Here is an 82,357-nt window from a genome sequence, read left to right on the forward strand (position 1 = left end):
CGTTGGGATGCACCATGCCCGGGCCCAGGATCTCGAGCCACCCGTCCTGCTTGCAGACGCGGCAGCCCTCGCCCCCGCAGAGGAAACAGAGCACGTCCACCTCGGCGGAGGGCTCCGTGAACGGGAAGAACGAGGGACGGAAACGGATGCGCGAGCGGCTGCCGAACATCTCCCGCGCGAACAGCTCCAGCGTCCCCTTGAGGTCGCCCATGGTGATGTGGGCGTCCACCGCCAGCCCCTCGACCTGGTGGAACATGGGCGAATGGGTGATGTCGGCGTCCCGGCGGTAGACCTTGCCCGGGCAGATGATCCGCACCGGCGGGCGCTGGGCCTTCATGGCCCTGATCTGCACCGGCGAGGTGTGGGTCCGCAGCAGCGTGTCCGGCGAGAGGTGGAAGGTGTCCTGCATGTCCCGGGCCGGGTGGTCGTCGGGGAAGTTGAGCGCGGCGAAGTTGTAGTAGTCAGACTCCACCTCGGGGCCCTCGGCGACCGAGAAGCCGAGCCCCTCGAAGATGGCGATGATCTCGTCCTGGACGCGGGTGATGGGGTGGACGGCGCCCGGAGGCGTGAAGCGTCCGGGGAGGGTGAGATCCACCCGCTCAGCCTCCCGGGCCCGGCTCCGCTCGTGGGCCTGGAGCGCCTCGAGGCGCGCAGCGACGCGCTCCTCGATCTCGGCCTTGGCGCGGTTCGCCGCCTGTCCGACCCGCGGGCGGTCGGCCGCCGGGACGGCGCCCAGCGAGCGCAGCAGCGAGGTCAGCTCACCGGAGCGCCCGAGGATCCTGATGCGGATCTGCTCGAGGTCGGCGGTGGACAGGGCGGCGGCGATCTCGGCCAGCGCCCGGTCGCGGATCTGCTGGACCCGCGGGTCCGGCGCCACGCTCAGGCGCGGCTCGCCGTTCGCGCCGTCTCCGCCAGCTTGGCGAAGGCGGTCGGGTCCTGGACGGCCAGCTCCGCGAGGATCTTCCGGTCGAGGCCGATGCCGGCTTTCCTGAGCCCCGACATGAAGGCGGAGTAGGAAAGGCCCAGCTGCCGGCACGCCGCGTTGACGCGGATGATCCAGAGCGAGCGCGCCCGCCGCTTCTTCTGCTTGCGCCCCCGGTAGGCGAAGGCGCCCGCGCGGAGCACGGTCTCGGCCGCCGTGCGGTGGAGCTTTCGCCGGCCGCCGAAGTAGCCCTTCGCCCTCTTCAGCACCTTCTTCCTGCGCTGGCGGGTCTTGGCCCCGCCCTTGGCCCGTGGCATGGTTCCCCTCTCCTCTTCCTTACAGGTATGGGACGAGCTTCTTGAGCCGCGGCTGGTCGGCCGGGCTGATGAGCGAGGCTTTGCGGAGCCGCCGCCGACGCTTGGGGGGCTTCGCCTCCAGGAGGTGACCCTTCCACCCGCTGCGCCGCTTGAGCTTCCCGGACCCGGTGGCCTTGAGGCGCTTGGCCGCGGCCCGCTTGGTCTTCATCTTCGGCATGAGGATCTCCTAGTGGGCCTTCGGGGACAGGATCATGCTCAGCATGCGCCCCTCCATGCGGGGGTGGCTCTCCACCACCGCCATGTCGCTCATGATCTCGGACATCCGGCTCAGCATCTTCCAGCCCAGCTCGGTGTGCGCCATCTCGCGTCCCTTGAACCGCACCGTCACCTTCGCCTTGTTGCCCTCCTCGAGGAAGCGCCGCACGTGCTTGGCCTTGAAGTCGAAGTCGTGCGTGTCCGTCTTGGGCCCGAGCTTGACTTCCTTGACGACGATCGTGGTCTGCTTCTTCCGCGCTTCCTTCTGCCGACGGGCCTGCGTGTACTTGTACTTCCCGAAGTCCATGATCCGGCACACCGGCGGCGCCGCCTCGGCCGCCACCTCCACCAGATCCATGTCGCGCTGCCTGGCCAGCTCGAGCGCCTGGGTGATGGGGAGAATCCCCAGCTGCTCGCCGTCGGCGCTCACCACCCGCACCTCCCGCACGCGAATCCCTTCGTTGATCCGGATCTCCTTGGGCTGTATCGCTCTGGCTCCTTGGTGTGCGGGGCTCAGGCCGGTCGCCCCACGGTGAGGGTGGCGGCACGACTGCCGATCTCGGTGGCGAGTTCCGACACGATGCGCTCCACGGGCAGGGCCCCGGCGTCCTCGCCGCTGCGCCGGCGCAGGCTCGCCGTCCCGTGCTGCGCCTCGCGCTCACCCACGACCAGCATGTAGGGAACCTTCCGCAGCTGGGCCTCGCGGATCCGGTACCCGAGCTTCTCGTTGCGGTCGTCCAGCTCGGCCCGGATGCGCGCCGTGCGGAGCCGGGCGAAGACGGTCCGCGCGTACTCCCCGTGCTTCTCGCTGATGGGCAGGACGCGGGCCTGCACGGGCGCCAGCCACGTGGGGAAGGCCCCCGCGAAGTGCTCGGTCAGGAGGCCGATGAACCGTTCGTAGGAGCCGAAGATGGCCCGGTGGATGGCCACCGGCCGTTTGGGCTGCCCGTCGGAGTCGATGTACGTCAGCTCGAACCGCTCCGGCAGCATCGCCAGGTCCACCTGCACCGTCGCGATCTGCCACTGTCGGCCCAGCACGTCCCCCACGTAGATGTCGATCTTGGGCCCGTAGAAGGCGCCGTCGCCGGGGTTCAGCTCGTGGGCGAGCCCGTTGGCCTTGAGCGCCTCCGCGAGCGCGCCCTCGGCCGCGTCCCACTGCGCCTCGGACCCGAGCTTCTTCTCCGGCCGGGTCGACAGCGTGAAGGTCGGCTGGAGCTCGAAGGTCTTGTACCACTCCCGGACCAGGTCGAGGATGCCGACGATCTCGTCCTGGAGCTGGTCCGGCCGGCAGTAGATGTGGGCGTCGTCCTGGGTGAACTGACGGACGCGGACGAGGCCGGTGAGCGTGCCCGACCGCTCGTTGCGGTGACAGCGCCCCATCTCGGAGTGGCGCAGCGGCAGATCCCGGTAGGAGCGCAGCGCCCGCCGGTAGACGAAGGTCGATGGCGGGCAGTTCATGGGCTTGAGCGTGAAGAGCTCCTCCTCCACCTCCACCTTCAACATGTTGTCGCTGTAGTGCTCCCAGTGCCCCGACTCCTCCCACAGCCGCTTGTGGATCAGCATCGGGGTGGAGATCTCCTGGTAGCCGCGGTCGTCGAGATGCTCGCGGGCGAACTTCTCCAGCTCGCGCACCAGGATCATCCCGTTGGGCAGCCAGAAGGGCGCCCCGGGGGCCACGTCGTGGAAGTCGAAGAGGTCCAGCTCCCGGCCCAGCTTGCGGTGGTCGCGCTTCTTGGCCTCCTCCAGGCGCCAGAGGTGCTTGTTCAGATCCTCCTGGGTGAGCCAGGCCGTCCCGTAGATGCGCTGGAGCATCGGCTTCCGCTCGTCCCCGCGCCAGTAGGCTCCGGAGGAGGTGAGGAGCTTGAAGGCCTTGAGAGCGCCGGTGGAGCGGACGTGGGGGCCACGGCAGAGATCGAGGAAGTCACCCTGGCGGTACACCGAGACCGTGGGCACGTCGAGCCCATCGAGGATCTCGACCTTGAAGGGCTCGTCGCGCTCCTTGAAGTAGGCGATGGCATCGGCGCGCGCCCACTCCTCCCGGACGAAGGGCAGGTCCGCCTTGACCAGCTCCCGCATCTTCGCCTCGATGCGCTGGAGATCCTCGGGCGTGAAGGGCGTGGCCTTGAGGAAGTCGTAGTAGAAGCCGTCCTCGATGGCCGGGCCGATGGCGACGCGCACGTCGGGGAAGAGCTGCTTCACCGCCTGGGCCAGGACATGCGAGGTCGAGTGCCGGAGCGTCGGCAGGGGTTCCGGGAGACAGTCGTGCTCCCCGGCGAATTTCAGGTGTCGGTCTTCTTCCGACTCAGCCATCAGATCCTTTCGTGATCCGGAGACAAAAAAGCACCACACGGACGGCGCCCGGTGATGCTCTCGACTGCTCTAGTCGCGCACCCGCTGTCGCCTCGCGATGGGCACCCCTCGATCAACGGGATCGGATGGTAGGCTCGGGCGGTTTCGAACCGCCGACCTCTTGCGTGTCAAGCAAGCGCTCTCCCACTGAGCTACGAGCCTGCCTCCCCGGAAAAAACAGTGAACATGCTACAGGATACGCGACAGGCCTGTCAAGGGAGGCGCCCCCGGCCGAGGGCGTTCCTAGCGCAGGAACTGGTTCACGAAGCTGTTGCCGACGATCTGGTAGCTGAACAGGCCGCTGACGGGGAGCCCCTTCTGGCCGAGGATGTCCGGCACGGGCGGGAAGGGCTGGGCCAGGCGCACCGCGTTCATCGCGTACTCGTCGAGGATCTCGACGCCCGAGGAGCGCCTGAGCTCCAGGAGCTGCAGGTGCCCGTCCTTGGCGATGTGGAACTCGATGAGGAGCTGACCGCCGATGCCGCGCTCCCCCGCCTCGCGCGGGTAGATCCACTTCGACTTGATGCGCTCGCGGAGCTTGCCGAAGTAGTCGACGTACTTCGGATCCTGGGTGTCGAGCGGGACGGGCTCGCCCTCGACGCCGCCGTGCCCGTCCCTGAGCCCCCCGCCGCCCCCGGGCCGCCTCAGCATGGCGGCCGGAAGGTCGAGCCCTGCCCTGGTCTTCGCCAGCATCTGCCCTCCCGGCTCGGATGCCGGAGCCGGACGCGCGGCGCCGGGCCTGCCTTCCGAGGGGGTGGACTCCGTGGGCTGAGTCGGGGGGGCGGGGCTCTCGCGCTCGGGGGCGCGGGCCTGAGGCCCGGGGACGGGCGCCGGCTCGGGGGCGCGCGGCGCCGGGGTCTCCGGTGGGGGTGCGGGCGACGCCTTGGCGACCTGCTGCTGGGGGGAGGCCGGCACGGGCGCCGGCTTCGGTGCCTCGGCGACCCTGGGCCGCGCCTCCCGGGCCTTGGGCACTGGCGGCTCCTGGGCGCGGCGCGCGGGCGGCGCCTGCTCCGGCCCCACGGGACGCGCCGGATTGCCGCGCGGGGCCGGCTCCTCGGGCCGGTCGGGGGCGATATCGACGAAGAGCGGCTCCCCGCGCTTGACGATGATCGTCGGTCCGAGGGCGCCCGCCAGGTACACGGAGGCGGCAAGCAGCGCGTGGAGCGCGACCGAGCAGACGAGGGCAACCAGCAAGACCCGCCGCGAACGGTCTGTCGGCAGCCAGATCTTCATACCCCGCGATTATGCCACGGCCCACTCCCGGGGCCCGGCTCCCTGACCACGGCCTGCCAGGCCGCTGGAACCCCCGCATCCTACAGGGTGCGGCCGACGGCCTCCGCCACCGGGCGCAGCTCCCGCATGAGCTGGGCGAACCTGGACGGCTTGAGGGACTGCGGCCCGTCCGACAGGGCCTCCTCCGGCCGCGGGTGCACCTCGACGATGAGCCCGTCGGCCCCGCAGGCCACCGCCCCCTTGGCCATGGCAGGCACGAGGTCCCAGTGGCCCGTCCCGTGGGAGGGGTCCACCACCACCGGCAGGTGCGACAGCTTCTTGATGACCGGAACGGCGTTGAGGTCGAGGGTGAAGCGCGTCGCCGTCTCGAAGGTGCGGATACCCCGCTCGCAGAGGATCACGTTGGGGTTGCCGGCGGACAGGATGTACTCGGCCGAGAGCAGGAACTCCTGGATGCTCGTGGCCATGCCGCGCTTGAGGAGCACGGGCTTGCCCATCTCCCCCACGCGGCGGAGGAGCGTGAAGTTCTGGATGTTGCGCGCGCCGATCTGCAGGACGTCGGCGTACTCCGCCACGAGCTCCACGCTCTCCGTCTCCAGCACCTCGGTGACCACGGGCAGCCCCGTCCGCTTCTTGGCCTCCTTGAGGTACTTGAGCCCCTGCTCCTTGAGCCCCTGGAAGGCGTAGGGCGAGGTGCGAGGCTTGTAGGCCCCGCCTCTGAGGATGCTGGCACCGGCCTGCTTGACGGCCTCGGCCACCTCGAAGACCTGCCCCTCCGACTCCACCGAGCAGGGCCCCGCCATCACGATCACGCGCTGGCCGCCCACGGTCACGCCGTTGACCCGCACCTCGCTCGGCTCCGGCCGGATCTCGCGGCTCGCGAGCTTGAACGGCTGCTGCACGGGCATGACGGCTTCCACCGTCTCCAGCGCCTCCAGCAGCCGCAAGTCGGCCTTGCCGCGCTCCTCACCGACGGCGGCGACGATGGTCTTGAACTCGCCGCGGATGGTGTGGGGCTGGTACCCCAGCTCGAGGACACGCCCGCACACGTGATCGACTTCCGCGTCCGTCACTCCCGACCTGAGCACGATGATCATCTTGTTCTCCTTCGCCTGGGGCGGGCACCGGGCTGTCGCCCGCCCGCCCCCGCCGCAACGTCGCGCCCCGCTGATTCCCGCGCGGGGCGTCAGCCGCCGTCACCCGCGCCGGGTCTCAGTCGCCCTCATCCCGGGCGGGTACCCGGGCTGTCGCCCGCCCGCCCCCGACGGAACCTCACGCCGCGCTCTTTCTCCCGCGGGGCGTCAGCCGCCGTCTCTGTCGCCCGATCTCAGCCGCCGCCCTCACAGGGTGCGCCCGAGGACTTCGGCGAGGGGGCGAAGCTCCCTCATGAGCGCGGCGAAGCGGTCCGGCTTGAGGGACTGCGGCCCATCCGACAGCGCCTCCTCCGGCTTGTTGTGGACCTCGATGATGAGCCCGTCGGCCCCGGCGGCGAGCCCCGCCCGCGCCATCGCGGCCACGTACTCCCAGTGCCCCGTTCCGTGGCTCGGGTCCACCACGACAGGCAGGTGCGAGAGCTTCTTCACGACGGGGACGGCGCTGAGGTCGAGGGTGAAGCGCGTCGCCGTCTCGAAGGTGCGGATGCCCCGCTCGCAGAGGATCACGTTGGGGTTGCCGCCCGCCAGCACGTACTCGGCGGACAGCAGCCACTCCTGGATCGAGGTGGACATGCCGCGCTTGAGGAGCACGGGCTTGCCGCACTCGGCGACCCGCTTGAGCAGGGAGAAGTTCTGGACGTTGCGCGCGCCGATCTGCAGCACGTCGGCGTGCTCCGCGACCACCTCCACCTTGTCGGGCTCCATCACCTCCGTCACCACCGGCAGCCCCGTCTTGCGACTCGCCTCCGCCAGGAGCGCGAGCCCCTCCTCCTCCAGCCCCTGGAAGGCGTAGGGCGAGGTGCGCGGCTTGAACGCCCCGCCCCGGAGCATGTGGGCGCCGCCGTCCCTGACCCCCTCGGCCACGGCCATGAGCTGAGCGCGCGACTCCACCGAGCACGGTCCCGCCATGACGACCACCGGCCGGCCGCCCACCGGCACTTCCCCCACCTTGAACTGGGTGCTCCCGGGGTGGGCTTCGCGGCTCGCGAGCTTGAAGGGCTGGAGGATCCGGACGACCCCCTCCACGGCATCCAGCGACTGGAGCGCCAGGAGCTGTTCCTTCGCGCGATCGTCCCCGACCACGCCAATGATGGTCCGTACCTCCCCCCGGGAGAGGTGGGTCCTGAATCCGAAGTCCACCACCCGCCGGCAGACGTCCTCGATGTCCGCCTCGGTCGATCCCGGCTTCATGATGATGATCATGCCGTGCCTTTCCCGGGCTCCCCTCGCCCGCCGGACGCTCGCGCTCCGCGACTTCCCTCGCCCGATCTCAGCAGCCGTCAACACAAAGAAAAACGCCGCGGGCCTGTTGCCCGCGGCGTTGGGCTCGATCTCGATCGCCACGGGCTGGCGGTTCGTCCGCCCGTGGCTCCCGGAGGCTAGCTCAGGAAAGCCAGTAGGCGGACGGGGGGAAAGTAAAAGTAGAACCGCCAGCCCTGCGCGACCCCGTTCCCCGTCCGTGCCACCGTCTTGCCTCCTGTGCGAAACGTGGGTGCCAGTCTACGAAGCCGCCGGGGGCCTGTCAAGCCCCCCCTTCCCCGGACCCCTGCCCGTTGCGCGCCTGGAGCCACCCGACGATACGGTGGCGATAGTAGTAGAGGGGCAGAGCCACGGCCACGGCGAGGGTGGTAAGGAGCACCACCTGGATGTAGTGGCCGGCCGCGGTCTGGGAGCCCTGGGCTGACAGGATCCAGGTACCCGGCATCCGGCCGAGCCCGGAGACCAGCGCGAACACCCACACCGGCATGGGGCTGATCCCGAAGAGGTAGCAGACCATGTCCTTGGGCAGACCGGGGATGAGATAGATGATGAAGCAGAGGATGGCGCCTTCGGCCTCGACGATGAACCCGAGCCGGGCCCACGTCTCATTGCTCACGAGCTTGCGGACGAAGTGCGCGCCGAGCCAGCGTCCGGCCCCGAAGGCGGCCACGGAGCCCAGGGTGAGTCCGATCGTCGAGTAGACGAAGCCCAGCGACACCCCGAAGAGGTAGCCCCCGAGGAAGCCCGTGGCCTCGCCGGGGACGGGGGAGATGACGACCTGAAGCGCCTGGATGACGATGAAGATCACCGGGGCCAGGATCCCCCATTCCCGCAGGGTCAGCTTCAGGAACTCCTTGTCCTGGTACAGGCGGCGCACGAATCGGTAGCCCGCGAAATCGTCGGCGAGGAGCAGCCAGAGACAGGCCGCGGTGAAGAGGACCGAGCCGCCGGCGAGGACCGTCCAGCGGTAGCGCGAGATCAGATCCCGCATCGCCCCATGGCCGGCGCGTGGCCCGGCGGGTGGGGGCTCATGTCGCGGCAGCCACGGACGTCGGCTCCATGCGGCCGAACCACCCGTACCGGGGCCACCACCGCGGGAGCACCGGATGCCGCGCGGCGAGGCTCGTGAAGGCGGCGAGCCAGCGCGTCGGGGCGTGCATCGCGAAGAGCTGTGCGCACCAGAGGATCCGGTAGGCGCACCGGTAGCGCCCTACCAGCCGGCGGTAGTGCTCGAGCCCTTCGGCGAGACTCGTCCGACCCTCGATGACTGCCTGCACGATCTTGCCGCACTCACCCCCGAAGTAGAGCGCCGGGCGAATGCCCTCGGCGGTGAGCGGCATGCACTGCCCGGCGGCGTCGCCCACCGCGAACAGGTGCCCCACGGTCGGCCGGAGGAGCCGGTTTGGAAAGTAGGTGCCGTGGAAGCTGGTGGCGGCGATGCCGCGGTCGGAGAGGAAGCGATCGAGGGCGGGCTTGAGCTTGGAGGCGCCCACGTAGGAGCCCAGGCCGACGAGGCTCTGCGCGCCCGCCGGGAAGATCCAGCCCAGGCCGCGGCGGATCAGTCCCTTGTCGAGCCAGAAGGAGAGCCCCTCGCCCGTGAGATCTGCGCGCGCCTCCAGGCCGAACGAGTAGATGCCGCCCCGCGGGCGTTCGGGCTGGCCGCCGTTGACCACGGCGCGCCGCCACCCCGAGCAGTCCACCACGACCGGTGCGCTGAAGCGTCCCTCGGTGGTGAGCACGGCCCCCTCCTCGACGCCGGTCACCCGCGTGCGGAGGAAGCGCGCCCGGCACTGAGCGAGCAGGCCCAGGCAGAAGGCCTTGTAGTCGAAGGTGCAGAAGGGCACGGCCGACAGGTCGTACGTCACGCTGCGCCCGGGCGTGCGCACCGTGAGCCGCTCGTGCACCTGGAGCACGCTGCCGGCCACCCCGAGGGTCTGGGGCACCCAGAGCGGGGTGCCGCACGCCGAGGTCTGGACCGCGCCCACCTCGTTGCCGTCGAGGAGAAGGACGTCCCCGCGAAGCTGGCGGGCCACACCGAGCCCCGCGAAGCTCGCTCCGACCACGATCGCATCGTACTCGCGTGCCGACATCTCGCGTCCGCGACCTCCCAGCTTCGCCCGCCTTGCGCGGAGCGCCAGAGGGATACTCCGCCAAGCGCCCGACGATGTCAATTCCGCCCCTTGGCGTCCTCGTACTTGAGCACGCGCACCTTCTCCATGGTGATGAGCCCGCCCGGCATCATGCGGTCCACCAGGGGCAGAACCCGGTCCAGGTGCTCCTGGGAGTCCACCACCTCGATGACGAGCGGCAGGTCGGTGGACAGGCGGAGGATGTTGGCCGTGTGCACGACCGAGGCGGCGCCGAAGCCGGAGACGGCGCGCAGCACGGTGGCCCCGGCGAGCCCCTCGCGCCGGAACAGCTCCAGCAGCGCCACGTGCAGGGGCCGGTGCTCCCACCGGTCGCTCTCGCCGATGAACACGCGCATGAGGACCTGCTCGCCGTCGAGCTTCCGCATCGCTAGGCTCCTCCCCTCGCGGCGGTGAGGACCCGGCCCAGCTCGAGGCCGAGGCCGCACACGAGTAGACAGAGGGTGGTCGTGACCAAGACGTTGAGCGCGGCGTAGAGCCAGTCGCCGCTCTCGAGGAGCTTGAGCGTCTCGTAGGAGAACGACGAGTAGGTGGTGAACCCGCCCAGGACGCCGATCGTGAGGACCAGCCGGACGGCATCGGGGATCACCAGCGTGCTCAGGCCGACCTGCTGGAGCAGGCCGATCAGGAAGGAGCCGAGGACGTTCACCAGGAGCGTGCCGTACGGGAAGTCGGACCCGAGCCAGCGCGCCGCGACGCCACCCGCCCAGTAGCGGGCCCCGGTGCCGAGCGCCCCGCCCAGACAGATGAGGATCAGCCGCACGCGCCAGGCGGGCGAGGCACGACCGCCGGCCGGCTCCCGCTCCACGGCGCTGCGGCCTCGAAGGCCGCAGAGGCGGCGAGCACGGTCCGGTCGGCGTGACGTCGGCCCACGATCTGCAGTCCCACCGGAAGTCCCGAAGCGGTGAAGCCCGCGGGGACGGTGGCGGCAGGTTGGCCCGTGAGATTGAAGGGGAACGTGAAGGGCACCCAGCCGAGCGGCGAGATCGCCCGACCGTTGATCGCGGCCGGCGGGGGACCGGCCGCCGGGAAGGCCGGAACCGGCATCGTCGGGGTGATGAGCAGATCGAAGCGGGCCAGGAAGCGCTGCACCTCACCCCAGAGCTCGCGCCGGCGGCGCGCGGCCTCGAGGTACTGCGCGGCCGTGACTGTCTGGCCGAAGCGCAGGAAGGCGACGAGCGTCCGGTCGAGCTCGCGCTCGGCGTCCGCCAGCCGGCCGCCCCAGGCCGCGAAGGTCTCGGCCGCCGCCATGACGCGGAAGATCTCCTCCGGGTCCTCCCACGTGGGCACCACGGCCTCCACGTGGCAGCCCAGGGACTCGAACTCCACCGCCGCCCGTTCGCACAGCGCGGCCACCTCAGGATCCACGAGGGCCCGGCCCAGGTCCGGCGCCCAGGCGACACTGAGGCCGGCGATGCCCGCGTCGCACGCCGCGAGGAAGAGGCCGCCCGCGTCGGCCGGCAGCGAGTGGCGGTCGCGATCGTCGGGCCCGGCGAGGGCGTCCAGCATGAGGGCCGCATCCCGCACGGTCCGCGCCATGGGGCCCGTGTGTGAGAAGGTCTCCCAGCCGGGAAAGCCGGGCCCGGACGGAACCCGCCCGAACGAGGGCTTGAGCCCGTAGATCCCGCAGAACGAGGCGGGGATGCGGATGGAGCCGCCGCCATCCGTCCCGAGGGCAAAGGGGCCCAGGCCGGCGGCGACGGCTGCGGCTGCGCCGCCGCTGGACCCGCCCGGCGTCATCTCGAGGTTCCAGGGGTTGCGCGTGATCCCGAAGAGCGGGCTGTCGGTCATGCCCTTGTGGCCGAACTCCGGCGTCGCGGTCTTGCCGATGATCACGGCGCCGGCCGCCCTGAGGCGCTCGACGCTGACCGCGTCCTCCTCGGGATAGTGCTCGACGAAGAGCCGCGACCCACCCGTGGTCCGTATGCGGCGGGTGAAGATGAGGTCCTTCACCGAGACAGGCACACCGTGAAGAGGCGGGAGCGGCTCTCCCGAAAGCACGGCCACCTCCGCCGCCAGGGCGGCATCACGCGCTTCCTCCTCGGCGACCGTGCAGAAGGCGTTGAGGAGCGGACCGAGCTCGGCGATGCGCGCCAGGATCGCGTCCGTCACCTCGACCGGGGAGACCTCCCTGTCGCGGATGAGCCCCGCCAGCTCGACGGCCGAGCGCCAGGCGAGGTCGGCGCCGGCCATCAATGCCGGGCCGGGCGCCGCGCGAGAGTCAGGTCCACGTGGGTGGCGCTGGCCCCCTCGATGACCGTCACGCGGCACAGATCCTCGCCCTTCGCGTACTCCGCCCACTGGCCCTTGAAGCCCTCGGGGTTCACGAAGCGCTCGGTGGCCCTCTCCCGCCAGCCGCTCCGGGGCATGAGGCGGCGCACCTCGGCGAGGGTGGCCTCCACGTCGGTCTTGGCGAAGTAAACCAGCTTGGCGGCCGTGACGCCGGCGGTCTCGATGACCACCCAGTCGCGCGAGTAGGGCTGCCACGCTTCGGAGACGGGGACATCGGTGAAGGGCTGGGCCGGCAGGCCCCCCGTGGACGCGCAGGCACCAAGCAGAAGGGCGCAGCCAGCGACGAAGGCTCGCACGGCCCGCATTGTAGCATCAGCGCCCGGAGGGACCGGAGGCTCGCCCGAAGATCGCCTCGAGACAGCGCCGGGTGCGCCGGGGCCCATCACCCGCGGCCAGCGCGGCGTGGAGCCGCCTGAGGTCCGCCTCGGTATCCACGTCGAACCACCGGGGCAGCAGATGTGTCCGGAGTCCGAGCCGCGCGGCCTTCTCCACGGTCAGGGCCAGGACCCGCTCCGTGCTCCACGGGATACCCTCGAAGAGGTCCGGCCGGGGCTGGCGGAGCCCGATGAGGTAGTACCCGCCGTCGTCGCAAGGGCCCAGCACCAGGTCCGCGGCATCCCGCCCGAGGACGTCGGCGGCTTCCAGCACATGCGCCATGGGCAAGGTCGGGCTGTCGCTGTCCAGGGCCATGGCGCCCGGGTGCCCCTGGGCGATCAGGGTCGTCAGGAGCCGCGAGAGCCGCTGCCCCAGGTCCCCCCCCTGCTGAGCGACGAGCCGGAATCCCTCCGGGGCGAGCGCGGCCATGCGCGCGGTCCCGGCCGGCGGCGTGAAGGCCGCCAGCGGCGCGATCCCGGGCAGGGCAGCCAGCGCCTCGAGCCTGTCGAGCAAGAAGCAGCGATAGAGGAGCGTCGCCATCTCGGGGGCCAGCGGCGGGGAGAGCCTCGACTTCACCGGCCCGAGCCCCGGCACCTTCGCCATCACCGCCACGGCCGGCGGGACGACCGATGGGCTGGGGCCTCTCAGGAGGTGCCCGCCCGGAGCAGCACCCACACGTTGAGCCCGACGAAGGCCACGATCGAGGCGGTGGACAGGAAGACGTAGGAGACGTAGACGGCCTCCTGGCGGTTGAGGCCGATCCCCCGCGCGACCCGCCCCCAGAGCGAGTTGCGCACGAAGCTCACGGACTCGTGGTTGAGCGTGGGCATGCCCAGGAGATCCACGAGGACGTGGTAGCCGTCCATCTCGAGGAAGCAGAAGGGGTAGAGGCTCACGAACAGCGACTGCAGCTGAAGGACGGCCGAGGCCGCGAGGAACCCCTTGAGGAGGCCGGGGCCCAGCAGGCTCGCGACCCAGAGGTAAAACGCGCCGAGGAACAGATGCACCAGCGGCCCCACCAGCGCGGCGACGAGGCGGGCCCGCCGCGAGCCCATGAAGATGTCGGTCACGTCGGCATAGAAGGTCGGGATGAAGCCGTGGAGCATCGTGAAGCCGAACTCCCGGACGTGCCGCCCGTAGTGGACGAGGGCCAGCGCGTGGACGACCTGGTGGCTGATCACCGTGAGCCAGAAGAAGAGCTTCACGAGCAGGATGGCCACGATCGGGTGCGCGGCCAGCGCGCTGGAGACCTCGGCCCGGTCGGCCCAGAGCAGCACGGCACCGCGGGCGCCGAGCACCGTGATGAGGCCGAGCCCCACGGCCGCGAACGGGGTGAAGATCACGAAGGCCCCGTAGCGGTAGACGCGCTCGAAGAGGTTGTGAGCCCGACGGCTCGTCACGGTGAGCTTCTCGAGCACCCTGAACGCCGCCTCGGCCGCGCGCACCGCGGGGTTGCGCCGGTGCCGGGCCAGCACCTCCCGCAGGCGGGAGACAGGGCGCATCGTCAGGAGCTCGGCGCGGCGGAGCTTGGAGATGAGGGTCGGGATGATGTCGAAGTCGAAGGCGCCGTAGCGCAGCACGTACGCGGTGGCCATCTCCTGGAGCGACGTGCGCCCGTCCATCTGGTCCCAGAGGAAGCGCTCCGGCTCCGTGAGCTGGATGTAGCGCTCGGTCTGCCGGTTCTTCAGGACATAGGAGGTCGTCCTGCGCACGCCGGAGCGAAGCTCGGCGATCTCGCATTGCTCGAGGGGAATCCGCTGCGGGCGGTGCTGGAGATAGGCGAGCCCGCTCTCGACCTTCTCGATCCGGAAGCTCTCGCCCGCCTCATCGCGGACCAGGAGCTGCATCCGGGCCTTGGGCCTGGGCGTCCCCGTCCCGTCCGGCGTAGCCACGCCCCTATCCCGGTGAGGTGTGCTCGACGTCGAGGCCCGTGGCCTCGAGACCCCAGCGCGTGACCTCCGCCACCAGCTCACCGGAGTCGCGCAGGCGCTTGATGAACACCTGCACGAGCTGGTAGAAGAACGCGGTCGCCGCTCTCGGGCTCGTCTCGATCAGGCGGTCGAGGTTGGCGCGGTCGAGCCCGTAGAGGACGACATCGGTGTCCGCCTGGACAGAAGCCGACCGGGGCTGCCCGTCGAAGAGGCTCATTTCCCCGAAGAAGTCGCCCGGCTCCAGTCGGGCCAGCACCTGGTCCACGCGGCCCGTGACGTGCTTCGAGATGACGACGGTGCCGGAGCGGATCAGGAACATCTCGCTCCCGCGATCGTGCTCGCGGAAGAGGACCTCTCCCGCCCGCAGCCGACGCTCCCTGAGCCAGGGCCACGTGGCCTGGAGCTCACGCTCGGCGATGTTCCTGAACAGGAGCACCTGCCGAAGGAAGGCGAGGTCCGGCGGCGAGGCCACTCAGCGAGATCCGGCGCGGGAGGGGAGGGGGCGCAGCGCGGTCACGTCGCCCAGCGCTTCATCATGACGGTCCGGAGCGCGCGCACCCGCTCGGCGTCGGACGTCTGCCCCGTGCGGGCCACCGCCCGCATCACCGCTGCACGCTCCTCGGCTTCGAGCTCGTAGGCGGCGAGCACCGCGGCGGGATCGCGGACAAGATCGGCGAAGAAGTCCTTGTCGATCATGGCCCGCCCGACGAGCTCCCGGATTCCCAGCCTTCCCATTCATGCCCCCTGCGGAGAGGAGTGTGGCTCCCCGGGGAGATCCGGCCTACGGTGGACCGTGGACATCCGCGGGGGTCGCCCGTGTCGCTCGGACGCGACCGCGAACGGCGCCTCATAGTAGCATGTATTCCCGCCGTGGACGCGCGCGGACGTCGGACAGGGGGACGGCCGACCTCGGGCCTCGTCCCTCGGGAAGGCGTCGACACGACCGTCGAGAGCTCCGTGCGGTCCCGGCCCTGCCGCCCCGGCCGCACGAACGCGCGTCCCGCGGCGATCAGCGCTGTCTGGTGGATTTGGCCCATCACCGGATGGTGCCCTAAACTCCGCTCACATCGACGACGCTTCCAGAGATCACCGAGCCATGAGGAGGACACGCATGCCGCTCTATCTCGACGTGCACCACAAGATCGATGGGCTGACCGGCGCAGCGGTGAGCGACGCCCACCAGAAGGACCTCGAGGTCCAGCACAGGCACGGGGTCAACTACCTCCGCTACTGGTACGACGAGGGCACCGGCAAGGTGTTCTGCCTCGTCCAGGCGCCCAGCAAGGAGGCGGCGGAGGCCGTCCACCGCGAGGCCCACGGGCTCCTCGCCGACGAGATCCACGAGGTGAAGGAAGGGGCGTAGCGGCGCGCGCGACGCCGGTCGCCATGTCCTGCTCGCAGTGCGGCCACGGCAATCCGGCCACGGCCAGGTTCTGCAACAACTGAGGAGCCCAGATCGAGACGGCCTGCCCAGCCTGCGGCCGGGCCAACCCGCCGGGCAGCCGCTTCTGCAACGCGTGTGGCGAGGCCCTCGGCCCGCGGCCGTCCCCGGCCCCGGCTGCCTCGCCCCGGACGGGTCCGGCGGCCTACACGCCCAAGCACCTGGCCGCGCGCATCCTCGCCTCCCGCGAGACGCTCGCCGGCGAGCGCAAGCAGGTCACCGTTCTCTTCGCCGACCTCAAGGGCTCCATGGAGCTGCTCGCCGACCGCGATCCCGAGGAGGCGCGCCGGCTCCTCGACCCGGTCCTCGAGCACATGATGGAGGCCGTGCACCACTACGAGGGCACGGTCAACCAGGTCATGGGCGACGGGATCATGGCGCTGTTCGGCGCGCCCCTCGCCCATGAGGACCACGCCCGCCGCGCCTGCTACGCAGCCCTCCGCATGCTGGCGAGCGTGGAGCGCTACGGTGACGCGGCGCGGCGCAGCCACGGCGTGCCCATCCAGATCCGCGTCGGCCTCAACTCCGGCGAGGTGGGTCCGCGCCATCGGCGGCGACCTGCACATGGACTACACCGCGGTGGGGCAGACGACCCACCTGGCGGCCCGCATGGAGCAGATGGCCAAGCCGGGCTCCATCCTCCTGGCGCCGGCAACCCTGGGTCTCGTCGAGGGATACGTGCAGGTCCGATCCCTGGGGGCGGCGTCCGTCAAGGGGCTCGGCGACCCCGTGGAGGTCTTCGAGCTGGTGGCCGCCACAGCGACCCGGACGCGCCTGCAGGTCGCCGCCGCGCGGGGCCTCACCCGCCTCGTCGGACGCGACGCCGAGCTCGAGCACATGCGCCAAGCCCTCGAGCGGGCGCGGGCCGGGCACGGACAGGTCGTCGCCCTCGTGGGCGAGCCGGGTGTGGGCAAATCCCGGCTGGCATGGGAGCTCGCTCCTAGCGAGAACCCCGGGACTTCACGCCGATTCTTTGGTGGTGACCCCGGCGGGATTCGAACCCGCGATCTCGACCTTGAAAGGGTCGCGTCCTTGGCCAGGCTAGACGACGGGGTCTAAACGCTCATCACTGCGGCGAAAGCACGCGCATCATAGCAGACGGCGGCGGCCGCGACAACCGCGCCCACGGGCGCGGGCTCTCTGCTCCTACAGGCAAGCTTCGAAGAGGCCCGCGGCGCCCTGGCCACCACCGATGCACATCGTCACCACGCCGTAGCGCGCCCGCCGCCTGAGCATCTCGTTGGCGAGCGTGCCGACCAGCCGCGAGCCCGTCATCCCGAAGGGATGGCCGATGGAGACCGACCCGCCGTTGACGTTGAGCTTGTCGGGATCGAGGCCGAGCCGGTCGCGGCAGTAGACCACCTGCACGGCGAACGCCTCGTTCAGCTCCCACACGTCGATGTCGTCCACCCTGAGGCCGTGGCGCTTGAGGAGCTTCGGCACGGCAAAGACCGGGCCGATCCCCATCTCGTCCGGCTCGCACCCCGCCACGGCGAAGCCGCGGAAGACGAGCTTCGGCCGGACACCGAGCGTCTCGGCCCGCTCCCGCGACATGAGGAGCGTCGCCGAGGCGCCGTCGGAGAGCTGGGAGGAGTTGCCCGCGGTCACCGTGCCCTGTCCGCTCTGCTTGTCGAAGTGGGGCGGCAGTCCCAGCAGCCCCTCGAGCGTCGTGTCCGGCCGGTTGCACTCGTCCTTCTCGACGTAGTACTCCTCCTTGCCGACCACCTCGCCCGTCTTCTTGTCCAGGAGGCCGCGCGTCACGTGCATGGGCGCCAGCTCCTCCTTGAAGAAGCCCTCCTGCTGGGCCCGCGCGGTGCGCTGCTGGCTCCTGAGCGCGTACTCGTCCTGCGCCTGACGGCTGATCTTGTAGCGCTTGGCCACGACCTCCGCCGTCTCGCCCATGACCATGTAGAGGCCGGGATGGCGCTCCTTCACCCAGGGGTTCGGGTTGTTGTCACGCTGGAGCATCGTGATGCTCTCCACCCCGCCTCCGATGGCGGCCTCCGCCCCATCGTTCATGATGTGGTGCGCCGCCATCGCGATGGCCTGGAGCCCCGAGGAGCAGAAGCGGTTGACGGTGGTGCCGGGGATGGAGGCCGGCAGCCCGGCGCGCAGCGCCGCCACGCGGGCGATGTTGTGCCCCTGGGGGCCGTGCGGCTGGCCGCAGCCGAGGACCACGTCCTCGATCTCGGCCGGGTCGAGCTGCGGCACCTTGCCCAGCACATCCCTGACGCAGTGGGCGGCGAGATCGTCCGGCCGCGTGAGATTGAAGGACCCGCGGAACGACTTGGCCAGCGGGGTCCGGGAACTGGCCACCACCACGGCTTCTCTCATCGGCCTGCCTCCCTCATCGATTATGATCGGGTCCGTAGCCGGCGTGCGCGAGCGAACAGAGCCGGGGGCGAGTATACGCGACTCCGGGACCGCCGCGGAGACCTGGTTGCCGGCCCCGAGGAGGGGACGCGCATCCGGGCGTCGCCACAGCAGGACACCGGCTCGGGCGGGCCGAGCTCGTTGGGGCCACCCGCGGAGTCGACCGACGCAGCCCCTGAGTCAACGAGGAGGAGCCCTGATGGCACAGAAGTCTGTCGTCCTCACCGACCGCGCGCCAGGCCCGTTCCGCGGCGCGCCCTACTCCCAGGCCATCCGCGTCGGCGATCTGGTCTTCGTCTCGGGCCAGCTCCCGGTGAAGGCGGGGACCTCGGCGATCGCCGGCGCCACCATCCAGGAGCAGACCGAGCAGGTGATGGCCAACCTGAAAGCCATCCTCGAGGCTGCCGGCAGCGGGCTCGACCGCCTGGTCAAGACCACGGTGTTTCTCGCGCACCTCGAGGACTTCCCGGGGATGAACGAGGTCTATCGCCGCCACGCCGGCGAGGCCCCACCCGCCCGTTCCACCGTCGGCGGCGCTACGCTGCCGCAGGACGCGCTGGTCGAGATCGAGGCCATCGGGCATGTGTGAGCCCGTGCGGAGAGATGGTAAGCCGTCCGGGGATCGAACCCGGGACCCCCTGCTTGAAAGTGGGCCAGCAGAACTTCTGGAGCTACCCCGGTCTTGTGGCGGGCGCAGGGCTTGGGGGGCCATGCCACCGCCCCCTGCCGTCTTTGGTAGTTGATCGGGGACTCGTCGCCGAGGTGGAGTGGTGCCGGCGTTTGCGGATCGTCACGGTGTGAGAGCGAACCATCCTTGGTCTCTCTTTCATGGGCGGGTCGTCAGCACGAGCCGGGCATCGACGACGCTGAGCCCGTCCGGGTAGGCCAGGACGGGGTTCAGGTCAAGTTCCCCAACGTGGGGACAGGTCGCGACGAGGTCGGAGACCCGGAGCAGGAGCTGGACGAGGCTGCTCCGGTCCACCGGAGGGCCCCCCCGGAAGCCCCCCAGCACCGCGGAGCCCCGGACCTCGTCGAGCATGTCCCGGGCATCCTGCTCGGCAAGCGGCGCCACCCGGAAGGCCACGTCCCTCAGCGCCTCCACCATGACACCGCCCAGCCCGAACATGACCACAGGCCCGAACTGGCGGTCGCGGACCGCGCCGACGATGACCTCTTGCCCGGCGGGCATCATCGGCGAGACGAGGACACCCCGGATCTCAGCGTCAGGCCGCCAGCGGCGGGCGCCGGCGAGGATCCCGGCGAAGGCCGCGCGGATGGCGTCCTCGCCGGAGACGTTGAGCCTGACCCCGCCCGCTTCCGACTTGTGCAGGATGTCGGGCGAGACGATCTTCATGGCCACGGGGGTACCAAACGCAGCCGCTGCCGCGACGGCGACGTCGGCACTGGGTGCCAGGACGAAGTCGGCCACCGCCACGCCGTGGCGGCGCAACAGCAGCCGGACCTCGTGCTCGAGGAGGCGGTCCCGACCGAGGCGGAGGGCCTCGGCGACCTCGGCGGGCGTCTCCGGCGGCGTCTCCGGCAGCGCGAAATCACCCCGTGCCTCCACCCGCTCCAGGTCGGCCCCGCGGCGGGCGAGCACGGAGATCGAGGCCGCGGCGATCTCGAGGGACTCGTGGACCGGCACGCCGTGCTGCCGCAGGATCTCATGGGCCTCGGGCTTGAGCCCCGCATAGCAGCTCTGAACGACGAGCGGGAGACCGGTCTCCTTGACGAGCGCGCCGAGACGGAGCGCGGTGGCATCCTCGATCGGGCCGAGCGCTTCGGCGAAGCGGATCCTGTAGCCGCCGAACAGCCCCACGATCAGCAGCGCGTCCACGCCGGGGTCGGCCAGGCAGTGCGCGGCGCACGCGGCGAAGAGCCCGGGGTCGGCATCGGTGGCGCCGGCCACGTCCACAGGGTTGTTCACGGTGGCCGCCGCGTGCAGGATCGAGCGGAGCTTCTGCTGCGTCTCCGCCGACAGCTCGGGGACTTCGAGGCCGTCGGCGCTGAGCGCGTCGGCCGCCAGCGTGGCGTGGCCGCCGCCGTCGGCCAGGACGGCGACGCGATTGCCGCGCATCGGCGGCAGCGTGGTGAGCGCCTCGGCGGCCGGCAGCAGCTCGTCGGAGCGGCGCACGCTGATGACCCCCGCCTGCCTCAGCGCGGCCTGGGCCACCACCGCACTGCCGGCGAGCGCGCCGGTGTGGGAGCTGGCCGACCGCTGGCCCACCTCCGAGCGGCCGCCCTTGAGGAGGAGCACGGGCTTCCGGCGGACCGTCTCGCGCGCGGCGCGCAGGAAGGCTCGGCCGTCCTTGAATCCCTCGACGTACATCAGAACCAGGTCCGTGTCGGCGTCCTCCCGAAAGTAGCGGAGGTACTCGTCCCAGCGGATGTCCGCCTCGTTGCCCACGCCGACGTAGGCGCTGAAGCCGAGGCGGCTTGTCGCCGAGGCCTCCACCATCACGGCCAGGGCCATGTTCCCGCTCTGGCAGAGCAGCGCCAGCCGGCCGGGCCGGACGTTGCGGACGCCGACCAGGTTCAGCCGATGGGGCAGGTTGAACAGGCCCGACGTGTTGGGGCCCACGAGCCGGATCCCGTGGCGATGCGCGCGTTCGACGATCTCGGCCTCGAGCGCGCGGCCCTCGCGGCCCGTCTCCGCGAAGCCGACCGCGATCACGACCGCGCCCCGGACGCCCTTCCGCCCGCAGTCCTCCAGAACCTCGGGCACAGTGAGCGCCGGCGTGACGATCAGGGCGAGGTCCACGGGACCCGGGATCGCCGAGACGCGCGGGTAGACCTGGAGCCCCAGGATTTCCGCCCCGCGGGGGTTGACGGGATAGATGGCACCCGGGAAGCGGTCCTCCTGGAGGGTGCGGATCGCCTGGAACCCCCTCTTGGTCTCGTCGTTCGAGGCCCCGACGATCGCGACCGACCGCGGGCGCAGGATCGCCTCGAGGTCGCTCTTCATGGCTCAGATCCCCCTGAAGGCGGGCGGGCGCTTCTCGGTGAAGGCCCGGACGCCCTCCTTCCAGTCCTCGGTGCTCATGCAGGCCACCAAGGCGCCCACCTCGGCGCTCATGGCCGTCTTGGGATCGAGCCGGGAGTGGCGGTTCAGGTGCGCCTTGGCGAATCGCAGCGAAAGAGGGGCTTGGCCGGCAAGGGCAGTCGCCAGCGCCTCGGCCTCCACGTGGAGCTGTGCGAGCGGGACCGCCTTCGTGGCCAGGCCGAGGGTCACCGCCTGCCGGCCGGTGAAGCGGCCGCCGAGCATGATCAGCTCCCGGGCCTTGCCGAGCCCCACCAGCTCCGGCAGGAGGTAGGTGAGCCCCCCGCCGAGATAGGTGCCGAGCCCGACCTCCGGGAACCCCATCTCTGCCTCCTCGGCCATGACGACGAAGTCGCAGCTCAACGCCATCTCGGCGCCGGCGCCGAGCGCGTAACCGTTGACGGCCGCGACGACCGGCTTGGGGCAATCCTGGAGGCGCGCGCACGCGCGCTGGCCGGCCCACGCGTAGGCGCCCTTCTCCGCCGCCGTCCGCTCCCGCTCGCGATGGGCTTTGAGATCCGCGCCGACGCAGAAGGCCCGGCCCTCGCCGCCCACGACGATCGCTCGGACGCCGCCGTCCTGCTCCGCATCCGTCACAGCCGCCTCGAGGGCTTCGTAGAGCGGCTCGGAGACCGCGTTGAGCCGGTGCGGACGGTTCAGGCGGATCCAGGCAATCCGCTCCCGCCTGTCGTAGAGAATAGGGCGCTCAGATTCGGGCAAGTCGTGTCCTCCTGTCCGCTGCGCGTTGTCGTTCCAGCACGCCGGCCATTCAGAGGTACAGGCGCGCGTCCTTCCAGCGCTCCTCGAACTCGGCCAGCCGTCGCGTCGCGCGGCGGGGATTTCGGGAGGCGATCAACGTGACCAGGGCGTTCACGAGGCTGAGCGGCGCGACGTAGGACTCGATGATGGACTTCAGATCCGTGCGGGCCACGAGCGCGACGTCCCCCTGCTGGGCCAGCGGCGAGGTGGCCTTGTCGGTGATGACGACGGTCCGGGCTCCGCGGCCCTTGGCCTGCATCAGGACCTCGTAGGTCTGACGGGTGTAGCGCGCGAAGCTGATGGCGACGAGGACGTCGCGCGTGCCCAGCCCCGCCGTCTGCTCCGGCAGATCGCCGATCCCGGGGACGACGAGCCGAGACGTTCCCAACGTCAACTGCAGCCCGAAGTGGAGGAACACCGCCACTGCATGGGCGCTGCGCAGGCCCAGGACGTAGACGTGCCGGGCGCCTATGATGGCGTCCGCTGCCCGCGCCAGCGAAGCCCGATCGACATCCCCATGGGTGCGGCGCAGGTTCTCCAGGTCGCTCGCGAAGACCTGCGCGACGACGTCCCGCCCGCCCCGCCGGCCACCGGCCGCCTCTTCCAGGCGGCTCACCGTCGAGCGTTCGGCCCGGACCAGGTTCCGGAAGGCCTCCTGGAGCTCCGGGAAGCCCTCGTAGCCGAGGGCCCCGGCGAGCCGGGTGACCGTCGAGGTGCTGAGACCGATCCGCTCGGCGATCTGTCCGGCGGTGAGAAAGACTGCCTCGTCGTAGTTCTGGTAGAGATAGTCGGCCGCGCGGCGCTGCCCCTTCGAGAGCCTGGGGTGCGCCGCCAGGATGTGCTGCAGGAGTCGCGGCCGCACTGATCGGACCTCCCCGTCGGGCGAGCCCATCGCTGGTGCGCTCACGCGCGCGCGGGTCTCCCGAGCCGCGCCCGCTGGGTGAAGAACACGAGCGCGACGATGCCCACGGCGGGCACGAAGACCCAGTGCGCCGATGGCCGACCCGTCGGCACCTTCACCGCCCCGATGCTCCAGCCCGGCTCGAATCCGCTCTTCTTGGCCTGGCTGCCGAACTTCACGCCGGCGACCTGGGCCTGACCTCCCAGCACGGTCACCGTGAGGCCCGCGTCGGCGAGGCGCCTTCGCCCGTCACTGGGCGGGCCCACCTGCACCGCCACCGTCTTCCTGACACGTTCGCCCTCGACGTTCAACCCCTCGATCACCAGCACGAGACTGTCCTTGTCGGGCAGACGCTTCGCCACCTCGAAGATCTGGCTGGCCGGCACTTCACGGTAGGGCTCGTACAGGCGGTCCACGAACCAGTCGGGACGGAACAGCATGAAGCAGGCCAGCAGCAGCGCCGCCGTCTCCCACCAGCGACTGCGGGTCTGGAAGTAGTTGAACGTGGCCGCGGTGAACAGCAGCGACGCGGCCGTGCCGGCGAGCGCTACCAGGAGCATCTCGGTCCAGCTACGAACGCCGATGAACAGGAGTGCGGGGTTGAAGACGAAGACGAAGGGCAGGATCACGGTGCGCAGCGCGTAGACCGAGCCCTGGATCCCGGTCTTGATCGGGTCCTCGCCGGAGATCGCCGCGGCGGCGAAGGTCGCCAGCCCGACGGGCGGCGTGATGTCGCCCATGATGCCGTAATAGAAGACGAACAGGTGCACCGCGATCAGCGGAATAACGAGGCCCGCCTCGGCGCCCAGCTCCACGACCACCGGCGCCATCAAGGTCGCCACCAGGATGTAGTTGGCCGTGGTGGGCACCCCCATGCCCAGCACGAGGCACACGACCGCCGTGAAGAGCAGCATCAGGACCACGTTCCCCTGGGAGACCACCTCCACGAAGTCGGTCATCCTCAGGCCGAGGCCGGTCAGGGTGATGGCCCCGACGATGATGCCCGCGCACGCCGTCGCGACCGCGATGCCCACCATGCTGCGCGCCCCGTCGTCGAGGCCCCTCACGACCTCCTCCACGCCCTGGCGGAGGCCCGCGGCGATTCCCCCCTGGCCGCGGAACACGGCCAGGAGCGGCCGCTGCGTGATCATCAGGGCCAGCAGCGTCGCCGTGGCCCAGAACGCCGAGAGCCCGGGGGACAATTCCTCGATCATGAGGGACCAGATCAGCACGCCGATCGGGATGAGGAAATGCAGCCCCGCCTGCACAGTCGGCCAGGTCTCGGGCAGGATGGGACGATTGACGTCGATGGCCGTCGGCAGGTCCGGGCACCGGCTCGACGTGTAGAGCAGCGCGACGTACAGGGCGGCAAGCAGCGGGCCCAGCGCCCAGGGCGCGGCCGGCCCCAGCAGCGCCCGCACCCCGATCGTGACGAAATAAACCAGGCCCAGCACCGCGATCGTGCCCGACAGCCCCAGTCCCCACGCGAGCAGTCTCTTCCTGACCGTCCGCTCACGTGCGTGCGCCATGGGCTGCATGCCGAGCTTGAGCGCCTCGAGGTGCACGATGTAGAAGAGCGAGATGTAGGAGAGCGTCGCCGGCAGGAAGGCGTGCTTGATGATGTCGGTGTAGGGGATGCCGACGTACTCCACCATCAGGAACGCCGCCGCCCCCATCACAGGCGGCATGATCTGGCCATCGACGGAGGACGCGGTCTCGATGGCGCCCGCCTTGACTCCACCGTAGCCGGCCTTCTTCATGAGCGGGATCGTGAAGATGCCGCCCGAGACCACGTTCGACACGGAGGAGCCGGAGATCAGGCCGTTCAGGGCCGAAGAGACCACGGCGACCTTCGCCGGCCCGCCCCGGAGGTGCCCCAGCATCGCGAAGGACACCTGCATCATGTAGTTGCCGGCGCCGGCGCGATCGAGGAGGGCGCCGAAGAGCACGTAGATGAAGATGTAGCCCACCGACACGCCGAGGGCGATTCCGTACACGCCCTCGGTGGTCAGCCACATGTGCGACAGGAGCCGGGTGACGGAGGCCCCCTTGTGGGCGATGACATCCGGCAGACGGGGACCGAGGAGAATGTAGGCGAGGAACATCATGGCGAGCGTCGCCATGGGGAGCCCGACGCTGCGCCGCGTGGCCTCCAGGAGGATCAGCATCCCGGCCGTGGCCGTCAGCACGTCCATCGTGCTCGGCTGGCCGGGGCGCTGGGCCACGCTGCTGTAGAACAGGAACAAGTAGCCGCCGCAGAAGGCGCCGGCCGCCGCGAGGAGCCAGTCCTGGGTCGGAATCCGGTCCCGCGGCGAGGACTTGAGGGCCGGGCAGGCGAGGAACGCAAGAAAGAGGCCCGTGGCCAGATGAATGGCACGGGCCTCGGTATCGTTGAGCACGCCGAAGCCGAGCGCGAACGGCAGCGGCGAGGCGTACCAGAGCTGGAACAGCGACCACAGGACGGCCATGCCGAACAGAATCCTGCCGGCAGAGCCGACCGCCTGGCGGCCGCCCGTATCGACGTCGGCGACGAGCTGCTGGAGGTTTGCAGCCCGCGTCAGCTCCATCGAGGCCACGGCTCCCGGCGAGCCGCGCAGGCCGCTACTTGACCCAGCCCTTCTCGCGGTAATACCGCAGCGCGCCCTCGTGCAGCGGTGCCGCCAGGCCATCCTTGATCATCTTCTCCGGCCTGAGCACGGCGAACGCCGGATGCAGCTTCTTGAAGTCGTCGAAGTTGTCGAAGACGGCCTTGACGACGTGGTAGATCACGTCGGCGGGGACGCTGGCCGAGCTGACGAAGGTCGCCAGCACGCCGAACGTCCGCGTCTCCTGGGGGTTGTTCGGGTACATCCCGCCGGGGATGACGGCATAGGCGTAATACGGCCGTGACTTCACCAGCGTGTCCACGGCCGGGCCGGTCAGCGACACGAGCTTCGCCCCGCACGTGGTTGTCGGATCCTGGATGTTCGCCGACGGGTGGCCGACGCCGTAGAAGAAGCCGTCGATCTTGCCATCGCAGAGCGCGGCCCCGTGCTCATCGGCCTTCAGCTCGGACGGCAGAGAGAAGTCGGACAACTTCCACCCCATGGCGGAGAGCAGCTCCTCCATGGATGCCCGCGTACCGGAGCCCGGGTTGCCCACGTTGAAGCGCTTCCCCTTGAAGTCCTCGAACCGCCGGACGCTCGCCTCCTTGCGCGCTGCGACGGTGAACGGCTCGGGGTGAAGCGAGAACACCGAGCGCAGGTCGCCGTACGCGCCCGCGTCCTTGAACTGGGCGAGGCCCTTCGCCGCGTTGTAGTGCACGTCGGACTGGGCCACGCCCATGTCCAGCTCGCCGGCGCGGATCGTGTTGATGTTGAACACGGAGCCACCCGTGGATTCGACCGAGCAGCGGATGCCGCGCTTGGCGCGGTCCTTGTTGACCAGCCGGCAGATGGCGCCGCCGGAGGCGTAGTAGACGCCGGTGACCCCGCCGGTGCCGATGGTGACGAACCGCTGCTGGGCCTGCACCGGAGCGGGGGCGCCGGCGATGGCGAGTGTCAGGCCCGCAGCCAGGAGAGCGAATCCAGCGATGCCGCGCTTGCCGAGACCGGGCTTGTCCATGGTCCCCTCCGTCACTGTGATCTCATCCGGCCGGGATGGTGCGGGCGTCCACGCCAGCGGCGCCGCCGAGCCCGAGCAGCCGGATCATGCCGGCCGCGTGCGGGGCCAGGGCTGCGCTGTCGGGCTCGAGCGTTGGGTCGAGCCGCGACGCATTGGTCGCGAAAGGAACCTCTCGCGCCAAGGAGCGCGGACGCACCGAGCGGGCCTCCAGATCTTCCGAAGCCATACGACGGGTTGAGCCTAATCCAGCTGCAAATCTCTTGTCAATACAAGAAATAGTGCAAAATACGTTGCGCAAGAATGGCAGGCGCTTCGAATCCGAACCGTCGCATGCGATCGTCCCGATCCTCACGTCCACCGAGGCGAGTCGCGACGTCATGCTGGTGAGGGTGGTGGACGACGACGTCGATCAGCGCGATCCTGCCCTGGGCGGCGCCAGGGCAATGGCGTGACCACCACAGGCCCGGCAGCTATGTCCAGTCGAGAATCACTTTGCCTGTCTGACCCGAGAGCATCACTTCAAACGCCTCCTGAAACTTCGTGAAGTGGAAGCGGTGGGTGATCACGGGGCGGATGTCGAGGCCCGACTGCAGCATCACCGTCATCTTGTACCAGGTCTCGTACATCTCCCGCCCGTAGATGCCCTTGATGGTGAGCATGTTGAAGATCACCGTGTTCCAGTCGATCGCCATGTCTTCCGAGGGGATGCCCAGCAGGGCGATCTTGGCGCCGTGGCACATGTTGGCGAGCATGTCGCGGAACGCCGCAGGGTTCCCCGACATCTCCAGCCCGACATCGAATCCCTCTCGCATGCCGATCTCCGTCTGCACGTCGGCGAGCCCGGTCGAGCGGGCGTCCACGGCGAGCGTGACGCCGACCTTGCGGGCCAGCTCCAGGCGGTAGGAATTCACGTCCGTGATCACGACGTACCTGGCTCCGGCGTGGCGCACGACGGCGGCTGCCATGATGCCGATCGGGCCCGCGCCGGTGATGAGCACATCCTCTCCCAGCACGGGGAAGGACAGCGCTGTGTGCACCGCGTTTCCGAAGGGATCGAAGATGCAGGCGATGTCCCTGTCGATCGAGGCGTCGTGGGGCCAGATGTTGCTCATCGGCAGCGCGATGTACTCGGCGAAAGCGCCGGGCCGGTTGACGCCGACGGCTGAGGTGCGCGCGCACAGATGCCGGCGCCCGGCCAGGCAATTCCGGCAGCGTCCGCACACGACATGGCCTTCCCCGCTGACGAGGTCGCCGGGCCGGAAGCCGGCGACGTTGGTCCCGACCGTCACGATCTCCCCCACGAACTCATGGCCGATCGCCATGGGAACGGGGATCGTGCTCTGCGCCCACGCGTCCCATCTGAAAATGTGCAGATCGGTTCCGCAGACCGCCGTGCGATCGACCTTGATCAGCACGTCGTTGATGCCGATGTCGGGCATCGGCACCTCTTCGAGCCACAGGCCGGGCTCGCTCCGGCTCTTCACGAGCGCTTTCATGTCAGGTGCCCGTGTGAATGTGCGTCCTCGGACATGTGAGTGAACTCACGCGTGGACCGCTCGCGCGCGCCCGCGGCTCCGAGTCCTGACGGATCGGAATTGGCCTGATCGACTTCTTCCTTTCCTTCCGCATGCCCGTGCCCTTGGCCACGCGCTCACCCCCCTCTTGTCGCGATGGGGACGATTCGCGCTCCGCTGATTATACGCCGCCGGAGTCCCATGGCCGGGAGGACCGGCGCACCAGACGGGATCCTCTACCATTCGCGCCGGGATCCCGACGACACGGCACTCGCGATCCTTGACCGGGCGGGCGAGAAGGTTCGAGTGGAACCACTTGACGGACTGAAGGAACCTAAGCATAGGGAGTTACTGGCGCAGATCTACGAGCGATACGGAGTCGCCGAACTCCCATAGATGGCCCCTGGATGCGAGGGGCCAGGATCGAGGAAGATCGGTCAGCGGGCGGTTGCCGCTCACCCGATCCAGACTGGCCTCCGGCGGGACCGCTCAGGCTTCCCGGTACCAGTGGGCCAGCCGCCAGAAGGCGGAGTCCCAGCCCGTGAGGTCCATGCCCTTGAGCCGCGTCGCGGAGGCCGAGACCCCGTTCCGCCACAGGATCGGGATGACCGCGGCCTGCTGGATCACGATGTCGTTCATGCGGACGAACAGCGCCGCCCGCTTGACGGGGTCAAGCTCGGACTCGGCCGCCCGGTAGGCTCGGTCGTACTCCTCGCTCCGGAAGCGGGTGACATTCCGGCCCTGCCACTTGTTCGTCTTCGAGGCGATCTCCCAGGAGCAGAACTGGTTCATGAAGTACCGCGGGTCCGGCGCGGTGTGGGCGGTGGTGTACATCTGGAGATCGGCATAGAAGTGCGGGAAGGTGTCGGGGTTGGCCGGGTCCGAGGAGAAGAACACCGAGGCCACGACCGACTTGAGCTCGAGATCGATCCCCGCCTTGGCTGCTGCTTGCTTGACGATCTGCTGCGTCTTCTGCCGAGCGGCGTTGATGGACGTCTGGTAGACCATCCGGAGCTTCTTGCCGTCCTTGGCCCGGATGCCGTCGGGGCCGCGCTTCCACCCGGCCGCGTCCAGGAGCTGGTTGGCCCTGTCGATGTTGAACTCCCACTTCAAGTTCGGGGAGCGGAAGCGGGACGGGGCGTTGAGGAAGTTGGCGCTGGTCTGACCCAGGCGGCCGTAGATCTGCTCCTGGACCGAGGCGCGGTCCACGAGGAGACCGAGGGCCTGGCGCACGGCGAGGTCCGAGAGCAGCGGATGGGTGGTCCTGGCGCTCGCCCGCTCGCCGTCCACCTCGGTCCGCGGGTCGGAGAAGTTGCACTGGATGTGCTCGGGGTCCCCCGTGGGCCAGATGTTCACGCGGCCCTTGCCGCCCTGCTCCAGCCGAGCCAGGATCTCGTCCTCGACCTGCATGTTCCAGGCGTAGTCGAACTCCCCCGTCTGGAGCACCGCCCGGGCGGCGGAGACCGCATCGCCCCCGCCCTTCATCTCGATGGTGTCGAAGAAGGGCAGGTTCGGCAGGTGATAGGCGGGGTTCAGCTGGCCCTTGACGACGTCCCCGGGCTTGAAGTCCACGAAGCGGTACGGCCCGGTCCCCATGGCCTTGAGATTCCCGGGCGCCTCGCGGGACTTGGCGCCCTTGTACGGCGCGAAGACGTGCTTCGGGATGAGCATGCCGCGGCTGCCGCAGAAGGCGTCCGACCAGAACGGCTGGGGCGTCTTGAAGACGACCTTCACCGTGTGGCTGTCGAGGGTGTCGATCCGGGCGATCTCGCGATAGGAGCCGCTGGTCACGGCGGCCGTCGCGGGGTCGGCCACGTACTCCCAGTTGAAGACCACGTCCTCCGCCGTGAAGGGCTTGCCATCGTGCCAGCTGACGCCGCGCTTGAGCCGCCAGGTCACCCAGGTCAAGTCCTTCGCCAGCGTTCCGGCGGCCACGCTCGGCACCTCGGCAGCGAGGATGGCCACCACGTTGCCGTCGGGGTCGAAGCCGGCCAGGGGCTCGTAGAAGATGCGGGCCGCATCCTGGTCCTTGATGCCGTTGGCGAAGTGCGGGTTGAGGAGCGTGGGGGCCTGCCACCACAGCGTCCGGAGCTGTCCGCCACCGCCGCGTCGCGTCGGCGTGACGGTTGCCGCGGGGGCCTGGGCCTGGGCCATGCCGGCCGGGCCGAGCATCTGGGTGGCCAGGGGCGCGGTGAGCCCGAGCCCCAGCATGGTGTGCATGAAGCGGCGGCGGCTCAGCCGGCCCGCCTTGACTTCCTGGATCAGCTCACGCAGCGCGTGCTCGTCCATGGCGATCCTCCTTTGAGTCCCCGGTCGGGCGGGCAGGGTACATCGCCCCTCCCCTTCATCTACCGCGTTCTGTCGTGGCTCGGTGCACCACTGTCCCGTGCTGCAGCACGCACCACACCCGGCTCACTGCCGTGAGGTCGACGAGGGGGTCGCCGTCGAGCACAACCAGGTCGGCCCACTTGCCGCATTCAATCGTGCCCAGCTCGTCCTCCAGCCCCAGCGCGCGCGCTGACCCCCATGTTCCTGCCCGGATGGCGTCCAAGGGAGGTACCCCTGCTTCAGCCATCAGGCGCAGCTCGGTCATCAAGTCCTCGTGTGGGTTGAACGGCGTGCCCCCATCGTTGCCCGCCGCGATGATGACGCCGGCCCGCCACGCCAGCTGGAAGGTGTGCGTGTTCGCCGCGTTGATCCTCCCCATCTTGTCCATCGCGTACTGGGGGATGCCACGGGCCCGTCCCGCCTGCGTGATCCGGTACGCGGCGGCCAGTGTCGGGACGAACACGAGATCGCGTTCCTTCATCATGGCAGCGGCTTCGTCGTCGAGGAACACGCCGTGCTCGATCGTATCGATCCCGGCGCGGATGGCGGCTTTCATGCCCTCGATGCCTTGCGCGTGCACGGCGGTGCGGCGGCCAGCCCTGCGCGCCTCGCTGGCGCCCGCCCGCAGCTCGTCTTCTGTCAGCTGCGCGGTACCCGGCTCAACGCCAGGGGTCAACACGCCCCCGGTGGCCATGAGCTTGATCAGGTCGGCCCCCGCCTTGAGCTGCTCGCGCACCGCCTTGCGCACCTCGTCGGGGCCGTCGCTCTCGCGGCCCATGGGCCACCCCTGGCCCCCGGTCATGGTGATCTGCTTCCCGGCGCACAACAGGCGCGGTCCGGGAATCTCCCCCCTCTTGATCAAGTCGCGCACCGCCAGCTCGATGAAATCGACGCCGCCGACGTCCCGTGCCGTCGTGATGCCGGCTTCAAGCATGCGTCGAGCGCGGCTGGCCGCGCGAATGGCCGTGACCGCCGGGGGCTCGTCGCGCAGCGCCTTGAGGGGATCAGGCGCGCCCGCGTCGTGGGTCAGGTGGACATGAGCGTTGATCAGGCCGGGCATCACCGTGCGCCCACCGATGTCGAGCGTGTCGGGATCGGGGTAGTCGGCCAACCGATTGTCCGAGGCGATATCCCGCACGCGCTCGTCCAGAATCAACGTCGCGTTCTCGATCGGGGCGGCTCCCGTGCCATCAATCAAGCGCGCGCCAATCAGTTTCATCCGACCCCTCCTCCTCCCTCCGTCCTGCCGCCGGACGGGCCTCGACCTGCCCAATCTCCGCCTGGCGTCACGTCGAGAGCTCGCCTTGCGGTTCCGGCCCGTCGTGCCCACGGGGTGCGGGGCGGGCTGATGGCCTGGCACCAGGCCTCAGTCTCGCGACAACCTCAGCCAGCCTGCCCAGATCGGACGGCTTCGCGAGACAGGCGTCGTATCCGGAGGCAAGGATCAGATCACGGCCCGCAGCGTCCGCGCCGCCGGTGAAGGCGATGGCCGGGATGGCCGCTCCCCGTGTGCTCGGCATCGCGCGGATCATCCGTATGAGCCAGAACCCGTTGTTCCCGGCCATGTAGATGCCGCTGACGAGAACATCCGGGCGCTCGCGCTGCACGAGTTCGAGCGCCTGGACAGCGGTGCCCGTCGAGATGACCGTGGCCCCGCGGCCCACGAGCATCTCGACCACGAGGTCGCGAACGTCGGCGTCGGCATCGACGACCAGCACCCGCACCCCGACCAGGCAAGCGGCTGCCCCGCCGGGATCACTTTCGCCTCCCGTCAACTGCCCTCCCCCGCGCCGCCGCCGAGCCATGCCGGAAGGGCCACTCGCCGGACACCCACGTCCTGCTACCCATTCGGCACCTCGGCCCGGTGATAGCTGTCGATGCGGTCTGGAAACTCCAGCGGGATGGTGGCGTCGATACCCGCCTTGGTGCTGAGCACATCCCCCAGCTTGCGGAGCGACGGGGGTGTCCGCGCGAGCGCCGAGGGGTCCAGGGCCATGGCCATCCTCGGGAGGATGATGAGGTCCCGATCCCACTGAGACCGGGTGACGGTCGCCCACTCGACCTGCTCGGGATCGAACGGATCGATGTCCTTGTCCACGACGGTCACCCACTTGACGTCACGGCTGGCCTCGGTCGGGGTCAACGTGGCCACGATCACATGGGAGGGATCGTACTCGTGTCGCTTGTCGATCTGGACGACCGCGTGAAATCGGCAGCAGCTCCCGACGGTCAAATGGACCGCCCGGACATTCGGCACGAGCTGGCGCAAGTGGTCGAGCAGGTCCGCTTCGCGGCAGACCCCGCCGATCAGCCAGTTGTCTCGCGATCCGGGGAGCACGTCGAGATAGATGGGCTTCGCCCGGCGCGTGATCGCCTTGACGCGAATGACCGGGTTCTGCCGCGGCGGGGCATCGTAGACGAGCGAGTAATCCGCGTAGGGCCCCTCCGAAGCGCGGACCCCGGGAAGCATCTCCCCTTCGATCACGATCTCGGCGTGAGCCGGAACCTCGAGATCGACGGTCTCGCACTTCACCACCTCGAGGGGCTCCCCTCTGAGGGCGCCCGCGACCTCCAGCTCATCCACCTCCAGCGGCACCAGCCGGGCGGGCATCCCGCCCTCGAGCCAGGTCGCAGGATCGGGCCCGATGACGATCGCGACCTCGAGCGGGCGGCCGTGCTGCTCGGCGCGAAGGTAGAGCTCGAACAGATGACGATAGAAGTTGATCATGACATGCAGCGTCGCGCGGTCATGGACCAGCATTCGCGCGAAGGACAGGTTTCGCTTCCCCGTCTGCAGATCCTTCGCCACGATGACGCCGCTGCTGATGTAGTGGCCGGCGTCCTTCTCGAAGTGCCAGGGATTCGGAAGCTGCGAGAGCAGGTCCACGTCGTCCCCGCTGACCCGCACCTCTCGCACCGGCCCGTCGGCAACCAGGCGGGTCGGGATCGGACGTCGGGCGGCTGCGATCAGCCGATCGGTCAGCGCCACCGTCGGTTCGACCCCCAGGATGTGGGCGACGTTCTCCCGCCGGTTGAAGATGTTGGCGACGATCGGCATCGCCGACCCCTTCACCGTGTCGAAGAACACCGTGTGCTTGCCGTCGTGCTGCTGCTCCCACCGCGCCACGTCGAACTTGGGCGAGACCGGTTCCGTCACGTGGACGACCTGCCCGCGAGATTCGAGGTACGCGAGATAGGAACGGAGATCGTCGTACCCGGCCATGGACGAGTGTCCTTTCAGGGGCGGCGGCTAGGCCACCGGCGGAGCGCTCCGGGCTGCGTCCTGAGCGTGACGGATCGCCTCCCAGATCCGCGCAGGGGTGAGGGGGAGGCGGGTGATCTTGATCCCCAAGGGGGCGAGGGCGTCCTCCACTGCGTTGGCGATGGCGGCGAGCGACGGGATCGCGCCCCCTTCGCCCACCCCCTTCGTGCCCAGGACGGTGAACGGGGAGGGGGACTCGAGCGTCTCCACCGTGAACGAGGGGACGTCCATCGCCGTCGGCTTCGGATAGTCCGTGAAGGTGCCGGTCAGCAGTTGCCCGTGGTCATCGTAGACGAACTCCTCGAGCAGCGTCGCGCCGACGCCGTGGGCCGTCGCGCCGTGGACCATCCCCTCCACGAGCCGCGGATTGATCTCCCTGCCGCAGTCGTGAACGATGACATACCGCAGAAAGCGGACGGCCCCCGTCCTGGGATCCACCTCGACGGCTGTGACATGCACCGAGTTGCTGAAGGTGAGCTGCACGCGGACCCGTCTGGAGCCATCCGGCCGGTTCGCCGTGGGGTTGACGTAGTAGTAGCGGGCCTCCAGTCCGCCCTGCACCCCCGGGGGGAGCGCGAGGAGGTCGCGGTAGGCGGCCGCCGCGACCTCCGCCAGCGTGACCCGGCGTCCCGGGAGGCCACTGACGGTGATGACCCCGTCGTGGAGGTCGAGGTCCTCGGGCGCTACCTCCAGGAGGTGGCCGGCGATCCCGGCGATCTTCGCGCGCACCGCCCGGGCGGCGCCAACGATGGCTCCCGTGTCGGTCCCCGCGAACTTGTTGGAGAAGCTCCCCGACGAGAACATCCAGGGGTTCTCGTGTGAATCGAACCAGGGGCTCACGCTCACCTGCTCCGGCGTGACCCCCAGCTCGTCCGCGACGATCTGGCCGATCACGGTGGGGTAGCCCTGGCCGCTCGCCACGTTGCCCGTGGCGACCCGCACGCTGCCGTCCAGCTCCACCCGGACCAGCGCGGCTTCCCCGACCCCCGAGGTCCCCGGCTTGCCGGTGGCGAGAATGTAGGCGGAGAGGTTGGAGGTGCTGGGCTCGACCGCGGCCGCGATCCCGATTCCCACGAAGCGATTGGCCTGCCGAGCCTCGGCCTGGGCCGCCCGGAGGCCGGCATAATCGGCGACGGCCAGGGCTCGGCGGAGCGTCTCGGGGTAGTCCCCGCTGTCGTAGACGGCGCCCACCGGCGTCTCGTACGGGAACTCCTCGGGCTGGATGAAGTTCGCGAAGCGGATCTGGGCCGGGTCTTGGCCGAGACCCCGGGCGGCCAGATCCATCATGCGCTCGATGGCGAAGCACATCGCGGGCTTGCCGATTCCCCGGTTCGCGCCGGAGGGGCACTTGTTCGTGAGCACGGCATAGCCCTCGAAGCGCACGGCCTTGATCTGGTAGCAATTGACGATGTTGCTGAGCTTGAGGAGGCTGTACAGGGTCGGGTTCTGCAGATTGCACCCCTCGTCCACGAGGTCCCGCACCGAGAGCGCCAGGACGCGGCCGCCAGGCCCCAGCGCCACCTTCACGTCCATCACGCCGTTGGCGGCGTGCATGAGGGCGGTCAGGTTCTCCTGCCGGTCCTCGACGTACTTCACCGGTCGCCTGGTCTGCCGGGCCAGCATCGCCGCCAGGACCAGGTAGGGGGCTTTCCGCTTGTTCCCGAAGCCCCCGCCGATTTCCGGCCCGACCAGCCGCAACCGGTTCTGAGGGATCCGGAGCGCATCCGTCACCACGCCGCTCGTGAGACCGGGCCGCTGGTCATTGCTCCAGATCGTCACCAGACCGGTCCCGGGATCCACCTGGGCGATCACGCCAAATGTCTCGAGCGGTGTCGAGGCATACCGGTGCATGGTGAATCGCTCGGCGAGGATCTCCCTGGCAGCCGCGAAGGCCCCATCCACGTCACCGTAGGTGAACGTGTCATGCCACAGCACGTTGCTTCCCAGCTCCCCGAACAGGACCGGCGAGCCGTGCTCGATCGCCCTCTCGGGATCCACGACGACGGGCAGCGGCTCGTACTCGACGCGGATCGCGTCGAGCGCATCCTCGGCCGAGGCCCGGTCCCCCGCTGCCACCGCCGCGACCGGCTCCCCCACGTATCGAACTCGCTCGACTGCCAGGGGATAGGTGCTCGGGGGATGCGGGATAGGGATGAGCGGACGGAGCGGGGCCATGGCCCGGACGAGATCGTCCCCGACGAGAACAGCGGCGACGCCCGGGACGGTCGAGGCTCCTCGCGTGTCGACGCGCAAGATGCGGGCATGGGCATGGGGGCTCCGGAGGATGGCCAGGTGAAGCATGCCCGGCATCCTGAGGTCGTCGACGTAGGTGGCTCGCCCCGTCAGAAAGCGCGGGTCTTCGACTCGCTTGAGCGCCCGACCGATCCATCTCGTGGGGCCATTCTCGGCGCTCACGAGCGTCCCCGTCACTCGGCCGCCCGCGCCGCCGCCCAGCCCACCGCCCGGACGATATTCTGATACCCCGTGCACATGCACAGGTTCCCCGAGAGCGCCCGGCGGATCTGGGTCTCGGTCGGAGCGGGAACCTGTTCAAGGAGGTGGACCACCGTCAGGACCATCCCCGGCGTGCAGAAGCCGCACTGCAGCCCGTGGCACTCCCAGAACGCTTCCTGGACCGGATGGAGGCGCTCCCCGTCAGCCAGTCCCTCGATCGTCGTGACCTGGGCGCCGGAAGCCTGCACAGCGAGCATGAGGCAGCTCCGGACCGGGCGCCCGTCGAGGAGGACGGTGCAGGCGCCGCAGGCGCCCTGCTCGCACCCGACATGGCATCCTGTCAGCCCCCATTCCTCCCGCAGGCAGTCCGCCAAACTCATCCGCGCCGGGACCTGGGCAGTCCGGGGCTCGCCGTTCACCGTGACGGACACGACGTACCGGCTAGCCATGTGTCGCGTGTCCCCCGGCCCTGGCCGCCGCCGTCGCGAGGGCGCGCGAGGTCAGGGTCCGCATGAGGTCCCGACGGTACGCGGCGGACCCATGCACGTCGGATCGGACGTCGATGCCCGCGTCCGCCAGGGCCGCGGCCTCGCCGAAGGCTCGCGTGTCCGGCGTCCGGCCGAGAAGGCTTGCCTCCGTGGCCGAGGCCCGGTGACACCGGTCCGCGCCCCCGATGACCACCACCCGGGTTGGCTCCGCGATCCGGCCGTTGTCCACCGCGAGGGCCACCACGGCTCCCGCGAGGGCGAAGTCGCCGGCGCGGCGGGCGAACTCCATGCAGGCCCACCCCCACGCCGGGGACCATGGGGGCAGGACGATCTCGCTCAAGATCTCACCGGGAGCGAGATCGGTCGTCATCGGGCCCAGGAAGAAGTCCGCGGCCTTGACGGTCCGGCCTCCGCGCGTCCCGGCCAATCCGAGGACGGCGTCGAGGGCAATGGCCACGGCGGGAAGCTCAGCGGCCGGGTCGGCATGGGCCAGACTCCCCCCCACCGTGCCCCGGAAGCGGATGGCCGGATGACCGATCAGAGACAAGGCCTCCGCGAGAAGCGGAGCCCGCGCAAGGACGAGCGGGGACGCCTCGGCGTCGGCCTGCCGCGTCATGCTGCCGATCGCCAACCCCTCCCCTTCTGGGCGAATCCCCGCCAGGGCATCGATGCGGTTCAGGTCGACCACGAGCCTCGGACGGAGAAGCCGGAAGTTCAGCAGAGGGATGAGGCTCTGGCCGCCGGCCAGAACCTTGGCGTCCTCGCCGGCCTGAGCCAGAAGATGCAGGGCTTCCACGACGGTGGTGGGGGCGGCGAAGTCGAACGGGGCGGGCTTCATGGCCCGGCGGGAGGGGTTCCGCCAAAGAGCGTGAGCGCCGTCGCCCCGAGGATCGCGACCTCCGCGGATTCCGTCAAGCGAGCGGCCCTGACCGAGGCGACCGGGTCCGGATCGCCGACGTCGAAGGGATAGTCACTCCCCAGCATGATTCGATCGGCACCAGTCACCTCTGCGAGGTACCTGAGCGGCAGCGCCCAGTGGGTGATGGTGTCGTAATAGAACCAGCGGAGCGCGTCGATGGGGCCGAGGCCTCTGGCCCCCGCCTCGAGCCGGTGCCCCCGCTCCAGGCGGCCGGCCTGATACGGGAAGAAGCCGCCGGCATGGACCAGCATCACCCGGAGCTCCGGGAACCGATCGGCCACGCCCCCGAACACCATCGCTCCGGCGGCCAGCGTGGTGTCGAACGGATAGCCGAGCAGCCGGAGGAACCCGTGCGGGCCGAGGCGATCCTCGCCGGCCACATGCCATGGGTGCAGGATGATCGGCACTCGGAGTGCCGCCGCCGCAGCCCAGAAGGGGTCGAGGCCCGGTCGGTCGAGAGGCGAGCCCATGACGTTGGTGCCTATCTGGACTGCGCGCAAGCCAAGACCGCCGATGGCGTGTTCCAGCTCGGCGGCCGCTCGTGTTCCGTCCTGAAGGGGGACGGTGGCCACGCCCAGGAAGCTCCCCGACCCGTCCGCGTGGAGCGCTTCAGCGAGGCTCTCATTCAGCAGCCGACTCCAGCGCTGGCCTTCCTCCGGGGGAAGGGAGTAACCAACAAGGTCCATCCAGGGAGCCAGGATCTCTTGGTCCACGCCCGTCGCGGTCATGGTGTGGCGTCGCGCGGCAAGGTCAAGGAGCCTGGGCAGGACCGGGCGCGTGGAGCCCAGATCCGGGAAGCGGACCCGCTTCCGGCCCCCCTCCAGCTCCTCCACACCCGCACCGTAGCGGTCCGGATGGCGGGCGAGCTCCTCGAGGACCCGCGGAGGAACGAAGTGCGCATGCGCGTCCACCGTCCGGGGAGTCGTCATGGGCCTACAGGAAGATCGATCCGCCGTCGACGACGAGGGTCTGTCCCGTCACGAAGGCGCTGTCGGCCGATGCCAGATACACCACGGCACCCTCCACGTCCTCCGCGGTCTGGTCCCGCCTGAAGCACCGGCTCTGGACCACGGGAGCGCTGAGGGCGCCAGCCAGCGTCGGATTCTGCCGCACCGTCTCGCTGAGGACGAAGCCCGGCGCGACCGCATTGACCGCGATCCCGTAGTCGCCCACTTCCCGGGCGAGCGCACGGGTGAGGGCGATCACGGCGCCCTTCGACGCCACGTAGTGGAGAAAGAGCGGCGAACCCTTCATCACGATGGCCGACGCGACGTTGATGATTCGCCCGGACCGCTGGGCCTTCATCGTGGGCACGACCGCCTGACAGCAGAAGAAGACCCCCTTGACGTTCACCGCCATGATGCGATCCCACTCGGTCTCGCTCAGCGCCTCGAACGGGGTCGGCTGGAGTGGCGCGAAGATGCCGGCATTGTTCACGAGGATGTCGATCCGCCCGAAATGATCGACGGCGGTCCGGGCCATCGCGCGGACCATCGGCTCCTGGGTCACGTCCACGGAGACACCGAGCGCCTCGCCACCCGCGGCCTCGATCTCCCGGACCGTCGGGGCGGGATCGACGATGTCCGCGACGACGACCCGAGCCCCTTCGGCCGCAAGACGACGGCTGTAGGCTCGCCCGATGCCCACAGCGCCCCCCGTCACGACGGCCACCCGCTCCGTGAGTCTCACCGGCCCCCCCGCGGTCAGGGTCACTTCTTCGCGGCGTTCAGGTAGCTCATGTCCACGATCGATTCGAGGGGGATGACCTGCTTCTGGGAGCGCACCATGACAAAGTGCTTCTGGGTGTCCAGGAGATCGTCCAGCGCCAGCCTGTCGGTGATCTCCACCTCCTGGAGCAGCTCCAGCGCGAGATCCGACGGCACATCGCTGAACTTCTTGACGAAGGACAGGTACTCCTCCGTGTGCTTGCCCTGCTGGACCTCCCGCGCGTACTGCTGCGCGCGCAGGTAAACCCGGAGAAAGCGCACCACGGCCTCCCGGTTGGCGGCGAGAAAGGCCTGGGGGCCCGCCAGGGCGCGCACCTGGATCTCCGGGACGAAGTCCGTCTCCTTCACGAGCTCGACGGCCAGCCCCTTCTTCACCGCCAGCTTCACCCAGCGCGTCCGCATCCGTGCGCCGTCCACGTCCTTCTGCTCCAGGGCGCGCAGGATGTCCGCCTCGTTGGCGACCCGCACCCAGTTGATGTGCCGGAAGCTCTCCCCGAAGACCTTGTGCCCGATGGGGAAGGGGCTGATCTGCCCCTTGGGCGGCACGGGAGCGAAATCGGCCAGCTTTCGCCCTTCGAGGTCCTTCACCGACTTGACCGCGCCACTGTCATACAGGTCCTTGCGGACCACGTACCCTCGCACGTTCCGGGCAGGCTCGTTCCCCCGAGCCGCCACCGCGAGGGCCGAGCCAGCGACGATCCGGAAGCTCGCCCCCTCGATGATCATGTTCCAGAAGTTCGGGGGCAGGTAGCCGTCCAGGAGGTCGATGTTGCCGGACGCCAGGAGGATCGGGTACTGCATGAAGTTGCGCACCTCGGTGACCTCCACCTCGACGCCTTCCTGGGCGAACCACCCCTTTCCCTCCGCGATGATCAGCGGCTCCGACCGGCCGCCGACGCGGATCTTGGCCGGGCCTGCGGCCAGTGACTCGCCCACCAACCCCGCGGACACCAGCAGGAGGGCGCCCACCGCCGCGCGCGCCAGCGGCATACCCCGATTGGCCGGAACTTTCATGTCCGTTCTCCTTTCCCCGTGGACCGGGGCTACTTCTCCGGGTTCCAGGGAAGCGCCCAGCGCTCGAGAACGTCGAGCGCCTTGAAGACGACGATCCCGAAGATCCCGATGGCCATCAGATTGGCGTAGAGAAGGTCGGTCTTGAAGAACTCCGTCGCCCAGGCGAGGAGGTATCCGACGCCGCTCTGCGCGATGTACATCTCGACGGCCACCACCACGATCAGCGACACCGCCGCCCCCATCCGGAGCCCCCCGAAGATGATGGGCAGCGCGCCCGGAAGAACGACCTTGGTGGTGACCTGGAAGCGGTTCGCCCCGAGGTTTCGCGCGGCACGGATGAGAATCGGGTCCACCGCCAGGATCCCGGTGATCGTGTTCAGGAGCACCGGGTACATGGCGCTGGCGACGATCGACGCCACGATGGGCGCATTGCCGATACCGAAGATCACGAGGAATAACGAGAGCAGCGCGATCTTGGGGAGTGGGTACGTCGCGGCGATCAACGGGCTGAAGAAGAGCCGGAGCGGCGCGGACAGGCCGATGGCGAGCCCGAAGGCCACCGCCCCTCCCGCGCCGATGACGTACCCAAGGAGCATGCGGCCGACCGTGATCTTGAAGTGCGACAAGAGCTCGCCCGTCACCAGGATCTCCCAGAACTTCCACAGCACGGAGGAGAAGGCGGGGAGGAACAGGGCCTTGACGATTCCGAGGCGGACGATCAGCTCCCACACGGCCACGGTGACGAGGAGCGGCATCACGCTGAGCGCCACGCGCCTGAGCGCTCCGGCGTCGCCAGGCGACCGCCCCCCGATGACAGGCGCCGCCACGCGTGCGCGCTGGCCAGTCACGGATGTCATGGCGTGGCCTGGAGGCCGGGGAATTCCGCCTGGATCTCCCGCCACGCCTGATCGGTCGCGTCGTGGAAGTCCGGGTGGGTGAGCATCTCGAGCGAGCGCGGCCGCGGAAGCTTCACACGAATCGTCTTCTTCACGCGTCCGGGCCGGGCGGTCATGATGGCGACCCGATCGCCCAGAAGCACCGCTTCATCGATGCTGTGGGTCACATAGACGACGGTCTTCCTGTATCGGTCCCAGATGCGGAGGAGCTCGACCTGCATGAGGGCCCGCGTCTGCGCATCCAGCGCCGCCAGCGGCTCGTCCATGAGCAGGATCTCGGGATCGTTGCAGAGGCCGCGGGCGAGGGCGACGCGCTGCTTCATGCCCCCGGAGAGCTCGTGCGGGTAGGCATCCTCGAACCCGGCCAGCCCCACCGCCTCGATCAGCTGGCGGGCACGATCCAGCCGTTCGTTCCGGGGGGCCCCACGCACCTCGGGCCCGAAGATGATGTTGCCGAGCACCGTGCGCCAGGGGAAGAGCGCATACCCTTGCCAGACCATCGTGTTGAGGGGCGCCGAGTTCCGCCGAGCGCCCTCGAACTCGACCTGTCCCGACGACGGCGCCTCCATGCCGCCGATGATGAGCAGGAGGGTGGACTTCCCGCACCCCGACGGCCCCAGGATCGTCAGGAACTCACCGTCCTCGACGTCCAAAGACACATCGGCGAGGGCCTCGACCTGCCGCCCTCGCGCCCAGTAGGTTTTTGCCAGATCCCGGATGCCGATGCGCATGGTCCGCGGGTCGTCTCGCAGCGGTCAGACCGTCCCCTTGCTCTTGGCTTCGAGCGCCCGCTGGATGTCGATGATGTGGCGCCGCATCGTGCTCGCGGCGAGCGACGAGTCGTGCATCCCGAGGGCACGCAGGAGGGCCCGATGATGGTTCAGCGTTCGCCGGACGACGGTCACGGGGAGCGTCGTCTGCAGGGCGTTGACCTCGAGCGTGTCCACCACGGACTCGACACAGAGGGCGATGAACTGGTTGCCGGTGAAGCCCGCCAGCAGCTTGTGGAACTCGAGGTTCGACAGCCGCGCCTCCTTCCCGCTTCCGAGCAGCGCTTTGGCCGCCTCCACGTTCTCCTCGAGCTTCGCCAGCTGATCCCGGGCAATGCTCCGAGCCACCAGCCGGGCGATCTCGGGCTCCAGCATCAGGCGGGCCTGCGTGAGCTCGTGGACGGTCGTCCGGCCCAGGCGAAGCATCGTCGAGAGAGACTCCGTCACCGGTCGCGCATCCGGTCTCGCGACGACCGCGCCTCCGCCAGCCCCGGCGCGGATTCCCAGAAGTCCGGCGATCTCCAGGGAGTGGAGGGCCTCGCGCACGACGAGCGGGCTCGCTCCGAAGGTCTCCGCCAGCTCCCGCTCGGACGGCAGGCGCGCCCCCGAGGAGAGCTTGCCCGAGAGGATCGCCTCGCGGACTTGCCCGGCGATCTCCTGGGCCAGCCGTCGGCCGCGGACCGATGTAAACACTATGCGTAACGTGTTATCCAGTTACTGGCTTTGTGACAATGGCGCATACGCCTCATCTTCATGGGAGACACGCCCCAGCGGCCTCGTGGCGGAGGGCGCAGGCGGCTTGCGCAGGGCCCCGCGGCGGAGGTAGACTGCGCGCGGCGGGCACGTGCGATCCGCCGGTTTCCGGCGCCCGTCCAGTCCCCCTCGCCCATCACATCCGGACGCGGCTCTCGATGCGAGCCTCAGCCCGGCGGAGGAGGCAGCAATGCCCTCGACCCTGATCCCGCGGCTACTCGTGTTTGCGCTGCTCGTGTCCCTGGCGGCGCCCCCCGTCGCCGTGGCCCAGGACGCACGATCCACCACCTTCAATGTCGCGCTCTTCGGCGAGCCGGACTTCCTGGATCCCCACGTGGCGACATCCGTGGGCTTCGTGCCAATTGACAATGCCTATGAGTCGCTGGTCTACACGGAGCGGGACACGACGAAGCTGGTGCCGCAGCTTGGCGAGTCGTGGACCGTCTCACCCGACGGGCGCGGGTTCACCTTCAAGATCCGCCGGGGAGTGAGGTTCCACGACGGCGCCACGCTCGACGCCGAGGCGGTGCGCGTCTCCTACGATCGCCTGCGACAGCTCAACAAGGGCCCGGCCTGGGTGCTGCGCCACGTGCAGTCCGTCGAGGTGAAGGATCCGTCCACGGTGGAGATCCGCACGGTTCCAGGCGGACCGCCCTTCCCGGAGTCCTTCTCGCTGATCCGCATCGTGAGCCCGAAGACGCTCACGGAGAAGGCCGTGGCGGGCGACCTGGCCCAGGATTTCCTGAACCGTCAGAGCGCGGGCACCGGGCCTTACCGCATCCTCAACTGGCAGCGCTCGCAGCGGGTGCTCCTCCGCAAGTTCGACGGGTACTGGGGCGGCTGGAAACAGGCCAAGCACTTCACCGCGGTGAACATGCTGGTCATCCCGGAGGCCTCAACGCAACGGCTCATGCTCGAGAAGGGCGAGCTCGACATGGCGATGAAGTTCCCGACCGAGGCGCTGCCTGCCTTCCAGAAGAACCCGGACGTCCAGGTGGTCCGTGGGCAGGGGCTCCGCGTGCTGTACCTCCGCCTGCAGAATGCGGCACCGCCCACCAGCGACCGGCGCGTGCGCCAAGCCATCAACTACGCTTTCGACGGGGCGAGCTTCCGCAAGGCGACGGAAGGCACCTACGACCCGCCCACGGGGCCGGCACCGGCGCTGTTCCTCGGCGACTGGTCGCCCAAGTTCCCCTACACCTACGACCCGGCGAAAGCCAGGACGCTGCTCCAGGGGGCGGGGTATGGCGAGGGCCGGAAGGCGAAGCTGATCGCCGATCTCCTGATTGCCACGCCGGACCAGCGCAAGGCGGCCGAGATTCTCCAGGCCGGGCTCGCCGCCACGGGGGCAGCCGAGCTCGAGATCCGCGAGAACGAGTGGCCGGTGATGCTCAAGTACAACAGCGAGTGGCAGAAGACCAGGGACCCGGCCACCGCGCACCATCTCTTCGGTCTGTTCACGCCGCCCCGCGTGCCGGACGCATACGCCTACCTCTGGTACACGTACCACTCCAAGGCGATCGGCGCCTTTGCGCGAAATGTCATGAACTACGCGAATCCCAAGGTGGATGACCTCCTGGACCGCGCCGCGGCCTCCACCAGGTCCCCGGAGAAGATCGCCCTCTACCGCCAGGCGACCCAGATCATCGTGGACGACGCGGCGGATCTCTTCGTGGGCACCCAGACGAAGGTCTACGCGCTCCGCAAGAGCATCAAGGGCTTCTACGTCCACCCGCTCTGGTTCCCGACGGTGACGGTTTACCCCCTCCGCCGCGAGTAGTCGCAGGCCGGGCGTGCTGCGCTTCCTCCTGCGCCGGACGCTGTTCCTGGCGCTGGTCGTGCTGGGGGCCCTGGCCGTGGTCTTCGCCATGGCCCACGTGATCCCGTCGGACCCGGCGCGCGCCGCGCTCGGTCAGGACGCCTCGCAGGAACAGGTCGACGAGTACCGGCGGAAGCTGGGCCTGGACGACCCGCTCTGGCGGCAGTTCCTGCGCTACGTGGGGCGGCTGGCCCGGGGCGACCTCGGCGTGTCCATCGTCACCGGCAACCGGGTGGTGGATGACCTCCGCGATGCCGTCCCCGCGACGGTCGAGCTCGTGTTGCCCAGCATCGTGGTCGCGCTGGGGCTGGGGACCCTCCTCGGCGTGGCCTCGGCGGTGTGGCGGGGCCGGGCGGTGGACCATCTCTCGCGCGTGGCGTCCATCCTGGGCATGAGCTTGCCGGTGTTCTGGTTCGGGCTGGTGCTTCAGCTCGTCTTCTACAAGCATCTGTCGTGGCTGCCCGCGGGCGGCCGGCTGCCCCTCACCGCGATGCCGCCGGAGGGCCCGACGGGGATCTACACGGTGGACGCGCTCGCGGCGGGAGACCTCGGGCTCCTCCTCGAGACGCTCCGCCACCTCGTGCTACCGGTGATCACGCTCTCCACGGTGAGCATCGCCACGGTGGCGCGAATCACGCGGGCGAGCCTACTCGACGTGCTGGGGCGGGACTACGTGCGGACGGCACGTGCCAAGGGGCTCGGCGAGCGCGCCACCGTCTACAAGCACGCCCTTCGCAATGCGCTGATCCCGGTGGTGACGGTCTTCGGCCTGCGCGTGGGCATCATGCTCGGGGGCGCCGTGCTGACGGAGACGATCTTCGCCTGGCCCGGCATCGGACGCTACGCGTTCTACGGGCTGCGCCAGCTCGACCTGCCGGTGGTGAGCGCCTTCGTGGTTTACGTGACGCTCGCCTATGCGGCGCTCAACATGCTGGTGGACGCCAGCTACTCGCTCCTCGACCCGCGCATCCGCGGCGCGGCGAGCTGATGCGCCGAGAGCACGCCCCATGACGAAGGTAGCGGTGGCAGGAGAAGCCGCGGTCGGCCTCTCCCACGGGACACCCGTGGGGCCGAGCCGGCGTGGAGCCGGCCGGCGCTTCCTTGGCAGCGGTGGGCTCGCGCCCTGGGGCGCCCTCGTGTTGCTCGCCCTGGTGGCGGTCGCGCTCTTCCCCGGGGCGGTCACGCGACACGACCCCTACCGGATCGACGCCGACCGGCGCCTGGCGCCGCCGTCGCTCGCCCACCCCTTCGGCACGGACGAGCTCGGGCGCGACGTGTGGAGCCGCGTGGCTCATGGCACCCGCCTGTCGCTCGGCGTGGCACTCCTGGTCGTGATCGTCAGCGGCACGACCGGCACGGCCATCGGCCTCGCCGCGGGCTACGGCGGCGGCCCGTGGAGCGAGCTGGTGATGCGCGTGGCCGACATCTTCATCGCCTTCCCGGCGCTCATCATGGCCATGGCCATCACGGCGTTGCTCGGACCGGGGCTCGGCAACGCCATGCTCGCGGTGATGGTCATCTGGTGGCCGCAGTACACGCGGCTGGCGCGCGGCCAGGTGCTGGGCGAGAAGGTGAAGCCCTACGTGGAGGCCGCGCACGCGATGGGGCTGCCGGCGGCGACGGTCCTGTGGCGGCACATCCTGCCGAACTCGTGGGTGCCGCTGTTGATCAAGGCAACCATGGACGTGGGGCTGGCCCTCCTGCTCACCGCCTCGCTGTCCTTCCTCGGGCTGGGCGCCAAGCCCCCCACGCCCGAGCTGGGAGCGCTGGTGACGCAGGGGCGCGAGCACCTGCTGAGCGCCTGGTGGTACTCGACCTTTCCCGGGCTCACGATATTCCTGGCGGTCTTCGCATGCAACCTGCTGGGCGACGGCCTCCGCGACGCGCTGGACCCGGCCCTCGGCCGAGAGTGATGTCCAATCCGAGTCAACCCCCAAGGAGTGCGGTCATGCGTGATGCGGTGAAGCTCGAGCGGTTCACGAACGCCCTGCGCCAGAGCGATTTCGACGTGGTCGTGGCGGCCTCGCCGGAGAACACCTGGTACCTCTCCGAGGCGGTGATCGACACGCAGCGCACGCTGCCCGAGCGCCTGGCCCTGGTCGCCTGGCCCAAGCACGGCGAGCCGGTCTACATCGTCTGCACCAACGAGCAGACTCAGGCCCGGCGCGACTCCTGGATCCCGGACCTGCGCGGCTACATCGAGTACAAGGAATCGCCCATGGAGCACCTGGTCCAGGCGCTCACCGCGCAGGGCGCCGCCCAGGGCATGATCGGGATCGAGAAGCGCTTCCTCACCGCCCACTACTTCGAGCAGCTCGCCGGGCTCCTGCCCCGCGCGCGCTTCGCCGAGGTGGGGCCCCTCTTCGACCGCGTGCGCGCCATCAAGACGCCGGACGAGATCACGCGCATGGAGCAGGCTGCCCAGGCCACCGAGCGGGCGATCCGCGAGGCCTTCGAGGCAGCGCGCCCGGGCATGACCGAGCGGCAGGTGGGCGTGGCGCTCTCCGCAGCGCTGGTGCGCAACGGGGCCGAGTACCAGGCCTTCCAGGTGCTCGCGGCCGGGCTCAACACCCTCACCACCCACCACCGGGCCGGCGACTACGTGATCCAGCGCGGTGACCTCATGCGCACGGACTTCGGCGGCATCTTCCCGGGAGGCTACTACTCGGACCTGGCGCGTACGGTGTGCGTCGGCCGGCCCAGGCCCGAGCAGGAGGACCTCTACAAGGCGATCTGGGAGGAGCACGAGCGGCTCATCCAGATGATGGGCCCCGGCGTGCCCTGCGAGGACGTCTACTACTCCCACAAGCGCGCGTGGGAGCAGCGGGGCTGGCCCATGGTGCGCCCGCATATCGGCCACTCCATCGGCATCGGCCTGCATGAGTACCCCCTGCTCCGTCCCGGCGAGAAGGCCGTCCTCGAGCCCGGCATGTGCATGGCCATGGAGCCGAACCACATGGTGCCCGGCGTGGAGAAGTACCACGTCGAGGACCTGGTGCTGATCACCGAGTCGGGGCCCCGCCTGCTCTCGCGCGCGGCTGACTGGGACCGGATCCTCACGCCGGGGGCCTGAGAGACGGGGGAGCGGGTGCGCACCCGGGACCTGCGCGCTGGTGCGCGTGAGCGCGCAGAGCCACGCGCGTGCAGGAGCGCGAAGCGATCAGACGAACCCTGGCAGCCGTGCCATGATCCGGGCCAGCCGTGCCACGCCGGAGGCAGGGGCTGTGGAACCCAGGCTGGCCGCCCAGCGCCGGCTCCGGTGGCTCCCCGAGATCGGGCGCGGCGCGGGACCAAGACCGGCACTGGCGCCCACGCTGGGTGACGGGCGTGTCGTGGAAGTGCGCGAGAAGAAGTGGTGAGCCGTGCTGGGATCGAACCAGCGACCCCCTGCTTAAAAGGCAGGTGCTCTACCAGCTGAGCTAACGGCTCCCGCGCGAGATGATATCACGCGGGCGGGACGGACGGCCGCCAGGGGCCCTACCGCCATCGCGGCCTCGCGCCGCTCGAGCTCACGCAGCCCGGCGACGCTCGGGCGCGCACGCCCGATCTCGCGCAGCCGTCGGCCGGGAACGCTGCAAGCGGACAGACGAGCAGAAGCGAACCCGCGAGGACGCCGAGCGGGCGCGCATCAGCCTCCGGCGCGCGGGAGCACGACCAGTCCGCGGACGCGCAGGGCGCTGTCGAAGGAGGGTGGCAGGCGGCGCTCGCCCCGGCGGCGCTCGGCGGCGGCAGGCTGCCGGCTCCTCCGGCGGTCGTCCCCCCGCCGGTCCAGCACCACCGTGACCTCGCGATCCCCCGAGAACCTCTCCTTGAGGAACTCGTAGAGACCGAGGTTCTGGTGAGCCACCACGAAGATGTGCCCGAGCCGCTTGAGCGCCGCCATCGTCTGCGCCGCGAAGAAGCGCATGTCGAGCGCGCGGAACAGGGCCAGTGCGGCGATCAGGTGATCCTCGGCCTGGGCACGGCTGCCCTTCTTGAGGTGGAGCTGGCCGAGGCCGAATTCGATCCGTCCGACGAGCGGGCGCATGCCGAGCTCCGCGGCCAGCGCCATGGCCTGGTCGAGGTCCCGCTCAGCCCTCGGCAGGTCCGGCGGATCGCCGACGAGGGCGATCTCACCCAGGAGCCGGAGCGCTCGCGCCTGGTGGCCGCGCTCCTTGTGCGCGATCGCCAGATTCAGGGCCGTCTCGGCCACCGCCAGTGCGCGCGAGGCCTGGCCCGCGGCCACGAGTCCCTCGCCGAGCTGCACCGTCCAGAGCGCCAGGTACGCCTTCACTCCCACCGCCTCGCTGCGGGCCACCCCGTCCTCCAGGAGACGCAGCCCCTCGTCATGGCGGCCGAGGAGCACCTCGGTGAGCCCGAGCAGCGACGAAGGGATGGGCTGCCACACCGTGAGCTCGGCGCTCCGGCAGGTGTCGAGGCTCTTCTCCAGGAGGTGCAAGGCCCGGTCCAGGTGGCCGCGCGTGAGGGCCACGAGCCCGCCGAGGGTCCAGGCAATGGCCTGGGCGTAGGCGTGACGCGCGGCCTCGGCGGCCCGCTCCGCCATGTCCGCGTACGTACGCGCCTGATCAAAGTCACCCAGCTCCGCCAGGGTGAAGGCGAGCCAGCCGCTGGAGCTCACGTAGGGGATCGTGGTCTGCGCCTCTGCGGCCCCGGCCGCGCGCATGGCCTCGAGCTTCTCGAGGTTCCGGGCGAGGACGGCCTCGGCCTCCCGGTAGCGCCCCTGAGCGTGGTAGCTGTACCCCATGTACCCGCGCGCCAGCGCCTGAAGCGCCGCATCCTCGCCGGCCTCGCCGATGGTGAGGCACCGCTCACCGTAGGCGATGGCCATGTCGGGCTCGCCCTTGAGGTAGTGGTAGTTGATGAGGTAGCTGTACACGCGGGCCAGGCGCGCCTGGTCGCCGATCAGCTTGGCGATGTTCTCGGCCTGCTGGGACACCGCGAGCACCCTCTGGAGATGCCCGAGCTGCAGGAGCGGGGGCCTGAGCTCCAGCCGCACGTCGATCCCCTGGGCCCTCACTTCGTCACTCTCCGCCAGCTTCCCGAGCGCGGCGAGGGCCCGCTCGAGATACGCCACTGCCTCGACGTTGGCCGAGCGCGCCGTCGCCTTGGCCCCGGCCCGGCGGAGATGGGCCACGGCCTCGTTCCACGCCTCGCCGCGGAAGGCGTGCTCGGCGAGGACCTCCGCCAGCTCCGTCCGGCGATCGGGATGCAGGCGCTCGAGGGCCCGGAGGATCTCGACGTGGAGCGCGCGCCGGCGGTCCTGGAGCAGCGTGCCGTATGCCACGTCATGCGTGAGCGTGTGGTTGAACGTGTACTCGGGGTCGGGGTAGCCGCCCGTCTCGTAGAGGAACTCGCCCGCCTGCAGCCGGGCCAGGCTCTCGTCGAGCGCCTCCTCGGGCAGCTCCGCGACGGCCCGCAGCAGGGCCAGCGGCACGTCCTTGCCGATGGCGGCGGCGGCCTGGAGGAGCCGTTTCTCCTCGGGGGCGAGCCGGTCGATGCGCGAGGCGATCACCGCCTGCACCGTGGCCGGCACCGCCACGGAGGGGAGCTCGCCGGCCAGGCGATGGGCGCCGTGCTCCCCGGCGAGGACCTGCGTCTCGATCAGCATGCGGACGCACTCCTCGATGAAGAACGGGTTGCCCTCCGTCCGCTCGATCACGAAGCGCGTGACGGGCTCCAGGGAGGCGTCGTCGCCGAGCAAGGTGCGGAGCAGGGCCCCCGCGGTCACGGGCGGCAGCGGATCGAGACGGAGCTGCGTGTAGCAGCTCCGCGCTCCCCACGCATGCGCGTACTCGGGACGGTAGTTGGCGAGGATGAGGATGCGCGCCGCGGGCAGGGCCTCCACGAGGTGGTCCAGGCAGGCCTGGGTCTCCCCGTCGATCCAGTGGAGGTTCTCGAACACGAGCACCAGCGGCTGGACCTGGCTCTCGCGGAGGAGGAGCCGTGTGACCGCGTCCAGGGTCCGCTGGCGGCGGAGCGCCGGATCCGGCGTCTGCCACTCGGAGTCTTCCACCGGCACGTCCAGCAGGGCGAGGAAGGCGGGCAGCGCGGCCTTGAGCGTCTCGTCCAGCGTGAGGAGCTTGCCCGTGACCTTCTCGCGGATCGTGCGCGCATCGTCGCGCTGCCCCACCTGGAAGTAGCCGCGGAGGAGCTCGACGACGGCGTCGTACGAGGTGAGCCGCGCGTACGAGACCGCGCTGCCCTCGAGGATCAGCCAGCCGCGTACGCGGTGCGAGCGCGTGAACTCCCGGAAGAGGCGCGACTTGCCCACCCCTGGCTCGCCGACGACGGCGACGATCTGCCCGTGGCCGGCCTGGGCCCGGTCGAGCGACTGGCGGAGCGTGCCCAGCTCCCTGTCGCGCCCGACAAAGGGCGAGAGCCCGCGCGCGGCAGCCGCCTGGAGCCGGGAGCGCGCGGGGCCGGCGCGCTCGACCTCGTAGACCTGGATGGCCTCGGCGAGGCCCTTCACCGGCACGGGCCCCAGCGGCCTGACCTCCACGTACCCCTCGGCGAGCCACAGCGTGCTGGCCGTCATGAGGGTCGTCCCGGGCCGCGCGAGCTGCTCCATGCGCGCGGCGAGGTGCGTGGTCTGGCCCACCGCCGTGTAGTCCATGTGCAGGTCCGAGCCGATGGAGCGGACCACCACCGCCCCGGAGTTGAGGCCCACGCGGATCTGGACGTCGAGCCCCTGCGTCCGGCGCAGCTCCTCCGCGTACCACCCCACCGTCTCCTGCATGCGGAGCGCGGCGTAGCAGGCGCGCACGGCGTGGTCCTCGTGGGCGATGGGCGCCCCGAAGAGCGCCATGATCCCATCGCCCATGACCTGGTTGACGGTCCCCTCGTAGCGGTGCACGGCCTCCATCATCCGCTCGATGACCGGGTCCAGGATCCCTCGCGCCTCCTCGGGGTCGCGGTCGGCCAGGAGCTCCAGGGACCCCTTGAGATCGGCGAACAGCACGGTGACCTGCTTCCGCTCGCCCTCGAGGGCGCTCCGGGAGACGAGGATCTTCTCGGCCAGGTGCCTGGGGGTGTAGGCCTGCGGTGGGGCGGAGCGGTCCACGGGCTTGCCGGCGAGCGCGGCGCCGCAGAAGCCGCAGAACTTCCGGTCCGGGGCGACCTCGGCGCCGCAGGAGGAGCAGGACAGCGCCAGCCGCGCCCCGCACTCCCCGCAGAACCGCGCTGCCGGCTGGCTTTCACTCTGGCACCGGGGACACTTCATGCCCTGCCCTCCCGTGCGCCAAGGCTAGCCGCCCGGCACCGAGCGGTCAAGGGCGCATCCACCCGAGATCCGCTACGGCGCCACCGAGGTGCCGATGGAGGGGAACCAGCGGGGCAGGGCCGAGCCGGCCACGATGATGGTGTCGTCGCGGACGGGGCCGGTGGAGACCAGCGCGATGCTCACGCCCACGAGCTCCGTGAGCCGCTCGAGGTACTCCCGCGCCTTGGTCGGCAGCTCGGCGTACTCCCGCATCCCGTGGGTCTTGCTCTGCCAGCCCGACCGCTCCTCGTACACGGGCTCCGCCTCGTGCCAGATGCGCTCCTCCTCGGGAAACTCGGTGAAGACCTCGCCGCGGTAGCGGTACCCGACGCAGATCTTCACGGTCTCGCAGGCGTCCAGCACGTCGAGCTTGGTGATGGCGAAGGCGTCGAGTCCATTGATGCGCGCCGCGTACCGCAGCCCGACGGCATCCACCCATCCGCAGCGCCGCGGCCGCCCCGTGACCGAGCCGAACTCGTTGCCGCGGGTGCGGAGGAGATCGGCGATCGCGCCCGAGATCTCCGACGGGAAGGGCCCACCGCCCACCCGCGTGCAGTACGCCTTGGAAATGCCGAGCGCGCCGTGGATCTTCGTCGGGGGCACGCCGGTCCCCGTCGAGGCCCCGCCGGCGGTGGTGCTGGACGACGTGATGAACGGGTACGTCCCGTGGTCCAGGTCCAGCAGCGTCCCTTGGGCGCCCTCGAACATGACGGAGGCGCCGCCGTCGATCCACCGCGACAGGAGGAGCGCGGTGTCGGTGATGTAGGGCGCGAGCCACCCGGCGTAGCGGAGGTAGGGCCCGAGGATCCCCTCCACCGTGAACTCCTCGGCGTCGTAGATCTCCCGCAGGAGCCGGTTCTTCTGGCGGATGTTGAACTCGAGCTTCTCCCGGAAGAGCTGCTCGTCCAGGAGATCGGCCATGCGGATCCCGACGCGCGCGGCCTTGTCCGCGTAGGCCGGCCCCACGCCCTTGCCCGTGGTCCCGATGCGGCGCTCGCCGGCCTGGGACTCCGCGGCCCGGTCGAGCGCCGGGTGGTAGGGCATGACGAGATGCGCGTTCTTGGAGATGTAGAGGTTGCCGTCGAGCGAGACGCCCCGCTGGACGAGTGCCTCCATCTCCTCGATGAGCGAGGCCGGGTTGATCACGACGCCGCAGCCGACCACGCAGCGGCAGCCGGGATGGAGGATCCCCGAGGGGATGGACTGCAGCACGAACTTCTCCTTCCCCACGACGACCGTGTGCCCCGCGTTGTTCCCCCCCTGGTAGCGGACGACGACGTCCACGTGCGGGGTGAGCACGTCCACGACCTTCCCCTTGCCCTCGTCGCCCCACTGGGCGCCCACCACCACGATGTTAGGCATGGCTCCCGCTCCCGCCACCGGGCCCGAAGACCGGGAAGTGCCGCGCCGGATCGGCGAGGAGATCGGCGACGGCGCGCGTGCGCTCGTCCCCCCCCGCCAGGTCCAGCACGCGCACCTCGTCGGGCGCGCCCCGGTCGCCGCCGATGACCAGCACCCAGCGCGCGCGCTGCTGGCGCGCGTAGGCGACGGAGTCCTCGAGCCCCCGGCTGATGATGTCCCGGGCCACCGCGGCACCGAGGTCGCGATACCGTCGCGCGAGGGCCAGCGCCCGCGTCTTGTCCGCGGTGAAGTCGATGATGAAGAAGTCCGGCCCGCGCGGCGCCGTCATGGCCCCCTGGGACTCCATGGCCAGGAGCGCCCGCCCCACCTCGAAGGCGAAGCCCGTCGCCGGGCAGTCGTAGCCGAAGCGCCCCAGCATCTGGTCGTAGCGCCCGCCGCCCGCCAGCGCCGCCCCGAGCCCGGTGACGTAGGCCTCGAAGTGCACCCCGGAGTAGTAGTCGAAGCCGCGCACCTCGCCCAGGTCCAGCAGCACCGCGTCGGCGAGGCCGTAGAGGCGCAGCAGTCGGTACACCTCGGCGAGGTTCGCCAGCGCGGCCTCCGAGCGCGCGTTCTTCACGAGGCGCTCGGCGCGCTCGAGCACCTCCCCGCGGCCGTAGAGCGACGGCAGCGCCAGCAGCAACTCGGTCACGGCGGCCGGGGCGCTCAGCTCTCCGACCCGGCGCTCCAGCGCGGAGACGTCCTTGCGCGACAGCGCCGAGCGCAGCCGGTGCGCGGTGACCTCGTCCACCGCGAGGTCCTCGAGGATGCCGCGGAAGAAGTCGGTCTGGCCCACGTCGAGCTGGAAGCGCTCCAGTCCGAGGACGCGCAGGCCCTCGACGGTCATGGCGATCATCTCGGCGTCGCCCTCGGGGTTCGGCAGCCCCACCAGCTCGACGCCGGCCTGGTAGAACTCCCGGTAGCGGCCCACGTGGGGCTCGTCGTAGCGGAAGACGTTGGTCACGTAGGCCAGGCGGAGCGGCGTGGGCTCGTCCCGCATCCGGGTCGCGACGATCCGGGCGATCTGGGGCGTGATGTCCGCACGGAGGGCGAGGAGCCGGCCCGACTCGCGGTCCACCATCTTGAACATGCCCTCCCGGAGATCGTGGTCCGTCCCCTGGGAGAGCACGTCGAAGTACTCGTAAGTGGGGGTGACCACCTCGCGGTATCCCCAGCGGCGGAAGACGCCGAGGAGGCGCTCCTCGACCGCGCGCTTCTGCGCCGCCTCGTCGGGGAGGTAGATCTTGACGCCCTTGGGCAGCTGGGTGTGCTGCGGCCGGCGCTCCACGACGTCGGCTCCTACCGGCCAGCCAGGACGGCGTCGAGTTGGACGAGCGTGTTCAACCGGTGCAGCGCCGTCCAGTCGGGCCGGAACTCGAGTTCCGAGATGCCCGCCGACGAGACGTGGAGCGACCAGATGCGGGGCAGCGGCAGTCCGAGGGCCTCCAGGATGAGGATCCGCGCCGTGATGCCGTGAGCGACGAGACAGACGTTCTCCTCGTCGTGGGCCTCCCGCAGCCTCTCGAGCCCCGCCAGGACCCGCCGCTGCACGTCTGGCAGCCGTTCTCCCCCGGGCGGCCCCGCCAGGTGCGGCGTCTCGAGCCAGGTCCGGTAGAGGGCGGGATCCTGGGCACGCACCTCGTCCACCGTCAACCCCTCCCACCCCCCGAAACTCATCTCCTTGAAGGCCTCCTCCACACGCACGGCAAGCCCATGGGGCGCGGCGATGGCCGCGGCCGTCTCCCGCGCCCTGCGCAGCGGGCTCGCGTAGACGGCCTGGAGGGAGGCGCTGGCCAGGGCGCGGCCGGCGGCCTCGGCCTGGGTGCGTCCGGTCTCGGACAGACCGGTATCCGTCCACCCCTGGTAGCGGCGCTCCCGGTTCCAGGCGGTCTCGGCGTGACGGAGAAGGAAGAGCCTGAGTCCCATGGCCAGCGGCTGATTCTACCAGACGGCCCCGGGCTCAGCCCCGTTCAGCGAAAACCGCCTGGGCGGCCCGCACCCCGGTCAAGCGCCCCTCGGAGTGGTCACGGGCTCCACCGTATCAGAAGGCGCGCAACCCTGGCAATGCGACCCGCGTCACTGGCGCGGGCGGGCGACGGGGCGGCCCAGCGCGGTGACGAAGATGGCGTCCTTGCCGGCGGCGTGGGGCGAGAGGAAGGCGACCACTGCGTCGTCGTAGAAGGTGAGCCCCGTGGCGCCGAAGCGCTGGGCATAGGCGGCCAGGTAGAGGCGTCCGCCGACGAGCCCCGCCTCGAGGTTCCCCAGCCGGTAGCCGCGGTTGCCGAAGCGCGCCAGCACGGCCCCCAGATCGGCGAGGAAGAACACCGTGGCGCTGGACTGCCCGCCCAGCGGCTGCTCGAGGCAGAGGAAGGCCGAGTCCCGCCGGACGTCCCCCTCCCTGAGGGGCTCGAGCGCGTGCGCCTGTCGCCGGTAGTAGTAGGTGCCGGGCCCGAGGCCGTCCACGGCGTGCACGTTGACGTAGAGATCCACGAGCCCCGACGGCGCATCCCCGGGCCACGGCCGCGTCGCGTGCTTGAGGGCCGTGGAGAGTGCCTCGGCACTGATCGCCTCGCCGGAGAACTCGCGCGTCGAGCCGCGCGCGAGGATTGTCGCGCGGAGCCCCCGCCCCGCCGCACCGCGCGGCGACGGCAGCGCGGGAAGCGCCGGCTCTGCCCCCGACGCGGGCGGCGGCGCCGGGCTCTCCCGCCACTCGATCACCTCGGCCGCGGACGCCAGGCAGGAGTCGGCGTGGGCCGCCTGCACCGCCGGGTACTCGACCTCGCTCGAGGAGAGCGGCACCACCCGGTGCTGGAGCGGGACGACGACGGGCGGCGGACCGGCGCTGGCGCCCTCCGGACCGACGGGCAAGAGCACCAGGGCCGCTTCCTTCCCGGGATCGAGGCCCAGCAACCCGTGGATCTCGCGGTCCACGAATCCCATGACCGTCCGTGCCCCGAGGCCGAGAGCCGCGGCGGCGGCCAGCGCATTGGCGAGCATGGTGCCGGAGTCCCAGAAGAGGTGGCGGTAGGCGCGCGCCCCGTACTTCCACGCGTTGCGCCAGTAGAGGCCGGTCAGCACGAGCGTCGCGGGCGCGCGCCCGACCCCATCGTCCGCCGCCGCCACCGCCATGGCGCCGCGGAAATCTCCCTCGCGCAGCCGCCGGAGCGCGAAGTCGCCGGGGCAGAAGTGGTAGACCCCGGGGGCGAGCCCCGCCACGGCCCCGGCCACCACGTACACCTCGGTCTGGTAGAGGGCGCCCGTGGAGGGCGCGGCCCGGAAGTACATCTCTCCGCCCCCGGGGTAGGCCTTGCGCCTCGTCACTCCCGCCGAGAAGAAGAGAAGCGACGCGAGGCGGTCGAGGTCGAGCGGGCAGGGGTCGCCGGCCGCTCCCGCCAGCGCGGCGAGGGTGTCGATCTCAAGCGCGGGGAGATCCCGGGGCAGCGGGACGGCCGGCAGGTCGGGGTAGATCTTGAAGGGTGCCGGCTTGATCTCCCAGTCGAGGACATGGCCCTCCGCGCGAACGGAGCGGGGGCTGTGGGCGGTCCCGGCGTGGTAGGCGCGTGCCAACTCGATCTGACGGTTGACCGGCACGCCGGGCTCTCCCCGTGCGGCGCCTACGTGAAGCGGTAGGGCGGGCGGTGGACGCCGCGCTCGGTGATGATGGCCGTGATGAGGTCGGCTGGCGTCACGTCGAAGGCCGGGTTGAAGACGGGCGAGTCCGGGGGCGCCGTCTGGCGCCCGGCCACGCCGCGCACCTCGGCCGGGTCCCGTTCCTCGATCACGATGGAGGCGCCGCTGGGGATGGACGGATCGATGGTCGAGACCGGTGCCGCGATGTAGAAGGGGATCCCGTGGTGACGGGCGAGGACAGCGAGCCCGTAGGTGCCGATCTTGTTCGCCGTGTCCCCGTTGGCGGCGATACGGTCGGCCCCCGTGACCACGAGGTCCACCTCACCGCGCTGCATGACGAAGGCCGCCGCCACATCCGAGATGACCCGGTGGGGAATCCCCTCCTTGACCATCTCCCAGGCCGTGAGGCGGGACCCCTGCATGACGGGGCGCGTCTCGTCCACCCAGACCAGTGCCACACGCCCCCGCTCGTGGGCGGCGCGGATCACCCCGCCCGCGGTCCCGTAGCCCGCCGTGGCCAGCGCGGCGGCATTGCAGTGGGTGAGGATGCGGGCGCGCTCCGGCACGAGCGTCGCGCCGTGGGCTCCGAGCGCCCGGTTCGTCGCCACGTCCTCGTCGAGCATCGCCTGGGCCTCGGCCAGGAGCCGCTGCCCGAGTGCCGCCACGGACAGCTGGCGGTGGGCCATCGCCACGCGGCGCATGCGCTCCAGCGCCCAGAAGAGGTTCACGGCGGTGGGGCGCGTGGCCCCGAGCCCCTTGATCGCCTCTTCCAGCTCCACCATGAGGCCGTCCGTGTCCCGCGCCGCGCTCGCCCTCGCCGCCAGGGCCACGCCGAAGGCCGCCGTCACACCGATGGCCGGCGCCCCCCGGACCACCAGGGTCCGGATGGCCTCGGCCACATCCTGCCAGGCCCTGTAGGGGCGCTCGAGCTCCTGCGCCGGCAGGAGCGTCTGGTCCAGGAGCAGGAGGCGGTCCCCCTGCCAGCGGATCGGCGAGATCATCGCGACGGTTCCGTTCGGAGGCGCGCCCTGAGACTGTCGGCATCGAGGCCGCGCACGAGGAAGAACTTGTCGCGAGCGCTCCCGCCGCGCACCAGCTCCACCGACGCAGGCGGCACATCGAGGGCCGTCGCCAGGAGCGCCGTCACCGCCCGGTTCGCTCGCCCGCCCTCGGGCGGCGCGGTGACGCGGACGCGGAGCGCCTCGCCCTCCCACCCCACCACCTCGTTCCGCGAGGCGCCAGGCCGCACGCGCACGTGGAGCAGCCTGCCTGCGGGCCGGGCCGGCGGCGCCGCCATCGTCCGGCTCACTCGTCGGCCGACGACCCGGGGGCGGCGCCGCCGGGCGCGGCCTCCTCGGACGGGCCCGAGCGGAGCTCCTGTGCCACGAGGCGCTGGTACATCTCGAGAGTGGACCGGAGCCCTTCGGCGAGCTGGAGGCGGTGGCGCTTGAGCTGCATGATCTCGTTCCGGATCATCCCCTCCTGCACGCGGGCCTGCTGGAGGAGCTTCTCCCCCGCCGCCTCGGCCTCGCGCACCACCAGCGCCGCCTCGCGCCGGGCTGCCTCCTTCATCTCCTCGGTGAGCCGCTGGGTGGTCACGAGGGTCTCCTGCAGCACCTTCTCCCGTTCCTCGAGGCCACGCGTGCGTTCCTCCAGCACCTGGAGCTGCTCCTTCAGGAGCGTGTTCTCCCTGACCAGGGCCTCGTAGTCCTGGGCGACGTCCTCGAGGAAGGTATCCACCTCCTGGACGTCGAAGCCACGGAACATCTTCATCGTGAACTGCTGCTGTCGGATGTCCATGGGCGAGATGCGCATGGCGTCCTCCTCAGTACAGCAACGGCAGGATCCACCAGCGCACAACCTGGATCGCCACCAGGACGATCATCGGGGAGATGTCGAGGCCCCCCGTCTTCCAGGGGGGCAACAGCTCACGCACCGGCCGGAGCACGGGCTCGGTGACCCGATGGAGGAAGCGAACGATGGGGTTGCGCGGGTCAGGGCTCACCCAGGTGATCAGCGCCGCGGCAATGATCACGTACGTGTAGAGCTGCAGGAGCTCGCTGACCAGGCCGACGATGGTGTACCCGAGCACGTCAGCGTCCTTTCCCGAGCTCGCGGGAGCGCAGCGTCGCCCGCTCCACCGCGCTGATGAAGGTCCGGCGCAGGCCGCCCTCCTCCAGCGCCGAGATGCCGGCGATGGTGGTCCCGCCCGGCGAGGCGACCATGTCCTTGAGCTGCCCGGGGTGGGTGCCCGTCTCGAGGATGAGCTTGGCCGAGCCGAGCACGGTCTGGGCGGCCAGCGTCATGGCCGTGGCCCGGTCCAGGCCCATCTTCACGCCGCCGTCGGCCAGCGACTCGATCACGATGGCCACGTAGGCCGGGCCGGAGCCCGAGAGCCCCGTCACGGCATCCAGGGCCTCTTCCTCGAGGACCACCACACGCCCCACCGCGCCGAAGAGCTCCTGGGCCGTCTCCAGGTCGCCCCGCTCGAGCCCGTCGGCGCGCGCGATGGCCGTCACCGCCTCCAGCACCAGGGCGGGCGTATTGGGCATGACGCGGATGAGGCGCTCCACGCGGGGCATCTGCTGCCTGAGCGTGGTGGTGGCGACACCGGCCGCCAGCGAGATGATCAGCTTGCTCCTGTCCACGGTCGGGGCGATCTCCGCGCACACCGCCGCCATGATCTGCGGCTTCACGGCCAGGACGATGACGTGGGACTCGCGGACCAGGGTCGGGTTGTCGCCGCAGGCCCGGATGCCGTACTGCCGCGCGATCTGGGCCAGGCGCTCCGGCCGGGCATCGCTGGCCGCGATATCCTGCGCGGGGACGAGCCCCGCCTGGAGCAGGCCCCGGATCATCGCCTCGCCGATATTCCCTGCGCCCAGGAAACCGATCCGCTTGCCCTTGATGGTCACCGGGTCACTCCCTCCGGGGCGGGGTGCTGCCGGGGGCCGAAGATCGCCGTGCCCACGCGCACCATGGTCGCTCCCTCCTCGATGGCGACCTCGAAGTCGCCGCTCATGCCCATGGACAGGTGCGGAAGCCCCGCGGCGTCCCGCAGCTCGCGCAGCCGGCGGAAGTGCGGGCGCGCCGCCTCGGCATCCGGCCCGAGCGGCGGGATGGCCATCAGCCCGCGGATGCGCAGCCCCGGCAGCTCCGCCGCCTGCTCGAGCACGGCCCTGAGCTCGGCAGGCGCCACGCCGCCCTTCTGGGGCTCCTCCCCCACGTTCACCTGGAAGAGCGTCTCCACGATCCGGCCGGCGGCCTGCGCGCGGCGGTCCAGCTCCCGCGCCAGCTCCAGCCTGTCCACCGATTGGATGCAGTCGAAGAGGCGCACGGCCTCCCTGGCCTTGTTGGTCTGCAGCGACCCGATCAGGTGCCATGGCACCGGATGGCCGAGGCGAGCGATCTTTTCCTTCGCCTCCTGCACCCGGTTCTCGCCCAGCGCGGGCACGCCCGCGTCCACCGCGAGGCGGATGCGGGTGGGGTCCACCGTCTTCGACACAGCGATCAGGAGCACCTCGCGCGGATCGCGGCCCGCTCGGAGGCATGCGCGCTCGATGGCAGCCCGAACCCGCTCGACGTTCTCCCGGATCTCCAGCATGCGCCCGTTGTTCCGGCTGCGCGATTCTAGCATGCCGGCCCGCCCGCGGGGGGCGCGGCCTCAGGAGGAGGCGGGGACGGCCGCGACCGTCGCGAGGCTGCCTCCCTTGCCCTCGCGCCGGTAGGAGAAGAAGAGGTCCAGCCGGCAGGCCGTGCAGAGCCGCAGGTTGTCGATCCTGGAGGGATCGACACCGGCAGAGCGCAGCTGGTCCTCGTTGGCCTTCCACAGGTCGAGCATCCACTTCCCCGGCCCGGTGGGGGTGACCCAGCCCGACCATGCACCGGGGAAGGCGCTCCTCAGGCCCTGGATGACGGGGAGATCCACCTCGTAACAGCACGGGCCGATGGAGGGACCGATGGCAGCCAGGAGGCTCTCGCGCGGAGCCCCGGCGCGCGCCAGGGCGTCGGCAACGGCGCGCGCCACGGACTGCACCGTCCCCCGCCAGCCGGCATGCGCCACGGCGAGCCGGCCTCCGGCCGGGTCGAAGAGAACGATGGGAAGGCAGTCCGCGGTGAAGACGGCCAGCGGCAGGCCGGGACGGTCGCTGACCAGAGCGTCGCCCCTGCCGACGGAGCCGCCCGCGCGCGCCTCGACCACCTCCGCGCCGTGCACCTGCCGGGCGAAGGCCGGCGGCTCAAGCAGGAGCCCGCGCGCGCCCAGGAGCGTCCAGGCGGCCGGGCCGAACGGCGAGCCCCCGTTCGCGGCGCGCTCGAGGCGGGGGAAGTGCCGCGTCGTGAAGAGATGAGGCACTCGCGCGGCCTCCAGGAGGGGCGAGGTGAGAAAGGCCGGGCGTCCCGTCATGCCGCCCCCATTCTCTCACGCCGGCCCGGGCAGATCCGCTCAGTCTGCCTGCCGGCGGAGGAAGGCGGGGACGTCGAGGTCCTCCTCCAGCGGCTCCCCAAGCTCGGCGCGCGGGCCCGCCACCGCCGGGCGGCGCCAGGAGGGCGACGACGGGGTGCGCGGAGCACGGGGCATCTCGACCACCTTCCCCGCAGGGTCCGCCGCGACCGAGCGCTCGGCAAAGCCAGTGGCGATCACGGTGATGCGCACCTCGTCGCGCAGGCCCTCGTCGATGACGGCGCCGAAGATGATGTTGGCGTCCTCGTGAGCCGCCTCCTGGACGATCTTCGCGGCCTCCACCACCTCGTGGATGGACAGGTCCGGGCCGCCGGTGAAGTTGATGAGGATGCCGCGGGCCCCATCGATGGAGGTCTCGTCGAGCAGGGGGCTCGCCACGGCCTTCTGCGCAGCGTCCAGCGCGCGGTGCTCCCCCTTGCCGGTGCCGGCACCCATGAGCGCCATGCCCATGCCGGACATGATCGTCCGCACGTCTGCGAAGTCCAGGTTGATGAGCCCGGGCACGAGGATCAGGTCCGAGATGCCCTGCACGGCCTGGAGCAGCACCGTGTCGGCGACCTTGAACGCCTCGAGCAGCGGCGTGCCGCGGTCCACGACGGCCAGGAGCCGCTCGTTGGGAATGCTGATGAGCGTGTCCACAACGCTGCGCAGCTCGGCGAGCCCGACGTCCGCCTGCTGCGCCCGCTTTCGTCCCTCGAAGGAGAAGGGCTTCGTCACCACGGCCACGGTGAGGATCCCGAGATCCTTCGCGACGGCGGCCACCACGGGCGCCGAGCCCGTGCCGGTGCCGCCGCCGAGGCCCGCCGTGACGAAGACCATGTCGGCGCCCTGGAGGAGCTGCTTGATCTGCTCGCGGTCCTCCTGGGCGGCGTTTCGCCCCACCTCGGGGTCGGAGCCAGCGCCGAGCCCGCCGGTGAGCCGGGCGCCGAGCTGGATCTTCATGGGGGCCGGCGAGGCGCGCAGGGCCTGGGCGTCGGTGTTGGCGACGATGAACTCGACCCCGGTGAAGCGCGCGGCCATCATGCGGTTCACGGCATTGGACCCGCCGCCGCCGAGACCGACCACCTTGATCTTGGCCACCTCGCGCTCCTCGTCCAGCTCGAACCTCGGCCGCCGCCCCCGTCCCTGCTCCATGCGCGCCTCCATTATCTGGGATGGGCACCCGGGCTGGCGCCCGCCCATCCCCGCCGGTTGTTCACGCTCGCCCATTCATCCCCTTGGCGCCCGTCGCCGTCCAGCCGGCCATGGGCACCCGGGCTGGCGCCCGCCCATCCCCGCCGGTTGTTCACGCTCGCCCATTCATCCCCTTGGCGCCCGGCGCCCGTCCGCCCCCCCCTAGAACAGCCGGCCGAGCCAGGCGCGGACGCGCTCGCCCAGCGGCCCCTCGCCTCCGTCCAGCGGCGCGGCGCCCTTCCGACCCTGCGCGCTGTACAGCCCGAGCCCCACCGCCGTCGCGTAGATGGGGCTCTGCACCACGTCCGCGAGCCCCCCGACGCCAGCCGGCAGGCCCTGCCGCACGGGCAGGTCGAAGACCTGCTCGGCCAGTTCCGGCACGCCGTGCATGATCGAGGTCCCCCCCGTCACCACCACGCCGGCGGAGGCCACATCCTGCAGTCCCGCGCGCGCCAGGTCCCTCGCCACGAGCGTGAAGATCTCCTCCACCCGTGGCTGGACGATCTCCGAGAGGATCTGGCGCGAGAGATGGCGGGGCTTGCGCCCCCCCACGGAGGGCACCTCGATGGTCTCGTCCTCCCGGACCAGCGCCGTCAGGGCGCAGCCGTGGCGCTTCTTCAGCTCCTCCGCGTCGGCGGTGGGCGTGCGCAGCCCCACGGCGATGTCGTTGGAGATGTGATCCCCTCCGAGCGGGAGGATCCCCGTGTACCAGACGGCGCCGTCCCGGAACAGCGCCACGTCGGTGGTGCCCCCGCCCAGATCGATGAGCAGGATCCCCAGCTCCTTCTCCTCGGCCGAGACCACGGCCTCTGCGGAGGCCAGCGGTTCGAGCACGAGGTCCTGCACCTGCAGGCCTGCCCGGTTCACGCTCCGGATGACGTTCTGCACCGAGGTGACGGCGCCCGTGACGAGGTGTACCTCGACCTCGAGCCGTACCCCTGACATGCCCAGCGGCTCCTTGACGCCGTCCTGGTCGTCCACGACAAAGGTCTGCGGAAGGACGTGGATGACCTCGCGGTCCTGGGGAAGGTTGACGGCCTTGGCCGCATCCAGCGCGCGGTCGATGTCGGTCTGGCTGACTTCCCGGTGCTTGCCTGACACGGCCACGACACCCCGGCTGTTGAGCCCGCGGATGTGGCCCCCGGCCACCCCGGCCACCACGCCGGTGATCTCGATGCCCGCCATCTGCTCGGCCTCGGCCACCGCCTGCTTGATGGACTCCACGGTGGAGTCGATGTTGACCACCACGCCTTTGCGCAAGCCCCGGGAGGGGCTCACGCCGATGCCGACGATGTCGAGGCCCCCGGCGGGCGCCCACTCAGCGATCACGCAGCAGATCTTGGTCGTCCCCACGTCGAGTCCCGCGGTGATCTGCCTCCCCCTGGCTCTCGCCATGCGCCTCCTCACTTGACCGCGGGTCTCAGGACCACCTGGTCGCGGAAGCGCAGATCGATGGCGCTCACTGGCTGGCCCGAGGAGGCGACCTGCGCCAGCACGCTCAGGAGCCGCGCGATCCGGGCATCCCAGTCCTCGCCGCCGATCCGCACCTCGATCCCGTCCACGGTGTAGAGCACCGGGCCCTCGCTGCGGCTCACGTCGATCTCGGAGATCTGGCTGGTGAGGGGACTCCCGGAGCGCAGCAGCAGGCGGATCAGGGCGACGCCCGTCGCGAGCCGCCCCGAGGGCGCGCCCTGGGCCGCCGCGAGCTCCTCGGGCCCGAGCCCGCTGATCACGGGCAGCCCGACCGCCACGGCACGAGGCTCCTGGGCCATCGGCATCCCCTGCTCGTCGACCCAGTGGAGCTTGCCCGCGTGCACCAGCGTGAAGGGGCGGCGCTCGTCAACCACGATGGTGAGACGGTTCGGGAAGGCACGGATCACCTCGGCGCGGCGGACCTGGGGCAAGGTCTCCACGGCGAGGGCCGCGGCCCGCGGATCCACCCGAAACAGGTTCACGCCGGGGGCGAGCCCGGAGGCCGCGACGATCTCCGCACGGTCGAGACGGACATTGCCCTGCACCTCGATGCGGCCCACGGCGAAGCGGGGCGCGGTGAGGAGCCAGCCGGCCCCGAGGGCGCCGCTTCCCAGAATCGCGGCGCCGAGGGCCAGCACCAGCGCGGCGCGACCCAGCTGGCGCACGCGGCCGCCCGCCCGGAGGCGGGGGCGCCGCCGGCCCACGCGCTGGCGCGTGATCAGGGGGCTCGGGGTGGCCAGGTCTCCGAGCCCGTGCTCGGTCCCGCGCGGGGACAGGACGGACAGCCGTCCTGGCATCAGGCAGCCCCCCGCGTCCCGGCCTCGTTCATCCCTCTCCCACGATGCGAACCTCCGGCTCCAGGGTGATGCCGAACTGGTGCTGCACGCGCTCCCGCGTCGTCTCCATCAGCGCGAGGATGTCGGCTGCCGTGGCGCCGCCGCGGTTCACGATGAAGTTGGCGTGCTTGGCCGAGATCTCGGCGCCGTTGAGGCGCTTGCCCTTGAGCCCCACCTTCTCTACTAGCCGCCCGGCCGCCTCCCCCGGCGGGTTCTTCCAGACACAGCCAGCCGAGGCCAGCGCCAGGGGCTGCGTGGCCTTCTTCTGCTTGAGGCGCTGCTTGATCTCCTTCTGGATCTCCGCGTGCGGCCGCCGGTGCAGCCGCAGGCGCGCCCCGATGAGCACGGCCCCGGGGGGCGCGGCGAACATGCGGTAGCCGAAGGCGCCGGGCCCCGGCTTGAACTCGCCGAGCGCCCCGTCGGGGTGCAGGAAGTACACCGCCGAGACGAAATCACCGATCCACCCGTCGGGGGTGCCCGCGTTCATGGCCACGGCGCCGCCGATGGTGGCGGGGATCCCGACCAGGCACTCGAGGCCGCCAAGGTTGAGGGCCGCCGCCTCGCGGATGAGCCCGGACAGGCTCACGCTGGCGCCCGCCGCGGCCTCCTCCCCGTGGAACTCGGCGCGCCCCAGGCAGCCTTCGAGCTTGAGGACCACCCCGCGGATGCCGCGATCCCGGACCAGGAGGTTGTTGCCCCCGCCGATCACCTCCACGGCGAGCAACTCCTTGTCGGCGAAGGCCAGCGCCAGCCGGATGTCGTCCACGTCCTGGGGGACGATGAAGAAGTCGGCGGGCCCTCCGATGCGCAGGGACGTGTGGAAGCTGAGAGGCTCCTTGAACCGCACCTCGCCGCGGATCTCTCCAAGCATGCCCTACCTCCTGTTCGACGGGTCGCGAGCGTCGCCCAGGCGCGCCAGGAACTCGGCGCCCAGCTGGCCCACGTCACCGGCCCCGAGGGTGAGGACGAGGTCCCCGGGCCGGGTGGATTCGCAGAGATAGTCGAGGATGCCGTGCCGGTCACCGTCCAGGTAGAGGACCTCGCGATGGCCGTGGGCGGCGATGCCGTCGGCCAGATCACGCGCATGCACGCCCGGGATCGGCGCCTCGCCGGCGGGATAGATATCCATCACCAGGAGCACGTCGGACTGGTAGAAGGCCGTCAGGAACTCCTGGCGGAGGTGGTGCGTGCGGCTGTAGCGGTGCGGCTGGAACACCGTGATGACGCGCCGGTCGAAGCCGGCCTTGGCGGCAGCCAGGGTCGCCCGGATCTCGGCGGGGTGGTGGCCGTAGTCGTCCACCACCAGGACGCCTTGCGCCTCCCCCCGGACCTGGAAGCGGCGCTGGACGCCGGAGAAGCCCCCCAGCGCCCGCTGGATGCACGCGAACGGCACCTCGAGGTCGAGCCCAACGGCCACGGCGGCCAGGGCGTTGAGGACATTGTGGCGCCCGGGCACCTGGAGCGAGGCCGGCCCGAGCACCCGGCCGCGGTGAACCACCTCGAACTGAGCGTTGACTCCCGAGAACTGGAGCCGCCGCGCCGTGAGGTCGGCGCCCGACTCGAGCCCGTAGGTCACCACGCGCTTCTCGACGGTCGGGATCATCTGCTGGATGTTCGGCTGGTCGAGGCAGAGTACCGCCGCGCCGTAGAACGGCACCTTGTTGACGAAGTCCAGGAACGCGGCCCGGATCGCGTCGAGATCGGCGTAGTGGTCCAGGTGCTCGGCGTCCACCGTGGTGACCACGGCGATGGTGGGCGACAGCTTGAGGAAGGAGCCGTCGGACTCGTCGGCCTCGGCCACCAGGAACTCGCCCTGGCCGAGCCTGGCATTGGCGCCGAGCCCGTGCACGCGCCCGCCCACCACCACCGTGGGATCGAAGCCGCCCGCCCCGAGCACGGCCGCCACCATCGAGGTGGTCGTCGTCTTGCCGTGGGTGCCCGCGATGGCGATGCCGTACTTGAGCCGCATCAGCTCCGCCAGCATCTCGGCACGCGGGATCACCGGGATGCCGCGCTGCCGCGCGACCTGGACCTCGACGTTGTCGCGTGCCACGGCGGAGGAGTACACGACGACATGGGCGCCCTCCACGTGGACGGGCTGGTGGCCGGTGAACACCTTGGCGCCCAGGCGCTCCAGCCGCTCGATGGCCTCGCCGCGCCTCATGTCGGAGCCCGTGACGCGGTAGCCGAGAGTGAGCAGCACCTCCGCGATGCCGCTCATCCCGACGCCACCGATGCCGACGAAGTGGATCTGCTGATACTTCTTAAACATGGCTCGTCATCCGGCGCTCGCGTGCTGGGAGATGTTGAGCAGCACGCCGGCCGAGAACATGGTCATGAGCAAGGCCGATCCTCCGAAGGAGATGAAGGGCAACGGCAGCCCCTTGGTGGGGAGCGCCCCCATCACGACGCCCAGGTTCACCAGCGTCTGCGTGGCCACCAGCAGGGTGAGGCCGAGCGCCAGGTAGCTGCCGAAGGCGTCCGGCGCCCGGAGCCCCACCCGGAGCCCGCGCCAGATCACCACGGCGAACAGCAGGATCACGCCGAGCCCCCCCACGAGCCCCAGCTCCTCGCCGATGATGGCGAAGATGAAGTCGGTGTAGGGTTCCGGGAGGTAGAAGAGCTTCTGCTTCGACTCGCCGAGGCCGCGCCCGAGCCAGCCGCCGGAGCCCAGCGCCAGGAAGGACTGGATGATCTGGAAGCCGCTGCCCTGCGGATCATCCCAGGGGCGCACGAAAGCCACCATGCGCCGCCAGCGGTAGGGCGTCATGGTCACGAGCACCGCCACCACGGGGAGCGCTGCCATCACCACCACCGCCAGGTGGGAGGCACGCGCACCGGCCAGATAGGCCAGCGCCATGGCCAGGACGACGAGGGTGAGGCTGTTGCCGAGATCGGGCTGCAAGATCGTGAGCCCGGCCATGGCCCCCGCCACGAGCAGCGGCGGCAGGAGTCCCCGGCCGAAGCTCCGCACGGCCCCCGGGCGCCGGGTGAGGAAGGCCGCCAGGTAGAGCACGAGCGAGAGCTTGGCGAGCTCCACCGGCTGGAACGACAGCGGGCCCACGCGGAACCAGCGCCGCGTGCCATTGATGGACTGGCCGAAGGGCGGGACCAGCACCAGCACGAGGAGGACGAAGGACAGTGCCAGCAGCGGCACCACCAGCCGCGCGAGCGTCCGGTAATCGAGGCGCATCGCAGCCCAGAGGCAGCCGGCCCCCAGCAGCGCCCAGAAGAGCTGCTTCCGCAGGAAGAAGAGCGGATCGCCGAAGCGGTCGGCGGCGATGATGGCGCTGGCCGAGTAGACCATCACCACTCCGAAGAGGACCAGGGTCAGCACCACGCCGAAGAGCCAGGGGTCGGGGCTGAGCTTGCGGGGCATCAGCGCACCCCTCCCTGGTCGAGAGCCCGCACCGCGGCCTTGAAGACCTCGCCCCGGTGCTCGAAGTTCTGGAACATGTCCCAGGACGCGCATGCCGGGGAGAGGAGCACCACGTCCCCCGGCCGGGCGGCGGCCGCGGCGGCGGTGACGGCCGCCTCCAGGGAGGGGGCGTCCTCGATGACGATGCCGAGGCCGGCCAGGGCTCCGCGGACCCGGTCACGATCCTCCCCGAGCAGCACGGCGTGCCGGACCCGGCCGCGGGCGGCCGCAGCAAGCGGCGCGAAGTCCTGCCCCTTGCCCTTGCCGCCCGCGATGAGGACGACGGGCTCGGTGAAGCTCCCGAGGGCGGTGACGGTCGAGGCGACATTCGTCCCCTTGGAGTCGTTGTAGTAGGTCACCCCGCGGACGTCGAGGACGCGCTCGATCCGGTGCGGGACACCGCGGAAGGAGGCAATGCCCGTCCGGATCGCGCCGGGGTCCATGCCCGTCCACAGGGCGCAGGCCGCCGCCGCCAGCACGTTCTCCACGTTGTGCTGGCCGCGCAGCCGGATCTCCGACACGGGGCAGAGGGACTCCGGGCGGCCGTTGAGCCGGGCGACGACCCGATCGTCCTGGACGAACACCCCGTGAGCGAGCACTCGCCGGCGGCTGAACCATATCACGCGCGCCGCGGTCCGGGCGGCCAGGGCCGCCGTCGGCGCATCGTCGGCGTTGAGGACGGTGCAGTCGGCTTCCGTCTGCTGCGCGAAGACGCGGGCCTTGGCCTCGACGTAGCGCTCGAAGGTGCCGTGACGGTCCAGGTGGTCGGGAGTCAGGTTCAGCACCGCGGCCACCCGCGGCCGGAAGCGCCGGGTGGCCTCAAGCTGGAAGCTCGAGACCTCGGCCACCACGAGGCCGTCAGACCTCCAGTCGAGCGCCTGCGCCGACAGCGGGGTGCCGATGTTGCCCCCAACCAGCACCGGGCGCGGCTGGCTCCGGAGGATCTCGCCCGTGAGCGCGGTCGTGGTGGTCTTGCCGTTGGTCCCGGTGATGGCGATGACGTCCGACTCCATGACCCGCCACGCCAGCTCGAGCTCGCCGATCACCTCCACGCCCCGCGCGCGGACGGCGGCGAGCGCGGCCAGGTCGAAAGGCACGCCCGGGCTCACCACGACGAGGTCCGCCCCGCTGAAGGCGGCCGCCGGATGTCCACCCGCCCAGATGGCGTGTCCCTCGCGGGCGAGCGCCCGCGCCTCGACGGGCCAGGCGGCGAGCGGCGCCGCGTCGGAGGCGAGCACACGCCCGCCGAGGCGCGCCACGAGCCGGGCGGCGGCCACACCACTCCGGGCCAGGCCGACGACGGCCACAGTCTTGCCGTTGAGCCACTGCCGGTAGGCGACGCCGCGCATCAGACCGTCCCCACCATGTTCAACGTCACCATGTTCAACATGCCGTTCGGCATGTTGAGCGTGGGCGAGAGGGTCACGGCGCCCCGTGGCGTCGCGGCGGGCCGTCTCGTCGCGGCTGTGGGTCTCGTCGCGGCTTCCCGTGAGGTCGCGGCTGTCGGTCCGGTCGCGGCTCTCGGGCGTGACGGGGGTGTCGGTCCTGAGCATCTCATCGCCTCATCGGAGCTTGAGCGTGGTGAGCGCCAGGAGCGCCAGCATGAACGACACGATCCAGAAGCGGACGATGATCTTCGGCTCCGCCCAGCCGCAGAGCTCGTAGTGGTGGTGGAGCGGCGCCATGCGGAACACGCGGCGGCCGGTGAGCCTGAACGACACCACCTGGATGATCACCGATCCCGCCTCCACCACGTAGATGCCCCCGATGAGGGGCAGCAGCAGCTCGGCCTTGGTGAGCACCGCCAGCGTGCCGATGGCCCCGCCGAGCGCCAGCGATCCCACGTCCCCCATGAAGACCTGCGCCGGGTAGGAGTTGAACCAGAGGAAGCCCAGCGCCGCCCCCACCAGCGCGCCGCAGACGATCGTCAGCTCGCCGGTGCCCTTGACGTTCAGGATGCGCAGGTACTCCGCGGCGCGGAAGTTGCCGGTCAAGTACGCGATGACCGCGAAGGCGCCGCCGGCCATCACGATGGGCCCGATGGCGAGCCCGTCGAGGCCGTCGGTGAGGTTCACGGCGTTGGACGCCCCCACGATCACCAGCAGCGCGAAGGGGATCCAGAGCCACCCGAGCGTCAGCAGCCACCCCTTGAAGAAGGGGATCGCGAGCCCGGTGGTGAACCCGTCCACCGGCCAGACGAAGAGCGAGGCCATGAGGAGCCCCACGAGCAGAATCTGGGCGCCGAACTTCTGGCGCGCCGAGATACCCTTCCGCGTGCGGAGCTTCCGCCAGTCGTCCAGGAACCCGATGGCCCCGAGGCCCGCCGTGGCCGTCACGACCGTCCACACGTAGCGGTTCCTGAGATTGGCCCAGAGCAGCGTGGACCCGAGGATCGCCGCCAGGATGACGAGCCCCCCCATGGTCGGCGTCCCCGCCTTCGCCCGATGCCGCTCCGGCGTGTCCTCGCGGATCGTCTCGCCGCCGTGCTGCATCGCGCGGAGCCGCCCGATCAGCCACGGCCCCAGCGCGAAGGAGATGACGAGGGCGGTCACCGTCGCCATCGCCGTCCGGAACGTGATGTACCGGAAGACGTTGAAGACGATGTGGTCCCGGGCCAGCGGGACGAGGAGATGGTAGAGCATCAGGCATCGTCTCCTCCGAACCGGGCCAGGAGGGCGTCCACCACCCGCTCCATGCGCATGCCGCGGGAGCCCTTCACGAGGACCGCGTCGCCCGGGGCGAGCCGCTTGAGCAGGAACGCCACCGTGTCCTCGAAGGTGCCGGCGTGGTGAACCTCTGCCAGTCCCGCCTCCCGCGCGCCCTGCACCGCGAAGCGCGCCAGGCGGCCGACCCCGAGGAACTCGGCCGCGCCGGAGGCGGCCACCGCGCGCCCCACGTCGCGGTGCGCCTCCTCACCGATGTCACCGAGTTCCAGCATGTCGCCGAGCACCACGATCAGGCGCTGCGCCTCGCGCGCGGCGGCGAGCGTCTGAAGCGCCGCGCGTACGGAGGCGGGGTTGGCATTGTAGGTGTCGTCGAGGATTTTGAGCGCCCCGGCGCTCCGCCAGACGCAGCGCCCCTTGGCGGGGCACGCCGCCTCGAGTCCACCCGCGATCCCGGCCAGCGGCAGGCCCAGCGCGAGCCCGACGCCCGCGGCCACCAGGGCATTGGTGACGTTGTGGCGGCCTGCGAAGGCCAGCCGGGCCGTCCGGCGCGCGCCGCGGATCTCGAGGGTGACCGCCAGCCCCCCCTCCGTCTCCGCCGGAATGCCGACGGCGCGCACGTCGGCGGGCTCCTTCGCGCTCACGCTCAGCACTCGCGCGCGGCTCACCGCGCGCATGGCCCACACGCGCGGGTCGTCGGCGTTGAGCACCACCGCACCCTCGGGCGGGATGGCGGCGACCAGCGCCTCCTTCTCGGCCTGCACGCCGTCCAGCGACCCGAGGAACTCCGTGTGGGCGCTCGACACGGTCGTCACCGCGCCCACCGTCGGACGGCTGATCTCGGCCAGGGCGGCGATCTCCCCAGGACGGTTGGACCCCAGCTCGAGCGCCACCGCCCGGTGCTGGGGATCCAGCTGGAGCAGCGTCAGGGGCAGCCCCCACTGGTTGTTGAAGGAGAACTGGGGCTTGAGCACGGGGCCGAGGGTCTCGAGCACCGCCGCCACCATCTCCTTCGTGGTGGTCTTGCCGTTGGAGCCGGTCACCGCGGCGACGGGGATGGTGAAGCGGGCGCGGTGGTAGGCCGCCAGCCGCCCCAGGGCGCGCGTCGTCTCGTCCACCAGCACGACCGGGACGCCGGGGGGCAGGTCATCGGGCAGCGAGTGCACAACGAGGCACGCGGCACCACGGGCCGCGGCGTCCCGGACGAAGGCATGCCCGTCCTGCTGCCAGCCCCGGATGGCGAAGAACACCTCGCCGACGCGCAGGCTCCGGCTGTCGATGGAGATGCCGGTGGCGCGCAGGCCGAGGTCGCCGCCCACCAGCGCCCCCTGGGTCCCGCGCACCACGTCTTCCACGCTGAACATCGACACACGTTTCCTTATGATGTCCGCTCCGCCAGCACCGCCCGGGCCACGGCTCGGTCGTCGAGAGGAAGCACCTGGGAACCGATGATCTGGTAGGTCTCGTGACCCTTGCCCGCGAGCACGACGACGTCGCCGGCCTGGGCCCACCCGAGCGCGTCGCGGATGGCCGTCTTCCTGTCCGGAATCGTAACATGCCGGGCAGCGCCCGGGCCGGCCCCCACGATGCCCGTCGCGATCTCCGCGATGATCGCCTCCGGCTCCTCGCTCCGGGGGTTGTCGGAGGTGACCCACACCCGGTCTGAGAGCCGCGCGGCGATGCCACCCATGACGGGACGCTTGCCGCGGTCGCGGTCGCCCCCGCATCCGAAGACCACCCCCAGCCGCCCCGCGGCACCCACGAGCTTGCGGGCCGTGGCGAGGACCCGCTCCAGCGCGTCCGGGGTGTGGGCGTAGTCCACGATCACGAGAAAGGGCTGCCCCGCCTCCACCCGCTCGAAGCGTCCCGGGACGCTCGCGACCCCGGAGAGGGCCCGGCCCGCCAGATCCGGCGGGATGCCCAGGGCCGAACCCACGGCGACCGCGCCCAGGAGGTTCATCACGTTGTGCTCGCCCACCAGCGGCGAGGTCAGCGCCACCGGGCCGCCGGGCGTCTCTGCCCGCATGTCGATGCCATCCTCGCCCGAGGTGACCTGGAGCGGATGCACCGTCGCCGTCGGGCTCATGCCGAAGGTCAGCGTGGGCAGATCGAGCCCCGCCACCATGGCGAGACCCGCCGGGTCGTCGGCATTGATCACGGCCGTGCGCCGGGGCTTGACCCCGGCGGCCAGGAGCCCGAAGAGCCGGGCCTTGGCGCGGCGGTACTCCGCGAGCGTGCCGTGGAAGTCCAGGTGGTCCTGGGTGAGGTTGGTGAAGACCGCCACGTCGAACTGGGTCCCGTCGGTGCGGGAGAGCGACAGCGCGTGGGAGGAGACCTCCATGGCCACTGCCGTCACGCCCGCCTGCCGCATCCGCGCGAGGAGCGACTGCAGCTCCACCGACTCGGGCGTCGTCTGCCCGGCCGTCATGGCCTCTTCCCCGATGCGGTACTCGATGGTGCCGATGAGCCCGGTCCGGTGCCCCCCGGCCCGGAGGAGGGCCTCCACGAGGAAGGAGGTCGTCGTCTTGCCATTGGTCCCGGTGATGCCGACCACGGTGAGCGCCCGCGACGGATGGCCGTAATAGGCGTCAGCGAGCCGGGCCAGCGCCTCGCGGGCGGAGGGGACGACGATGTGCGCGGCCGGGCTGCCGGCCAGCGAGCCGGGCCCCTCGAGCACCACGGCCGAGGCGCCACGCGCCAGCGCATCGGCCACATAGCGCCGCCCGTCCTGCTTGAGCCCGGGCACCGCCACGAACAGGTCGCCCGGGGCCACCCGGCGGGAGTCGTAGGCGACGCCGCTCACAGTCGCCGGCAGGGCCCCGTGCACCGTCTTCACGGGCAGGGCCTCGAGAAGCGTGGACGTGGCCACGGCGGCTCCCCTCATCGCCCCGCTGCGGGGGAGGCCAGGGTGAGGCGGCACGGCACGCCTTCCGGGAGCGGAGCGCCCGGTGGCGGGGACTGGGCGATCACGATGCCGCGGCCGGCGATCTCGACGGCGACTCCGGTCGGGGCCAGCTCCTCCATGGCCTGACGGAGAGACAACCCCAGGAGGGACGGCATGGTGCTGGGCCCCTCCGCGTCCGGCACGAAGGCCGCGGGTCGGGCCCGGGCCTGGATCGGGCCGGCTGTGCCGAGCACAGTCGCGACAGGACCAGCCGCGGCTCCGCCCTCACTCCGGACGATCTGGATAGGAGGAGAGTCGCGCGGCTGGACCTGGAGGTGGCGCAGCGCCTCGCGGCCGATGGCGGCGAAGATGGGCGCCGCGGCCTCGCTTCCCCACTTCTCATTCCTGGGCTCGTCGAGCATCACGAGGAGGGCCAGCCTCGGGTCAGTGGCCGGGACGAACCCCACGAAGGACAGCACGCCGGGGGCGCGCGAGTAGCGCCGCGTGGCAGGATCGAGCTTCTGGGCGGTGCCCGTCTTGCCCGCGACGTCGAAGCCGGCGATGGCCGCATTGTGCCCGGTCCCCTCGCTGACCACCCGCGTCATGATCCCTGTCAGCACCCTCGCGGTGTCGGGCGCGATGGCCTGGCGGATCACTTGCGGCTCGAATCCCCGAGCTTCCCGTCCCTGCGCGTCGAGCACGGCCCGCACGATCTGCGGCTGCATGAGGCGGCCGTCATTGGCCACGGCCGCGAAGGAGGCGACCAGCTGCAGCGCCGTCACCGAGATCTCCTGGCCGATGGACATGGTGGCCAGCGACAGCCCCGACCAGCGCGCCGGCGGGCGGAGCTGGCCCCGGCTCTCGCCCGGCAGCCCCACCCCGGTCGGCGCACCGAAGCCGAAGCCCGTGATGTGCTTGTAGTAGCGCTCCTTGCCGAGCTGGAGTCCCACCTTGATGGAGCCCACGTTGGAGGAGTTCTGGAGCACCTCCGCGAAGGTGAGCCACCCGTACTTCTTCCAGTCGTGGATCGTCGCGCTGGCCACCCTGATCGCCCCGTTCTCGCCATAGATGCGGTCGCCGGGCCGGGCCACGCCCTCCTCGAGGGCGGCGGCGGCCAGGATCACCTTGAACGTGGAGCCCGGCTCGAAAGGGTCTGTGATGGCGCGGTTCCGGCGCTCGTGATCGGTGGCCGACGCGAAGCTGTTGGGGTTGAAGGTGGGGCGGATCGCCACGGCGAGGATCTCGCCCGTCCGGGGGTCCATGGCGAGGGCCATGGCCGCCTTGGAGCGTGTGCGGCGCCAGGCGGCGTCGATCTCCTTCTCGGCGATGTACTGCAGCGTCGCGTCGAGGGTGAGGACGACACCCTGCCCGGGGCGTGCGGGCTTGAGGACGCGCGGGGCCCCCGAGACCTCCCGCCCGAGGGCGTCGCGCTCCGCGAGCGCCTTGCCGTCCTGTCCCGCCAGCCGGCTGTCCCAGGCCTGCTCGATCCCGCCCAGCCCCTTCCCCTCGCCGCCCTCGAAGCCGACCACGTGGGCGGCCAGCTCGCGGTTCGGGTAGAGCCGGAGGCTCTCCTCGACGAAGCCCAGCGCGGGCTCCCGGAGGTCGCGCACGGCCTGCGCCACGGCGGGTGGCAGCCGGCGCTTGACGTAGACGACGCGCTTCGATGACTCGAGACGCCGGGCGATGTCCCCGGCCGGCTCGTCCAGGATCGGCGCCAGCCGGCGGGCGAGACGCCCGGCGTCGTCCACACGCCCCGGCAACGCCAGGAGGGTCTCGGCCGCCGAGGAGACAGCGAGCACCTGCCCGTTGCGGTCCAGGATGGGGCCGCGCTTCGCCTTGAGGGGGATGGCCTTGGCGTGCTGGCTGTCGGCGAGCCGGACATACTCCGCGTGCCTGACGACCTGGAGATGGACCAGCCGGCCGGCGAGCCCGAGGAAGGCGCAGGCGAGACAGCCTGCGACGATCAGCGTCCGGATCCTCAGGGAATCCGTCCGGCGCGGGTTCATGGCGGGTCCACGGCCTCGGGCGGCGTCACGCTAGGGGGCGGGCGCCCCGGCGAGGCTCGCCGGCTGGGCCGACGCCGTGCGCGGCGGAGTGGCGGGGGGCATGCCGCTGCCGGCGGGGATGAACTCGCGCGCGAGCCGGACCTGGTCTCGCCCCGGCGGCACCATCCCGAGCTCCATACGGGCCCGCTCCTCGATGCGCGCCAGGGACCCGAGCGTCGCGAGCTCCACGCGGAGCCGACGGTTCAGCTCGTCGGCCGCGGCGTGCCTCCCGCGCAGGGCCTCGAGGCGATACGACAGGCGCACGTGATGGACCCTGAGCCCCACGATGCCGAGCACCATCGCCATCAGGACGCTGGCGCAGAGCACGCCCACCCCCATGGCCCGGAGCCGGCGCCGGTCACGCTCGCGGTGGAACCGCGCCGCCTGCTGGGAGGCCGGGTCCAGCCTCCCCGTCCAGTGCCTCCGGACCTCTGCTCCCCCTCGCTCGTCGATTCTCATGCTGCCTCCAGACGCTCGAGCACGCGGAGCTTGGCGCTCCGCGCGCGCGGGTTGTCTCTGACCTCGTCCGGTCCGGGCGTGATCGGGGACGGCTCGAGCTCGGCGAAGCCTCCCCGCGTGAGACTCCGGAAGTGGCGCTTCACGACACGGTCCTCGCCGGAGTGGAAGGAGATGACGCCGAGCCGGCCCCCCGGGGCCAGCAGCGCGGCCGCCTGGGGCAGGGCCTCGGCCAGCGCCGCAATCTCGTCGTTGACGGCCATGCGGAGGGCCTGGAAGGTGCGCGTGGCCACGTGGGTGCGGTGGGACCAGGCGGCGCGCGGCACGCCCCGCTTCACCACGGCCACGAGATCGGCCGTCGTGCGCAGCGGCGCCCGCTCCCGCGCCTCGACGATGCGCCGGGCGATGCGCCGGGCGTGGGGCTCGTCGCCGTACTCGAAGAGGATGCGCGCCAGCTCCTGCTGCGGGAGCGAGCCGAGCAGGTCGGCGGCGGTGGCCCCCCGGGTGGGATCGAAGCGCATGTCCAGCAGCTCGTCGCCCTGGAAGGAGAAGCCGCGCGCCGACACGTCGAGCTGGGAGGACGACAGCCCGAGATCCAGCAGGATGGCGGCGGCCTCGCTCACACCCGCATCCGCGGCATGCCGGCTCAGGTGGCGGAAGCTGCCGTGGGTGAGCACCACGCGGTCGCCGAAGCGCTGGAGCCGCCGCCGGGCGCACGCGAGCGCCTCCGGGTCCCGGTCGAGCCCGAGGAGCCGCGCCGCGGGACGCGCGCTCTCCAGCAGCCGCTCAGCGTGTCCACCCATGCCGACCGTCCCGTCCACGACCCAGCCCCCGCGACGGGGGCGCAAGAGGAACGTCACCTCGTCCACCAGCACCGGGAGGTGCGCCATCGCCTCCCGTTGCATGCCGCCTCAGACCCCCTTGCCTGCCAGCCTCTCGAACACATCGTCGAGCGGTCCACCATGCTCGCGCTCGAAGTGCGCCCAGCGCTCCGCGTCCCAGACCTCGAACTTCTCCATCAGCCCGATGATGAGCACGTCCCTCACGAGCCCCAGGCGCTCGCGGTAGTCGGCAGGGATCTGAATGCGGCCCTGCGGATCGAGCGTGACGTCCTGCGCCAGCGAGATGTACGCGTACTGGATCTTGCGCCGATCGGGATCAAATCTCGGCAGCGCGTTCACGCGCTCCTCGAGGGCGTGCCAGAGCTTGAGGGGATGCACCTCGAGCGCATCGCCGCGGGGAACGATGACCATCTTGTCGCCGTGGTCGTCCGACAGGGCTTCTCGGAACTTCGCCGGAATACTGAGCCGGCCCTTCGGATCGACCGTGTGCTTGAAATGCCCTCGAAACACCGCCCCCCCCGAGCGAGAAGTCCCCTGTGCCTGAGGTGTTTTCCTCCACTTCGTGGGAATTCATCCCACTTGGAGGGCCATGCTAGTCGCTGGTGGAGGGGCTGTCAAGCGAAAAGATGGAATTTTCTAGAGAAATCCTACAGATGGAGAAGGCCACAGGTCGTGGCGGCTGCGCCGGGGACCACCGTGGATTGGGTGGCCCCCACGCGCGGTGACACGCCCCCCCGGCGAAGCCCCCCGGGGGCCCCCGGTATACCCCCGGGGGCTATGGGGCGGGGCGCGCTACCTCGCCGGTGTGTAGTGGCTCATGGCCTCGGGCATCCAGGCCTCGATCTGCCTGATGCGGGTGGCTTCGGAGGGATGGGTCGAGAGGAACTCCGGGGGGCGTCCGCGGCCCTTGGAGGCCTCGGCCATCCGGACCCAGAGATCGCGAGCCGCGTGCGGATCGTAGCCGGCCTTGGCCATGTAGATGAGGCCGAGGTGGTCGGCCTCGGACTCCTGCGCGCGCCCCCACGGCATGAGGAGCCCCACCGAGGCGCCGGCGCCGAGGAGCGCGCCCACCGCCTGCACGGTCTTGGGATCGCGGCTCGACAGGGCGGCCATGGTGCCGGCCAGCCCCACCTGGACCACGAGCTGCTGGCTCACGCGCTCGCCGCCGTGACGCGCGATCACGTGGGACACCTCGTGGCCGATCACCGCGGCGAGCCCCGCCTCGTCGCGAGTGATGGGGAGGATGCCGGTGTAGACGGCGATCTTGCCACCCGGCAGCGCGAAGGCATTGGCCTGCTTGTCCTCGATGACCCTGTACTCCCACGGGTAGCTCCGCCCCGTGGCCGCGGCGATGCGGCTGCCCACGCGGGTGACCATCTCGTTGAGCGCCGGGTCGGGGGAGAGGCGGGACTTCTTGAGGATGTCCTGGTAGGACTGCACCCCCATCCGCATCTCCTCGGATTCCGGCAGGATCTGCAGCTGCGAGCGCCCCGTGATGGGCACGGTCTGGCAGGCCACGACGATGCCGACGACCAGCAGGAGGCACGCCCAGGCTGGATAGTGCTTGAAGTCAGGCATGGCCAGATCTTACCAGATGCGAGCGTCAGCCACAGGGCGCCGCCGCGGCGGGGCTTCACCGACGCCGGCGGCACGGGCCGTGGCTCACCCCCGCAGGTTGCGCAGCGCGACCTCGGTCTCCATGAGCGATCCGGGGCCGGCGCGCCCCACGTCGAGACGGATACGGATCCCGGCGGCCCGGGACGGATCGGTGGTCTCCACCCCCGCCCGGTCGAAGTAGGTGAGCACGAGGCTCCGCACGCCCTCGATGATCGGCTGCGCCCCGGCTCCGGCCTCCCGGCGGAGCACGCTCCCGCGCAACAGATAGGTCACGCGCTCGCGCGTGGAATCAACGACTCCGTTGGCGTTGAGGTCCCGCTGGAAGGCGACCCGCGTGGGCTCGGCGACGACCACGGCGGCCAGTCCCGCCCCGGCCGGGTCATAGCCGGCCTCCCGCAGCTCCTTGGCCATGCGCTCGAGCGCGATCCGCGCCGACTGCTGGGCCTCGATGCGCGCGGCACCGAGACGGTAACTCTCCTGCCCCGCCACGAGCACGGTGACGGCGGCGGCCATCAGAAGCCCCAGCACGGCGAGGCTCGCGAGCAGTTCCGCGAGCGAGAAGCCGGCCTCCGCGCGCCACGCCTCCATGGCGCGCAGCGTGGGTCAGGCAGCGGGCGCCGTCAATGTCCACTCTCCGGGACGCCGCGAAAGCGATACGCCCCGGTAGCGGGTCGGCCCGTCGCCCCCTGGACGGCCGGCGTGTCAGTCGAGGATCGGCGTGGGCGGATCCGTCGAGTAGTCGTAGAACCCGCGGCCCGTCTTCCGCCCGAGGTCCCCGCGCTTGACGCGCCTCTCCAGCTCGCGCGGCGGCCGGTCCTTCTCGTTCCCGGTCCTGCTGAAGACCTCGAGGCGGGCGTTGTAGCCGATGGCGAGCCCCGAGAGGTCGCCGAGCTTGAAGGGCCTCTTCAGGTCGAGCCGCTCGACGATGGCCTCGATGACGAAGTCGGTGTCGCGGGCGGCGCGCTCGAGATCGGGTTCGAGCCTCACTCGCGTCAGGGCCGCCTCCATCTGCTCCTTCGTCATCTGCCCCTTCCCGACCCGCCGCTCGAGCTGCTTGCGGTTGCCCGCCATGCCCTTCTCGCACAGCGCCGGACTGAGATCGTGGAGCGTGATGTGGAGCGCCGACTGCATGGCGATCTGGGCGCCCACTGCCCCGCGCCCACCAACAGCTGGGGTCAGGTCTTGCAATCCGACACGGACGCGTGGCCCCGGGCCCGCCGCTCCTGGGCTCCCGGCGGAACACGATGACCGGTGCCCTGACCCCTACCACAATGCAAGACGGCGCCCCTACCGATGTTGGAATGCAAGACCTGACCCCTCCAGGGGCGGCTTGGCGGCAGCCCAGGGGTGAGCCTGCTCGAAGGCCGCCGCGGCGCGGAGCACGAGGGCATCGTCGAAGCGGCGCCCCACGATCTGCAGGCCGATGGGGAGGCCGTCCGAGGTGAAGCCGCACGGCGCCGAGGCGCCGGGGTTGCCGGTCATGTTGAAGGGGAAGGTGAACGGGATCCAGTCGTAACGCTCGATGGCCGTCCCCGCGATCTCGGTGGGGTTGTCCACGCCGACCTTGAACGGGCGCGTGGCGATGGTCGGCGTCAGCAGGAGATCGTACTTCTCGAAGAGACGCCGCGCGTGCTCGTTCCAGGCGAGCCGGTCGAACCAGGCCTGCACGTACTTCGTGGGCCCCCAGGTGAGCGCCTCGGCGACGACCTCTGCCAGCCCGGCGTCGATGTCGGCGCGGCGCTCGGCCATGTACGGCGCCAGGCGGGTGGCGATGCCGCCGCAGAAGATGGCCTCCCAGCAGTCCTTGGGCGTCGGCCAGCCGGGGTTCACCGACTCCACGCGGCAGCCGAAGTCGCGGAAGCGTCGAGCGGCCTTCTCGCACGCGGCCAGCACCTCGGGGTCCACCACCTTGGCGAAGCCGAGGTCCGCGGACCACGCCACCCGGAGCCCCTTGAGCGAGCCCCGGAGCGCCTTGACGTAGTCCGTGCCGTCGGCCGGCAGCGAGTACTGGTCCCGCTCGTCCGGGCCGGCGCAGACATTCAGCATCAGCGCCGCATCCGTCACGGTGCGCGTCATGGGTCCGATGTGCGACAGGCTCCACGCGGCGCTCGGGGGGTAGACCGGGATGCGGCCGAACGAGGGCTTGAGCCCGAAGATGCCGGTGCAGGAGGCAGGGATGCGGATGGAGCCCCCGCCGTCGGTGCCGATGGCCAGCGGGCCGAGGCCGGCCGCCACCGCCGCGCTGGCCCCGCCGCTGGAGCCGCCGGGGGTGCGGTCGGTGTTCCACGGATTTCGCGTGATCCCGAAGAGGAGGTTGTGGGTGGCGCCAATCCAGCCGAAGGTGGGCGTGTTCGTCTTGCCGAGCTGGATGGCCCCCGCAGCTCTCAGCCGCTCCACCATCGGGGCGTCCTCGGCGGGTACGTTGTCGGCATAGAGCCGGGTGCCGAACGTGGTGCGGATGCCCTTGGTGATGACCAGGTCCTTGGTGGAGAAGGGCACGCCATGTAGCGCCCCGACCTTCGCACCTCTCCGCATGAGCGCGCGCTCCGCCGCGCGGGCGTCTTTGATGGCCTGCTCGGCGGTGAGGGTGACGAAGGCGTTGAGCCGGGGGTTGAGGCGCTCGATGCGCGCCAGCACCGCGCGCATCACCTCCAGCGGCGACAGTTTCCGGCGCCTGATCGCGGCCGCCATCTCGGCGCCGGGCATCCAGCAGAGGTCGTCCGAGGCCATGTGGGTCTCCTTCATCTGGGATGGGCACCCGGGCTGGCGCCCGCCCATCCCCGCCGGTCGTTCACGCCCCTCGACTCCCCTCCCCCGATCTCCGGCACCGTCACCGCTGGTCGTCCCGGCGAGCGCTGCGCTCAGGCGCCCCTCAGACGCGGGTCGAGGGTGTCCCTGAGCGCATCCCCGAGCAGATTGGAGCCGAACACGGCCAGGCTGATCGCCAGCCCAGGGAAGAGGACCAGGTGCGGCGCCTTCTGGGCGTACTCGGCGGCCGACACCGAGAGCATGCGTCCCCAGGACGGGTAGGGCTCGGGCACGCCGAGCCCAAGGAAGGAGAGCGTGGCCTCCACGAGGATCGCGCTGCCCAGCTGGGCCGTCGCCAGCACGATGAACGGCCCCATGGTGTTGGGCAGGATGTGGAGGAAGGCGATCCGGAGATGGGCGACCCCCAGGGCCCGCGCGGCCTCCACGTACTGCATCTCCCGGATGGAGAGCACGCTCGAGCGGATGACGCGCGCGGCCCGCGGGATGATCGGGGCCGAGATCGCGATGACCACGTTCTGGATCGACGGACTCAGCACGGCTGAGATGACGAGCGCGAGCACCAGGAGCGGCAGGCCCTGCAGGATGTCCAGCACCCGCTGGACGATGAGGTCCGTCTTGCCGCCGATGTAGCCGGAGAGCAGGCCGACGACGCCGCCCAACCCGGAGCCGAGCAGCGTGGACGCCACGCCGACGATGAGCGACACGCGGGCGCCGTGGACGATCCGAGAGTAGATGTCGCGTCCCAGGTGGTCCGAGCCGAGCCAGTGCTCCCAGCTGGGGCGCCCCAGCGTCCCCGCCGCCTCCGTCATGATGGGATCGTGGGTGGCCAGCACCTCGGCGAAGATCGCCGTGACCAGGATGAGCAGCATGACGAGCCCGCCGGCGGCGCCGAGCGGCTTCTTACGGCAGAAGCGGGCGAGCGTCAGCCAGACCCCGGACCGGGATGCGGGACGAGCGGGCAGCCGGAGCGCGCTCTCGGCCACGGGCTCAGCCGGCATAGCGCACGCGGGGATCGAGTACCCCGTAGAGGAGGTCCACGGCGAGGTTCGAGAGGATGACGACGATGGCGATGAGCATCACCAGGTTCTGGACGATGGGGTAATCGCGCCAGAGGATGGCCTGCACGAGGAAGCGGGC

78 protein-coding genes, 3 tRNA genes and 1 pseudogene are annotated in these 82,357 nt (G+C 70.8%); 8 read left to right on the top strand and 74 right to left on the bottom strand.

All coding sequences use genetic code 11. The features are described 5' to 3' along the window. The 19 genes and pseudogenes from pheS to HYV93_19050 all read right to left on the bottom strand — a co-directional run. Positions 1-877: phenylalanine--tRNA ligase subunit alpha (gene pheS / locus HYV93_18960; GenBank protein MBI2528051.1), on the bottom strand; the 877-nt coding region annotated here is incomplete at its 3' end. A 2-nt stretch (positions 878-879) separates the two neighbouring features. After that, on the bottom strand, positions 880-1,239 hold the full coding sequence (gene rplT / locus HYV93_18965) for a 50S ribosomal protein L20 (GenBank protein MBI2528052.1): 360 nt from the start codon (positions 1,237-1,239) through the stop codon (positions 880-882). A gap of 19 nt (positions 1,240-1,258) precedes the next feature. Further along, positions 1,259-1,456: a 50S ribosomal protein L35 gene (gene rpmI / locus HYV93_18970; protein MBI2528053.1), complete on the bottom strand. Its 198-nt coding sequence runs from the start codon at positions 1,454-1,456 to the stop codon at positions 1,259-1,261. A gap of 9 nt (positions 1,457-1,465) precedes the next feature. After that, a complete protein-coding gene (locus tag HYV93_18975; GenBank protein MBI2528054.1) occupies positions 1,466-1,960 on the bottom strand; it encodes a translation initiation factor IF-3 in 495 nt (164 codons plus the stop codon). A gap of 47 nt (positions 1,961-2,007) precedes the next feature. Further along, a pseudogene (gene thrS / locus HYV93_18980) lies at positions 2,008-3,841 on the bottom strand (threonine--tRNA ligase). Positions 3,842-3,930: 89 nt separating this feature from the next. Then, positions 3,931-4,005 (bottom strand) — tRNA-Val (locus HYV93_18985). Between the two features lie 81 nt (positions 4,006-4,086). Next, a complete protein-coding gene (locus HYV93_18990; GenBank protein ID MBI2528055.1) occupies positions 4,087-5,076 on the bottom strand; it encodes a TonB family protein in 990 nt (329 codons plus the stop codon). A gap of 80 nt (positions 5,077-5,156) precedes the next feature. Beyond that, positions 5,157-6,173, bottom strand: a complete 1,017-nt coding sequence (gene aroF / locus HYV93_18995) for a 3-deoxy-7-phosphoheptulonate synthase (protein ID MBI2528056.1) — start codon at positions 6,171-6,173, stop codon at positions 5,157-5,159. Positions 6,174-6,416: 243 nt separating this feature from the next. Next, the gene (gene aroF / locus HYV93_19000) at positions 6,417-7,433 is read right to left on the bottom strand and encodes a 3-deoxy-7-phosphoheptulonate synthase (protein ID MBI2528057.1); all 1,017 of its coding nucleotides are present in this window, start codon (positions 7,431-7,433) and stop codon (positions 6,417-6,419) included. Positions 7,434-7,752: 319 nt separating this feature from the next. Further along, positions 7,753-8,481, bottom strand: a complete 729-nt coding sequence (locus HYV93_19005; GenBank protein ID MBI2528058.1) for a TVP38/TMEM64 family protein — start codon at positions 8,479-8,481, stop codon at positions 7,753-7,755. A 37-nt stretch (positions 8,482-8,518) separates the two neighbouring features. Continuing rightward, complete coding sequence (locus HYV93_19010) at positions 8,519-9,580, bottom strand: hypothetical protein (GenBank protein MBI2528059.1); 1,062 nt, start codon at positions 9,578-9,580, stop codon at positions 8,519-8,521. Between the two features lie 77 nt (positions 9,581-9,657). Continuing rightward, positions 9,658-10,005 (bottom strand): DUF190 domain-containing protein, encoded by a 348-nt coding sequence (locus tag HYV93_19015; GenBank protein MBI2528060.1) that lies wholly within the window; start codon positions 10,003-10,005, stop codon positions 9,658-9,660. 2 nt (positions 10,006-10,007) lie between these two features. Further along, positions 10,008-10,400 (bottom strand): fluoride efflux transporter CrcB, encoded by a 393-nt coding sequence (gene crcB / locus HYV93_19020; protein ID MBI2528061.1) that lies wholly within the window; start codon positions 10,398-10,400, stop codon positions 10,008-10,010. Then, positions 10,391-11,830, bottom strand: a complete 1,440-nt coding sequence (locus HYV93_19025) for an amidase (protein ID MBI2528062.1) — start codon at positions 11,828-11,830, stop codon at positions 10,391-10,393. Before HYV93_19025 ends, crcB begins: the two co-directional genes overlap by 10 nt. Next, a complete protein-coding gene (locus tag HYV93_19030) occupies positions 11,830-12,234 on the bottom strand; it encodes a hypothetical protein (protein ID MBI2528063.1) in 405 nt (134 codons plus the stop codon). The genes HYV93_19025 and HYV93_19030 overlap by 1 nt, the downstream gene beginning before the upstream one ends. Before the next feature lie 7 nt (positions 12,235-12,241). Beyond that, positions 12,242-12,907 carry a TIGR04282 family arsenosugar biosynthesis glycosyltransferase gene (locus HYV93_19035; protein ID MBI2528064.1) on the bottom strand — a complete coding sequence of 222 codons (666 nt, stop codon included), beginning with the start codon at positions 12,905-12,907 and terminating at the stop codon, positions 12,242-12,244. A 41-nt stretch (positions 12,908-12,948) separates the two neighbouring features. Continuing rightward, positions 12,949-14,196, bottom strand: coding sequence for a hypothetical protein (locus HYV93_19040; GenBank protein ID MBI2528065.1), 1,248 nt, complete (start codon positions 14,194-14,196; stop codon positions 12,949-12,951). Positions 14,197-14,200: 4 nt separating this feature from the next. Then, positions 14,201-14,707 carry a cyclic nucleotide-binding domain-containing protein gene (locus HYV93_19045; GenBank protein MBI2528066.1) on the bottom strand — a complete coding sequence of 169 codons (507 nt, stop codon included), beginning with the start codon at positions 14,705-14,707 and terminating at the stop codon, positions 14,201-14,203. Positions 14,708-14,748: 41 nt separating this feature from the next. Further along, a complete protein-coding gene (locus HYV93_19050) occupies positions 14,749-14,970 on the bottom strand; it encodes a hypothetical protein (protein ID MBI2528067.1) in 222 nt (73 codons plus the stop codon). Between the two features lie 376 nt (positions 14,971-15,346). Between HYV93_19050 and HYV93_19055 the strand changes: the two genes are divergently transcribed. Both HYV93_19055 and HYV93_19060 read left to right on the top strand, forming a co-directional pair. Next, positions 15,347-15,598, top strand: coding sequence for a DUF4242 domain-containing protein (locus HYV93_19055; protein ID MBI2528068.1), 252 nt, complete (start codon positions 15,347-15,349; stop codon positions 15,596-15,598). 326 nt (positions 15,599-15,924) lie between these two features. Continuing rightward, a complete protein-coding gene (locus HYV93_19060; protein MBI2528069.1) occupies positions 15,925-16,620 on the top strand; it encodes an adenylate/guanylate cyclase domain-containing protein in 696 nt (231 codons plus the stop codon). A 33-nt stretch (positions 16,621-16,653) separates the two neighbouring features. Here HYV93_19060 and HYV93_19065 read toward each other — a convergent pair. Continuing rightward, positions 16,654-16,732 (bottom strand) — tRNA-Glu (locus HYV93_19065). A 90-nt stretch (positions 16,733-16,822) separates the two neighbouring features. Continuing rightward, entirely contained in the window at positions 16,823-18,010 is a 1,188-nt protein-coding gene (locus HYV93_19070) for a thiolase family protein (protein MBI2528070.1), read from the bottom strand. A gap of 238 nt (positions 18,011-18,248) precedes the next feature. Here HYV93_19070 and HYV93_19075 point away from each other — a divergent pair, with 238 nt between their 5' ends. Next, positions 18,249-18,638, top strand: coding sequence for a reactive intermediate/imine deaminase (locus HYV93_19075; GenBank protein ID MBI2528071.1), 390 nt, complete (start codon positions 18,249-18,251; stop codon positions 18,636-18,638). Positions 18,639-18,875: 237 nt separating this feature from the next. Here the strand turns inward: HYV93_19075 and HYV93_19080 are convergent, their stop codons facing one another. From HYV93_19080 to HYV93_19105, 6 genes are read right to left on the bottom strand one after another with little or no spacing between them, the layout of a single operon-like run. Next, positions 18,876-21,014 (bottom strand): acetate--CoA ligase family protein, encoded by a 2,139-nt coding sequence (locus HYV93_19080; protein ID MBI2528072.1) that lies wholly within the window; start codon positions 21,012-21,014, stop codon positions 18,876-18,878. Between the two features lie 3 nt (positions 21,015-21,017). After that, on the bottom strand, positions 21,018-21,809 hold the full coding sequence (locus HYV93_19085) for an enoyl-CoA hydratase/isomerase family protein (GenBank protein MBI2528073.1): 792 nt from the start codon (positions 21,807-21,809) through the stop codon (positions 21,018-21,020). Positions 21,810-21,858: 49 nt separating this feature from the next. Beyond that, the gene (locus HYV93_19090; protein MBI2528074.1) at positions 21,859-22,755 is read right to left on the bottom strand and encodes a MurR/RpiR family transcriptional regulator; all 897 of its coding nucleotides are present in this window, start codon (positions 22,753-22,755) and stop codon (positions 21,859-21,861) included. Continuing rightward, on the bottom strand, positions 22,752-25,316 hold the full coding sequence (locus HYV93_19095) for a TRAP transporter permease (protein MBI2528075.1): 2,565 nt from the start codon (positions 25,314-25,316) through the stop codon (positions 22,752-22,754). The genes HYV93_19090 and HYV93_19095 overlap by 4 nt, the downstream gene beginning before the upstream one ends. A gap of 34 nt (positions 25,317-25,350) precedes the next feature. Beyond that, a complete protein-coding gene (locus HYV93_19100) occupies positions 25,351-26,352 on the bottom strand; it encodes a TAXI family TRAP transporter solute-binding subunit (protein MBI2528076.1) in 1,002 nt (333 codons plus the stop codon). Between the two features lie 22 nt (positions 26,353-26,374). Then, positions 26,375-26,548: a hypothetical protein gene (locus HYV93_19105; protein ID MBI2528077.1), complete on the bottom strand. Its 174-nt coding sequence runs from the start codon at positions 26,546-26,548 to the stop codon at positions 26,375-26,377. Between the two features lie 82 nt (positions 26,549-26,630). On the opposite strand from HYV93_19105, the gene HYV93_19110 reads away from it, so the two are divergent. Further along, positions 26,631-26,804 carry a hypothetical protein gene (locus HYV93_19110; GenBank protein ID MBI2528078.1) on the top strand — a complete coding sequence of 58 codons (174 nt, stop codon included), beginning with the start codon at positions 26,631-26,633 and terminating at the stop codon, positions 26,802-26,804. 18 nt (positions 26,805-26,822) lie between these two features. Here the strand turns inward: HYV93_19110 and tdh are convergent, their stop codons facing one another. The 14 genes from tdh to HYV93_19180 form a co-directional block, all read right to left on the bottom strand. Further along, on the bottom strand, positions 26,823-27,848 hold the full coding sequence (tdh, locus tag HYV93_19115; protein ID MBI2528079.1) for an L-threonine 3-dehydrogenase: 1,026 nt from the start codon (positions 27,846-27,848) through the stop codon (positions 26,823-26,825). Positions 27,849-28,355: 507 nt separating this feature from the next. Then, positions 28,356-30,155 (bottom strand): peptide ABC transporter substrate-binding protein, encoded by a 1,800-nt coding sequence (locus tag HYV93_19120; GenBank protein MBI2528080.1) that lies wholly within the window; start codon positions 30,153-30,155, stop codon positions 28,356-28,358. A gap of 55 nt (positions 30,156-30,210) precedes the next feature. Further along, the gene (locus HYV93_19125) at positions 30,211-31,413 is read right to left on the bottom strand and encodes an amidohydrolase family protein (GenBank protein MBI2528081.1); all 1,203 of its coding nucleotides are present in this window, start codon (positions 31,411-31,413) and stop codon (positions 30,211-30,213) included. Between the two features lie 67 nt (positions 31,414-31,480). Then, entirely contained in the window at positions 31,481-31,969 is a 489-nt protein-coding gene (locus HYV93_19130; GenBank protein MBI2528082.1) for a response regulator, read from the bottom strand. Positions 31,970-32,034: 65 nt separating this feature from the next. After that, positions 32,035-33,417, bottom strand: coding sequence for a UbiD family decarboxylase (locus tag HYV93_19135; GenBank protein ID MBI2528083.1), 1,383 nt, complete (start codon positions 33,415-33,417; stop codon positions 32,035-32,037). A gap of 27 nt (positions 33,418-33,444) precedes the next feature. After that, a complete protein-coding gene (locus HYV93_19140; protein MBI2528084.1) occupies positions 33,445-35,886 on the bottom strand; it encodes a xanthine dehydrogenase family protein molybdopterin-binding subunit in 2,442 nt (813 codons plus the stop codon). Further along, entirely contained in the window at positions 35,883-36,359 is a 477-nt protein-coding gene (locus HYV93_19145; GenBank protein MBI2528085.1) for a (2Fe-2S)-binding protein, read from the bottom strand. Before HYV93_19145 ends, HYV93_19140 begins: the two co-directional genes overlap by 4 nt. Further along, positions 36,352-37,236, bottom strand: a complete 885-nt coding sequence (locus HYV93_19150) for a xanthine dehydrogenase family protein subunit M (protein MBI2528086.1) — start codon at positions 37,234-37,236, stop codon at positions 36,352-36,354. The genes HYV93_19145 and HYV93_19150 overlap by 8 nt, the downstream gene beginning before the upstream one ends. Then, positions 37,233-38,246 (bottom strand): amidohydrolase, encoded by a 1,014-nt coding sequence (locus tag HYV93_19155; GenBank protein MBI2528087.1) that lies wholly within the window; start codon positions 38,244-38,246, stop codon positions 37,233-37,235. Before HYV93_19155 ends, HYV93_19150 begins: the two co-directional genes overlap by 4 nt. Positions 38,247-38,250: 4 nt before the next feature. After that, positions 38,251-39,006 (bottom strand): 3-oxoacyl-ACP reductase FabG, encoded by a 756-nt coding sequence (locus tag HYV93_19160; GenBank protein MBI2528088.1) that lies wholly within the window; start codon positions 39,004-39,006, stop codon positions 38,251-38,253. A gap of 20 nt (positions 39,007-39,026) precedes the next feature. Then, on the bottom strand, positions 39,027-40,058 hold the full coding sequence (locus HYV93_19165) for an ABC transporter substrate-binding protein (GenBank protein MBI2528089.1): 1,032 nt from the start codon (positions 40,056-40,058) through the stop codon (positions 39,027-39,029). A gap of 29 nt (positions 40,059-40,087) precedes the next feature. Then, complete coding sequence (locus tag HYV93_19170) at positions 40,088-40,915, bottom strand: ABC transporter permease (GenBank protein MBI2528090.1); 828 nt, start codon at positions 40,913-40,915, stop codon at positions 40,088-40,090. Then, the gene (locus HYV93_19175) at positions 40,912-41,685 is read right to left on the bottom strand and encodes an ABC transporter ATP-binding protein (GenBank protein ID MBI2528091.1); all 774 of its coding nucleotides are present in this window, start codon (positions 41,683-41,685) and stop codon (positions 40,912-40,914) included. The genes HYV93_19170 and HYV93_19175 overlap by 4 nt, the downstream gene beginning before the upstream one ends. 24 nt (positions 41,686-41,709) lie before the next feature. Next, a complete protein-coding gene (locus tag HYV93_19180) occupies positions 41,710-42,417 on the bottom strand; it encodes a FadR family transcriptional regulator (protein MBI2528092.1) in 708 nt (235 codons plus the stop codon). A 250-nt stretch (positions 42,418-42,667) separates the two neighbouring features. Here HYV93_19180 and HYV93_19185 point away from each other — a divergent pair, with 250 nt between their 5' ends. From HYV93_19185 to HYV93_19200, 4 genes are all read left to right on the top strand, one after another. After that, the gene (locus HYV93_19185; protein ID MBI2528093.1) at positions 42,668-44,257 is read left to right on the top strand and encodes an ABC transporter substrate-binding protein; all 1,590 of its coding nucleotides are present in this window, start codon (positions 42,668-42,670) and stop codon (positions 44,255-44,257) included. A gap of 88 nt (positions 44,258-44,345) precedes the next feature. Further along, the gene (locus HYV93_19190) at positions 44,346-45,284 is read left to right on the top strand and encodes an ABC transporter permease (protein ID MBI2528094.1); all 939 of its coding nucleotides are present in this window, start codon (positions 44,346-44,348) and stop codon (positions 45,282-45,284) included. A gap of 19 nt (positions 45,285-45,303) precedes the next feature. Further along, on the top strand, positions 45,304-46,209 hold the full coding sequence (locus HYV93_19195; protein MBI2528095.1) for an ABC transporter permease: 906 nt from the start codon (positions 45,304-45,306) through the stop codon (positions 46,207-46,209). Positions 46,210-46,244: 35 nt separating this feature from the next. Further along, the gene (locus HYV93_19200; GenBank protein ID MBI2528096.1) at positions 46,245-47,369 is read left to right on the top strand and encodes an aminopeptidase P family protein; all 1,125 of its coding nucleotides are present in this window, start codon (positions 46,245-46,247) and stop codon (positions 47,367-47,369) included. A gap of 280 nt (positions 47,370-47,649) precedes the next feature. Here the strand turns inward: HYV93_19200 and HYV93_19205 are convergent. The 33 genes from HYV93_19205 to HYV93_19365 all read right to left on the bottom strand — a co-directional run. After that, positions 47,650-47,725: transfer RNA gene (locus HYV93_19205), tRNA-Lys, on the bottom strand. A 199-nt stretch (positions 47,726-47,924) separates the two neighbouring features. After that, positions 47,925-51,515, bottom strand: a complete 3,591-nt coding sequence (locus HYV93_19210; protein ID MBI2528097.1) for an AAA family ATPase — start codon at positions 51,513-51,515, stop codon at positions 47,925-47,927. A gap of 72 nt (positions 51,516-51,587) precedes the next feature. Further along, on the bottom strand, positions 51,588-52,916 hold the full coding sequence (locus HYV93_19215; protein ID MBI2528098.1) for an adenylosuccinate synthase: 1,329 nt from the start codon (positions 52,914-52,916) through the stop codon (positions 51,588-51,590). Further along, on the bottom strand, positions 52,909-54,240 hold the full coding sequence (gene hisZ, locus HYV93_19220) for an ATP phosphoribosyltransferase regulatory subunit (GenBank protein MBI2528099.1): 1,332 nt from the start codon (positions 54,238-54,240) through the stop codon (positions 52,909-52,911). Before hisZ ends, HYV93_19215 begins: the two co-directional genes overlap by 8 nt. 11 nt (positions 54,241-54,251) lie before the next feature. Continuing rightward, the gene (locus HYV93_19225) at positions 54,252-54,878 is read right to left on the bottom strand and encodes a histidine phosphatase family protein (protein MBI2528100.1); all 627 of its coding nucleotides are present in this window, start codon (positions 54,876-54,878) and stop codon (positions 54,252-54,254) included. 150 nt (positions 54,879-55,028) lie between these two features. Continuing rightward, complete coding sequence (locus tag HYV93_19230; GenBank protein ID MBI2528101.1) at positions 55,029-56,543, bottom strand: SagB family peptide dehydrogenase; 1,515 nt, start codon at positions 56,541-56,543, stop codon at positions 55,029-55,031. Positions 56,544-56,566: 23 nt separating this feature from the next. Continuing rightward, positions 56,567-57,583 (bottom strand): S-methyl-5-thioribose-1-phosphate isomerase, encoded by a 1,017-nt coding sequence (mtnA, locus tag HYV93_19235; GenBank protein MBI2528102.1) that lies wholly within the window; start codon positions 57,581-57,583, stop codon positions 56,567-56,569. Further along, entirely contained in the window at positions 57,580-57,879 is a 300-nt protein-coding gene (locus HYV93_19240; GenBank protein MBI2528103.1) for a DUF167 domain-containing protein, read from the bottom strand. The genes mtnA and HYV93_19240 overlap by 4 nt, the downstream gene beginning before the upstream one ends. Before the next feature lie 8 nt (positions 57,880-57,887). Further along, positions 57,888-58,397: a DivIVA domain-containing protein gene (locus HYV93_19245; GenBank protein MBI2528104.1), complete on the bottom strand. Its 510-nt coding sequence runs from the start codon at positions 58,395-58,397 to the stop codon at positions 57,888-57,890. A 10-nt stretch (positions 58,398-58,407) separates the two neighbouring features. Then, positions 58,408-58,674: a YggT family protein gene (locus tag HYV93_19250; GenBank protein ID MBI2528105.1), complete on the bottom strand. Its 267-nt coding sequence runs from the start codon at positions 58,672-58,674 to the stop codon at positions 58,408-58,410. A gap of 1 nt (position 58,675) precedes the next feature. Further along, complete coding sequence (proC, locus tag HYV93_19255; protein ID MBI2528106.1) at positions 58,676-59,491, bottom strand: pyrroline-5-carboxylate reductase; 816 nt, start codon at positions 59,489-59,491, stop codon at positions 58,676-58,678. A gap of 2 nt (positions 59,492-59,493) precedes the next feature. Further along, entirely contained in the window at positions 59,494-60,186 is a 693-nt protein-coding gene (locus HYV93_19260; GenBank protein MBI2528107.1) for a YggS family pyridoxal phosphate-dependent enzyme, read from the bottom strand. Between the two features lie 60 nt (positions 60,187-60,246). Then, positions 60,247-60,987: a peptidoglycan editing factor PgeF gene (gene pgeF / locus HYV93_19265; protein ID MBI2528108.1), complete on the bottom strand. Its 741-nt coding sequence runs from the start codon at positions 60,985-60,987 to the stop codon at positions 60,247-60,249. 39 nt (positions 60,988-61,026) lie between these two features. After that, on the bottom strand, positions 61,027-62,178 hold the full coding sequence (gene ftsZ, locus HYV93_19270; GenBank protein MBI2528109.1) for a cell division protein FtsZ: 1,152 nt from the start codon (positions 62,176-62,178) through the stop codon (positions 61,027-61,029). Positions 62,179-62,379: 201 nt separating this feature from the next. Next, the gene (ftsA, locus tag HYV93_19275; protein ID MBI2528110.1) at positions 62,380-63,612 is read right to left on the bottom strand and encodes a cell division protein FtsA; all 1,233 of its coding nucleotides are present in this window, start codon (positions 63,610-63,612) and stop codon (positions 62,380-62,382) included. An 8-nt stretch (positions 63,613-63,620) separates the two neighbouring features. Beyond that, complete coding sequence (locus tag HYV93_19280; GenBank protein MBI2528111.1) at positions 63,621-64,487, bottom strand: FtsQ-type POTRA domain-containing protein; 867 nt, start codon at positions 64,485-64,487, stop codon at positions 63,621-63,623. 28 nt (positions 64,488-64,515) lie between these two features. Continuing rightward, the gene (gene murB / locus HYV93_19285) at positions 64,516-65,397 is read right to left on the bottom strand and encodes a UDP-N-acetylmuramate dehydrogenase (protein MBI2528112.1); all 882 of its coding nucleotides are present in this window, start codon (positions 65,395-65,397) and stop codon (positions 64,516-64,518) included. A 3-nt stretch (positions 65,398-65,400) separates the two neighbouring features. Further along, a complete protein-coding gene (locus HYV93_19290; GenBank protein ID MBI2528113.1) occupies positions 65,401-66,798 on the bottom strand; it encodes a UDP-N-acetylmuramate--L-alanine ligase in 1,398 nt (465 codons plus the stop codon). Between the two features lie 6 nt (positions 66,799-66,804). Continuing rightward, positions 66,805-67,905 carry a putative lipid II flippase FtsW gene (gene ftsW, locus HYV93_19295; GenBank protein MBI2528114.1) on the bottom strand — a complete coding sequence of 367 codons (1,101 nt, stop codon included), beginning with the start codon at positions 67,903-67,905 and terminating at the stop codon, positions 66,805-66,807. Then, positions 67,905-69,293 (bottom strand): UDP-N-acetylmuramoyl-L-alanine--D-glutamate ligase, encoded by a 1,389-nt coding sequence (locus tag HYV93_19300; GenBank protein MBI2528115.1) that lies wholly within the window; start codon positions 69,291-69,293, stop codon positions 67,905-67,907. Before HYV93_19300 ends, ftsW begins: the two co-directional genes overlap by 1 nt. 213 nt (positions 69,294-69,506) lie before the next feature. Continuing rightward, positions 69,507-70,586: a phospho-N-acetylmuramoyl-pentapeptide-transferase gene (locus HYV93_19305; GenBank protein MBI2528116.1), complete on the bottom strand. Its 1,080-nt coding sequence runs from the start codon at positions 70,584-70,586 to the stop codon at positions 69,507-69,509. Beyond that, a complete protein-coding gene (locus HYV93_19310; GenBank protein ID MBI2528117.1) occupies positions 70,586-71,977 on the bottom strand; it encodes a UDP-N-acetylmuramoyl-tripeptide--D-alanyl-D-alanine ligase in 1,392 nt (463 codons plus the stop codon). Before HYV93_19310 ends, HYV93_19305 begins: the two co-directional genes overlap by 1 nt. Positions 71,978-71,985: 8 nt before the next feature. Next, positions 71,986-73,491, bottom strand: a complete 1,506-nt coding sequence (locus HYV93_19315) for a UDP-N-acetylmuramoyl-L-alanyl-D-glutamate--2,6-diaminopimelate ligase (GenBank protein ID MBI2528118.1) — start codon at positions 73,489-73,491, stop codon at positions 71,986-71,988. Next, complete coding sequence (locus HYV93_19320) at positions 73,488-75,497, bottom strand: transpeptidase family protein (protein ID MBI2528119.1); 2,010 nt, start codon at positions 75,495-75,497, stop codon at positions 73,488-73,490. The genes HYV93_19315 and HYV93_19320 overlap by 4 nt, the downstream gene beginning before the upstream one ends. Positions 75,498-75,527: 30 nt before the next feature. After that, positions 75,528-75,995, bottom strand: a complete 468-nt coding sequence (locus HYV93_19325) for a cell division protein FtsL (protein ID MBI2528120.1) — start codon at positions 75,993-75,995, stop codon at positions 75,528-75,530. Next, complete coding sequence (gene rsmH, locus HYV93_19330) at positions 75,992-76,897, bottom strand: 16S rRNA (cytosine(1402)-N(4))-methyltransferase RsmH (GenBank protein MBI2528121.1); 906 nt, start codon at positions 76,895-76,897, stop codon at positions 75,992-75,994. The genes HYV93_19325 and rsmH overlap by 4 nt, the downstream gene beginning before the upstream one ends. A gap of 6 nt (positions 76,898-76,903) precedes the next feature. Continuing rightward, the gene (gene mraZ, locus HYV93_19335; protein ID MBI2528122.1) at positions 76,904-77,344 is read right to left on the bottom strand and encodes a division/cell wall cluster transcriptional repressor MraZ; all 441 of its coding nucleotides are present in this window, start codon (positions 77,342-77,344) and stop codon (positions 76,904-76,906) included. Positions 77,345-77,626: 282 nt separating this feature from the next. After that, on the bottom strand, positions 77,627-78,412 hold the full coding sequence (locus HYV93_19340) for a M48 family metallopeptidase (protein ID MBI2528123.1): 786 nt from the start codon (positions 78,410-78,412) through the stop codon (positions 77,627-77,629). A gap of 84 nt (positions 78,413-78,496) precedes the next feature. After that, positions 78,497-79,039 carry a prepilin-type N-terminal cleavage/methylation domain-containing protein gene (locus tag HYV93_19345; protein ID MBI2528124.1) on the bottom strand — a complete coding sequence of 181 codons (543 nt, stop codon included), beginning with the start codon at positions 79,037-79,039 and terminating at the stop codon, positions 78,497-78,499. Positions 79,040-79,153: 114 nt separating this feature from the next. After that, positions 79,154-79,600 carry a hypothetical protein gene (locus tag HYV93_19350; GenBank protein MBI2528125.1) on the bottom strand — a complete coding sequence of 149 codons (447 nt, stop codon included), beginning with the start codon at positions 79,598-79,600 and terminating at the stop codon, positions 79,154-79,156. Between the two features lie 138 nt (positions 79,601-79,738). Beyond that, positions 79,739-81,181 (bottom strand): amidase, encoded by a 1,443-nt coding sequence (locus HYV93_19355; GenBank protein MBI2528126.1) that lies wholly within the window; start codon positions 81,179-81,181, stop codon positions 79,739-79,741. A 131-nt stretch (positions 81,182-81,312) separates the two neighbouring features. Beyond that, positions 81,313-82,218 carry an ABC transporter permease gene (locus tag HYV93_19360; protein MBI2528127.1) on the bottom strand — a complete coding sequence of 302 codons (906 nt, stop codon included), beginning with the start codon at positions 82,216-82,218 and terminating at the stop codon, positions 81,313-81,315. Further along, positions 82,208-82,357, bottom strand: a 150-nt coding sequence (locus tag HYV93_19365) for an ABC transporter permease subunit (protein MBI2528128.1), incomplete at its 5' end; no start/stop codon positions are given. The genes HYV93_19365 and HYV93_19360, both read right to left, overlap by 11 nt.

It is taken from the genome of Candidatus Rokuibacteriota bacterium, assembly GCA_016188005.1.
Classification (GTDB): domain Bacteria; phylum Methylomirabilota; class Methylomirabilia; order Rokubacteriales; family CSP1-6; genus UBA12499.

Bases quoted from the DNA above. Each gene is read 5' to 3' on its own strand.
- pgeF (MBI2528108.1), bottom strand. From the start codon at position 60,987: ATGACGGGACGCCCGGCCTTTCTCACCTCGCCCCTCCTGGAGGCCGCG.
- HYV93_19030 (MBI2528063.1), bottom strand. From the start codon at position 12,234: ATGCGGGCCGTGCGAGCCTTCGTCGCTGGCTGCGCCCTTCTGCTTGGT.
- HYV93_19060 (MBI2528069.1), top strand. From the start codon at position 15,925: ATGGAGCTGCTCGCCGACCGCGATCCCGAGGAGGCGCGCCGGCTCCTC.
- HYV93_19240 (MBI2528103.1), bottom strand. From the start codon at position 57,879: ATGGCGGCGCCGCCGGCCCGGCCCGCAGGCAGGCTGCTCCACGTGCGC.
- HYV93_19325 (MBI2528120.1), bottom strand. From the start codon at position 75,995: ATGAGAATCGACGAGCGAGGGGGAGCAGAGGTCCGGAGGCACTGGACG.
- HYV93_19200 (MBI2528096.1), top strand. From the start codon at position 46,245: ATGCGTGATGCGGTGAAGCTCGAGCGGTTCACGAACGCCCTGCGCCAG.
- rplT (MBI2528052.1), bottom strand. From the start codon at position 1,239: ATGCCACGGGCCAAGGGCGGGGCCAAGACCCGCCAGCGCAGGAAGAAG.
- rsmH (MBI2528121.1), bottom strand. From the start codon at position 76,897: ATGCAACGGGAGGCGATGGCGCACCTCCCGGTGCTGGTGGACGAGGTG.
- HYV93_19360 (MBI2528127.1), bottom strand. From the start codon at position 82,218: ATGCCGGCTGAGCCCGTGGCCGAGAGCGCGCTCCGGCTGCCCGCTCGT.
- HYV93_19215 (MBI2528098.1), bottom strand. From the start codon at position 52,916: ATGCCTAACATCGTGGTGGTGGGCGCCCAGTGGGGCGACGAGGGCAAG.
- HYV93_19120 (MBI2528080.1), bottom strand. From the start codon at position 30,155: ATGGACGAGCACGCGCTGCGTGAGCTGATCCAGGAAGTCAAGGCGGGC.
- HYV93_19190 (MBI2528094.1), top strand. From the start codon at position 44,346: ATGGCCCACGTGATCCCGTCGGACCCGGCGCGCGCCGCGCTCGGTCAG.
- ftsA (MBI2528110.1), bottom strand. From the start codon at position 63,612: ATGGCGAGAGCCAGGGGGAGGCAGATCACCGCGGGACTCGACGTGGGG.
- HYV93_19355 (MBI2528126.1), bottom strand. From the start codon at position 81,181: ATGGCCTCGGACGACCTCTGCTGGATGCCCGGCGCCGAGATGGCGGCC.
- HYV93_19050 (MBI2528067.1), bottom strand. From the start codon at position 14,970: ATGGGAAGGCTGGGAATCCGGGAGCTCGTCGGGCGGGCCATGATCGAC.
- HYV93_19245 (MBI2528104.1), bottom strand. From the start codon at position 58,397: ATGCGCATCTCGCCCATGGACATCCGACAGCAGCAGTTCACGATGAAG.
- tdh (MBI2528079.1), bottom strand. From the start codon at position 27,848: ATGAAAGCGCTCGTGAAGAGCCGGAGCGAGCCCGGCCTGTGGCTCGAA.
- HYV93_19005 (MBI2528058.1), bottom strand. From the start codon at position 8,481: ATGCGGGATCTGATCTCGCGCTACCGCTGGACGGTCCTCGCCGGCGGC.
- aroF (MBI2528057.1), bottom strand. From the start codon at position 7,433: ATGATCATCATCATGAAGCCGGGATCGACCGAGGCGGACATCGAGGAC.
- HYV93_19075 (MBI2528071.1), top strand. From the start codon at position 18,249: ATGGCACAGAAGTCTGTCGTCCTCACCGACCGCGCGCCAGGCCCGTTC.
- HYV93_19170 (MBI2528090.1), bottom strand. From the start codon at position 40,915: ATGACATCCGTGACTGGCCAGCGCGCACGCGTGGCGGCGCCTGTCATC.
- HYV93_19280 (MBI2528111.1), bottom strand. From the start codon at position 64,487: ATGCCAGGACGGCTGTCCGTCCTGTCCCCGCGCGGGACCGAGCACGGG.
- HYV93_19070 (MBI2528070.1), bottom strand. From the start codon at position 18,010: ATGAGAGAAGCCGTGGTGGTGGCCAGTTCCCGGACCCCGCTGGCCAAG.
- HYV93_19305 (MBI2528116.1), bottom strand. From the start codon at position 70,586: ATGCTCTACCATCTCCTCGTCCCGCTGGCCCGGGACCACATCGTCTTC.
- HYV93_19125 (MBI2528081.1), bottom strand. From the start codon at position 31,413: ATGAAACTGATTGGCGCGCGCTTGATTGATGGCACGGGAGCCGCCCCG.
- HYV93_19145 (MBI2528085.1), bottom strand. From the start codon at position 36,359: ATGGCTAGCCGGTACGTCGTGTCCGTCACGGTGAACGGCGAGCCCCGG.
- HYV93_19300 (MBI2528115.1), bottom strand. From the start codon at position 69,293: ATGCGCGGCGTCGCCTACCGGCAGTGGCTCAACGGCAAGACTGTGGCC.
- HYV93_19225 (MBI2528100.1), bottom strand. From the start codon at position 54,878: ATGGGACTCAGGCTCTTCCTTCTCCGTCACGCCGAGACCGCCTGGAAC.
- HYV93_19315 (MBI2528118.1), bottom strand. From the start codon at position 73,491: ATGAGGGGAGCCGCCGTGGCCACGTCCACGCTTCTCGAGGCCCTGCCC.
- HYV93_19095 (MBI2528075.1), bottom strand. From the start codon at position 25,316: ATGGAGCTGACGCGGGCTGCAAACCTCCAGCAGCTCGTCGCCGACGTC.
- murB (MBI2528112.1), bottom strand. From the start codon at position 65,397: ATGCTTGGAGAGATCCGCGGCGAGGTGCGGTTCAAGGAGCCTCTCAGC.
- HYV93_19155 (MBI2528087.1), bottom strand. From the start codon at position 38,246: ATGACGACTCCCCGGACGGTGGACGCGCATGCGCACTTCGTTCCTCCG.
- HYV93_19195 (MBI2528095.1), top strand. From the start codon at position 45,304: ATGACGAAGGTAGCGGTGGCAGGAGAAGCCGCGGTCGGCCTCTCCCAC.
- HYV93_19025 (MBI2528062.1), bottom strand. From the start codon at position 11,830: ATGGCCGGCGCCGACCTCGCCTGGCGCTCGGCCGTCGAGCTGGCGGGG.
- HYV93_18990 (MBI2528055.1), bottom strand. From the start codon at position 5,076: ATGAAGATCTGGCTGCCGACAGACCGTTCGCGGCGGGTCTTGCTGGTT.
- ftsZ (MBI2528109.1), bottom strand. From the start codon at position 62,178: ATGGAGCAGGGACGGGGGCGGCGGCCGAGGTTCGAGCTGGACGAGGAG.
- HYV93_19345 (MBI2528124.1), bottom strand. From the start codon at position 79,039: ATGGAGGCGTGGCGCGCGGAGGCCGGCTTCTCGCTCGCGGAACTGCTC.
- rpmI (MBI2528053.1), bottom strand. From the start codon at position 1,456: ATGCCGAAGATGAAGACCAAGCGGGCCGCGGCCAAGCGCCTCAAGGCC.
- HYV93_19175 (MBI2528091.1), bottom strand. From the start codon at position 41,685: ATGCGCATCGGCATCCGGGATCTGGCAAAAACCTACTGGGCGCGAGGG.
- aroF (MBI2528056.1), bottom strand. From the start codon at position 6,173: ATGATCATCGTGCTCAGGTCGGGAGTGACGGACGCGGAAGTCGATCAC.
- HYV93_19080 (MBI2528072.1), bottom strand. From the start codon at position 21,014: ATGAAGAGCGACCTCGAGGCGATCCTGCGCCCGCGGTCGGTCGCGATC.
- HYV93_19320 (MBI2528119.1), bottom strand. From the start codon at position 75,497: ATGAACCCGCGCCGGACGGATTCCCTGAGGATCCGGACGCTGATCGTC.
- HYV93_19100 (MBI2528076.1), bottom strand. From the start codon at position 26,352: ATGGACAAGCCCGGTCTCGGCAAGCGCGGCATCGCTGGATTCGCTCTC.
- HYV93_19185 (MBI2528093.1), top strand. From the start codon at position 42,668: ATGCCCTCGACCCTGATCCCGCGGCTACTCGTGTTTGCGCTGCTCGTG.
- HYV93_19055 (MBI2528068.1), top strand. From the start codon at position 15,347: ATGCCGCTCTATCTCGACGTGCACCACAAGATCGATGGGCTGACCGGC.
- HYV93_19010 (MBI2528059.1), bottom strand. From the start codon at position 9,580: ATGTCGGCACGCGAGTACGATGCGATCGTGGTCGGAGCGAGCTTCGCG.
- HYV93_19150 (MBI2528086.1), bottom strand. From the start codon at position 37,236: ATGAAGCCCGCCCCGTTCGACTTCGCCGCCCCCACCACCGTCGTGGAA.
- HYV93_19165 (MBI2528089.1), bottom strand. From the start codon at position 40,058: ATGAAAGTTCCGGCCAATCGGGGTATGCCGCTGGCGCGCGCGGCGGTG.
- HYV93_19210 (MBI2528097.1), bottom strand. From the start codon at position 51,515: ATGAAGTGTCCCCGGTGCCAGAGTGAAAGCCAGCCGGCAGCGCGGTTC.
- ftsW (MBI2528114.1), bottom strand. From the start codon at position 67,905: ATGCCCCGCAAGCTCAGCCCCGACCCCTGGCTCTTCGGCGTGGTGCTG.
- HYV93_19260 (MBI2528107.1), bottom strand. From the start codon at position 60,186: ATGCTGGAGATCCGGGAGAACGTCGAGCGGGTTCGGGCTGCCATCGAG.
- HYV93_19340 (MBI2528123.1), bottom strand. From the start codon at position 78,412: ATGCCTGACTTCAAGCACTATCCAGCCTGGGCGTGCCTCCTGCTGGTC.
- HYV93_19015 (MBI2528060.1), bottom strand. From the start codon at position 10,005: ATGCGGAAGCTCGACGGCGAGCAGGTCCTCATGCGCGTGTTCATCGGC.
- mtnA (MBI2528102.1), bottom strand. From the start codon at position 57,583: ATGATCTCGCCGATCCGCTGGCAGGGGGACCGCCTCCTGCTCCTGGAC.
- HYV93_19290 (MBI2528113.1), bottom strand. From the start codon at position 66,798: ATGTTTAAGAAGTATCAGCAGATCCACTTCGTCGGCATCGGTGGCGTC.
- HYV93_19035 (MBI2528064.1), bottom strand. From the start codon at position 12,907: ATGGCGAAGGTGCCGGGGCTCGGGCCGGTGAAGTCGAGGCTCTCCCCG.
- HYV93_19135 (MBI2528083.1), bottom strand. From the start codon at position 33,417: ATGGCCGGGTACGACGATCTCCGTTCCTATCTCGCGTACCTCGAATCT.